A 114457-nucleotide genomic window follows, 5' to 3' on the forward strand; every position below is an offset into this window, starting at 1 on the left:
TGCTGGACGGCCCGCAATCGGTGGTGTGGGACGAGGCGGAAAACCGGCTGCACGCCCAGAAGGGCATACTCGCCTGGTGCCTCGACGATGCCTATGCCGCCGCCTGAGACCTCGGCGCCGAACGATAGCGGGCGGGGCGATGATTTCGTCGAGCCCTTCCAGATTGAGTCCATCGGGGGCGGGGTGCGTGGCCGGCTGGTGCGGCTGGGCCCGCTGGTGGATGACATCCTGACCCGCCACGACTATCCCGAACCGGTGGCGCGCCTGCTGGGCGAGGCGCTGACCCTGACGTCGGCGCTGGCGGCCGGTCTTAAGTTCAACGGTAGTTTCTCGCTGCAGGCACAGGGCGACGGGGTGGTCAGCCTGCTGGTGGCCGATGTGACCGCCGATGGCGAGATGCGCGGCTATGCCAAATTTGACCCCCAGCGCCTGTCGGCGGCGTCGGTCGATTCCACGGTGCGGGCGGCCGGCGATGTGGGGCTGATGGGTCGCGGCTATCTGGCCTTCACCGCCGATCCCGGCGACGACGGCGACCGCTACCAGGGCATCGTGGATCTGGCCGGGGAAACCCTGGCCCAGTGCGCCGAACACTATTTCCGCCAGTCGGAGCAGATCGAGACGCGAATCCTGGCGGCGGCCGAGCCGCGCCAGCGGCCGAACGGCGCCCGGGAGTGGCGGGCCGGCGCGCTGATGCTGCAGCGCCTGCCGACCGATGAGCAGCATCCCGGCGGCGCCCGCAATGCCTATGACAGCGAGTCCTCCGGGCCGGTCAGTGACGAGGACTGGAACCGCGCAGTCATGCTCATGGCCACAAGCACGGCGGACGAGCTGACCGATGCCACTCTGCCGGCAAGGCGATTGCTATATCGTCTGTATCACGAGGACGGTGTGAGAGTGTTTCCCCGCAAGGCGCTGAGCCGGGGCTGTCGTTGTTCGGAGCACCGGGTCCAACGGATTCTGGCCAGCCTGCCGCGGGACGATCTGAGCGATCTGGCCGAGGACGGCAAGCTGGTCATGACTTGTGAGTTCTGCAGCCGCGACTTCGTCGCCGAGCTTGGCGCTGACGGCGCGGGCGCCGATATCCGGGTGGTCAACACGCCGGAGGCCGGCGCCGGCCTTGACAAAGGGAGACTCCACTAATGGGCACACGGCAGCGAGAGGGCGGCGGTCATCGGCGTGGGCGGCGTGGCCGGCGCGGACGGTGGCGCCTGGGTGGAACGATTCTTGTGGGACTGGCGGCGGCGCTGGCGGTGGCCGCCGGTTGCTCCACGGCGCCGGTGGCCACCGAGTATCCGGACCTGACCTATACGCATCTGCCGCCCATTGTGCTGACCGCCGGCACGGTGGAGGTGGTCGATGGCTATATCCCGACCCTCAGCGAGCCAAATGTGGAGCACCTGTTTCCGCTACGGCCGTCCGTCGCCATGCAGCAATGGGCGCACGACCGGCTGCAGGTGACAGGATCGGACGGTCAGGTCGTGCGTTTTGAAGTGGTGCAGGCAAGCGTCACCGAAACATCGGTTCGCGAGGAAGGCGGCGCCATTCGCCGGTTGTTCACCACCGCCCACACGCTGCGCTACGACATGACCCTGGAGGCCAGAGTGGAGGTCAGGCCAAATCCGTCAAGCGCAGCAGTCGGCTTTGTTCGCGCCATAGTCCAGCGTCATGCGACCCTGCCGGAAGACGCGACGGTCAATGATCGCGAGCAGTTGTGGTTTACCATGCTGTCCGCCGCCATGAATGACCTCAACCGTGAAATGGAAGGGCAGATCCGCATCACACTTAATCCATGGCTGGTCAACTAGCGGACACAGCCAGGGCCATAGCCGGCGTCATGCCGGTCATGCGGGTCGATTGGCGCGGGCCCAGACAATGAGCTGGTCAACGAAGGCCTCGCACTTTTCCACCTGTGCAAGCGCGATGTATTCATCGGGCTGATGGGCCTGGGCGATATGGCCTGGCCCGCAGACCACCGCTTCGATGCCTGAGTCCTGGAACAGGCCGGCCTCGGTGCCGAACGACACCATGCCGACGCTGTTCTCGCCGGTGAGCGCGCGCGCCAGGTTCTGCACACGGGCGTTGCCATCGGGTCGCAGCGGCGCCACCCGCACACCGGGCTGCGTGACGATGGCGCAGCCGGGCGCGATCATGCGCATGGCCGGCTCCAGTACGTCACGGGCATAGGCGGCGGCGCGGCCGGCAAGGGCCGCGGCGTCCTCACCGGGCAGGGGGCGGATTTCCCAGCCAATGCGGCAGCGCCCGGGAATGATGTTGTGCGCCGTGCCGCCCTGGATCTGGCCTACATGGATGCTTGTCCAGGGAGGCTCAAACGCCGGATCGAGTTTGTCCGCCGCCTTCATTTCCTCCGCCAGGCCGGCCAGGAAGGAGACGAACTGCGCCCCGGCCATGATGGCACTGACCCCGAGCTGGGTCTGGGAGGAATGCGCCTCGTGGCCGGTCACCAGGGTTTCGAACATCCACACGCCCTTGTGGCCGGCGATGACCTTCATGCCGGTCGGCTCGCCGATAATGGCCATGTGTGGCACGGCTGGCCCCGCCTGGCTGGCGATATCGCGGATGAGGTCCGGCACGCCGACGCAGCCCACTTCTTCGTCATAGGACAAAGCAAGGTGAAGCGGCGTCTCCAGGGGGGACGCCAGCATGGCGGGCACACGCGCCAGAACGATGGCGATGAAGCTCTTCATGTCGGTAGTGCCGCGGCCATAGAGCCGCCCGTCCGCCCTGTGCAGGCGGAAGGGGTCGCGCGACCAGTCCTGGTCGGCAACGGGCACCACGTCCGTATGCCCCGACAGGACGACGCCACCACGCTCCTGCGGGCCGACGGTGGCGTAGAGATTGGCCTTGGTCCGCTCCGCGTTGTGAATCAGGCGGGACGGGACACCCCAGCTCGCCAGATAGTCGCGAACAAAGTCGATCAGCGCCAGATTTGATCGCGACGACACGGTGTCGAAGCCGATCAGCCGTTCGATCAGCTCGCCGGTGGAATAGGTGATTCCCGATGGTGTGGTCGCCATGTCAGCTACGCCAGTAGGACGGAAGGAACAGCACCAGGACGGTGAACAGCTCCAGCCGGCCGAGCAACATGCCCGCGGCGAGGCTCCACTTGGCGCTGTCCGGCAGGCTGGCGAAGGTGCCGGTGGGGCCGATGATGTCGCCAAGCCCGGGGCCGACATTGGAGATGGCGGTGGCGGCACCGGACAGGCTGGTCACGAAATCCAGGCCGATCAGCCCCAGTATCCCGGCCAGCAGGGCAAAGACCGCGATGTAGAGATAGAAAAAGCCCAGTACGGAGTTGGAGATTTCGTCGGATATGGGATGCCGGTTGAAATAGGGAATGAATACGCCATGAGGCTGCAGCAGCCGTGAAAACTGTGTGCGCGCGGTTTCATAGAGAATCTGAAAACGGAAGATCTTGATGCCGCAGGTGGTCGACCCGGCACAGCCGCCAACGAACATGATGAGAAAGAAGATGGTCAGGGCAAAGCCGCCCCACAGGCCGAAATCAGATGCTACATAGCCGGTGCCGGTAAGGATGGAGACGATGTTGAACGCGGCATGGCGCACTGACCAGCCGACAGCGAACCCCTGCTCCAGGACGAGCCAGGCGATCATGATCAGGACAAAGAGCGACACCGCGCCAAAAAACCAGCGGACCTGAGAATCCTCCAGCAGCGCCATGAGGTCGCCGCGTACCGCCCGCAGATAGAGAACGAAAGGCAGGCTGCCCAGGAGCATGAACACGACGCCTGTCCACTGAACGCCCGCATGGTCAAAGGCCGCAAAAGACCGGTCGGTGGTGGAGAAACCGCCAGTGGCGATGGTCGTCATGGCATGGGCCACCGCATCGAAGCCGGCCATGCCGAACAGCCAGTAGAAGACGGCACAGGCCAGGGTCAGCAATAGGTAGATGCCGCCGATGCCAAAGGCGATGCTGGCCGCCCGCGGCAGGGCTTTCTCCGACGTATCCGACGACTCCAGTGACAGCAATTGCATGCCGCCGACACGCAGCATGGGCATGATGGCGATGGCGATAACCACAATGCCAACACCACCCAGCCATTGCAGAATGGCGCGCCACATGAGCAGGCCTTCCGGCACCGAATCGAGACCGACAATGACTGTCGACCCGGTGGTCGTGATGCCGCTCATGGCTTCGAAGAAGGCGTCGGTGAAGGACATGGCAATGGGGCTGAAAATGAACGGCAAGGCGCCGAACAAGGCGATCAGCACCCACGCCGACGTGACCAGCAAGAAGGCCTGTCGGACATTGAGCCGGCTGCCGGCGGAACGGTTGGTCAGGGTCAGCGCGCCGCCGACGAACAGCGTGAAAGCGGAGGTTCCGAGGAAAGTCTCCCACTCCGGGTTGCGCAGCGTTGCGTCCACCAGCGCCGGAACCAGCATGGCCACAGACAGAATGGCCAGCAGCAATCCGTTGACAAACAGGATCGGCCGCAGGTCCGGCATGGTCTAGCTGGCGACCAGGGACGCAGCACCGCCCTGGCCGATCATGGCCAGAAGCTCACGGCGGGTTCTGGGATCGCTGCGGAAGAGGCCCAGCAGCCGGCTGGTCACCATGGTGGCGCCGGGTTTGTGAATGCCCCGTGTGGTCATGCAGTGGTGGGTCGCTTCGATAATGACCGCCACACCACGTGGCGACAGCACCTCATCAATGGTGTTGGCGATCTCGCTGGTCATTTTCTCCTGTATTTGCAGTCGCTTAGCATAGACCTCCACCAGGCGGGCCAGTTTGCTGATGCCGACGACCCGGCTGCGCGGCAGGTAGGCCACATGAGCCACGCCGATGATCGGCGCCATGTGATGTTCGCAGTGAGACTCGAAGCGGATGTTCCGCAACAGCACGACCTCGTCATAGCCGCCGGTTTCCTCAAAGGTCTTTTGCAGGACCTGCCGGGGGTCGCTGTCATAGCCGGAGAACCATTCGTCGAAAGCGCGGGTGACGCGCCCTGGTGTGCCGGCCAGGCCCTCGCGGCCCGGATCGTCACCGGCCCAGCGAATGAGCGTACGCACCGCCTCTTCCGCCGCGGCGCGGTCGGGGCGCGCCGCGCCCGCCGCAGTGTCGGCGGTTGGCGTGGATGGCGGGGGCTTTGCTGGCATAGGCCTCTCCGGTGCGGAGGTTGGTCTGGTGGCGGGAGCCACCGGCAGGGGCGGCAGCGGGGTTGAAGCGGCGCGAGCCGGGCGTCGCCTAGTGGACCCGACGGGTTTCGTGCGGGCTGTCGAGGGAAAAGGCCGGTATGGCCACATCGAAGGCGTCACCGTCCACAGTTTCCATCTGGTAAGTGCCGACCATGATACCTGATGGCGTGGCCAGCGGCGCGCCGCTGGTATATTCGAAGCGCTCGCCGGGATTGAGGGTGGGCTGTTCGCCGACGACACCCTGGCCGCGAACGTCCTCCACCTGGCCATGCTCGTCAGTAATGCGCCAGTGGCGGGCGATCAGGCGGACCGTGCGATCACCCTGGTTCTCGATGACGATATGATAGGCCCAGACAAAGCGGTTTTCATCCGGTGACGACTGGCTGGCCAGGTAGGTTGGCTGCACACTGACCGTGATACCGCGGGTCGTTTTGCAAAACATGGATTGGCTCGCCTGGGCTGCTGGCTCGAACGGGGCATTGGACTGCGGGCCAATTATCCCCCGGCAGCGCAGGAGCGGAAAGTCGCCGCGCCGGAGTGGCTGCAGGCACGGCTCAGGCCATGCCGTCGCCGGCTGCCCTGTTGGCCGCCGGCTCGGCCAGTGGATCGGTCGGTGGCGTGCGGCCAAGCTGGATGACCGGCCCGCCTGCCGCCGCCGCATCATCCGGGTCGTGGGTGACCAGCAGGACAGGCAGGCCGCGCTCGCGCGCATGGTCAAAGACGAAGCGGCGGAAGCGGTCCCGCAAGCCGGAATCCAGGCGGCTGAACGGTTCGTCCAGCAACAGGGCGCGGGGGTGAGCCAGCAGGGCGCGCATGACCGAGACCCGTGCCCGCTGACCACCGGACAGGGTCGCCGGGTCACGCCCGGCAAAGCCCTCAAGCCCCGCTTCGGCCAGCGCCTGTTCCACCAGACGCCGCCGCTCGGCGCGGCCGGAGGCAATGTGCCGGCCCAGACCGAATGCGAGATTGCCGCCGACGGTAAGGTGCGGAAACAGAAGATCATCCTGAAACAGAATGCCGACGCCACGATGCTCCGGTGGCAGGTGATCGATACGCTGTCCGTCAAGCCGGACCTCACCCCTGACCGCGAAAGACTTATCGAGCGTGCCGCAGATACAGGCCAGCAGGCTTGATTTACCGCATCCGCTGGGGCCCATCACGGTGACGGCCTGGCTTGCCGACACCGTGCAGTCCAGCGGCGGAAAGAGCGTGTGTCCGCCAATGGTCAGGCTGATGCCGTGCAGGGAGAGGGCGCGGGCTTCGCTCATCGTGTCACGCTGACCAGGCCGCGGTGGCGACGGCCGAGCCACGCCGGCACGGCCAGGGCCGCAAAGAAGGCAATCAGGGGCAGCGCTGTCTGGGCGAAGGCGTAGACGCCGATGACCCGGCGATCCCCGCTCGCCGCCAGGGAGACGGCCTCGGTGGTGATGGTCGGCAGGCGTCCGCCGCCGGCGAAGACAGTCGGCAGATACTGACCGACGCTGACGGCGAAACCGATGGCTGCTGCAAACAGGATCGGCCGCACCAGCATGGGCAGCTTGATTCGCCAGAACACAGCGGCGGGCCCGCGGCCGAGCAGCAGGCCGGTGTCGCTGTAGCGGTGATCGAGGGCGCGCCAGGGATCCGCCAGAATCAGGAACACATATGGCAGGACAAACAGAAGATGGGCCCAGATCAGGGCCAGCCAGCGACCGTCCAGCCCCAGAGCCACCAGGAAAATCTGATTGCCGAATAAAAAGGCGATCTGCGGAACCAGCAGCGGCACATAAACCAGCCACAACACATGGGCGCCGGGCCGCAGACCCCGCCTGTATTCGCTTTCCAGGCAGGCGAGGACCAGGCTCAGGGCCAGCACGGTCGAGGCCACCGCGGTGGTGATCGTCACGGTCATGGGCAGGCTGAGCGGCGCGGCCAGCCGATGCCAGGTAGAGAGTGACCAGGTGTCGGGCATACCGTCGGGAAAACGCCACACTCCGGCGACGGACCACAGCGCCATGGCCAGGAAGCTGGCGGCAGCAACGGTCAGCAACAGGGAAAGCGCGATGGTCACCGGCCAGCGTATGGCCCGGTCCTGAACATGGCGGCGGCCATCACTGAGCCACACCCGGAGGGCGCGGCCGGCACAGAGTTCGCCCAGTCGCCACACGGCGATGGCCGCCAGCACCAGCAGAACCTGTGACACCGCAGCGGCGGCGGCGACAAAACGCTGTGACAGGTCGGGATCGTTGAATAGCCGCATGATCTCTCGCGCCAGGGGGCCGGGCGTCGTCGGGCCCAGAATAATGGCCATGTCAACGACACTCATGGAGAAGGCCAGAACCGCATAGACCGGCAAACGGATCTGGCGGTAGATGAGCGGCAGGATCGCCTTGCCCCATGCGGCAACCGCGCCATAGCCCATGGTCCGGGCGGTGGCCAGGCTGCGTTCGACCGGCAACTGGTTGAGCGCGGCCATGATCGCCAGCAGAAGAAAAGGCACTTCCTTCACCACCAGTCCGGCCACCAGGCTGAGCCCCAGGGTATCGTGAATGATCAAAGCGTCCGGGGGCGTCTGCCAGCCGGTCGCCCAGGGCGACGCCAGGCGGCTGGCCCAGCCGGACGGTGCGATCAGGAAGGCGAGGCCGATGGCGACCGCGGCATGGGGCACGGCCAGAAGCGGCGCCAGCATGTGGCGCACCCGGCCATACATGCGTGTCCCGTGGCACGCCGCGACAAAACCGAGCGCGATGACCAGGGACAAGGCGGTGGCAGCGAAGCCTGTGGTCAGGCTGAGCCGCGCGGCGGTAAGCAGGCCAGGCTCCGCCAGCATCCGGCGCCATGGTTGCAGCGAGATGCTGTCGCCGCCGAGGGCCGGCAGATAGCCGAACGAGGGAAGGATGACGCCGGCCAGGCCGATGGCAACGGGGCCGACAAAGAGGAGAATTGTGGCGGCGGGCGCCAGCCGCAGCATGGTGTCAGTCCGACTGTCGACGGGCGATCACTGACTGTGGCGGCGACGCCATTCGCTCTCGATGCGGGTCATCCATTCGGGATGAGGCTCCGGCAGGGCACGACCCAGATCAGCCGGCGAGAGGGTGGCGATGCCCAGCGGCAGAGCGTCAAACAGGGCGCGCTCTGCGTCCGACAGCCGCGCCATGGAGAGAACCGTCGGGTCGCCCCACAGACGGGGGTCCTGTTTGCGTGCCTGGGCCTCGGGGCTCAGGAGGAAGTCGGCCACGACCATGGCCGCTTCCGGCGCACTGGCGTTGAACGGGATGGCGACAAAGTGGGTATTGGCGATGGTTCCGCCATCGAGCACATAGGTGCGCACCGTATCCGGCAGCAGGCCCTGGGCAATGGCCGAGGACGCGGAACCCGGGTTGAAGGTGATGGCGATGTCAATCTCACCATCGTCCAGGAGCTGGCGCAACGCCGCCTCGTTGGCGGGAAAGGCGCGCCCGCCACGCCACAGATGCGGCGTGATGGCGGCCAGCCACTGCCACAGAGGTTGAGTGACGGTGGCAAAGGTCTCGTCAGTTGGCGGCGACTGCAGCACTGTCGGGTCGGCCACCAGCTCATGCAGGGCTTGCTTGAGGAATGTGGTGCCGGTGAAGTCCGGCGGCTGCGGATAGGCCAGGCGACCTGGATTGGCTGCCGCCCAGGCCAGCATGGCGGCGATTGACCGTGGCGGAGCCGTCAGGCGCGCGGTGTCATACATGAAGACGACCTTGGCCATTCCCCAGGGCGCTTCCAGGCCGTCGACCGGCTCCGTGAAGTCGATCACGGTGGTCGGCTTTTCGTCAGGGTCAATCAGTCCAAAATGGGGCAGCCGGTCAACGAAGGGTCCGAAGAGCAGGTCCCGGGATTTCATGGCCTTGAAGTTTTCGCCGTTAATCCAGACCAGGTCCACCGAACCGCCGGAGAGACGACCACCCGCTTTCTCCGCCACTACCCGCGACACCACATCTGCGGTGTCGGTGATTTTCACATGCTGCAGTGTGATGCCGTAGCGCACCGCCACTTCGTCAGCCACCCACTGAATATAGGCATTGATTCTTTCGTCGCCGGCCCACGCATTCCAGTAGACGGTCTGATCGCGGGCGGCGGCCAGTGTGGCGCCCCAGGTGGTGTCCTGAGCCTGGGCAGGAGATACGGGTCCGGCCGCGGCCGATACCAGCAGCACGGCCGCCAGCAGAACTGCGGCCATGGCGCCCAGGTGCTGCGCCGGCCGGCAGCGTGGCCGGCACGCCCGCTGCCTCGCTGGCGCCAAACGGTCAGCCAACAGCGCCGATGGTGTGGATGATGGCGCTGCTGATGCGTCGGGTGAGTTCGTGCAGGCGACCCAACGGCTGGAAAATCCGTTCGTGTTCGCGTTCATAGGACCGGGCATCCTCGCTGCGATAGGAGGCAGGCTCACCAAAGCCGTCAAGGCTGACGGCTTCCCCTGCCTCGGGAAAGATGGTGGCGAGATACTGTGTCGTGCTGTCCACATCCAGATGCAGTGTGTTCACGATAAGCTGATCCCAGCTAATGGGTGGACGCTCGCTGAAATGCGGAATCTGAGTGGCCAGCATATAGATGCGGTGAATGAGGACAATCCTGAGGGCGTGCAGGAGATGGAGATTGTCCCGCACATCGTCGTCAATGCCGGCGATGCCCCCGACGTCAGGCTCACCCGGCGTACGCCCCATGCCGTCGGGAAACGCCATGGCAATCCCGGCGCGAAGGTCCAGGAAATCTTTTTCCAGAATGCGAAAGATCTCGCTGAGGCGGCGGTGGGCACCGGCCTCCTCAAGGTGCTCCGACACATGGCGCAACACCTGAACGGTGCCGGCGTCGCTTTCATGAGCGGCGCGGATCAGCCAGCGGTCCGGCACCAGATTGCTGATATAGGCGCGGAAGACATCCAGATTACTGAACTGCAGCGCCCACTCGACCATGCCGAACAAACGGCGAAAGCGCGGTGAGGTGCGATAGAGACGGGCGAACTGCTCCGGGTCCTTGGCGACGGCGCGGCCGGCGCCGCCAAGCGTATTGGCCAGCATGCCAAGCTGATGGAGGATGCTGTTGTGCGGAATGGCGCGAATTTGCGAGGCGTGGCTCAACTCTGCGCGGCCGCCATAGGCGTCGCTCTGCCGCCGGGTTGCACGCGACCCGCTGCTGTAGAGCATGTTGGTGCCGTACATGTCGAGCAGGGCGGCATAGTTAGGATCGCGCATGAGCTGGGTCTGAAACTGGCGGATCGAAATGAAGAACTCCGCGGCAAAATCCACGCTTTGGTAGTAGGGGTCTTCATTGGCGGTGTCCGGTGGTGTCAGGGCGAACTCCAGAACCCGCGTCACCGTGGCAAAGGCAATCGGCTGTGTAAGAAACATCATGTAGGCGTCACCGCCCTGGAAGCTGACTTCCGGCTTTATGCGGATGCCGGCGGCGGCAAAACGCCGACGCGCCTCCATGGGCATGGTGTAGTCGAGGCGGTCCTCAAAACTGGATGGATGGGCGCCGCGGCCAATGGATTCGCCGTGCGTGTCAAACACCACCAGCTCCAGGTCGTTCAACCCGTGCTCGTTGAGCAGGCGGACCATCTTCATCTTGAGACGCTCCACCGACACTGACGCGGTGGTCTGACCAAGATAGCGGCCGGCGTCAGAAAAGCCGGTCTGGATGGTCATGCGGCCGCGCTTGCGCAAATAGTCGCGGTAGTGCGGGTTGCGCAGACATTCGGCAATCACTGATTCCGGGCTGTCGAAAGCCCGTGGCGTCTCGAACAGCGGTGAGATATCAACCTTGTCCTCGACGCCGAACAGCCGGGCGTAGTAAAGCGCCGCAAGCAGGGTGAACGGGGTCTCTGTCTCGGCGATGAGAAAGCGGATCGGCGTGTCGCAATCAATGTATTTGAGCATCTGAGCGACCAGCATGAACACACGCTTGGCGGTCGATGATTCGGCCATAAGCGAGCCGTAGTTCACCTGGATCGGCTTGACCGTATCAAGCAGCGTGTTGATCGCCGTCAGATAGGTGCGCCGGTTGCCCTGATCATCAGGCTCGGTAGACATGTTGATGGTCTTGCGGATAGCGTTATGAATCTGTCGCGCATTGATCCGCACATGGGTGTGGGCGACACCCAGACCATAATTGGCGATCTCGGCCCGCAGCACACACAAGGCCTGGCGCGCCGCGTCATCGGGCGCCGCATCGATGGCCTGATTCACGTGGCCGAGCAGGGAAAGCGGTGAAACGAGACGGTCATCACGGCTTTCGTACATGCGACGTGATACGCGCTGCACCCAGCCAAGCCACTGACGATCCTGGATGCGAATGGAATCAAAGGGTTCGATTTCGGACTCGATTTCGTCCGCCGCCGTCGCCAGAACCTTATCGAGATCGTCCAGCGCCGCGCCAAACGGTGCTCCGGCACCATCGCGCCAGCGTGCGCTGACGTCGCGCACCTGTTCCAGCATGCCGTCGATCTGCCGCTCGCGAACGCGCAACCGCATGAAGTAGGTATCGGACCAGCGGATATCCACCCGACCATCGGTGTCGTAGCCGACCCAGGTGGCGACCGACATCAGACGCGGCCTGAGCTCCGTCCAGCGGTCGGGATAGAGGTCGCGCGCCACGTCCAGAGTCAGATTGTAGATCTGCCGCATGGCGGCCTGGGTATTGTTGATGGCCTCCAGTGACAGGTCGTGCTCCAGGCGCAGGTCAATACGCGGCTCAGGCCGGTGCTCGAAGGTGTAGGCGCGCCGGATGTGGCGGTGATAGTCATCACCGGTCAGCGGCTGGCCGCTGGGGTCGCGCTCCATGGCCAGTTCCGACAGAGAGTGCAGCAGGTTGCTGTTCAGGCTGAAGGTCGGGTGCGCCGTGAAGACAATGCCGAATACCTCGCGCTCCAGCCGCTTGCGGAAGGTGGAGAACGGCACCGGCTTCTTTGCGATGGCACCTGAGTCCGTGCGGTGGGCGGTTGTGTGGATCAGGCGGCGGATAATATCGCGGTTCTTGTCGGGGTCGCGTTCGCCCAGATAGCGGCCGACCCGCCGCGCCCGGGCCAGGAAGGCGATGACCGTCAGACGGCGGATCAGGTCCTCGATATCGCTTTCGTCCAGCCGGCCACCGTCCAGGCCATCCGAGACCTGGAGGGCCAGCAGCTCAATGGGGTTGGAATAGGGATCCTCGTGCGTGTGGTCACGCAGTTCGTGAAGCTTGTCCAGCAGGATGCGGTGGAGCTTCTCGGTCCGCGCCACGTCGCCGCCCTGCAGGCTTTCCGCCCGTGTCGGAGTCGCCGCCCGCAGCAGGTGATGCCAGTCGATTCGGTTGCCCTGAACGCCAAAGGCGCGGGCGGGCGGTGTGGTGTTCTTGCTGTCGCTGGGGCTCATGACGTCTATTGAAGCGGAAAGGGTGGTCGAGGCAAACTCCCTCCTATGCCGGTTTCGGCCAGTCGATGCAATCACGGCCCGCCTGCCCGGCGATAGTGTTTGCCGATCCCGGCGGCCGGGCGGGTACAGGCCCGGGCAAGTATAGGGGTGTCGCCAGGCGTGCGGGGATCGCGCCGCCTGGATCTGGCGGAAATCTCCGCGGGTGTAGCTCAATGGTAGAGCTCTTGCTTCCCAAGCAAGTGACGAGGGTTCGATTCCCTTCACCCGCTCCAGCCAGTCGGCATCCGGCCTTCCTGGCCGATGCCAGCGTTTGCGCCCCTGCGGAGGCTGTTGCCCCGCACGGCGTATGTGCCTCGCGCGGTCATGGTCGCAACCAGCCGCCGGCTGCGGCACGGACTGCTTTATCCTGATCCCGGCTTGATCCCGGCAAGCTGAGGCTGGGATGGGCGACCGCCGGTCGCGCCCACGAGGGCGCACAAAGGGGGCGGACCATGGCGAAGGCAGGTAAAGGGGGCAGGCCGGGCGAGCCGCCGTGAGGTCGCCTGTGCCTACGCCCGGCCGCCGGTGCACCGCACCTTTCTGGCGGCGGCAATAGGCGGACCGGCCCTGACGATTATCAATCCGGGGACGTGGGCTGCCGGTCCGTCCCCGGTGGATCCGGCCAGGGCCATTATTGAGCGTCATGGCCCACGCTGCGCGTATGCGCGATTGCCAGGACAGTGGCGCGCCAGCCTTTCCTGACTCAGCGCCTTGAGTCTAGCCGCCTGACGCCAGTCTGCGGCACCGTTTGGGCGCCGTCCTTGCCAGTCCGCGGTCCTGTATGCGAAAGGTCCGCATCGACGGATCGATACGCACTGGCAATCGGAGGCGGCCGCGCCATGGCAACCCCGCAATACGTCTATGTCATGAAGGGCCTGGGCAAGACCTGGCCCGGTGGCAAGCAGGTCCTGAAGGATGTGTGGCTGAGCTTCCTGCCGGGGGCGAAAATCGGCGTTCTGGGACTGAACGGTAGCGGTAAGTCCACGCTGTTGAAGATCATGGCCGGCCTCGACACGGACTTCACCGGCGAGGCCTGGGCGGCGGATGGCGTGCGGGTCGGCTATCTGGCGCAGGAGCCGGAACTGGACCCCGATCTGACAGTGCTGGACAATGTCATGCAGGGGGTGGCCGGCACCAAGGCGTTGATAGACGCCTTCGAATCCCTGTCGGCGCGTTTTGCCGAGCCCCTGAGCGACGACGAGATGGCCGCTCTGATTGATGAGCAGGGGCAGTTGCAGGAGCAGATCGATGCGCAGGATGCGTGGGACCTGCCGCGCAAGGTGGATATCGCCATGGACGCCCTGCGCTGCCCGCCGGGCGACACGGCCGTGACGTCACTTAGCGGTGGCGAGCGCCGCCGCGTGGCGCTATGCCGCCTGTTGCTGTCACGGCCGGACATGCTGCTGCTGGATGAACCGACCAACCATCTGGACGCGGAATCCGTCGCCTGGCTGGAGCGCTTTCTGCAGGATTATCCGGGCACAGTCGTCGCAGTGACCCACGACCGCTATTTCCTCGACAATGCGGCCGGCTGGATTCTGGAACTGGACCGCGGCCAGGGAATCCCCTGGGAGGGTAATTACACATCCTGGCTGGAGCAGAAGGAAAAACGCCTGGAGCAGGAAGGGCGCAGCGAGGACGCGCGTCGCCGCACACTGGCCAACGAGCTGGAATGGGTCCGGGCCAGCCCGCGGGCGCGCCAGGCCAAGAGCAAGGCGCGGGTTCGTGCATATGAGGAATTGCTGGGCCAGGAAGCCGAGCAGCGCCAGGCGCGCGCACAGATTTCAATTCCCGCCGGTCCGCGTCTGGGCGACGTCGTTATCGAGGCGCAGCACGTGTCCAAGGGATTCGGCGACGTCCTGCTGATTGATGACCTGAACTTCCGTCTGCCGCCTGGCGGCATTGTCGGTGTGATCGGACCCAATGGCGCCGGCAAGACCACTTTGTTCCGCATGATCGCCGGCCAGGAGTCGCCGGATCAAGGTGTGCTGAAGGTGGGCGAAACGGTGGTCCTTGGCTATGTGGATCAATCCCGCGACACGCTGGATGGCAAGAAGACCGTGTGGGAAGAGATTTCCGGCGGCAATGAGATGATCATGCTGGGCAAGCGCGAGGTGCAGAGCCGGGCCTATTGCTCCGCCTTCAACTTCAGGGGACCGGACCAGCAGAAGAAGGTGGGCCTGCTGTCAGGCGGCGAGCGCAACCGGGTCCACCTGGCCAAGGTTCTGAAGTCCGGCGCCAACCTGCTGCTGCTGGACGAGCCGACCAATGATCTGGATGTGGATACGCTGCGCGCGCTGGAAGACGCTTTGCTGGACTTTGCCGGCTGTGTGGTGGTCATCAGCCATGATCGCTGGTTTCTCGACCGCATAGCCACGCACATTCTGGCCTTCGAAGGCGACAGCCAGGTGGAGTGGTTCGAGGGCAACTTCGAAGAGTATGAGGCGGACAAGCGTCGTCGTCTGGGCGACGAGGCGACGGAGCCGCACCGGGTCCGCTACAAGCCGCTGGCCCGCGCGTAGAACCACTGCCGGCGCGCTCAGGTGGCGGCAGAGTCTGCCGGAGCCGGCGGGCGCCAGTCGCTGACCACGTCCTCGTATGCCGGTCGCTGCCGTTCGCTCGGCGGGTGGTCGGTCGAGCCCAGATAGATCCAGCCGGCGATGCGTTCGTTGTCGGCCAGACCAAGAGCCCGCCACACGGCGGGCTCATAGGCGTACCACTCAGTCAGCCACTGACAGGCAAGGCCGAGGCTGGTTGCCGCCACCAGCATGTTCTGACAGACAGCACCGGCGGACAGCACCTGCTCCCATTCCGGGATCTTGCCGGACCGCACATGGGATATAACACACAGAACGGACGGTGCGCGCAGCAGAACGCCGCGCGCCGCCTCTATCTTTTCGTCTCCGGCATCGGGATTGTCGCGGCGGAACGCATCCGCCAGAACGTCGCCAAGCCAGGTGCGCGCACCATCATCCAGAATCAGTACGCGCCACGGGCCCAGCTTGCCATGGTCCGGCACCCGCAGGCCGCAGCGGATGATCTCCTCGATCATTGCGCGATCGGGCCCCGGCCCGGTCATGTTGCGAGCCACGACCGAGCGGCGCGTGTGTAGAATATCGAGCGTGGGATTAGTCATAGGGGATCCGTTGTTTCGAGCTGCGGGCCGCATCGGCTTCGGGTCAGGTATGCGTGTCTTCGGCAATGGCAAGGCCGGCCGCCTCTATGGCCTGCCGCGCCACGGCTACGTCCTCGGCTGAGGCGCCGCCGGCTACGGCGAATGCGCCGATGACTGTCTCAGCGCGCCGCACCCGCAGACCGCCGGCACTGGCGAAGAGGCGCCCGCCGGCCGCCCCCTGCAGGCTGGCGAACCAGTTCTCGTAGCCAGTCGTCTGCCGCGCCAGTGTCTCGGTGGAAAAGCCCATCACCGCCGCGCTCCAGGCCTTGTTGATAGCGATCTCCGCGCGCAGACGCCCGGCCGATTCATCGCGCGCCACGGCCAGCAGATGGCCGCCATCGTCGACCACCGCATAGGCCAGCGGCGGCGCACCGGAAGCCCGGCGGTACGCTCGCGCGGCGGTGATGATGGCCAGCGCCTCGTCTGTGGTGAGACGGGTCAAGACAGTGTCCCGGCCGCCGTGCGCGGCGCCAGACGAGTGACATGACCCATCTTGCGTCCCGGCAGCGCCTTGTCCTTGCCATAGAGGTGGAGGCAGACGCCTGGCTCCGCCGCCAGGTCGGCCCAGCGGGTTGCATCCTCGCCTATTAGGTTGGACATGACCGCGTCGGAATGGCGGGCCGTGACACCCAGCGGCAGGCCGGCGACGGCGCGAACACATTGCTCAAACTGGCTGCAGGCGCAGGCATCAATAGTCCAGTGCCCGCTGTTGTGGGGGCGCGGCGCGATTTCGTTGACCAACACGGTCCCGTCGCGGGCGACGAACATTTCAACCGCCACCAGCCCCACCAGATCGAAGGCCCGGGCAACGCGCCGGGCGACGTCCGTCGCCTGATCGGCGGTGGCCTGGCTGATGCGGGCGGGCACCGTCGAGGTGCGGAGAATCCCGTCGCGGTGAACATTTTCAACAGGCTCGTAACTGGCCATGGCGCCGTCGCCGCCGCGGGCGACGATGACCGAGACCTCACGGGAGAAATCGACCCATCCCTCGACGATGCCGGTTGGAGCGTTGAGTGAGGCCCAGGCGTCGTCGGCCGATACAGGCCCGCCGAGGCGCACCTGCCCCTTGCCGTCATAGCCCAGGCGCGTGGTCTTGAGCAGGCCCTGGCCGCCGAGTGCCGCCAGGGCAGCGGCCACGTCAGAAGCGCTGGCCACCGCATGATACGGCGCCGTGGCCAGTCCGGCCTTGTTGAGAAAGCGCTTTTCCGCCAGGCGGTCCTGTGCCACCGCAAAGACCTCCGGGCCCGGTCGCACCGGCACATGGCCGGCAAGCCGCTGCAGCGCCGTCGCCGGCACATTCTCAAACTCGCAGGTTACCGCCTGCACCTGCCCGGCAAAAGCGTCCAGTGCAGCGGTGTCTTCATAGTCGGCACGGGTGACCGCGGCGGCGACGTCGCCGGCCGGTGGCGCGGCTTCCGGCGCGAAGATGTGACAGCGATAGCCGAGACGTGCCGCGGCCATGGCGGTCATACGGCCGAGCTGGCCGCCACCCACGATGCCGATGGTGGAGCCCGGCGGCAGGGGCGGCGGTGGCGCAGGTCTTGTCTCTGTCACGTGTCAGCCGCGCTTACGGGTCTGGGGTGACTTCGGTACCGCCCGCGTCTGGGCGGTCCGCCAGCGAGCCAGCCTGGCGGCCAGCCGCTCATCGCCCAGCGCCAGGATGGCTACCGCCAGGAGCCCGGCATTGCGCGCGCCGGCCGGTCCGATGGCCAGCGTGCCGACGGGGATTCCGGCGGGCATCTGGGCGATGGACAGAAGGCTATCGAGGCCCTTGAGGGCACGGCTTTCCACCGGTACGCCGAGCACCGGCAGGCTGGTCATGGAGGCGATCATGCCGGGCAGGTGGGCCGCCCCGCCGGCGCCGGCAATGATGACCCGAAAACCTTCATCGGCCGCGCCTTCGGCAAATTCGGCCATGCGGCGCGGCGTACGATGGGCCGAGATAACCCGGCAGGCATGACTGACACGCAGTTGCGACAGGATGTCGGCCGCTTCCTGCATGGTCGGCCAGTCGGAGCGGCTGCCCATGACGATGGCCACCGGCGGCGCTGTCCGGCGCTGGCGTGACCGGGTCGCTGTGGCGTGAGGTTTGGGTCTGGATACCGCCATGGTTGCGGGCCTTGGCTGTGAGGGCCGTCACAGGACGGCGGGCCGGGAGTATAGCGGCGGTCAGCGCGCGACGGCCATGGGCGGTAGCAGGCGGGTTCCGGCGGTGGCCGCCGTCAGCGGTTGAAGGCGCCGCCTGCCACATGGCCGGCCCATGCGGCAAAAACGCAGAGCAGCACGGAGCCGGTGGCATTGGCCAGGGCACGACCGTATTGCTCATGCTGCAGCAGGGTCAGGGTCTGCAGGCTGAAGGCGGAGAAGGTGGTGAAGCCGCCGAGCAGTCCGATCAGGAAGAACAGGCGGATGCCCGGAGAGAGCAGGGACCGGCCATCGGCGCTTTCCAGCGCGGCGATGAGGCCAATCAGGAAGGAGCCACTGACATTGACGGCGATGGTGCCCCACGGCAGCCATTCGCCGAGCCAACGGGCCAGGGCGGTGGAGACCCAGTAGCGGGCCATCCCGCCGAGGCCGCTGCCGAGACCGATGATGAGGGTAAATTTCAGCATCCGGTGGTGCGCGAGGCGGTGACCGGGGCGTCTCTACCGGCCGGGCCGGCCGGGCCGGCCGGGCCGGCCGACGTTTCAGGCGCGCGGGCCAGTGCCTCGGCGATCAATTGGCGTGTTTCATCGCGGCCATAGAGGGCGACGAAGGAACCGAACCGTGGCCCTTGCTCCTGCCCCAGCAGGACCGTGTAGAGGGTGCGGAACCAGTCACGCAGGCTGGCGAAGGGGTGACGCTTGCCGATCTCATAGACTTCGGTCTGGATCGCCTCGGCGTCAGCATCGGCCGGTAGAGTGTCCAGGGCGTGTGCCAGCTCTTCCAGGGCGGCGCGTTGCATCGGGTCGGGCGTGGCGTAGTGCTTGGCGGGCAGGATGAAGTCGCGGTAGTAGGCGATGGCATGGCCAACCAGCCGGTCAAGGAAGGGCGAGGTTGTGGCGGACAGGTCCGGCGCGTGGCGGTTGATGAAGCCCCACAGAACCGCCTTGTCCTCGCTGTGGCAGACGCTGGCCAGATTGAGCAGCAGGCCGAAACCCGGGCCCGCCGGCTCCTGAGGAATGGTGCCCGCGTGAATGTGCCAGGCGGGATTTTCCAGCAACGCTGCCGCGTCTTCACCGGCAGCGCGCTGGCGGAAGGCCATATAGTCGTCCACCGCCCGCGGAATGCCGTCGAAGTACAATCTCTTGGCGGTCGCTGGCTTCTGAAACATGAAGGTGGCGAGGCTTTCCTCCGGCGCATAGCGCAGCCAGTCCTCTACCGCCAGGCCATTGCCCTTGGACTTTGAGATACGCTCGCCTTTCTCGTCGAGGAAGAGCTCATAGATCATGGTCACCGGCGGTGGACTGCCCAGCACCTGGCACAGGCGTGATGACAGGCGCACGGAATCGATCAAATCCTTGCCGCTCATTTCATAATCAACGCCCAGCGCCGCCCAGCGCATGGCCCAGTCCACTTTCCATTGCAGCTTGCAGTGACCACCGGTGACAGGCGTTTCGACCCGCTGGCCAGTCTCGTCCTCAAAAACGATGGTGTCGCGGTCGGGGTAGCGTTCGATGATCGGCACCTGCAGCACACGGCCGGTTGCGGGCGACAGAGGAAGGAAGGGGCTGTAGGTCTTTTGCCGCTCGGCACCGAGGGATGGCAGCATGATAGCCATCACCTCGTCATAATGCCGCAGGACACCGCGCAGGGCGTCATCGAAGCGGCCGGCACGATAGCACTCTGACGCGCTGACGAACTCGTAAGCGAAGCCGAACGAGTCGAGAAAGCCGCGCAGGCGAGCGTTGTTGTGGGCGGCAAAACTCTCATGGGTGCCGAAGGGGTCCGGTACGGCACTGAGCGGCTTACCCAGATGCTCGGCCATCATGGCCGCATTGGGCACGTTGTCGGGCACCCGGCGCATGCCATCCATGTCGTCAGAAAAACTGATGAGGCGCAGCGGCGTATCGGTCAGTTCGGCCAGGGCACGGCGAACCATCGAGGTGCGCAGCACTTCGGCGAAAGTACCGATATGCGGCAGGCCGGACGGGCCATAGCCGGTTTCCAGCAGGATGTGGCCCTTGGCGGGCGGGCTGAACCCGGCCTGGCCACCGAAACGGTCCATGATGCGACGGGCCTCAATGAAAGGCCACGCACGGGCGGTCCACGCGGGATTGTTCATGGTCATGCTGCGTCGCAGGCGTCCGCGTTGATTCGAAAAGTGTGCGGACCCTAGACCAATTCCAGTCGGCAATGAACCATTTGCGCACCATACCGGCGGTGATCGGCCGGCACGGTGCGTCTGGTAAGGCTGGTGGTGTGCCCAGCCCTAACTAACTACCCCAGGGGCCATGGCCGCCGCGTCGCCCTGACCGGCCACCGAAGCGTCCGTGATCGCGGGTGATCTGCTCCAGCAGCTCGCGCCGTTGCTCGGGATTAAGGGTGTCGAAGAAGGCGACCAGGCGTTCGCGCCGCTCGGCCGACATGGCGAGGTGCGGACTTTCCATCGCGGCCAGCAGATTACTGAAGGCTTCGGTTGAGGGTGTTTCGGATTCGGCCAGCGTCTCAAACTGCTGACGGATGGCCGACATTTCGTCGTGCAGCATATCTCTGTCGCGCCGCTCCCGGTTAAAGACTCCTTCCAGTCCGCGCCGTTGTTCGGGGCTGAGATCGAGACTCTCGCTAATATGGTCCATGCGCCGGTCGTCCCCCATCATGAAGCGCCCGGCGACATCACGAGCGTGAAGAAAGCCGCCAAGGAAGAAGGCATTGAGGGCGATGGATGCGGCCAACAGCATCCATGGGGTGATGATTTTCCAGTTCATGGTGGGCTCCTGAGGGGGGCTGGGGATGGCGGGCTATTCGTCGAGCCCGGGAAGGGCGGCAAGAAGAGGATCGTCGGCGGCGCTGACCTCATAGGCCGCGAACCAGGTGGTGGCCGTGTCGGACCGGCTGCCGGCTTCGAAGCCAAGCGTCGCCGCCATCAGCAGGCTGGCGGCGATAGCCAGGCGCAGACCGTGGGACAGAGGGCGTCCGGCGCCGGTGGTTCGCCGGGACGGGTCGACCAGGGCGCGCGCCCGGCGGATCAGAAGCGTTGGCGCGTCCGCCGGTTGCGGCGGCAGGGCAGAGAGACCCGCCGCCAGATCATTGGCGAGCGCACCGTCACTTTCATCGCGCAGGCGCGACCAAACCAGCCGGCCAGCCGGCGATGGCGCCGGCTCAGGGGTGGTGCTGGTATCAGGTTCCGATCGGGTCATGGCCGCGCTGTTCCGTTTCCTGTGGTGTGATACGCCACCAAGCGGCGCAGCATCCCCGGCCTGGCTAAATTATCTACCGGCTCCCTGGCGGGCCCCCTAACCGGGCCTCTGACCGGCCCCCCTGACCGGGCTATGTGTCGTCGCGCTGCTGAAACCAGGTTCTGAGCCGCACAATGGCCTTGTGATGGGTGCTGCGGACGGTCTGCGGCTCTATGGCCAGACGTTCGGCGACCTCCGTCGCATCCAGATCATGGTCGTAAAGCAGCGCCAGGACTTCCTTCTGCCTGTCGGTCAACAGGTCGGGCGGAATCACCAGCCGTTCATGAGCGGGCGGCGGCACGGCGAAGGCCGCCGGCGCCACGTCGTCGATATTCTCAGCCGGGCGCCGCCGCCGCACCCAGTCAATGGCGCTGGTGGTGGCGATCACATGCAGCCAGGTGGTCAGCGCAGCACGGCCGGGATCATAGGTGCGCAGCAGACGATAGTGGTTGGCGCAGAGGCGGAGGAAAACCGACTGGGCGATATCGAGAGCATCGTCCAGGCGACCGCCTTTGCCGGCGATCACCCGCCAGACCGCGGCATGGATCAGCCCGGCGGTGCGGCCGACAAAGCTGTCCCAGGCCTGTTTGTCGCCGCCGACGAGCAGCGCCAGATCCGGCAAATCGGCGGTGCCGCGCCGTGGGGTGGCGTCCGGCACAGGTGGGGGCAGATGGCAACGTGGTCGCATCACCACTGTTATACGCCGGTTGTCCGAGCAACATCCCCGTCGTTCAGTCGGTCTGCGGGCCGGCGCCATGGCCGGCCCGCCAGCGGCTTCCTATACTGGCCGCATGAGTGACACGGAACCCGCCAGCGGCGGCCAGGCGAGCGGCGGGGCTGTAGCGGCACCGGCCGGACACGCGGTTGCCCTGCCGCACTGTCCGATCCTGGTGCCGACCGTGGCCGGCGCGCTGTGGGTATCGCAGGACGGCGAAATGGAAACCGTGACCGGCGAGGCGGCGGCAGCGCGCATCGCCGCCGGCGCCATGCCGCTCTTGTGCCATCGCCGCGCCGTCGCCCGCCGGCTGGGCCTGGCGCCGGCGTTCGCCGCCTTCGACGTGCTGGAGCTGTTCGCCTTTGTCCGGCCAGCGCAATTCTGCGTGCCGACGCCCGGCGGGCTTGCCCGGGCGCTGCGGCTGCCGGCAGCGCGCGGTGCGGCTGGCGATGCCAGCGCCCTGCGCGACGGCACACTTCGGTTGCTGCAGGATCTTTCAGCCGTGCACGACAAGGACCGGGCGCAGCATACGGAGGCGCGGGCGATTGCGACCCTGATGGCGCGTGGCGGCTGGCCCTGGGCGGAAGCGGCGCTGGCCGCGCTGGGGCCCGTCGGCAGGCCCGCGTCGGCCGGGACAGCGGAACGCGGGCCACCGGAAAGCAGCGACGGGATTGCGGTCTGGCGCCGCCTGCCGCGTTGGCAGGACTTGCCGCCGCCGCCGCCGCCGCCGCCGTCACAGCATGCAGTCTCGCCAGCCGAGGCGCGTGGGCGGTTGGCGCTGCTGTTGGGGCCCGGGGCCGAAGACCGGCCGCAGCAGGCGGACTATGCCTCGGCGGTCAGTCTGGCTTTCGCCGCGCCGGAACGGTCAGAGGCGCCGCACATGGTGCTGGCGGAGGCCGGAACCGGCATTGGCAAGACCCTCGGCTATGTGGCGCCGGCAAGTGTGTGGGCTGAAAAGAACGAAGGCACGGTGTGGATCAGCACTTTTACCCGCAATCTGCAGCATCAGATCGATAGCGAACTGGAGCGCCTGTTTCCTGACCGCACAGAGAAGGCGGCGCGGGTCGTCCTGCGCAAGGGACGGGAGAATTATCTGTGTCTGCTGAACCTGGAGGACGCGGCGCGTGGCGCCACCAATGGCCCTGGCGATGTGGTCGCTGTCGGGCTGATGCTGCGCTGGGCCGGTCAGACGCGCCATGGCGACATGGTCGGCGGCGATTTTCCGTCGTGGCTGCCGGGGCTGGCTGGCGCGCGCCGCACACGCGGCCTGTCCGATCACCGCGGCGAGTGCATTCATTCCGCCTGCCCGCACTACCAGACCTGTTTCATTGAGCGGTCCGTGCAGGACGCCCGCCACGCCCGGCTGGTGGTGACCAACCACGCGCTGGCCCTGACCCAGGCGGCGCTGGCGGCGCCTGGCGAGTCACGGCTGCCGACCCGCTATGTACTGGATGAGGGCCATCATCTGTTCGATGCGGCGGATTCGGTTTTCTCCGCCGTGCTCAGCGGGCAGGAGGCGGCGGAGTTGCGTCTTTGGGTTTCGGGGGGTGATGCCGCGTCACGCGCTGTGCGTGGCCGGTTGCGTGGTCTGTCACGGCGATTGGGTGATCTGCTGGCCGGCGATGAAGCCGGCACGGCGGCGCTGGACGCCTGCCAGCGGGCGGCGCTGGCGCTGCCTGGCACCGGCTGGCACGGGCGCCTGCGCGATGGCGCTACCGGGACCAGAGCCAGTGGCGCGATCGAAGCGTTCCTTGGCGAGGCGCGACGGTTGGTCTATGCGCGCAGCGGTGAGCGCGACAGTCCCTATGGGTTGGAATGTGATCCGGCGCCGGCCGACGAGCCGCTGCTGACGGCGGCGGCGCGGGCGGCGGCGGCGCTGGGCGAGCTGGCGGCCCCCATGCGCCAACTGGCGGCCCGGCTGGAGCACAAGCTGGAAAGCGAGGCGGACCAGTTGGGCAGCGATGGCCGGCAACGGATCGAGGCCGCCATCTTCGGGCTGCGGCGGCGGGCGGACGGCCAGCTTGCGGCGTGGACGGCGATGCTGCGCGGGCTCGGCGGTGAACCGCCGGATGCCTATTGCGACTGGTTCGCCATCGACCGGTTCGATGGCCGGGATATTGACGTTGGATTTCACCGGCACTGGATCGATCCGACCGAGCCGCTGGCCGAGACGCTGGCGGGACACGCCCATGGCATCGTCGTCACCTCGGCCACCCTGACGGATGGCGGGGACGACGTGGAAGCCGACTGGCAGGCGGCAGAAGCACGTACGGGCGCCAGCCACATGCCGGCGCCGGCGCTCAGGGTGTCGGTGGCCTCGCCGTTTGACTATTCCCGCCAGGCGCGCGTGTTTGTCGCCACCGACGTGGCGCGCGACACGCCGGCGGCGGTGGCCGGCGCATATCGCGCCCTGTTCGAGGCGTCGGCTGGCGGCGCGCTTGGGCTGTTTACCGCCATTTCCAGATTGCGGGCGGTGCACGATACAATCGCCGCGCCGCTGGAGGCGGCCGGTCTGCCCCTGCATGCGCAACACCTGGACGGGCTGGATACGACCACGCTGGTGGACATCTTCCGGGCCGAGCCTGACGCCTGTCTGCTTGGCACCGACGCCTTGCGGGACGGGGTGGACGTGCCCGGCGACAGTTTGCGCCTGATCGTCTTCGACCGCGTACCGTGGCCACGGCCGACGCTGCTGCACAAGGCGCGGCGCAAAGCCTTCGGGCCCGGCTATGACGACCGCATCGTCCGGTTGCGGTTGAAGCAGGCCTTCGGGCGGTTGGTGCGGCGGGCCGACGATATGGGGGTTTTCGTATTGCTGGACAGTCGAATGCCGACGCGGCTGCTGGGGGCCTTTCCCGAAGGGGTGCCCATCGAACGCCTGCCATTGCAGGAGGTGGTGGCGGCGACGCGGCGCTTTCTGGCCGGCGTCTGACCTCAGGCGGGGCGCCCGGCGGCGGCGCGAACCCTGACCGGCCGCCCAGACAGGGTGGACAGGACCATACGCAGCGCCTGATGGTCATCGGTGAATCGGGCAAAGAATGTTGCGTCGGTGTGGTGCAGGACCTGCCGCGCCGCGCGGGCTGCGGACCGGCCACGCGCCGTCAGTTGGACGGCACGGGTCCGCTCGTCGGGTCCGCGGCCGCGCTGCAGATAGCCGGCAGTGACCAGGCCGCGGGTGGCCGGCGAAACGACCGTCACGTCAACGCCGCTGGCGCGGGCGAGGGCGATCTGGGAAAACCCCGCCGGCAGGTCGAGGGCGGCGGTCAGCAGCAGCGCCTGGGTCTGGGTCAGGCCGAGCGGCGCCAGGCCGCGGCGCGTGGCGCGCTGCCAGTGGTTGGCGGCCTGCCACAACAGGCGGCCAAGGTCGGCCGGCGGGGGCTGTCCGGCGCGGGACTCCGGCACATCAGACATTCTGTATCGTCACGGCAATGCTTTCCGTATTGCACAGTGAATATGTTTGTATAACAATAATTTGTAGTAGTGAATATTGGAATCGTGCCGCAACTGGCGATTTCAGGATTGGTTAACGTGTGGCGCGTGCAATGGAGATGTCCGGGTTGCGGGCGCGTGGCTGACTCAGGCGAGCATCGGGCCGCCCGGTCGGCCCGGACCGCAACGCGACGCAAAGGCCGCGATGGCTGCAATGGAACGGGTTCCTGCACGGAGGGTGTGATGAGTGATCTGGCTCTTCAGCTACGTGACTACCGGCTGACCACAGCGGAAATCGTTTACCATCTGCCGGATTATCCGGAGCTGCTGCAAAGCTATATCTGGCAGAAGCTGGACCTCTCGCCGCACTTTCCCGTGCTGCGGCGATTTCTCGACTTCTGGAGTCATAACCTGGATGGCAAGCTGCATTCGGTCTATGTGGCCAACGGCCGGATTATCAAACCGGCCGAACTGACCTATGCCGGGTGTGAGCTCCGGCTGCACTGACGCGCTGTCGCCCCAGGCGCCCCGGCCGTCAACCACCGGGAGCGCACTATGACGACACCCACTGCAACTTGGCGCCCGGCCCCTGCGAACCCGGCCCGAACCGACCACCGGCTGACGGCCATCGGCTGGTGGTTGCTGCTGGTGGCTGTAATGATTCTGGCCATGGTGGTCATCGGCGGGGTCACCCGCCTCACGGAGTCCGGACTGTCCATCACCACATGGCAGCCAATCGGCGGCATCATCCCGCCGCTGAACGGCGCGGACTGGAACGCCTTGTTCGAAGCCTATCGCCAGTCGCCGCAGTACCGTCTGGTCAACAGCGGCATGTCCCTGGCGGAGTTCCGCACCATCTTCTGGTGGGAGTACGTGCATCGTCTGTGGGGGCGGCTGATCGGTTTTGCCTTCGCCGTGCCGTTCGCCTGGTTTCTGGTGCGTCGTCAGATCCCCGGCTGGCTGACGCCGCGTCTGGTGATGCTGTTCGTTCTGGGCGGGCTGCAGGGTGTGCTGGGCTGGTGGATGGTCGCCAGCGGCCTGGAGGACGTGCCGTGGGTCAGTCCCTATCGCCTGACCGCTCATCTGGGACTGGCGGTCCTGCTGTATGCCGTGGTGCTGTGGACGGCATTTCAGTGTCTGGCCAGCCGGACCAGCCACGGCGCGGGCCTGCGCCGCCTGGCGCGCTTTAGCGGGGTAAGCGTCGGGCTGATTGGCGTGACCATTCTTGCCGGCGGTTTTGTCGCCGGTCTCGATGCCGGGATGATTTACAACACCTTCCCGACCATGAACGGGACATGGCTGCCGCCGGACTATGTGAGCGGCGCCGGCTGGCGGAGCCCGTTTGAGAGCCCGGCCGCGGCACAGTTCAATCATCGCTGGCTGGGCCTTGCCACACTGGCGGCGGTGCTTGGCCTGTGGTGGCATGCGCGACGCTTTCGCCTGTCGTCACGCAGCCAGATTGCCTACGCCATGAGTGGGCTGATGGCGGCGGTGCAGGTCGGCCTTGGGGTGGCGACACTGCTGACCCAGGTGGCGCTGCCAGCCGCCGCTACCCACCAGGCGGGCGCCCTGCTCTTATTGTCAGCGGTGCTGTGGGCGCGCTTTACGCTGGGTCGGGGTCAGGCCGCCGCTTGAGGCCGCCGCGGCCGGCACTGGTCTGGCGTCTGGCAAAGGCGACCTGACGCGGCACCAGAAAATCATCGCGGCCAACCGGCAGAAGGCGGTCCCGGGCCGCCAGCCGTGCCTGGTAGCCCTGTGGAAAGTATCGCTCCAGCGCCGGATCCCGCACATCCAGTCCGCCCGTAAAGGCGCCGAAGGCCGGCAGGATCATCAGCCCCTCGGCGAAGACGAAGCACCGTCCCGTCAGACGGCGATGGGCCAGGGCGATCGAGCCCTTGGGATGGAAATGGCCCCATATGGTTCCGGCCGGCGGCCGCACTTCGCCGGGTCGCGGCTCATGGCGCAGAGTCAGCGGCCCGAGGCGGACCTCTTCACTCAGGCGGCCGCCCATGCGATCCAGCCCGGCCGGCGCCGGATCATGGTTGCCGGCGACCCACACCCAGTCGGTCTGGCCGGCCAGTCCCGTCAGCACGGCGCGGTCTGTCGCCGGCAGGCGGGCGACGGCACCGTCATCGTGAAACGAATCACCGAGGCAAATCACCGAGCGCGGCCGCAACAGCGTGATCAGCGCCGCCAGACGGTCGAGCGTAGCCCGGGTATCCCACGGCGGCAGCAGCGCGCCTTGGGCGGCGAAGGCGGAGCCTTTTTCGAAATGCAGGTCGGCGACGATCAGGCAAGACTGTTCCGGCCACCAGACGGCCCCGTCGGGCAGCAGCATCAACTGCGCGCCGCAGAACGCAATCGCGCCGTGCGCCGGTTCCGTCAGGGGAATCCGGGGCGTGACGGCTCTATCCATTGCCGCCCATGCGGTGCCACCACTGCTCGAACTCCACGCACCTGCCGTCGTCGTCGAGCTTGATGATGGCGATGCCATCGAGATGGACCACGTTGCCGGACGGCTCCAGGGTCAGTTCCGTGCGCCAGTGGACAATGCCCTGGTCATAGGGAACCGCCAGGATGGCGTAGCCAAAGTGAATGTCGCGCTGGCCCTGGACGGCATATTCCTCCCAGTAGCGGCGCATGACCCCGGGCCCGCGGATCGGCAGGGTGAAGGGAGTCTCCTTGTAGGCATAATCGCTGGCGAACAGCTTCTCCGCAGCGGCCGGATCCTGCCCCTCCCACGCCTGACGATAGCTTTCCATCCACGTGGTCAGGCTTTCCGCATTCATAGCCATGATTTCCCCTCCGTAGTTTGTCGCGCGCCCGCACTTTGCCGCGCCCGTCGTTTGTCCCGAGTGTGGCCTACGACAACGTCGCCGTCGATTGAGTCCTGGGCGTCCTGTCCTTGTCCGTATCCAGGGCTTCGGCCACCAGTTCCGTCTCGCGCTGGTCCATCAGTTCGTCGAGGGCGTCGCCGCTGACGCTTTCCCGCCCGACCTCTAGCAGGATCGGCACCGCCAGTGGTGATATCCGATCCAGCGCCTGCAGGCGGATGCGGCCCGCAATCCGCTTCAGCATAGCGGCAAGTCGCGAAACGTCGGTGAGGCCGGTTGCCGCATCCGCCCGGGTTGCCCGCAGCAGAATGTGGTCCGGCTCGTAACGCCGCAGCACGTCATAGATGAGGTCGGCATTGAAGGTGACCTGGCGGCGGGTTTTCTCCTGGCCGGGATGGCGCCGTTCGATGAGCCCGGCAATGACGGCGACGTTGCGGAACGTGCGGCGCAGAAGAGAGGATTCCGCCATCCAGGCTTCCAGATCATCGCCCAGCATGTCCTGATCGAAGAGGGCGGACGCTTCGGCCAGAGTGGTGAGCGGACTGAGGCTCCAGATGGCGATGACATAGTCCGTGGCGACGAAGCCGAGCGGCCCGAGGCCGGCCCGGTCCATGCGGCGGGTCAGCAACATGCCGAGGGTCTGGTGGGCATTGCGGCCTTCGAAGCAATAGGCCACCAGATAGTGTTTGCCGCCGCGCGGGAAGGTTTCAATCAGCAGGCCGCGGCGGTCCGGCAGGCGCGAGCGCCGGGCCTGGATGCGCAGCCACTCCTGCACCGGTGGCGGCAGGGCCGGCCAGTGATTCTTATCCGCCAGAAGAGCGCGCACCCGGTCAGCCAGTTGAGTGGTGAGCGGCAGACGGCCGCCCTGATAGGTCGGGACCTGTGGTTCGCGACTTATGTCGGGGCCGGTGGGCCGCCTGGTCTCCACCGCCATTTCATGGATGCGCACGAATTGCAGGAGCTGGCCGGCGAAGAGGAAGGTGTCACCGGGCGTCAGACCCAGGACGAAGTATTCCTCAATTTCACCAAGGACGCGGCCGCGCCCCAGACGCACCTTGAGCATGGTCGATTCGACAATGGTGCCGATGTTCATGCGGTAGCGGCGCAGATGGGTGCGGTCGGCCACCTGCCAGGCGCCTTTGTCGTTGCGGCGCAGGCGGCGGAACCGGTCATAGCCGCCCAGCGCATAGCCGCCGGTGGCCACATAGGCCAGCACGGCGTCGAAGTCGGTGCGCGTCAGGTCCGCATAAGGTGTGGCATCGCGGACTTCGTCGAACATGGCATCGGCGGTGAAGGGTCGGCAGCAGGCCATGCCCAGCAGGTGTTGGGCCAGCACGTCGAGACCACCGGCATGGCGTGGCGGATCGTCCAGGTCATGGGCCGCCACCGCCTCGATCGCAGCCTGGCATTCCAGCACCTCGAAGCGGTTGGCGGGCACCAGCAGGGCACGGCTCGGGCGGTCGAGGCGGTGGTTGGCGCGGCCGGTTCTTTGCACCAGACGGGCCGCCCCTTTCGGCGCGCCGGTCTGGATCACCAGGTCCACCGCCCCCCAGTCAATGCCGAGGTCAAGGGAAGAGGTGGCGACCACGGCGCGCAATCTGCCGGCGGCCATGGCCGCCTCCACCCGGCGGCGCTGATCCACCGCCAGGCTGCCGTGATGCAGGGCGATGGCCAGGCCATCGTCATTAGCATGCCACAGGGCGCGGAAGATGAGTTCCGCCTGGGCCCGGGTGTTGACGAAAACCAGGGTCGTGCCGGCCTGGCGAATAGCGTCATAGATACGGGGCACAGCATGCAGCGCCATGTGGCCGGACCACGGCATGTCGCCATCACCCGCCATGATGCGTATCTCGGGCGGCGGGCCGTCCGGCGCCAGGATCGTGCGAACCGGTCGCCGGCCGGCCAGCCAGCCGGCCATGGCGTCCGGGTCGTCGATGGTCGCCGACAGGCCGGTGATGCGGTGGGCCGGCGCCAGGGCGCGCAGACGGGCCAGGCCTAAGGCCAGCAGATCGCCCCGTTTGCTGCCGGCAAGCGCATGAACCTCATCAATCACCACGGTGGAGAGGTCAGCGAACCAGTCAGGTGCATCCTCTTGCGACAGCAGCAGGGCGAGAGACTCAGGCGTGGTCAGCAGGATATCGGGAGGCTGGCGCAACTGCCGCTGACGGCGTGCCTGCGGGGTATCGCCAGTGCGTGTCTCCGCCCGCACGGCAAGCCCCATCTCGGCCACGGGAGCCTCCAGATTGCGCTGGATATCCACCGCCAGCGCCTTAAGCGGCGAGACATAGAGCGTATGCAGGCGACGACGCTGCGCCTGGCCGGCCAGATCCAGCAGGCTGGGCAGGAAGCCGGCCAGGGTCTTGCCGCCGCCGGTGGGCGCCACCAGCAGAACGGACTGGCCAAGGCGGGCTGCCTCCAGCATGGCCAGCTGATGGGCATGAGGCCGCCAGCCGCGACTGGCGAACCAGCCGGCGAAGGGTTCGGGCAAGGCCGGCGCTGCCGCCGTCACGGCGCCTGGTGCCGGGGATTATTCACTACAGGCTAGCCAGGAAAGCCAGCAGGGCGGCGCGGTCGGCCGCCGGCAGGGCCATGAAAGCGCGACGCGCCGTGCCGCCTTCGCCGTCGTGCCAGATAATGGCTTCGGTCAGGTTTCTGGCGCGTCCATCATGCAAATAATTGGTATGCATATTAACATCAAACTGGCGGCCGACGCCCCACAGGGGCGGGGTTCGCCATTCGCCTGAGCGTGCCGCCCCTTCCGCCACGCCGTCATCGAGACCCGCGCCCATGTCGTGCAGCAGCAGGTCGGTGTAGGGCAGGGCCCCGCCCTCTGCCGGCCGTGCCGGGTGGTCGGCGGCAGGATCGGGCACATGGCAGGCGGCGCAGCCGATGCTGTGGAAGAGGGATTCACCGGAACGGACCAACGGCGAATCCGTATCGCGGCGGGCCGGTACGGCGAGGCCCGCCAGATAGGTTCCGATCAAGGCGATCTGGTGATCACTGACCTCCGGCCGGCCGCCGTCCGATGCCGCCAGACAGGCCGCCTGGCTGGCGGTGCACACCGGGCCGGGCCGACGTGATGAGGTAAGGCCCATGTCGCCCAGCAGGGCAGCGGCGATCTGGCTGGTCAGGTCTGGCTCGCTCGCCTTCCAGCCGAAGCGGCCGAGCCGTGGCCGGCCGGAGGCATCTTCAAGCCAGGCGGCACGGCCGGAGATTCCGTCGCCGTCACGGTCATCGGGGTCGGCCCGCCGGGTGATAATTTCGCTCGGCAGGGTATCGAGATAGCCGACACCGATGACCGCTGGCGCGGCGCGCAGCGAGAGGGGCACACCCGACGGCAGAGGAGGAGGGGCTGGCGTTTCGACGCGTACCAACGGATGGCGCAGACGGAACGGCGTTCCATCGGCAAAACGGCCGGTGGATTCCCTCCACACGATGTGCACCCGGCCTTCCGGCAGCAGGCCGGGATGATCGGCAATGGCGCGGTCCTGGATCTGCGAACCGTAGGCACTGGAGGGAATGGCCCGTATGTCGTCTGTGGGCAATCGCGCCAGCATGCCGTAGCCGGCTGCTGTGTCGGGCGTGAATCGGTCGTCCGGTTGCGCCAGGATGGGTCCGCTTTCGTCAGGCGGTGTGCCACGACCGTTGCGCACATGGCAGGCGGCACAGGAATCAGCGTTGAACAGGGGGCCGAGGCCGTCCAGGTCCGGCAGCACGGGGTTGGGTGGCGCTGTCCACAGGGCGGTGAACAGTCGGTTGCCGGCAAACACATCGGCCAATGCCGGCCAGGTCAGGGCGGGGTCCGGCAGGCTGAAGGCAAGCGGGCCATCCACCTCGACCGTGGCGGCGGTCTTGATCATCCGCGCATCACCGGCCTGGCCTTGGCCGTCTGGTCCGCCGATTACCATGGCACTGACGATGACCGGACCGGCAACCACCAGGGCCAGCCACACCGTACGTGCCATGGCGCGAGAGGTCATGCGCCGGCCCGACATGCGGGCTGCCGTGGTCCGGAACGGTGCGGCAGTGCGTTGGCGGCGGTGAGCATGGTGCAAGTCTAGCGCCTGTGGTCGCGTGGTCGGAGTGGCGCAACGCCAAAAAACGACCCAGGCCATCACCCGGCCCACCACACGGCCAATGACAGGACCCATGACACGGTTTGGTGAAGGCCGGCGCCGGCCCGCAGCTCATAACTGATTGCCGGCCTGTTCAACCCGGGTAGGGCCGGTGTATGGCTGATACACACTCCGGCTGGCCCGGACCCCGGCTGACCCGCACCCCGGCCTTCCCATGACCCTGTCCGCCTGTATCGCCCGCGCCCTTCGCCTGCTGCCACCAGAGACCGGCCATGGCGTTGGTCTGTGGGCGCTGGGGCTGGCCGGCCGCCTGCCGGGCGGCGGGCCCATCGCCGACCCGCGCCTGCGGCAGAGCCTGTGGGGCCTGGACTTTGCCAACCCGGTCGGCCTCGCCGCCGGCTTCGACAAGGACGGCCGGGCCATGGCCGGCGCCCTTCGCCTGGGGTTCGGCTTCGTCGAGATCGGCAGCGTCACGCCCTTGCCGCAACCGGGTAACCCCCGGCCCCGGCTGTTCCGCCTGCGCCATGAGCGCGCGGTTATCAATCGCATGGGATTCAACAGCGCCGGCCGTGCGGTGGTGCGCCGCCGGTTGCAGGCCTGGCGTACGCGCCGGGCAGAAGCCGGCCGGTCAGGCGGGCCGCTGGGAGTCAATCTCGGCAAGAACAAGGACAGTCCCGACGCGGCAACCGACTATGCGGCGGGCGCGCGGGCGCTGGGTCCGTTGGCCGACTATCTGGTAATCAACGTGTCGTCGCCCAATACGCCGGGGTTGCGTGACCTGCAGGCGGCGGACGAACTGGCCCGCATCCTCGACGCGGTGCGCCGTGAACTGAATGGCATGCGGGCGGAGACGGGACGACCACCGCCGGCCCTGCTGGTCAAGGTGGCGCCGGATCTCAGCCCCGAGTCACGTCGCGCCATCGCCCGGCTGGTCATGACATCGCCGGTCATGGGACTGATTGTCACCAACACGACGATTAGCCGGCCGGCCGGTGTGGCAAGCGCCTTGGCACAAGAGGCCGGAGGGCTCAGCGGACGGCCGCTGTTCGACCTGTCCACCGCCGTGCTGGCCGACTTCTATGATCTGACCGAAGGCCGCTTACCGCTGATCGGGACCGGCGGCATCGCATCAGGCGCCGACGCCTATGCCAAGATCAGGGCCGGCGCCAGCCTGGTGCAGCTCTATTCGGCTCTGGTGTTTGACGGGCCGGGGCTGGTCCGGCAGATCATCCTTGATCTGTCGGCACGGCTGGCCGCGGATGGATTCAGCCATGTAAGCCAGGCCATCGGCGCCGACCATCGCGATCCCTGAAGACTCCACCCGCCCGACCCTGTCCGTCGCAGCGCGGCCGGCGTTAAGATGGCGTCGGCGCCGGTGGTGAGGACCGCCACCGGCAAGATTCGTTAACCATATTGCAAGCTCTGGCGGCGATTGTGAGCGGGTTCGCAAGCCGGCCGGGCGACGGCCGGCGGACGGCCGTAACTGCCCGCGAGTAAGATGTGCCGCTGATCCACTTTGTCATTGCGCTGAGCTATGCCGGGCTGTCGGTTCTGCTGGCCTTCATCCTGCCGAGCGTAGTGCCGGGCCTGTCGGCCCTTGGCGGCGTCGTCGTGGCGGCGCTGGTCCTGACTGCATCGGTCATCGGCCATGGCCTGGTCGCCGGCTTCGTGATTACGCGTACCCTTGCCGGACAGGTCCGCGGTCTGGGTGACGGGCAGGCGGCAATCCGTCAGGAGCTGGCCGAGGCGCGTGGCGAAGCGGGTCGTATTCACAAGGCCCTGGAAGGCGCCGGCCATGGCGCAACGGCCCGTCAGCGGCTGGATGAAATGACAGCCGAGGTACGGGTGTTGCAGTCCCTTGTGGACCAGTTGTCGGAGCATCAGGCGGCGAACGACCACGGCCGGCGGCGTGGATTCGGCATTGGCGCGGAAGCTCTGGCCGCGACCGGCACTGACGGTCAGGCGCCGGCTGCCGCCGTGACCAGCCGTCTGTCCATGCCGCTTGTGGCGCAGAATCTGGACGACGCGGCGATTCTGGATGCGGTGCGCGAGGGTCTGCGGACCAACCAGGTGGATTTGTTCCTGCAGCCCATCGTCAGCCTGCCGCAGCGCAAGCGACGGGCCTATGAGTGCTATTCCCGCATTCGCATCAGCGACAGCGAGATGGTGGTGCCTGAGCAGTATCTGGCCCTGGCCGAGCGCGAAGGTCTGGTCACCGCCATCGACAACATGCTGCTGTTTCGCTGTGTCCAACTGGTGCGCAAAGCCAAGCAGGAGAATTACGACTATCAGTTCTTCTGCAACATCTCGTCCTCCACTCTGGCCGACACCCAGTTCCTGCGCGATTTTATCGCGTTCATGGGACAGAACGCCGAGCTGGCGGCCAGCCTGTTGTTCGAGTTCAGCCAGAAGGACCTGGGGTCGGCGACGGCGGAAATGGTGGCCGCCCTGCGCCAACTGGCTGGCTGGGGTTTCCGCTTTTCAATGGATCATGTGGATGGACTTGATCTGGATTTCCGGCTGCTGCGCGACAACAACGTGCGCTTTGTCAAACTGCCGGCCGAGCATGTGCTGTCGGCCATGGCGGAGGACGGACCGGGTCAGGGTTTCCGGCTGTTCAAGCGTGCGCTTGACGGGTTTGGCGTCGATCTGATCGTTGATCATATCGAAGAAGAGAGCGACCTGGTGGAGCTGCTCGATCTCAATATTGACTATGGTCAGGGTTTTCTGTTCGGCGAGCCGCGCCTGAGCCGCAACGGCTGAACCATCGCCGAAGGGCTACAACGGGGCGGCTACCGGTTCATCCTGTGGTGTGGCACAAGGGCGGCCCGACCGCCGCGACCCGCCCGCCACCATGCCTCAGTCCAGAGCCATCGTTCCGCTTGCCGGCGTCGCCGACCTGACGGAGTCGTTTGACCTGTTCCTGCTTGATCTGTGGGGCACGATTCACGACGGCGTCAGCCTGCTTCCTCACTCCAGCGCGGTACTGCATGGGCTGAAGAGAGCGGGTAAGCAGGTTATCCTTCTGTCCAACGCGCCACGCCGCGCCGCCACCGTCGAAGCCCAACTGGCCCGCATGGGGCTGGCGCGAACGGCCTATGACCATGTGGTGACGTCGGGCGAGGATTTGTGGCTCAGCCTCAGGGAACGTCCGGACGATTTCTATGCCGGCCTCGGCAACCGGGCCTATTTCCTTGGGCCCGAGCGCGATCTGGCGATGGCCGATGGCCTCGCCATCACACTGACCGACGATCCGGCGGCGGCCGATTTTCTCATGGGCATCGGGTTGCTGGAGCCGCTGGATACAGTGGAAGCCCACGCGGAAGTCCTGCAGGCCGGTGTGGCGGCCGGTATTCCCCTGCTGTGCGCCAATCCCGATATTGAGGTGACGGTCGGTGGCCGGCACATGCTGTGTAACGGCGCGCTTGCCGCCCGCTATGCGGCGCTGGGCGGTGCCGTGCGCTACCACGGCAAGCCGACGGCGGCGATCTATCAGCGCTGCCGGTCCCTTGTCCGACCGGTGGCGGAGGGGCGGATCATCGCCCTTGGCGATGGGCTGGGGACGGATATTGCCGGGGCCAACGGCGCGCGGCTGGCCTCTGTTCTTATCAGCAGCGGCCTGCCGGCACGGGCGCTTGGGCTGGCGCCGGGCGAGGTGCCACAGGCCGGCCAGTTGGACCGGCTGTGCCGTGCGGCCGGCGCCTGGCCCGACTATGTCATGGCCGATCTTATCTGGCAGGCCAGCTGAATCTGGCGGGTGAGCCGGCGGGGGCTTCGTGGACGCTTGTCCCGACGGCCGGCTATACTGTGATCCACGGGGTCCTGAACGACTTGGCGAGGGGGCCGGTCGCGCGCCATGTCATTGCGTCTCAAGGTAGCGCTCGCCATTGCGGCGCTGACCACCACCGGCTGGCTTGGTCTGGCCATGTGGTATGTCGGCCGCTTTATCGGTTGGTCGGCTCTCGGCTCGCTGCTGCCCCATGAGTTGGCGGTCATGGCCGTCGCCGCCGTCGTGCCGGTGGCCTTCAGCTGGCTGGCGGTGTTGTTTCTCCTGCCGGGAGAACGGCTGGGCCATGCGGTGGCGGCGATTGATCATCATCTGGCGCGCCTGACCTATCCAAGCGACGCGGTGGAAGACCGTCTGGTCGCCGTGACGGAAACCCTGCACCGCCACGGCGATCTTCTGGACCAGTCCACGGCGCGAGCGCTGTCCCATCTGAGTGGCCTGGAGGAAGCGCTGGCCCGCCAGAGCCAGGCCATTGATGCGGCGGCTGAAGGGGCGCGCCAGCAGGCCGAGGCCATGAGCCAGGCATTGGCCCACGAGGCCGCCGGGCTGAGCGCCGTGTCACAAACCCTGTCGCAGCGCAGCCAGGAAATGGCGGCGTCGGCGCGCGGGCAGGCGGCGGACTTGCGTGAGGCGGCGGCGGAAGTGCATGGCCGGGCGGAAGAAGCCGCCGGCCTGCTGGCCGAGGAAACGGCGCAGGCGCGGCAGGCGGCGGAGCGCGTAACGGCGGCCATGCGCAGCAGTCGCGAGGCACTGGATGGCCAGGTGCGTGATCTCGGCCATGCGGTTGAGCAGGCCGGCGCCCGGGCGGCCGAGTTCGGCGCCGGTTTCGAACGGCACAGCCATGCCTTGACCGAAGCGGCAAAGGCGGCGCGCGCTGCCGCATACGACATTGGCGAAGCGTTTGCCGAACAACTGCAGGCCCTGGTCAATGCCGGTGCTGAATCGGCTCGTCATGCGCAGACGGTGCGCGGTGAGTTCGATGCACATATGGCCAGTCTGACTGCGGCGTTTGACGCGGCCGAGGAGAATCGCAGCACCGCGGCGGCGAGCATGGAGCGGGAGAGCGAAATACTGGCGGCGGTGGCGGAACAGGCGGCGACGCGCATCGAGTCGGCGTCGTCCGTCGCCAAGGGCGAGGCGGGCGATCTCAACCGGTTGTCGGAAGCGACGGCGCAGCGGCTGCTGGAAGCGGCCGGGCGTCTGGCCGGCCGGACTCAGGAACTGAGCCGTCTGGCCGACGCTGCCGCGGAGAAAGCGGACAATGTGCACGACGCTCTGACGCGGGATGTGGCCGCGGTCAGTGCGGCCCAAGAGGCGCTGGTGGCGAGCGGTGCCGTGGTTCAGTCCGATATCGCCGCCCAACAACAAGCCCTTAGAGACGGGTTGGCGGAAAGCGCGGCGCAGGCGCAGACAGAGTTTTCCAGCCAGGACGAGCTGGTGCGGCGCCAGCTTGCCGCCCAGGCGGCCGAGCTGAACACGGCTATTGGCGAACAGACGCAGCGCCTGCGTCACGCCGGCGAGCAGGTGCAGCGCGTCGCCGACCAGTCGATCCGCGCCATGCACACACAGGCCGAGGCCTTGACCACTCTGATGAATGAGCGAGCGGAAGCGCTACGCGCCGCCTGGCTGGCCCAACATGAGGATATGACCGAGGGGCTGCGGCGGCAGGAGGAGCAGATCGGCGAGGTCACCGGCGCCGTCGCAACAACGGTCGACGGTTTGGCGGAGAAGCTGGCCGGCCAGGCGGAGATCATCGGTCAGGTGAGCGATGAGGCCACGCGCCGGATCAGCGAGGTGGCAACAACGCTGCAGGACCATGTGGGCACACTGTCTTCCGCCGGCGCCAGCGGTATCAAGTCCCTGGAGTCCAGCGGCGCGAGCCTGGGCGAGCAGAGCAAGGCGCTGGAAGCGGCGTCGGAGTCGGTGCGCGAGCGGCTGGAGGTGGTGGCCGGCACGATTCGCCAATCGGCCCGATCCATTCTGTCGGTGGCTGATGACGCGGTGGTTAAGCTGCGGGCGGTGGGCGATACCCTGCAGCAGCAGATGACCGGCGCAGAGACGGCCAGCGACCGCGCCAGCAGCGGCCTGGAGGAGATTGGCCGTGCCATCGCCGATCACACGGCGCGTATGGCTGACGCCGGCCGCCGCGCCCTTTCGCTGCTCGGTACGGCGGACGACAGTCTGAAGGCCCAGGCCAACCGGTTGCCTCAATTGCTCGACGAGGCCTCACGCAAGGTGCGCGATATTACGGATGGCTTCCGCGCCCAGGCCGGGGAACTCAATGACTCGGCCGAGCGGGCGGCGGCGCGGGCGCAGCAGATTCGTGACGCTGATTTCGAAGCCCAGCGGGCGGTCTTCATGCGCGCGGCCACCTACCTGATCGAGGACCTGAACTCGACCGCCGTAGATCTCCACCGGGTGCTGGACCCCAAGACGGCGCAGAGCCTGTGGCGCGCCTCGCAGGGTACGGATAAGGGTGTGTTCGCCCGCCGCCTGGCCCAGTGGGGTGACCGCGAGGCCATTGCCACGATCCGTGACCGGTTCGACAAGGACAGCGATTTCCGCGGCTATGTACAACGCTATATCCGCCAGTTCAGGGTTCTGATGCGGCAGGCGGCGACCACCGATCCCGATGATATGCTGAGCACCACCATCCTGACGGCGGATGTGGGCAAGCTTTACCTGCTGTTGGACCGCTCTGTCGGCAGCGGCAGCCGTGATGTGGCGGCGGTGGCGGAGACGCCGTAGGAGCGGTGGCGGCCGGCCGCCAGGGGATCGCCGGCGGCGGCGAAAACCGCTGAAATCCGCGGTCACCGGGATGATCGGGCGCCATTACAGGCTTGAGTTCAGCCGCCAACTGGCTTATGAAGCGCCTTCCGCCGCTTGCGCCAGGCCGTCAGGCCAACCGCCAGGCATGTGGACTCCAGGAACCTGAACGACGGACTCTGATTATGGGGCGACGCTGCGACATTACCGGCAAGGGTGTGCTGGTCGGCAATAATGTGAGCCATGCGCACAACAAGACGCGCCGCCGGTTCCTGCCCAACCTGCAGTCACGCCGCCTGCTGAGCGACGCGCTGGGTACCGGCATCAAGCTGCGGGTCTCCAGCAACGGGTTGCGCACGGTGGAGAAGAAAGGCGGGCTCGACGCCTTCCTGCTCAATACAGCCGACCGCAATCTGACCGAGACGGCGTTGCGCCTCAAGCGGCGGGTTCGGCACGCCATAGAGGCGCGCGGGCAGACAGCGGGCTGAGCCTTTCGCCGGCTGACCACCAGCCGGACTCCGGCGCCGCGGGCCCAAGAGGCCCCGCATGATGAATCTGAACGAAACGCCACCCGGGTTTTCCTTCCAGGTGAGCCATAGCGCACGCGACAGCCGGGCCAGAACCGGTCGGCTGCAGACGCCACATGGCGCTATCGACACTCCGGCTTTTGTCTTTTGCGCCACCAAGGCGGCGATCAAGGGTGTTCTGGTGGAACGCCTGCAGGAGACCGACACTCAGATCATCCTGTCCAACACCTATCATCTGATGCTGCAGCCGGGCGCCGCCGTTATCGCGGGCCATGGCGGGTTGCACCGCTTCACCGGCTGGTCCGGCCCGATGCTCACAGACTCCGGCGGATTTCAGATATTCTCGCTTGGCCACGGCAGCGTCGCCGACGAAATCAAGGGGCGGCGGACCGGCCAGCGGGAGTCCCTGTTGCTGGGGATCGACCCTGACGGCGCCACTTTTCGCTCCTACCTGGACGGGTCGGTTCATCGTCTGGGCCCGGAGGAGTCCATACAGGTTCAGCGTCGCCTTGGCGCCGACATCATCCTGACGTTTGACGAGTGTTCGCCCTTTCATGTGGATCGTGCCTATACGGAACGGTCCATGGCTCTGAGCCACGACTGGGCTGATCGCTGCCTGGCGGAACTGGCGCGGACCGACGGCGCATTCGCGCCGCAGAGCGGATCGGCCGGGCCGCAGGCGCTGTACGGCATTGTGCAGGGCGGTGTTTACGATGAACTGCGGGCGGTCAGCGCCGCCTTTGTTAATGAGCGGCCGTTCTTCGGCGCCGCCATCGGCGGCTGCCTTGGCGGCAACCGCGAGCAGATGATGGGGGTGGTGGATATGGCCAGCCGCCGGTTGCGTCCGGAACGACCGGTTCACCTGTTGGGTATCGGCGAGGTCGCGGATGTCTTTGATGGGGTGGCCATGGGGATCGACACGTTCGATTGTGTTCAGCCGACGCGCATCGCCCGCCACGGTATGGCGCTGATGCGTGGCGTGCCTGGCGGCCGGATCAATCTGAACAATGCGGTCCATCGCAATGACACCCGGCCGCTCGACCCAAGCGGCGCCAGCGCAATTGGCCTGCGCTATTCGCGCGCCTATGTGCACCACCTGATCAAGGCGAAGGAGATGATTGGCCCGCAGATTCTGGCCGAGCACAACATTGCGTTTATGAACCGGTTGATGGCGGAGGTCCGACAGGCCATCCGCGACGACACCCTGGCCGCAGCACGGCAGGCCTGGCTGGGCGCCCCGGCCGGCGGCCCTGCGGCGAGCGCTGTTTCGGCCTAGTTCATGCGGCCGCGCTTGGGGGTCGACTCGTCGAAGAGTTCGGCCAGCTTGTCCATCATGGTGCCGCCCAGTTGCTCGGCGTCAAAGATAGTGACCGCCCGCTGATAGTAGCGCGTCACATCATGGCCGATACCGATGGCCACCAGTTGCACCGGCGACATGGTCTCGATCCAGCGAATGACGTCGCGCAGATGGCCTTCCAGGTAGTTCCCGGGATTGACGGAGAGGGTCGAGTCATCCACCGGCGCGCCATCAGAAATCACCATCAGGATACGCCTCTCCTCGGCGCGCGCCAGCAGCCGATCGTGGGCCCACAGCAGAGCCTCGCCGTCGATATTTTCCTTGAGCAGCCCTTCACGCAGCATCAGGCCAAGATTGCGCCGGGCCCGCCGCCACGGCGCGTCGGCTGATTTGTAGATGATGTGGCGCAGATCGTTGAGGCGCCCGGGGTTCGGTGGCTTACCGTCGGCCAGCCAGCGTTCGCGCGCCTGACCGCCCTTCCACGCCCGGGTGGTGAACCCCAGCACTTCCACCTTGACCCCGCAGCGTTCCAGGGTGCGGGCCAGGATGTCGGCGCTCATGGCGGCGACCGTGATCGGCCGACCACGCATGGAACCGGAATTGTCCAGCAACAGGGTGACAACGGTGTCGCGGAACTCTGTTTCTTTTTCCTGTTTGTAGGACAAAGGCATGACCGGATTGGCGACGATGCGGGCAAGACGCGCCGCATCGAGCATGCCTTCCTCCATGTCGAACTCCCACGCCCGCGACTGGATGGCCAGCAGACGACGCTGCAGGCGGTTGGCCAGGCGGCCGATCACGCCCTGCATGTGCGCCAGTTGCTGATCCAGATGCATGCGCAGACGGGTCAGCTCCTCGCTGTCACACAGGTCAACCGCATTAACCTCCTCGTCGAATTCCGCCGTAAAGGCGTGATACTCGGCGGGTGTCAGCCGGTCATTGTCCGGGGAGTTCCAGCGCCGCCCGGGTTGCTCCGGTGCATCTTCGTCGGAGCCCGCCGGCTGCTCCATGTCCTGCTCGTCGCCGGACGGATCCATGGCCTCGTCGGTATCCAGCTCCTCCGGCTCACCAGCCATGGACGAGTCGGCGCCGTCCTCGGTGGTCTTGTCACTCTGACCCTCCGGCTCCGCCTGATCGCTACCACCGTCATTCTCGTCTTCCTGCTCGTCGTTCTCCGAGTCCTGATCGGCCGGCGGCGGTTCCTCAATCAGGCCGAGCTCCGCCAGCAGATGAAGGGCGGCATGGGAAAAGGCCTGCTGACTGGTCATGGCCTCGCGCAGTTCGGCAAAATGACGGGCAAGCTTCGGCGTCAGCTCAGACCGCCACAGGTCAACCATGGGCTGCGCCGGATCGGGCAGGGGCTGGCCGCTGAGCGCCTCACGGGCCAGCAGGGCGACCACTTGATCGAGCGGCGCCTCGTCCTTGTCGGTCAGGCGTGACCAGCCGCGGCTGCGGCTTTTCTCGGCCAGGGCGGCGTCCAGATTCTGCTGCACACCGGTCATTCGCCGCGCGCCCATGGCGTCACAGCGGGCGGTTTCCAGGGCCGTGAAGGTGGCCGCCGCCAGTTGGCCCGGCGGCAAGTGGCGGGCGTGTCTGGCGACGTCGTGGTAGCGCAATTTCAGCGACAGGGAATCCGCATCACCGCGTACCGCCGCTACATCGTCCGCGTGCAGACCGCGGGCCGGTATCGGCAGGCGCACTTGTGTGCCGGCCTGCGACGCCGGCTCGGTGGTAAAGGTGACATTGATGTCCGGCTTTTCGCTGATGGCGCGAATCGTCGCCGCCGTGACCTGGCGGAACTGCTCCAGCGCGTCCTCGTACCGTCCCATGACCAGTCGTACGCGTCTCTAGCCCAACTGCGGACCGACCCCGGCGTCCGGCAGGTCGGTTCCGAAGCAGCGCTGATAATACTCGGCGACAGTCGCCCGCTCCATTTCGTCACATTTATTGAGGAAGGTCAGGCGGAAAGCGAAGGGCAGGTCGTTGAAGATCTGTGCGTTCTCCGCCCACGTGATCACGGTTCGTGGGCTCATGACCGTGGAAATGTCGCCGTTGACGAAGCCGGCGCGGGTGAGATCGGCCAGAGCCACCATGGCGGATATAGTCTCGCGCCCTTCCTTGGAGTCATAGGCCGGCGTATTGGCCAGAACGATCTCCACCTCTTCATCGTGCGGCAGGTAGTTGAGTGTGGCGACAATGCTCCAGCGGTCCATCTGGCCCTGGTTGATCTGCTGGGTCCCGTGATAGAGGCCGGTGGTATCGCCAAGACCGATGGTGTTCGCCGTCGCAAACAGGCGAAACGCCGGGTGCGGGTGAATGACCTTGGTCTGGTCCAGCAGGGTCAGTTTCCCTTCTACTTCCAGCACCCGCTGGATGACGAACATGACATCGGCCCGGCCGGCGTCATATTCGTCGAAGGCCAGCGCCACCGGGTGCTGTAGCGCCCAGGGCAGAATGCCTTCACGAAACTCCGTCACCTGCTTGCCATCGCGCAGGACTATGGCGTCCTTGCCGATCAGGTCGATACGACTGATATGGCTGTCGAGGTTGATGCGGATGCAAGGCCAGTTGAGGCGAGCCGCCACCTGTTCGATGTGGGTGGATTTGCCGGTGCCATGATAGCCCTGGATCATGACCCGGCGGTTGAACGCGAAGCCCGCGGCGATCGCCAGTGTGGTGTTGCGGTCAAAGCGATAGGCGTCATCGATCGCGGGAACGAACTCCGTGCGGCGGCTGAACGCCGGAATCTCCATATCGGAGTCGATCCCGAACACGTCGCGGATCGACACAGTGGTATCCGGCAGGTCAATCGTCTCAATGTCCTGGGACTGTATTGCTTTGGCTTCGGCCATGACGTCACACACTCTCTTTGCTTGCCGAGATACTCGGTCGGAACGGGTTGGTCTGGAGAACTGTCAGAGAACTTACGGGCGGCCAGGCGCGGCGCCCAGCCATATCATGACGGCACGGTAGGCGGCATTGACGGTCTTGAACTTTTCCTCGCCGTCCCTGTCGCCGCCGTTGACATCGGGGTGCAAACGCTTGACCAGGGCCTTATAGCGTCGCTTGACCTCATCCGCCGTCACACGATGGTCAAGATCGAGGGTGGCCAGGCCTTCGGCCACACCGCGCGGCAGGTCGCGTGGCGGCGCATCGCCCCAGGTGTTTGCCGCCGTCTCGCCGTCAGTCGCACCCGAAGCGGCACCGCCCAGCACGTCGAACGGGTCGGACATACGCCGCCACGCGGCCTGGCGGGCCGCCGCCTTGCGTCCGTCCCCGCCCAGCGGCCATGTAGGCCGGTCCCAGGTGGCGCTGCGCCGGATCATGGCCTCGATTTCCGTCTCGTCGAGGCCGGCGCAATAGTCCCATGCCCGGTTATAGGCCTGGGCGTGGTCGAAGCAGAAAAAGTAGTAGTCGGCCAGCCGGTTGCGGTCCTTTGGCGCCCGGTGCACGCCAGCCTGGTCGCACCCGGGGCGGTCGCACAGGCGCAACGCGGCCTCGTCGCCGGGCGTCCGGGTCGGCCGGCGCAGGACTTCAGGATTCGAACGTGCCATGGGCGGGAGTATGGGGACGGGTTTGAACGGTGGCAAGCGGTGGAGCAGGCCAAAACCCTGGGCCATTTCGTCGCCATTCCGCCAGCCTGCGCGCCGCGCGCAGAGCCATCAGGCAGGACGCCGTGGCCCGGCCCGCACCACCAGGATGATCCCGACGCCGATCAGGGCAAAGCCGGCCAGTTGCGACAGCGGCACGGGCTCGTGCAGGGCCAACGCACTGCTGGCCAGGCCCACGGCCGGAATGGCCAGGGCCGAGACGGAGAAGGTCGTCGCTGGCAGGCGGCGGTTGACCGACGTATTGAGCCAGAAGGCGAAGGCGGTGGCGATGGGTCCGTTATACAGCAGAACCCAGAGCAGCTCGCTGTTCCAGGCAATCGTTGGCACGCCTTCATACAGCAGGACAATCGGCGTCAGAACGATGAGTGCCACCAGCATCTGCCAGGGCGCCACCTGCAGTACGCTTTGGCGCCAGCGATGGACCCGGATATGAACGATGACGATGGCCCAGTTGAAGGCGGCCAGAAGCATCAGCCCGTTGCCGATGAGGCCCGCCCGGTTGGACCAGTCGAAGGTCAGCGGATTGAACAGTACAGCCAGCCCGCCCAGACCAACCGCCAGGCCGGCGATACGGCGACGGCCAAGATGTTCGCCCAGGGCCAGCATGGCGATGGGTCCGACCCATAACGGTGTCGAGTAGCCGAGGATGGCGGCACGGCCGGCGGCCAGTTCGACCAGCGCCACATTGGCAATAGCCATAAAGCCGAACATCTGCAGCAATCCAACAGACAGAATGACCGGCAGGTCACGCCGGTCAAACCAGCCGAGCCGGCCCTGCATGGCGAGGACGGCGAACAGGCAAAAGCACCCGGCGGCCATGCGGAACCAGGCGAAGGCGAAGGGGTCGATATGCCCGAGGCCGATCTTCATTACCGGCCAGTTGACGCCCCAGACGATGATGAGCGTGGCCAGCATGGCCCAGGCAGACCCGTTGCCGGGCTGGCCGGGTATGAGGTCGGCAGGCACAGTTGGTCCGGAACGCGCGTCAGGGGGCTGTCTCATGGTGGACTCGCGCTGGCTGGCCGGGGTTTGGCGGGTTGACGGGTGGTCGGGGCGGCGTGGGCGGCGCATCCTACGCGGCGGATCGCCGGCACGTCAGAGTCGGCGACGTTTTGAGCCACGGACCACAAGGAGACGGACATGACACGTAAGGAACGGCTGACCCAATGTCTGACGGCGGCGTTCCAGCCCGAGGCCCTGGTGGTTGAGGATCAGTCCGCCCTGCATGCCGGCCATGTCGGGGCGCGGCCGGAGGGCGAAACCCACTACCATGTGCGGATGGTCGCGGCGGCCTTTGCCGGCCTGTCACGGGTGGCCCGTCACCGCCAGGTGATGGAGGCGGTGGCGGCGGAGTTCAGTGCGGGCCTGCACGCCCTGAGTCTGGAACTGGCAGCGCCGGCGGCGGTGGATGCGGATCAGATGAAAAACAACTGTTGATTGTATTTTATTTATATCACATATATGGTTAATTGCGTTTCCTTTCCTGCCGGTTGTCAGGAGTTCGGCCATGGCTGCGGAATCATTGACCGACCACCACTTTGAGAGAGCTGACCCGTGGCCTGGCCGCCCGTCCGGTGTCCGGGCGAACCCGCCCTTGCTGCGCAATGTGCGCATTCGCGGCCGCCGCACATCGGTTCGCCTGGAGAGAGAGTTCTGGCAGGCGCTGGACAGTCTGGCCATGCGCGAAGGCCATTCACTCAACCACATCGTCGGGCTGGTGGAAGGTCGGCGTGGCCGCATGCCGCGAACCACCGCGCTGCGCGTTTTTGTCCTGACCTATTTCCAGCACCGGGCGGAACAGGGCGACCGGCCGCCGCCGGCGACGACTCGTGCTGACGTCAGCCGACAGGGCGATCAGGCAAACCGTTCAGTGGCCTGACGACCACCGCCAGTTGAGCCCGCTGCGTCAGTCGGTGTCGGTCCGTGGTGGCCGCACACGGAGCATGGCGATCTGGTTTCGTTTGCGCCGCATGATCTCGAAACGATAGCCGTGGAACTCAAACACCTGTCCGACGTCCGGAATGGTGCGTGCCTCATTGAGTACCAAGCCGGCGATGGTCGCCGCCGGCTCGTCCGGCAGATCCCATTCGAACTGACGATTAAGGTCCCGGATCGTCACTGTGCCATCGACCAGATAGGAACCGGTGGCCTCCTGGCGAACGCCTTCCACCGCAATGTCGTGCTCGTCTGATATTTCGCCGACGATTTCCTCCAGAATATCTTCCAGAGTGACAATGCCCAGCAGCGCGCCATACTCGTCGACCACCAGTGCAAAATGCTCCTTGCGGTCGCGGAAGGCGTGCAACTGCTCCAACAGATCGGTTGTCTCCGGAATGAACCAGGGGGTCACAGCGATCGCCGAGACGTCCAGCTGGCTGGCATTACCGCCGGCGGCGCGCAGAGCCCGCAGCAGCGCTTTGGCGTGCAGCACGCCAACTATGTTGTCGGAATCGTCACGCCACAGGGGAATCCGCGTATAGGGGCTTTCCAGCACCTGATCGACGATGGACTCAGCATCCTGGGCACTGTCGATGGCTGTAACGTTGCGCCGATGGGTCATAATCTCGCTGACATGCACCTCGCTCAGGTCGAGGATGCTGCGCAGCATGTCGCGCTCATGCTGGATCTCGCCGGAGTCGGTCGCTGCGTGCAGGGAAATGGCACCGCGCAATTCTTCTTCCGCCTGTTTGCCGGCCAGGTCGAACGGCGCTCGGCCCACCTCGGTGCCGACCAGACGCAGGACCAGCTTCGACAATCCGCTGACGCCGATAGCCAGCGGTGACAGCAGCATGACCACCGGCCGCAGGATCGGCACGGCAAACAGCGCGTAACGGTCGGCGTGGGTAATGGCATAGACCTTGGGGATGACCTCGGCAAAGATCACCACCAGCGCGGTCATGAGAAGGGTCGCGTAAATCACGCCGGCATCGCCGAAAGCGGCAACCAGCAGGCCGGTAGCCAGCGCCGAGGCCATGATATTGACCAGATTATTGCCGATCAGAATGGCGCCGATCAGGCGGTCCATGCGGCTGCGCAGGCGGTTTACGGTGGCGGCGCGGCCGTCGCCTTCGCTTTCCAGTTGATGCAGGCGCGCTCGCGACGCCGCGGTGAAGGCGGTTTCAGCGGAGGAGAAGAAGGCCGAAAAGACCAGCAGCAGAAAGATACCGCCGCCGACAAGCCAGAGATCCAGAGTCATCGACTCACCAATGTAGGGCAGAGGGTGGTGGTGACCGCCGCCATGTCCGGTGCGTGGCGGCCGGTGCTGACGCGATCAGGCGCCATGGTCGGACAGAACGGCGCGCACATCATCGCGGGCAACCCCACGGGCGACAAAAGCCGCGCCAATGCCGCGCGCAAGAATGAAGGTGAGGGCGCCGTCCACGACTTTCTTGTCGGCCGCCATGCGGTCGAGAAGGCGATCTGCATTCCAGGTCCGTCCGTCGGGCAAGGTCGGCAGGGCGTGCAACAGGCCGAGGTTTGAAAAATGCCTGGCCACGCGCTCCCGGTCCGCCGGCGGGCAGTGGCCGAGGCGAACGGAGAGGTCGAAGGCCATCAGCATGCCGAGGGTGACCGCCTCGCCGTGCAGCAGGGTGGTGTCGAAGCCGGCTTCCGCCTCCAGCGCGTGGGCGAAGGTGTGACCGAGGTTGAGCAGCGCCCGCGCGCCCACCTCTCTTTCGTCCGCAGCGACAATACGAGCCTTGGCACGGCAGGATTCCGCGATGGCGCGACTAAGGGCTGCCGGGTCCCGATCAAGAACCGCCTTACCGGACCTCTCCAGCCAGGCGAAGAAAGCGGCATCACCCAGCAATCCGTATTTGACCACTTCGCCGTAGCCCGACTTCAGGTCCCGTAGCGGAAGTGTGCTCAGGGTATCGGTATCGGCGAGCACGGCCCGGGGCTGATGAAAGGCACCGATCAAATTCTTGCCGGCCGGCGAATCGACCGCCGTCTTGCCGCCGATGGAGCTGTCCACCTGGGCCAGAAGGGTAGTGGGAATCTGCACATAACCGATCCCACGCAGGGCAATCGCCGCCGCCAAGCCGGCCAGGTCGCCGACCACCCCGCCGCCAAGGGCAATCACCGTACTCTGCCGTTCGATACCCATAGCCAGCATGGAGTCGAGTACGGACCCAAGACGGTCGAAACTCTTGGTGGCTTCGCCAGGCGGCAGGATGATGTGGCGGGCAGTGAGATTCACGTCTGCCAGTGATTGGTGCAGCGGGTCCAGATAGTGTTCCGCCACGGTCTCGTCGCTGATGATGACCAATGGAGCCTTGCCGACGCTGGCGCGCAGCAGTTTGCCGGCACAGCCGAGCAAGCCCGGGCCGATCAGGATATCATAGTCATGGCCCGGCACTTCGACGGCTATGCGGATCGTTTCAGTCCTCTCCTGGTGCTCCGGCGCCGTCGCCATTGTTGGCCGCTGTGTCATGACGGGCGGTCGCCGGCGTCGGGGTGCGCCGCCAGCCAGGCGGTGAGGGCAGCATAAACGGCGCGCACCGTGTCATCGGCGGAGTCCTCTCCGCTGCACACCGTGATGTCGGATTCGCCATAGGCCGGAGCTCTTTCCTCCATCAGGCGGGAGAGAATCTCGCGTGGGTCACCCTGGCGCAGCAGGGGCCGGTCGTGGCGCCGGCCGACCCGCTTGACCAGCGTCTCCAGGCTGGCCTTGAGCCAGATGGAGATTGCACAACTGCGGACCAGCATGCGCGTTTCGGCATTGACGAAGGCGCCGCCACCGCTGGCGAGCACCACCGGCCCCTGGGACAATAGCCGCCGCATGACGCGCCGCTCGCCATCACGAAAGGCCGCCTCGCCATGGCGCTCAAAAATCTCACTGACGGTGCAGCCGGCCGCCGCCTCTATCTCCTGGTCGGCATCGACGAAAGGCAGGCCCAGCCGCGTCGCCAGGCGTCGGCCGACACAGGTCTTACCAGCGCCCATCAGACCGACGAGGACAATGGGTCGATTCGCCAGAGCTGGCGCTGCCTTGCCGGTGGCGCCTGTGTCCGTCGCGGTGCTGGCCAGATCAGCGGACGGATCCATGGCGGAGCCGCGGGGATCAGAGGGTTGTGAACGCAATCGGGTCATGAGATGCCGGGTTCGGAGCGCCGTCCTGACGGTGGCGGATGAGGGATGCGCCCTGAGCGCACTGCGATTACATTGAATCCTATAAAACAAAGACTTAGACTGCATGAAAGCGGTGCCGCTGCCAAGCTTTGCCGGGACAGGGTAAATCGGGGGTGCGGTGATGCCATGGGTCGGCGGTGGTGGCGCGGATGCCGGTCAAGGGCACGGACTCATTAGGCCGGTCGCCGGATTTACGGCGGGCCGGGCCGCCAGCAGTTGAATCAGCCGAAGAACGGGACGAGCAATGCTATCACGCATAACCCTGATACTGGGCGTCATTCTGGTGGTTGTCGTCCTTGGCGGAGGGGCATTTCTGGCGGCCTGGGATATCCCCGCGCCCACCAGCAGGGTGGAGAAAGTTGTGCCTGACAGCCGTTTTCCCCGTTGATGTGTTGGCGCGGCGGATGACCGGACGGAAAACAGGAGGGCGCCGGCGGCGGCTCGCCACCATAGTATCGGGCGGACTTGCGCTGGTGGTGGTCGGGTTTTCACCGGCCATGGCCCAGAAGGGCAGCGAGCCAATCCCGCTGACCCCGCCCGCGACCGGTCAGACGCCGCCTGCCAGCCAGCCGCCAGCCCCGGTCACGCCGTCGACGGTGGCCCCTGCAACAATCGCAACCGAGGTGCTGGACGCCGTAGATAGTGAGGCGGTCGGCACCCTGACCCTTGCGCAGGGCGGATTTGGCACAGAGATATGGTCCGGCAGCGAGCGCCGGCAGATCATGCAGCTGGTCGACTTGCTGCCGGCTCGCTCGCCATCGCGCACCGTCCGCGACCTGATGCACCGCCTGCTGCTGTCCACCGCCATCCCGCCGGCCACCGAGGATGGTGCGGATGACGGCACCCTGCTGGCACGACGGTTGGCCAAGCTGGTGGAGATGGGTGACAACGACGGCGCGCTGGGCCTGGTCCGGGCGGCCCCACGGCGCGAGCTTGTGCCGGACCTGGTTGGGGCGGAAGTGGATCTTCTGTTGCTGAACTATGACAATGCCGGGGCCTGCAGTCTAGTTCAGGGTACCATCGGGCGCTTTACCAGCGCGGACTGGTTGCAGCGCCAGGTCTATTGCCAGTCGCTTCTGGGTCAGCCGGCGCGGGCCTTGCTTGGTCTCGAACTGCTGCGCGAGGACGGAGTCGTGGACCCGATCCTGACCACCGGCATAGAGGTGCTGACCGGTGTGATCGCTGACCGCCCGGTCATCACGGAGTCGATGCCGGAGCCCTCGGCCCTGCGCCTGGCTCTGCTGCGCTCGGTCAACCAGCAATTGCCGGCGGACGTGTTGGAGACCCGCTCCGCCGCGCTGCTGCGCACCATCGCTCTCAGCCCCAATGCGCCGCTGGCGGTTCGCCTGGAGGCGGCGGAGCGCGCCGAGATCGTCGGCAGCCTGGAAACGGCAAATCTGGCGGAGCTTTATACCAGCGTGGCGGCCAGCGGCGACGACCTCAATCGGGCTGTGGAGTCGGTCGGACCAGGCAGCGGCGCTGGCGCCCGGGCGGTGCTGTATCAGGCGGTGCGGGCGCAGTCTGTTGCCTCGACGCGAGCGACGGTGATGGCGCAGTTCTGGCAGGTTGCCCGCGCGGAATCCCTCTACCCCATGGCCGTTCGCCTGATGGTGCCGCTGATGGCCGAAATCGTCCCAACAGGTGAGCTCGCCTGGTTCGCCGGCGATGCGGCGAAAGCCTATCTGGCGGTTGGCGCGCTGGACCAGGCCCGGGCCTGGGTGGCGGTGCTGCAGACGGCGGCGCTGCGCGACCCCGCATTTGCACCGGAAGCCGGTCAGCTTGCCGCCTTGCTGGCGCTGATGGAAACGCCTCCGCCGGTTCGCGAGGCGGATGCGGCGGCGTCCACGCGGGGAATCGTCCTTACGGCGGATGACCAGACCCTGTCGCCGCCGCCTGCCGCGCCGCCGGTCCTGAACGCCTTCGGCGGTATGGAAGACGCCGATGGGCGCACTTTGATTCTGATAGAGGCCCTCGGCTACCGGGTGGCGGACGATGTGTGGCGTGCGCGTCTCGACGGCAGCGCCATGCGCCAGCGTCAGTCCGCGCCTGGGGCAATCATGCTGCGCGCCCTGCAGGCAGCGGTCGATACCGGCCGTACCGGCGAGGCAATCCTCATGGCTCTGGTCATGCTTGGTGACCAGCCGCTCGACGAGGTGAGCACGTCGACTCTGTCGGCGGCGGTTCGCGCGCTGGCCTTGATCGGCCAGGAAGAGGCAGCGCGCAACCTGGTGATCGAGGCAACGGCAGTTCGCTGACCATGGCCAGGACCATGCTACCGCCCGCCGTCGCCGCATTCCTTGAAGCGCTGGTGGCCGAGCGGGGTGCGGCAGCCAACACGGTCGATGCCTACCGCCGCGACTTGCTGGAGTTCTGCCGGTTCATGGGGGGTCGGTCGCAGACGCCGCAAGCCGCCGATGTCGAGGATATACGGGCCTGGTTGCAGGCCCTGAACGGCGCGGGATTGTCGGCCCGCACGGCCGCTCGTCGCTTGTCGTCACTGCGCCAGTTCTGTCGCTTTCTGGTGAGCGAGGGTCGGCGAGGCGACGATCCTACCGCAGCCATAGAAGGGCCGCGGCTGCCGCGCGCGCTGCCTAAACTGCTGAGCGAGAGCGACGTGGATCGGTTGCTGGCGGCCGCTAAGGGCAGCGATCAGGTGGCTGAGGAGGAAAGGCCACGGCTGCTGGCCTGCGTCGAACTGCTCTATGCCACAGGTCTGCGCGTGTCGGAGCTGGTGAGCCTGCCGCTGGCGGCTGTGCGGCGCGATCCGCATTTTCTTCTGGTTCGCGGCAAAGGCGGACGCGAGCGCATGGTCCCGCTGAGCGACCGGGCGCGCGACGCGGTGGGCGTCTATCTGACCGCGCGCGACCGATATCTGCCGCGGCGCGGCAAGACAGCGAACGGCGGCCGGCCGGAGTCGTCATGGCTGTTCCCATCGCAGAGCGCCAGCGGCCACCTGACCCGCCAGCGATTCGCCCAGCTGCTCAAGGGACTGGGCCGGGCGGCCGGGCTCGACACCCGTCGTCTGTCACCGCATGTCCTGCGTCATGCCTTCGCCACCCACCTGCTGGCCAATGGCGCCGATCTGCGCAGCGTTCAGCAGATGCTGGGTCACCGCGATATCGCCACCACCCAGATATACACTCACGTTCTGGCAGAACGACTGGGCCGGTTGGTGCGCGACCACCATCCGTTGGCGCAGGGCCCGACCGACGGCGCGGCTGGCGACGGCAACGCCTGACAGTGGTGGCCTGACAGTGGTGGCCTGACAGTGGTGATTGACAGGGCCGGCGATGGCCGCCAACGTCCGCCGCTATCTGACTCAGGGGAACGAGAATGAGCTTTACGCAGATCCGAAACGCACCCGCGCGGCTCAACCGCAGCGAATTGGCGGTGCCCGGCAGCCAGCCGAAACTGTTTGAGAAAGCGGCCCAATCGGCGGCGGACGTGGTGTTTCTGGATCTGGAGGATGCGGTAGCGCCGGACGACAAGGTGCAGGCGCGCAAGAACGTCATCGCAGCGATCCGTGATATCGACTGGGGCGACAAGACCTTGTCCGTGCGCATCAACGGCCTCGATACGCACTTCATGTATCGCGACGTCGTGGACGTGCTGGAGCAATCCGGCGAGCGGCTCGACATGATCATGATTCCCAAGGTCGGCACCGCGGCGGACGTCTATGCGGTGGATATGATGGTGACCCAGATCGAAACCGCCATGGGACGGAGCAAGGCTCTGGGGTTCGAGCTGATCATCGAGACGGCCCTTGGCATGTCGAATGTGGAGACCATTGCCGGCGCCAGTCGCCGCAACGAGTCCCTGCATTTCGGCGTCGCCGACTATGCCGCCTCGGTCTATGCCCGCACGACGATGATCGGTGGCCCCAACGCGGACTATGGCGTCCTGACCGACAAGGCCGAAGGCAGGGAGCGGGACTATCACTGGGGCGATATGTGGCACTATGCCCTGGCGCGCATGATCGTCGCGGCGCGGGCCAATGGCCTGCGCCCGGTCGACGGCCCGTTCGGCGATATTTCCGATCCTGAAGGTTATGATGCCCAGGCCAAGCGCGCCGCCGTGCTCGGGTGCGAGGGCAAGTGGGCGATTCACCCCAGTCAGATCGAACGCGCCAACGCGGTGATGAATCCGCCGGCCAAGGAAGTGGAGCGGGCGCGGCGTATCCTGGTGGCCATGGAAGAAGCCGCCAAGGAGGGGCGCGGCGCCGTCTCTCTCGATGGCCGGCTGATTGACGCCGCCAGCGTACGCCAGGCCGATACGTTGATCCGCAAGGCCGATCTGATTGCCAGCGAGGGGGTCAGCGTCAAGCGCTGACGGGCCCCCGCCGGGCTGCCGCTCCTATTCTGCGGCCAGCGTACGGGCTGGCTTTTCGTTGAAATTGTCGCGGGTAATACGCAGGAACGCGGCCATCAGGTCGGGCCGTTTGTGATCGGGGCTGTTGCGCACGGCGTTGATCACGTCGTCGGCCGGCGCCGGTCGATTCTGCTTCGCCGCCGCCTTTGGCAGAAATTCGGCGAACACCTCGCGTGAGACTTCCGGATGGAACTGAACCCCCCATACCGGGTGGCCAGGCAGTCGCAGCGCATGGGCCTCGCATTTTTCAGTCCACGCCAGAACCTGCAGCCCGACCGCTTCCGCCTTCTGGCGGATGACCGAGTCAGAGTGCATGGAATACACGAAGCGATCTGCGGCCAGCGGCGCCAGGACCGGATCATTGATGATCAGGGCACTGACCCGCAGCTCAGCGATTTCATACTCGGCCTCCGGCGCCCGGGCCGAGCCGTCGAGATCGCCCAGCACCTGCGGCAGAATCTGGTGACCGAAGCAGACGCCGAGAAGCGGTGTCTTCTCTTGAATGATTTCTCGAATCTGGGCGCAGTTGTCGTCAAACCAGTCCTCGTTGCGCGGTACGGGAATGCCGGTCGGCGACAGGATGATGTGGCTGTAGTTGCGCAGCGCATCGTCAACCCAGCGGCGGGTGGTGATGGCGTGCACATGGTCAGCTGCCGTGCCTTCAGGCAGGACCGCCGGAATACGGCCCATTTCGGTGAACATGCCGTCGGACGTATAATCAACCACCAGAACCCTGGTTTCGCGCATGGCGTTCCTCCCTGAACACTGGCCTCGTCGAGGCCTGCGAGGCGCCCGGCGCGATACCCGGGCCGTCGCCTTCACCCGCAGTGTATCGCCCGCTGGCGGATACCGCCACGTCATAGTAGAAAGCCCTGATGCAGACTTTCCTCGATTTCGAAAAACCGGTCGCGGACCTTGAAGGGAAGCTGGCGGAGTTGCGCCAGGTTTCCGATGGCGACGAGATCAATATCGCCGACGAAATCCAGCGAGTGCAGGCCAAGCTGGACCGCCAGTTGCGGCAGATATACGAGAAGCTGACCCCCTGGCAGAAAGTGCAGGTGGCGCGCCATCCGAACCGGCCGCATTTTGGCGACTATGTCAGCCGGTTGATTGATGAATTCACGCCGCTGGCCGGCGACCGTGCCTTTGGTGAGGATCGCGCCATTATCGGCGGACCCGGCCGTTTCCGTGGCATGCCGGTGATGGTCATCGGCCAGGAGAAAGGCAACGACACCGAGGGTCGGGTGCGCCACAACTTCGGCATGGCGCGGCCGGAAGGCTATCGTAAGGCGCGACGCCTGGTGGAAATGGCGAGTCGTTTCGGGCTTCCGATCATCACACTGGTGGACACCGCCGGCGCCTATCCCGGCCTTGATGCGGAAGTACGCGGCCAGGCCGAGGCCATTGCCCGCTCAATTGACGCCTGCCTGTCGGCCCGTGTTCCCATCGTCTCGGTGATTCTGGGTGAAGGCGGTTCTGGTGGCGCCATCGCGCTGGCTTCCGGCGACCGGGTACTGATGCTGGAACATGCAGTGTATTCGGTCATCTCGCCGGAAGGCTGTGCGTCGATTCTGTGGCGCAGCGCTGACGCCGCGCAGGACGCCGCCGCGGCTCTCAAGCTGACGGCACAAGATCTTTTGGAGATCAAGATCATCGACGCCATCGTCGCTGAGCCCATGGGTGGCGCCCATCGCGCTGCCGACCGCGCCATTGCGGCGGTGGGCGAAGCGCTTAGCGCCGCCCTCAGTGAATTGTCAGAAACCGATGGCGGACAGTTGCGGGCCAGGCGTCGCGAGAAGTTCCTGGCCATGGGCAGCCTGGCCGGCGCCTGACGCGCTTGGCCTGCGACGTTGTCAGGTCAAAGCCGTCAGGTCTGGCCGTGACAGTGTTTGTATTTCTTGCCGCTGCCACAGGGACAAGGCGCGTTACGCGGCACCCGGCCCCAGGTCGTCGGATCATCGGGATCAATCGCATCGGCAGCGGAGCGGCTGCGCAGCGGCCCGCCGGGTGTGTCGGAATCGGCCAGACGGTTTGATGTCAGGCCCGCCGAGGAGGGCAGAGCTGCCGGGCCGCCGGCGGACGGCGCGATGCCGGCCAGCGCCGGATCACGGCGGGTTTCCTGTACCTTGCCCATGGATGGCAGCGCCACCGCGGCGGCATCCGGCGTCTGAATGCGCACATGGCTAAGCACCGCTGTGACGTTCTCGCGCATCTGATTGAGCATGGACTCGAACAGGCCGAACGCCTCGCGCTTGTATTCGTTGAGCGGGTCTTTCTGGCCATAGGCGCGCAGCACGATTCCCTGGCGCAGATGGTCCAGTGACAGCAGATGGTCCTTCCAAGACTGGTCGAGAAGCTGCAGCAGGATGGATTTCTCCGCCATGCGCAGCACCTGCGGACCAAAGTCCTGCTCCTTACGGGCCATCAGGGCATCGGACGCTTCCGTCAGACGGTCAACCACGGTGTCCTCGGCTACGCCCTCTTCCGCCGTCCAGTCGACAATCGGCAGGTCAAGCGCCAGAACGCGCCGCGCTTCGTCCTGCAGGCCATCCATGTCCCACTGCTCGGCATAGGTTTTTTCCGGCATGGCGCGGGCCACCATGTCGGTGATGATGTCATGGCGCATCTCCCGCACGATGTCGGAGACGTCCTCACCACCCATGAACTCTCGCCTCTGTTCATAGACGACCTTGCGCTGGTCGTTCATGACATCGTCATACTTCAGCAAGTTCTTGCGGATCTCGAAGTTGCGCGCCTCGACCTTCTGCTGTGCCTTTTCCAGAGCCTTGTTGATCCACGGATGAACGATGGCCTCGCCTTCCTCGATGCCAAGGCGCCGCAGCATTCCATCTATGCGGCCTGATCCGAAGATGCGCAGCAGATCGTCTTCCAGCGACAGCAAGAAGCGACTGGCGCCGGGATCCCCCTGGCGCCCGGAGCGTCCGCGCAACTGATTGTCGATGCGCCGGCTCTCGTGGCGTTCGGTACCGACGACGAAAAGCCCGCCGGCGGCCAGCGCCACCGCCCGGTCGGCCGCAATCTGCCGGGTGACACGGTCGCGAATAGCATCGGCGTCGGCGCCGTCTTTCGCCGCGGCCAGGGCTTCGGCGACGCGGCGCTCCGGATTGCCGCCAAGTTGAATATCCGTGCCGCGGCCGGCCATATTGGTGGCGATGGTGACTGCGCCCGGCCTGCCCGCGTCGGCAATAATGGCGGCTTCCTGGGCGTGATAGCGGGCATTGAGCACCTGGTGCGGCACCTTTGCTTTCTTCAGGGCAGCCGACAGGGATTCCGATTTCTCAATGGATACCGTGCCGAGCAGTATCGGTTGCTTGCGTTTCTGGCAGTCGCGCACCAATTCCACTACGGCGGTGTGCTTCTCCGCCACCGTGCGGTAGACCTCATCGTCATGGTCACTACGATTGACCTGCACATTGGTCGGGATCGAGACCACCTGGAGCTTGTAGATATCCTCGAACTCTTCCGCCTCGGTCATGGCCGTGCCGGTCATGCCGGCCAGCTTGTCATACTGGCGGAACAGGTTCTGGAAGGTAATGGAGGCCAGGGTCTGGTTCTCCATCTGGACCGGTACGCCTTCCTTGGCTTCGAGCGCCTGATGCAGGCCTTCGGAAAAGCGCCGCCCTTCCATCATACGACCAGTGAACTCATCGACGATGACGACACGCCCGTCCTTGACCAGATAGTCGCGGTCGCGCTGAAACAGCTTGTGTGCTCGTAGTGCCTGGGTGACGTGGTGATTGACGGAGACATTGGCCAGATCATAGAGGCTGCCTTCGGCGAGCAGGCCGGCCTTGCCCAGCAACTCTTCCATCTTGTGGGTGCCACTCTCACTCAGGCTGACGGAACGATGCTTCTCGTCATGTTCAGAATCCTCATCCGCCAGATGCGGTATCAGTTTGTTGACCGCAATATAAAGCTCTGAGGAGTCCTCAGCCTGACCGGAGATGATGAGCGGTGTACGCGCCTCATCAATCAGAATCGAGTCCACTTCATCAACGATGGCATAGTGGAACGGGCGCTGAACGATGTCTTCCAGACGAAACTTCAGATTGTCCCGCAGATAGTCGAAACCCAGCTCGTTGTTAGTGGTGTATGTGATGTCGGCCAGATAGGCGGCGCGGCGCTCGGCCTCCTCCATGCCCGGCAGAACGGCCGCGACGTCGAGACCGAGAAAGCGATAGACCCGGCCCATCCATTCGGAGTCGCGGCGCGCCAGATAGTCGTTGACGGTGACCACGTGCACGCCCTTGCCGGCCAGAGCGTTGAGGTAGACCGGCAGTGTGGCCACCAGAGTCTTGCCCTCGCCGGTCTTCATTTCAGCGATCATGCCGCGGTGCAGCACGACGCCGCCCATGAGCTGCACGTCAAAGTGACGCTCGCCGAGAACGCGGTGCGCCGCCTCGCGGACCGTGGCGAATGCCTCGACCAACAGGTCATCAAGGGACTCACCGGCGGCCAGCCGTTCGCGGAACCGCGACGTGCGCGCCGCGAGATCGCCGTCGGTAAGGGCCTTGGTCTGGGCTTCGGCCGCGTTGATCTGCCCGACAAGCGGCGCGACGGACTTCAGCAGGCGGTCGTTGGCCGACCCGATGAGTTTTCGGGCGAAGGCGGCAAATACCATGAAACAGGCGGCTTTCCGGTGGATTTTTCGGGCGGGCGCAGTGGCGCCCCGGACAATTAGGCAGGCCTCGCCACGGTGTCAACGCTGGCGGCGGTGCGTGGGCGTAAATTGACGGAGAAATGCGGCATTCCAGCGGCACGGGCCCGGCAACCCCGGCGATTGGCGCGGCGATTTGCCAGGGGCCATGGCCCGGCCTGCGCTTGACCGCTTTCGCCGGCTGGCCGACAAGAGGCAGTCCACAGCCCCGGAGATATTCATGCCGCCGCTTTCGCCTCTGGCCCCTGCCGACTTTCCGGCCATGCCGGCCGTGGCCGGACTGCGCCTGGCCGGCATCCCCGCGGGCATCAAGAAATCCGGCGCCCGCGACCTTCTGGTGGCGGAGCTGGCCGAAGGGACCACGGTGGCCGGCTGCCTCACCCGCTCGGCAACAGCATCGGCGCCGGTGGACTGGTGCCGCGCCGGGCTGGCCGGCGGGCGCGCCCGGGTGCTGGTGGTCAATGCCGGCAATGCCAATGCTTTCACCGGTGTGAAAGGTCACGAGACGGTTGAACGGACGGCCATTGCCGCGAGCCGCCTGTTTGCCTGCCGCCAGGGTGAGGTGTTTATCGCCTCCACCGGCGTGATCGGCGAGCCACTGGCGGCCCATCGGATCACGGATGCCCTACCGGCGGCGCGGCAGGTTCTGGCGGCCGATGGCTGGCGGGCGGCAGCCGACGCCATTCGCACCACCGACACCTTCGCCAAGGCGGCGGCAACGCAAACCCGGATCGGCCAAACGCCAGTGACCATTGCCGGAATCGCCAAAGGCTCCGGCATGATCGCGCCGGATATGGCAACCATGCTGGCATTCGTCTTTACCGATGCGCGGATTCCGGCGGATGTCCTGCAGCGGGCCGTGGCCCACGCGGTGGACCGCACGTTCAACTGCATCACCGTGGACAGCGATACCTCGACCAGTGACAGCGTCCTGGTGTTTGCCACCGGCGCCGGTGAAACCCATGCACCGGTGGCAGCCCTGAGCGACCCGCACCTGCGGCCGTTCCGCAAAGCGCTCGAAGCCGTCATGACGGATCTGGCGCAGCAGATCGTGCGCGACGGCGAGGGGGCGTCCAAGTTCGTCACCATTCGCGTCAGCGGTGCTAAGTCCGTCCGGTCGGCGCGGCGGGTCGGCCTGGCAATCGCCAATTCGCCACTGGTCAAGACCGCCATCGCCGGCGAGGACGCCAACTGGGGCCGTGTTGTCATGGCGGTCGGCAAATCCGGCGAAGCCGCCGACCGCGACCGTCTGACCATTGCCATGGGCGGTGTGACGATTGCCCGCGACGGGCAGCGGGTGGCGGACTATGACGAGGCGCCGGTGGCGCGCCACATGAAGATGCCGGAGGTGGATATCGCGGTTGACCTTGGGGTCGGCCGGGGCAAAGCGGTGGTGTGGACCTGTGATCTGACCCACGGCTACATCTCGATCAATGCCGACTACCGGAGCTGATCCGGTGGTGGCCGGCCATGGGGCGGCGGCCGGTCGCCCGCTGGTGCTGGTGGTAGCCGCCTGTCTGGTGGATGGCGACGGCCGGGTCCTGCTGTGCCAGCGGCCGGCGGGCAAATCCATGGCTGGTCTGTGGGAGTTTCCCGGGGGCAAGCCCGATCCGGGCGAGACGCCCGAAGCGGCGCTGATCCGTGAGCTGAACGAAGAGATCGGCATAGACACTCAGGAAAGTTGCCTAGCGCCTTTCGCCTTTGCGTCCCACGCCTATGACGACTTTCACTTGCTGATGCCTCTGTTCATCTGTCGCCGGTGGCAGGGGATGGCGCAGCCGCGCGAGGGCCAGAGGCTGGCGTGGGTGCGGCCTATGCGTCTGGGCGACTATGCGATGCCCCCGGCCGACCGCCCACTGGTCGCCATGATCCGCGATTTTCTGTAACGGTCATGGTCCCGCCGGCGCCCAGCCACTGAGCGTAAGAATATCGAAGGTGGCCGGCAGCCGATCACGACCGGCGGTGGTGCGGTAACGCTCCAGCGCCAGCGCCAGAACATCACGGCGCAGACCCGTGCGTGGCCCCGCCAGGGCGCTTGAGTCACCCATCATACGCACGTCCCGCAGCAGGTGCAGGGGATCCTTATAGTCGACGGTAATGTGGTCCATATCTACGATCGAAGCGACGAATCCGGCCCGCTGCAAAAGCCTGCCGGCGTCGCGGATGTCGGTCATGGGGGCGACTCGCGGATGGACCCCGCCGACAATTTCAAGCTCTGCCTCGATCAGGGCCTGCTGCAATTCACACAGCGTCTCGCCGCCGAACAGGGTCGCCAGCATGAGGCCGTCGGGACGAAGCGCCCGGCGCATCTGAACGAGTGCGCCAGGCAGATCATTGACCCAGTGCAGCACCAGGGTCGACAGGACCAGATCAAACGCACCATCCGCCACCGGAAGCAGTTCTTCATCGGCGACAAAGACGGCCCCCGTGCGGCCACGTGCCATGGCCGGCGACAGATCGCTTTCCACCGCATAGCCAGGAAAACCTCCAGCGGCCAAGGCGTCCGTCATTTCGCCCCGGCGCGCGCCAAGGACCAGGGCCCGGTCGAAGGACCGGCGCACATCGTCCAACCGGTCGGCCATGCGCCGCGCTATCTCCCGGTGAAGGAACCCGGAATCTTTGCTGGCGTACCGGGCGGCGCGATCACGATGGTGTCGTACGACGCGGCGGTTGAAGAGATGAACGGGGCCTTCACCAGTCACACAGGGTCTCCGTCAGCGTCCAGGTCCCGGCAGGCTGCCACCGGCGGGTTATGCAGCGCGCAAGGCGCCGCGGGCCGACTGGCTTTGCCGTATGCCCGGCCGGTGGCTAAGCTTGGCCGCCTACGGGCCGCGAGCCCTCCATCAGCGGGCAGATACTATCATGAGCAAGCGAATATCCTCCTCTGACCTGGAGTCCATGCTGGCGGATGGCGCGGAGATCGCCTTTCTTGATGTGCGAGAGCCGGTCGACTTCGGCTCCGGCCACGCCTTTCTTGCGGTCAACATTCCGCGTGGCCGAATGGAGCTTGAACTGACGCAGCGGGTGCCGCGACCAACGACGCGCATGGTTCTGTGCGATGGCGGGGGCGGCGATGAAGATGCGGACCGGGCCGCGGCGCGCCTGGCCGAACTCGGTTATGACAATGTCAGTGTGCTGGACGGCGGGGCGGCGGCATGGGCCGCCGCCGGTCACGAGCTGTTCACCGACATCGAGGTGCCGGTCAAGGCGTTTACGGCCTTTGCCGAGCATCATGGCGGGGCGGCGTTCATTACGCCGGCTGACCTTAAGGCACGGCTGGATCGCGGGGCGCCGACGGTGGTTCTCGATGCCCGGCCGGGGCCGGAATATGCCTCTGGTCATGTGCCGGGCGCCTATGACGCGCCAGGCCCGGATGTGCTGCGCAGCGTCGCCGACCTGGCGCCCGACCCGGAGACTCTGGTGGTGGTCAACTGCATGAGCCGCACCCGCGGCATTCTGGGCAGCCTGGGCCTCAGAAAAAGCGACGTGCCAAATCCGGTGGTGGCCCTGCTGGATGGCACCCACGGCTGGCGTCTGGCCGGCTATGCGCTGGAAAAAGGTCCGGGCAAGACAGCGCCGCCGCCATCCGCCAGTGGCCTGGCAGCAGCCCAGCGGCGTGCCGCCATTCTGGCCGGGCGCGCCGGTGTGCCGCGGATAGACCATGCCGCCCTGGCGCGCTGGCGGGCGGATGCCGGCAGAACCGTTTATGTCATCGATCTGCGCGACGCGCAGGCGTATGCACAGGGGCACCTGGCCGGCTCGATCTCTGCCCCCGCCGGCAATGCGATCATGACGCCGGACCGTTTCGCCGCCACCATGAACGCCCGTGTGGTGCTGGTGGATGATGATGGCGTACGCGCACCGGTGACGGCCTTCTGGTGGCATCAGTTCGGCTGGTATGAGGTGGCGCTGCTGGACGCCCCCTTTGTCGGCCAGACGCTGGAAACCGGGGCGGCGAAACCGGCGGTTCTGGGGATTGGGCAGGCCCGGCCCAAACCTGTCAGCGCCGCCGACGCGGCCGGGGCCCTGGCGCGTGGCGAGGCGGCGCTGATTGACCTGTCATCGCGTGACGCCTACCGCGCCGGCCACCCTGTGGGCAGCGCCTGGGCTTTGCGCTCGCGTCTGGTGGCGGCGGTTCAGGCGCTGCAGCCGCCGCCGGCCGCCGTGATTCTCACCAGTGACGATGGTGTGCTGGCGAGACTGGCAGCGGCGGAACTGGAAACGGCGGGTGTTTCGGTCGCCGTTATTGATGGAGGCAATGGTGCTTGGCGCGCGGCGGGTCTGGCGGAAGAGGCCGGCGATGGCGAGCAACTGAGCCCGCCCGTGGATCGCTGGCTGCGCAGCGCCGAGAGGCCGGGTGATCCGGAGGCGAATATACGGGCCTATCTGGCGTGGGAGACCAGCCTGCTGGAGCAGGTCGAGCGCGACGGTGGCGCGCCGTACCGTTCGTGCCTTGACTAGTCTCTTGTGGCCATGACCGTGCCGGGTCCGGTCGCCTGGTCGGCGACAAGCGGGCGTTTCGCTGGACCGGCCCGGGTCCTGCTCGATTTGCTGCTGCCGCCCCGCTGTCTGCGCTGTGGCGAGATGGTTGCCGGTTCTCAGGCCTTGTGTGCGGAGTGCTGGACTGGCATGCGGTTTATTGAGTCGCCGCAGTGCGCCTGCTGCGGTGTACCAATGGGGATACTGCTACCCGGTGTATCTCTGTGCCTGGCATGCGAACGGCAGCGGCCCGACTATGACCGCGCCCGCGCCGTCTTTATTTATGACGAGCACAGCCGCTCTCTACTCCTGTCGTTCAAGCACGGTGACCGAACCGAAGCGATGCCGCCTTTTGCCGCGTGGATGGCCCGTGTGGCCGCACCACTGCTGACCGATTGCGACGTCATCGCGCCGGTACCCTTGCATCGCTGGCGGTTGGCGCGGCGACGCTATAACCAGTCAGCGATGCTGGCGCAGGGCATCGGTCAATTGTCCGGCCGGCCTGTGGCCGAGGACCTGTTGTGCCGTATCCGTAATACGCCGAGCCAGGGTGGTCGTTCGCCGACTGGGCGGCGACGCAACGTGGCCGGCGCGTTCCGCCTGAACCAGCGTGCGCGCGCATGGTCGACGATTGACGCGGCTATGGCTCCGGCCGGCAATCTGGCCGGCGCCCGGGTTTTGCTGGTTGATGACGTGTATACCACTGGCGCCACGGTGAACGAGTGTACCAGGCTACTGCGCCGGGCCGGTGCGGCGCGGGTTGATGTTGTGACTCTGGCCCGGGTCGTTCGGCCCGTAGACCAGCCCTGAGCCGAGGGCGCACCAATAAGGATGGGAGTGCCATGACCATGACAGGACACTGGCGGCTGGATGATGCGGCGAGAGCGGCGGCAACGGATCGGCGCTATGCGACCATCGACTCACCGGTGGGCAGCGAGCTCGGTCTCTATGCGCCACGCGGCAGTGATCCGCAGGCACCACATGATCGTGATGAGTATTATGTGGTCGCCCGCGGTGACGGGCAGTTTGTCCGGGACGGAGAGGTGATGACCTTCGGGGTGGGCGATGCCCTGTTCGTGCCGGCCGGCATGGCCCACCGTTTCCAGTCGTTCAGCGACGATTTGCTGCTGTGGGTGGTGTTCGTCGGCGACCGCAGTTAGGCCCCGGGACCCAGGCATTTTCCTGTGTGTTGGCTTTGGACCGGTCCGATGCGGCGGCAACGGACTGGCAAATGGCCGGCGCCAGGCCTATTTTCATGAGATCACAGTATGCCGGAGGCTCAATTGGCCAAAGTCGAAATCTACACGACACGCATATGCCCCTATTGCCACATGGCAAAACGCCTGTTGCAGAAGAAGGGCATCGCCTATGAGGAAATTGATGTCGGCCGTGACCCGGCGCTGCGCCAGCACATGACGGAACGCTCGGGTGGCGGCCGTACGGTGCCGCAGATCTTCATCGACGATCAGCCTATCGGCGGCTGTGATGACCTGCATGCCCTGGAGGCCGCAGGCAAACTGGACCAGATGTTGGGAGTGGCGGCATGACCATTGTAAAGGCAGCACTCGTTCAGACCAATGCGGCGCCCGACCTGGCGCGCAGCATCGATCAGGCGGCGGACCTCGTGCAGAAGGCGGCGGAAGACGGCGCCCGGTTCGTGCTAACGCCGGAAAACGTCAGCGGCATCTACCACGACGCCGGAGACAAGAAGGCAGCGGCCCGTCCGCAGGACGACCATCCAGGGCTCGACCGGTTTCGCGCGCAGGCCGCGGAGTTCGGTATCTGGCTGCTGGCCGGCTCTCTCGGCATCAAGACGGATGAAGAGCGTGTCGCCAACCGCTCGTTCCTGATCGCGCCCGACGGCGCGGTCGCCGCCTGGTATGACAAGATCCACATGTATGACGTGGACCTGGAGAAGGGCGAAAGCTATCGCGAGTCGGCGTCCGTGCGGCCGGGCGACCGGGCCGTGGTGGCGGATACGGACTTCGGGCGAATCGGCATGTCGGTCTGCTACGATCTGCGCTTTGCCCACTTTTACCGCGCATTGGCCAAGGCTGGCGCGGACATTCTGACCATTCCCGCCGCCTTCACGGTGCCGACGGGCCGCGCCCACTGGGAGGTCCTGTTGCGCGCCCGCGCCATCGAAACGGGAACATTCGTGCTGGCGCCGGCGCAGACCGGGCTGCACGACGGCGGACGGGGAACCTACGGCCACTCTCTTGCAGTGGCGCCGTGGGGCGAGGTTCTGGCCGACGGCGGCAGCGAGGTCGGCATTACCCATGTCAGTCTCGACCTGGACCGGATCGCCGAGGCGCGACGCATGGTGCCGGCGCTGGAGCATGATCGGGAGTTCCGTCTGGACATGTCCGCCGCGACCGCCAGGATAGCGGCGGAGTGATCCGTCCCGGTGGCGGGCGGAGGCGTCCGGGCGCGACTTTGCGATGATTCACTATCAACTGACCTGCCACCAGGACCACGATTTCGAGGGCTGGTTCCGCAGCAGCGAGGCCTTCGACCAGCAGGCGAAGCGCAAGCTCATCGCCTGTCCGCTGTGCGGGTCAACCGATGTAGGCAAAGCCCCCATGGCGCCACGCATTGCCCGTGGCCCGGCCGCCGAGCGGAGCCAGAAGCTGGCCAATATCCAGAAGGAAATGGTGGCGAGTCTGGGCAAACTGCGTCGGCACATAGAAGAGAACTTCGAGAATGTCGGGCCTGACTTCGTCGACACGGCGCGAAAAATCCACTATGGCGAGGCCGACAGCCGGGCAATCTATGGCGAAGCCAGCGATGACGAGGCCGCCGCGCTGGAAGAGGAAGGGATTCCTTTTGGCCGCATTCCGTGGGCGCGCGGCAAGCCGACCTGACATGCCTGGCTCACGAGTCCGGCGCCGCCGTCAGGGGCGGCTGGCGGTCAGCAGATAGTTTACGGATACGGTGTCCGGCGCCAGGCGCCAGACGCCGGCGAGCGGCGACCAGGTCATGCCGCACAGGTCTTCGACCTGAGCACCTTGCGCTTGCAGGCAGGCGGAAAGTTCGCCGGGTGTGCGGAACTTGCGCCAGTCATGGGTGCCACGCGGCACCAGTCGCAGTACGGATTCAGCAAGCGTGACCGCCAGCAACCGGGCCTTGGCCGTGCGGTTAATGGTTGACAGGATCAGCAGGCCGCCAGGCTCCAGCAGGGATACGGCGGTCGCCATGAACGCGTCCAGGTCTGCCACATGCTCCACCAGTTCAAGACAGGTGATGATGGGGAACCGACGGCCACTTGCGGCCATGTTCTCCGCCGTCATGCAGCGATAGTCGATTGTCAGATCCTGCGCCCGGGCATGGTCGCGGGCCACCGCAATAGCGCTGTCGTCTGCGTCGATGGCGACGACCGCGGCGCCGAGACGCGCCAACGGCTCCGCCGCCAGGCCACCGCCACAGCCAATATCAAGAATCTCCAGGCCATCGAACGGGCGGTGGCCGGCGGTCTGCAGGCCCGCTTGAGGCAGGCCCATGTGACGCAGAATCGAGCGGCGGATGAAGGACATACGTACCGCCGACATGGAATGGAGCGGCGCGTGGGCGCCGGTGTCATCCCACCAGTGCTGCGCCATGGCGCGAAAACGGGCGATTTCCTCTGGGTCGACTGACGCTGCCGCAGGGGCGGCGGCAGAGGCAGCGGCAGGGGGTACGGTTTCTTGCACGGTCATGGTGCGCGGAGTATGGATAGCCGCTGTCATCCCGGCAAGGACGATCCGGCGGCCGCAGGCCCCGGACCGGGCCGAAACCTCCTGCCCACTGGTATTTTGCATGGTCCGCGTTGTTCAGAAATTTGGCGGAACGTCCGTCGGCGACATCGCGCGTATCAAGAACGTTGCCCGCCGGGTCAAGGCGGAGGTGGATGGCGGCAATCAGGTAGCGGTTGTGGTCTCCGCCATGGCCGGCGCTACCAACACCCTGGTGACTCAGACCACCGACGTCAGCCCGCTGCATGATGCGCGTGAGTATGACGTGGTGGTCTCTTCCGGCGAGCAGGTGACGTGCGGCTTGCTGGCTCTGGCGCTGCAGGAACTGGGCGTTGAGGCGCGGTCCTGGCTTGGCTGGCAAATACCCATTCGCACGGACAGTTCACACGGCAAGGCGCGCATTCAGGACATCGAGACGGACGAACTGGACCGTCGCCTGACGGCGGGCCAGGTCGCTGTCATTGCCGGATTTCAGGGGCTGGGCCAGGACAACCGGATCACTACGCTGGGGCGTGGCGGATCTGATTTGAGTGCCGTCGCCGTGGCCGCTGCGCTGGGTGCTGACCGCTGTGATATCTATACCGATGTGGACGGCATCTACACGACCGATCCGCGCATGGTGCCCGGTGCCCGCAAGCTCGACCGCATCAGCTATGAAGAGATGCTGGAGATGGCGTCCCTCGGAGCCAAGGTGCTGCATACCCGTTCGGTCGAGCTGGCAATGCGATTCAATGTGCCGCTGCAGGTGCGGTCGAGTTTTTCAGACCTGCCCGGAACGCTTGTGGTTGAAGAGGATGAAATCGTGGAACAGGCCCCTGTCAGTGGCATCGCCTATAGCCTGGATGAGGCCAAGGTGACCTTACGCAACGTGATTGACACGCCGGGCGTGGCGGCCAGTGTGCTGGGCCCGCTGGCCGACGCCAACATCAACGTTGACATGATCGTGCAGAACATTTCTATCGACGACGGTACAACCGACTTTACATTCACCCTGCCAAGGACCGAACTGGCGCGAGCGGAAAAAATCCTGCGCGATCTGAAATCTACCCTGGCCTATGGCGATCTCATCACCGATTCCGGCGTGGCGAAGATCTCCGTGATCGGCGTCGGCATGCGTTCGCACGCAGGTATCGCACAAACCATGTTTCGTACACTGGGCGAACGGGGCATCAATATTCAGGTCATATCCACTTCCGAGATCAAGGTCAGTGTTCTGATCGCCGACGAATACACCGAGCTCGCCGTGCGCGCGCTCCATGCGGCGTATGAGCTTGACCAGGGATAGGCCGCGGGCTGCGCTAGCCAAGCTGTGGGCCCGAGGCGCGGACTTTCTGGGAGCGCCTACGGCCATACTCGGTGGCGCCATGACGTGGGTGTCGGAGCGTCATCTGGTGGCCGCCCTGTCGAATGCCGGCGCGTTTGGCGTCATCGCTTCAGGCGCCATGACCCCCGATTTGCTGCGGGCGGAGGTCCGGGCGACCCGGGCTCTGACCGACAAGCCGTTCGGCGTCAACCTGATCACCATGCACCCGGAGCTGCCTGCCCTGGTGGATGTCTGTCTGGAGGAGGCGGTTGGTCATGTGGTGCTGGCAGGCGGCTTGCCACCGGCCCGCGCCATCGGCCGGATCAAGGATGGCGGCGCCAAGGTCATCTGCTTTGCGCCGGCGGCCAGTATCGCCCGTCGCCTGATACGTAATGGCGCCGACGCCATCATTATCGAAGGCATGGAAGCCGGCGGCCATACCGGCCCCGTGGCCACCAGTGTGCTGGCGCAGGAAGTTCTGCCGGTTATCCGCGACGTGCCGGTATTCGTCGCTGGCGGCATAGGCCGAGGCGAGGCGATAGTCAGCTATCTGGAGATGGGCGCGGCCGGCTGTCAGCTTGGCACACGGTTCGTCTGCGCCCGGGAGTCCATTGCCCACGCCCGATTCAAACAGGCATTCGTGCGTGCCAGCGCACGCGATGCGGTCCTCAGCATTCAGCTCGACCCGCGCTTTCCGGTCATTCCTGTACGCGCGCTCGCCAATGACGCGACGAGCCGCTTTCTCGAAATGCAGCGAACTGTCATAGACCGCTTCAATCGCGGCGTTGTTGACCAGGCCGCAGCGCAACTGGAGATTGAGCATTTCTGGGCCGGAGCCCTGCGCCGCGCTGTTATTGACGGTGATGTGGAGAATGGCAGCGTCATGGCCGGCCAGAGTGTCGGCATGGTGACGGAGGAGCAGACCGCCCGGGAGATTGTGGCGACGCTGGTGGCGCAGGCCGAGGCGGCGCTGGCGGGCCATTGTCGCGATGGTGATTGATTGCGGCTGGTAGCGGGGGACTCCAGTGCCGCCGGGCACCGGCAGACGCTCCGCTGTGATTGCACCAAGGTGGCGAGTCTTGCTATGAGATGGCTCGCAGCGTCAGCCGTCGGTTGGTGCTGAGGTTCAGGAGGGCGGTCATTCCGTCGCTGTCCGCTGCCGCAGGGCGGGACGGCCCTGACAGTGGGCATCCCGCCGCCGGCCGGTCATGACGATCCGGCCCCGGGCATTGGAGGACAGGGCACAGTGGCCCAGAAATCACCGCGTCAACGTTTGAAGGCCGACAGCTTGCGCTCTGCTGAAGCGCCCCATGTGGGCGAGTATCTGCGCGAGACGCGCGAACATCTTGGCCATGATCTGAAAACCATCGCCGCCGAGCTGCGCATTCGCGAAGTGTATTTGCGCGCCATCGAGGAGGGCCGCCTCGAGGATCTGCCCGGGCCCACCTATGCCGGCGGCTTCATGCGAAGCTACGCCCTGTTCCTGGGGGTCAATCCCAGAGAAATGATGGAGCGCTATAAGGCAGCGGGCGATTCGGTTGAGTCCCGCCAGGAACTGGTCTTTCCGGCGCCCGTGCCGGAAGGACGCTTTGCCAGCCCACCACTGGTGATCGGCGGCCTGGTCGTCGTCGCCGTGGTGTTCGGCGCATGGCTGTGGTGGGCTAATCGCGACGCAACCGAAGTGGCGGCGATTCCCGAAGTGCCGGCCAGTCTTGAAGGTCTGATCGCAACGACCGGCAGCGACGGGCAACAGCCGGCGGCAGACAGCGATACGACGGCGGCCGGCGGTGCGGCAGGTGGTGGTGACAATGTTGAGCCGGCTGTGGCGGCGGCCGCTGATACGGACAGCGCCAGCAGCGGTGGCGTGGCGGTGGAAGAGGCTGTGACGGGCGGGGGGTCCGCCGCGTCTGTCGACAGCGACAGTAGTGCGACGCAAACAGGCGCTACGACCATCAGCGCAGAGTCCCCAGAGGTAGCACCGGTCGTTTCGGCAGCGGCACCGCCGTTGGAGGCGGCGACCGCTGATACCAGCCAGAATGCTCCCGGATTCGGCGCTTCCGGCGCCATTATCTTGTCCGCCAGTGATGACGCATGGATCGAAATTCGTGATCGCGTGGGCGATATCGTGTTGAGCCGGGTTCTGTCGGCCGGCGAATCCATTCGCGTACCGGACAATGAGGGTTATGTTCTGACCACGGGAAATGCCGGCGGCCTGCGGGTGCAGGTGGGTGAGCGGCAAAGTGGGCCGCTGGGCGATACCGGTGAAGTGCGCCGCGATATTCGTCTGGCGGTGGCCAGTTTGTTCACCCAGAGCCGCAACTGACGGGATTCGCCGCGGGCAGCCTGGCCGGCCCACGGTTGAAATTGCTGGTGCGGGAGCGCATTTAAGGCCGCATCGCGGCGGCGCAGGACACCGGATTGCCGCCAGGGAGCGAATCATCATGTCCGTCAGGCCCTATCGTGACATTGCGCGCCGTCGGAGCCGGCAAATTCGCGTCGGCGCGGTCCTGGTCGGTGGCGATGCGCCCGTATCGGTTCAGTCCATGACCAACACGCCGACCACCGATGTGGCGGCCACGGTGGCACAGATTCACCGTCTGGAAGCGGCCGGCGCCGATATCGTGCGGGTATCGTGCCCCGACGAAGCGTCGAGCCTGGCCCTGCGCCACATTGTGCGCGAGGTGTCTGTCCCGATCGTCGCCGACATTCACTTCCACTATAAGCGGGCCATAGAGGCGGCGCAGAACGGGGCCGCCTGCCTGCGGCTCAATCCGGGCAATATCGGCAAGCCGGAGCGTGTGCGTGAAGTGGTGGCGGCCGCCCGCGATCACGGTCTGTCCATGCGGATCGGCGTCAACGCAGGCTCGCTGGAGCGGCACCTGCTGGAAAAATACGGCGAGCCGTGTCCGGAGGCGATGGTGGAGAGCGCCATGAGCCACGCCCGCCTGCTGGAAGACAATGACTTCTTTGATTTCAAGATCAGCGTCAAGGCGTCTGACGTGTTTCTGGCTGTGGCGGCCTATGAGCAACTGGCCGCGGTGTGCGACTACCCTCTGCATCTCGGCGTGACAGAAGCCGGCAGTCGGCGGACCGGTAGCGTCAAGTCGGCCATTGGTATTGGCGGCCTCCTCAGGCAGGGGATCGGTGACACGATCCGCGTGTCCCTGTCTGATGAGCCGGAAGAAGAGGTGCGTGTCGGCTTTGAGATTCTTAAGTCGCTGGGTCTGCGCCACCGTGGCGTCAACATTATCTCGTGCCCGTCCTGCGCCCGTCAGCGGTTCGATGTGATCGCTACGGTCAAGGCGCTGGAGGAGCGCGTCGCCCACATTACAACGCCGATGACGGTATCGGTGATCGGTTGCGTGGTGAACGGGCCGGGTGAGGCCATGCTGACCGATATCGGATTGACCGGCGGCGGCAATGATATGCATCAGGTCTATGTTGCCGGCGTCACCGATCATCGCCTGCAGGATGGTTCCGTCGTCGATCATCTGGTGGAGATGATCGAGCGCAAGGCTGCCGAAATCGAGGCCGGCCGTGCCAGCGGTGAGACCCCAGACCGGGTCGCTGGCCGTCGCGCGCCGGCGCGTGCCGAGGCCTGACGGACTCCGGCTTATGGCAACGCTGCGTCCCGTCCGGGGAACCCATGACCTTTTGCCAGAGGATGCGCGACGCCATCACGCCATCATCGAAACCGCGGCCGCGGTTGCGGCGCGCTACGGGTTTCAACCGTTTGACGTGCCGATTTTCGAGTTCACCCACGTCTTCGACCGTACACTGGGCGAAAGCTCGGACGTTGTCGCTAAGGAGATGTACAGCTTCACCGACCGCGGTGGTGAATCGATCACGCTGCGTCCCGAACTGACCGCCGGCATTGCCCGCGCCTATGTCAGTAATGGGCTGCGTCAGGCCGGATTGCTCAAGGTTTTTGCGTCCGGGCCGGCCTTTCGCTACGAACGGCCGCAAAAGGGGCGCCAGCGACAGTTCCACCAGATCGATGCGGAGATCATCGGCGCAGCGGAACCGGCGGCTGATGTGGAAATCATCGCCCTGGCGGCGGATACCCTGGCCGCCCTTGGCGTTCTGAGCGAGACGGTGCTGCAGATCAACACTCTGGGCGATACGGACAGTCGCCAGGCCTACCGCCAGGTGCTGGTCGCCTATCTGCAGGACCACCGGACCGAGCTGAGCGCCGACAGCCAGGACCGTCTGACGCGCAACCCCCTGCGTGTTCTGGATTCCAAAGACGCCGCGGATCGTCGCATCGTTGAGCAGGCACCGGTCTTCAGCGATTCGCTGAACGAGACCAGCCGGGACTTCTTCGCCACAGTGCTGGATGGTCTGGACACGCTGGGTATCGCGTACAGGCGTAACGAGCGCCTTGTGCGCGGGCTCGACTATTATTGCCATACCGCCTTCGAGTTCGTGACGGATCGCATAGGTGCACAGGGCACGGTCCTTGGTGGCGGCCGCTATGACGGGCTGATCGAGCTTCTCGGCGGTCCGGCGACACCGGGCATCGGGTGGGCGGCCGGCATAGAACGGCTCGCTCTGATGGCTGTGACCGGCAAGACAGTGCAGCGACCGGTCGCCATTGTGCCGGTTGGCACCGCCGCCATAGCTCCGGCGCAGCGCCTGGCCCATGAATTGCGTCAGAGCGGTGTGCCCGTGGACATGGCCTATGGCGGCAATATGAGCCGGCGCATGAAACACGCCAATCGCGTCAATGCGCGCCTGGCCATTCTTCTGGGCGATGACGAACTGGCGGCGGGCGCGGCGACGGTCCGGGACCTGGACGGGGGCGGCCAGACTGACGTGGCGATAGCCGATCTGGTTGAGGAGATCGGCCGGCGCATGGCGACCAGCCCATGAGCCTGGACGACACGCTCGATCAGGTTTTGCGCCGCTATGACGAGATTACGGCGCGGTTGTCGGGCACCCAGACGCTGGCCTCTCAGGACATCACTGCCCTGTCGCGCGAGCTTGCCGACATTGAACCTCTGGTGGTGGCCGTGCGCCGGCTGCGCGCCGTGCAGAAGGAGCGGCGCGGATTGCAGGATCTGCTGAATGACCCGTCGTCAGACAAGGATATGCGGACTCTGGCCGAAGACGAGTTGAAGAGCGTGGAAGAGCAATTGGAAGGCATTGAGGCCGAGACCCGTCGGCTCCTCCTGCCGCGGGATGAAGCGGATGCGCGCAGTGCCATTCTGGAGATACGCCCCGGTGCGGGCGGTGATGAGGCCGGCTTGTTTGCCATGGAATTGCACCGCATGTATGAGCGCTATTCTGCACTGCACGGCTGGCGATTCGAGCCCATCAGCAGCAGCGAAAACGAAATCGGTGGCCTTCGCGAATCGGTGACGGAGGTCAATGGCCGCAACGTCTTTGCCCGGCTCAAGTATGAAAGCGGCGTCCATCGCGTCCAACGGGTACCGGTGACGGAAGCCGGCGGCCGTATTCACACGTCCACCGCAACGGTTGCGGTCCTGCCGGAAGCGGAAGAGGTTGATGTGCAGGTTGAGGACAAGGACCTGCGTATTGATGTGTTCCGCGCCCGCGGTCCCGGCGGGCAGTCGGTCAATACGACGGACAGCGCCGTGCGGATCACCCATTTGCCGACCGGCATCGTCGTCAGTCAGCAGGACGAGAAATCTCAGCACAAGAACCGGGCCAAGGCGATGAAGGTCCTGCGCGCCCGGCTTTATGAACGCCAGCGCGCGGCACTGCAGGCGGAGCGGGCCGAACATCGGCGTAGCCAGGTTGGCTCCGGCGACCGGTCGGAACGCATTCGTACTTACAATTTTCCGCAGAACCGTGTGACCGATCACCGCATCAATCTGAGCCTGCATAGTCTGGAGCGGGTCATTGCCGGCGAGGCCCTGGATGAGATCATCGAGGCACTGATGGCGGAAGATGAAGCCGAGCGCCTGGCATCGGCCGGGTCGCTGTGAGCCTCGCCAGCCTGACGCCGGATGCAGGCGCCGTGACCAGCCTCACCATAGGGCAGACGGTGGCCGGTGCCGCCCGGCGTTTCACCGCTGCCGGACTGGATACGGCGCGGCTGGATGCGCGGCTGCTTCTGGCCCACGCCCTAGGCCGTGATACGGCGCCACCGGGCATGGCGGATGAGGAGCTTGTGGGCGCGGTGACGGCGCGGGCGTTCGAGCGCCTTTGTCAGGCGCGGCTCACCGGTGTGCCAGTGTCACGGCTGATTGGCCATCGTGATTTCTGGCGTGACAGGTTCATGATTGATTCGCACGGTCTGGACCCGCGGCCTGACAGCGAGACGCTGGTTGAGCAGGCTCTGGCGTGGGCTGCGCAGAGCGGCAGGCATGGGCGACACATGCGAATACTCGATCTTGGCACAGGCAGCGGTTGCCTGTTGCTATCGCTGCTGCGTGAACTACCACTGAGCACGGGCGTCGGGATTGATCTATCGGCAGGTGCCTGCCGTCTGGCCCGCCGCAATGGCGAGGCGCTGGGGCTGAACGGACGCTGTGATTTTGCAGTGGGAGACTGGCTGGCTGCCATCAGTGGCCGGTTCGATCTGGTTGTGTGCAATCCGCCCTATATTCCAAGCGGAGATATCGCCCGTCTCGACCGCGAAGTGCGGGAGCATGAGCCGCGTCGGGCGCTGGATGGTGGGGCTGACGGGCTGGCGGCCTATCGTTCTTTGCTGCCGGGCCTGGCGTCCGTGGTGTCGTCCGGTGGCTGCGTATTGCTGGAGATCGGCATGGGCCAGGCCGACGTGGTGGCGACTATGGCGATGGGTTTCGGCTTTGTAGCGGAGGCCCACAACGACCTGGCCGGAATCGTCCGGTGCCTGCGTCTTGAGGCCAATAAGGCCGGGGATGGCGGCGGAGTTCCGGTGAATTAGCACTTGGCAGGGCCGGGCAGGGGCTCTAGGGTGGTGTCAGCTTCGCGACCTGAACTAAGGCGCGCCGCTCATTTCCCGCCGAGATCGCTGACCTGGCCCGTGGCACACACAGGGCAATTGTGAGCCTGATGCTCGTTCGAGAGCGCAACATGAAGACGAGGCGATGAGACAAGGCCAGAACCCCAAAAGAGGACGCGGTCGCGCCAATGGTCGCCGACCGCAGAACCCCCGCAACCAGACCTTCGACAGCAACGGCCCTGGCGCCCGTGTGCGAGGCAATGCGGCCCAGGTTCTTGATCGCTATCTGGCTATGGCGCGAGACGCCGCCGCCGCTGGCGATACCATCGCAGCGGAAAACTATTCACAGCACGCCGAGCATTATTATCGCTTGCTGCATGCCGCTAATCAGGCCGACGACGAGCGCCGGCAGCGCCAGCAGGAGAACCAGGCGCCGACTGGTGCCGGGTCCGATGTGGCGGACGCCGTGGAGGGCGGCAGTGATCGCCAGCCGCAAGCTGGCGGTGACGAGGATGGACAGACCGCGCCGGAAGATGACCGCGGCGAGCGACGTCCGCCGCGCAATCGGCGGCCGCGTAATGACACGTCGGCCAATGGCGACGATCGCTCGGCGTCGGCGGCTGGCGACAATGCGGTGGACGAAGGGTCATCCGATACACCCCGTCGCGGCGGTCCCCGCCGTCGCCGCTCCACGAGCCGCGCTTCTGAGGCGCCGGCCGAGTCGACTGAAGGGTCCGATTCGGACTGAGCAGATCGGCGCCATGCGTGGCGGATCACGGGTACTGAGCATCGCACCAGCCCGCCGCTGCGGCTGCGGTTTGGCGGCTGCCACGGCCTTGTGGTGGCGCTTATCCTCCCCATATAGAACGCATGAACGGTTCAGCACCGGGCCTACGGGCGTGAGCTGAATCAATGCGACTGACAGGGACAGGACGATGAATCTCGACACCTTCACCGAGCGTTCGCGGGGCTTTATCGAGGTAGCGCAGTCGCTGGCGGTCCGTCTGGGGCATCAGCAACTGACACCGGCGCACCTTCTGAAAGTTCTGCTGGATGATCGGGAGGGCCTGGCGGCCAATCTGATCCGCTCCGCCGAGGGTGATCCGGTATTGGCGGCGGCCGGTGTCGACAGGCTGCTGGCCAGGCTGCCAAAGGTGGAAGGGCCGGGCGCTGGCAATGTCTATCTGGCCGGCGACACCGCGCGCGTTCTTGAGCAGGCCGACAGCGCCGCAAAGAAGGCCGGCGACAGTTTTGTCACCGTCGAACGCATGCTGTTGGCGCTGGCCGGTGATGGCGAGACCGGCAAGGCGCTGAAGAGCGCCGGGGTAACACCGCAGGCCCTGAGCCAGGCGGTCGCCAATCTGCGTAAAGGGCGGACGGCCGACAGCCCGTCGGCGGAGACCCAGTACGAGGCCCTGAAGAAATACACCCGCGACCTGACCCAGGTGGCGCGCGACGGCAAGCTCGATCCGGTCATTGGCCGTGATGAGGAAATCCGCCGGACGGTCCAGGTTCTGTCCCGCCGTACCAAGAACAATCCGGTGCTGATTGGAGAGCCCGGCGTTGGCAAGACCGCCATCGTCGAAGGGCTGGCCCTGCGCATCGTCAATGGCGATGTGCCCGAATCCCTGCGCGACAAGGCCCTTCTGTCACTGGATCTTGGGGCGCTGATTGCCGGCGCCAAGTTCCGTGGCGAGTTCGAGGAACGGTTGAAGGCCGTTTTGCAGGAAATCTCGGCAGCGGCTGGCGAGATCATCGTATTCATCGACGAGATGCACACAATCGTTGGCGCCGGTGCGGCGGAAGGGGCCATGGATGCGTCGAACATGCTCAAGCCGGCGCTGGCGCGCGGTGAGATGCACTGTATCGGCGCTACGACCCTCGATGAGTACCGCAAGCACGTGGAAAAGGACGCGGCCCTGGCCCGTCGCTTTCAACCGGTGTTTGTCAACGAACCATCGGTCGAGGATTCCGTGTCCATTTTACGCGGCCTGAAAGAGAAGTACGAACTGCATCACGGTGTGCGCATCACCGACGGCGCCATTGTCGCTGCCGCCACCATGTCCAACCGCTATATCACGGACCGCTTCCTGCCGGACAAGGCCATTGATCTGATGGATGAAGCGGCAAGCCGTATCCGCATGGAAGTGGATTCCAAACCCGAGGACATTGATGAGGTGGACCGCCGGGTCGTGCAGCTCAAGATCGAACGGGAAGCCCTGCGGCGGGAAACAGACGACGCCTCAAAGGAGCGGCTGGAGCGGCTGGAGGTCGAACTGCAGGAAGCCGAGGCGCGCTCTGCCGAGTTGACGTCCGCCTGGCGGGCGGAAAAAGACAAGCTGGCTGGTGTTCAGAAGCTGAAGGAACAGCTTGATCAGGCGCGCAGCGACCTGGAGATTGCTCAGCGCGGCGGCGATCTGGCCCGTGCGGGAGAACTGGCCTACGGCGTTATCCCCGACCTTGAACGCAAGGTCGCCGCGTCCGATGCGGCGTCCGGCGGGACGATCCTGCGCGAGGAGGTGACGGAAGAAGATATCGCCTCTGTGGTGTCGCGGTGGACAGGGATACCTGTCACCCGTCTGGTGCAGGGCGAACGCGAAAAGCTGCTGCAGATGGAGGCCGCCCTCCATCGTCGCGTCATCGGTCAGGACGAAGCCATTGTCGCGGTGTCCAATGCGGTTCGCCGTGCGCGTGCCGGACTGCAGGATCAGAATCGCCCCATCGGATCGTTCCTCTTTCTCGGTCCGACCGGTGTCGGCAAGACGGAGTTGTGCAAGGCGCTGGCGGAGTTCCTGTTTGACGATGAATCAGCCATGCAGCGCATCGATATGAGCGAGTACATGGAAAAGCACGCGGTGGCGCGCCTGATTGGCGCCCCGCCGGGCTATGTGGGCTATGAGGAGGGCGGCGCACTGACCGAGGCCATCCGCCGTCGGCCGTATCAGGTTGTGCTGTTTGATGAAGTGGAGAAAGCACATCCCGACATATTCAATGTCCTGTTGCAGGTTCTCGATGACGGGCGGCTGACGGACGGCCAGGGACGCACCGTGGATTTCCGCAACGCGGTTATCATCCTGACCTCCAATCTGGGCAGCGAAATCCTCGCCGCGCAGGAAGAGGGGACGGAGGTATCCGCGGTGCGCGATCAGGTCATGGATGTTGTGCGTCGCGCCTTCCGGCCTGAGTTCCTTAACCGACTGGACGAAATCCTGCTGTTCCAGCGGCTCGAACGGGACCAGATGAAGGGCATCGTTGCCGTGCAGTTGCTGCGGCTGCAGGCGATGGTGCGGGACCGTCAGATCCAGCTTGATATTGATGACGCCGCGCGCGCCTGGCTGGCGGATGCCGGTTACGATCCGGTCTATGGCGCCCGCCCGCTCAAGCGGGTGATTCAGAGGGCGATACAGAATCCGCTGGCGGAGTTGGTTCTGCAGGGCAAAATCAAGGACGGTGACCGGGTGCCCATAAGTGCGGGAGCCGACGGCCTGACCATCAATGGCGAGGCCTTACGCGCGGCGGCGTAGGGGCCGGGCCGGCTGGTGCAAGAAGGCCAAGCGGCCCCCAAGCGCCTGGTCAGGGTGTACGGTTGCGGGCCACGGTGGCGGCGCGTGGCAGGCCGGCAATTTCCTGGTCAATGTTTTGCCGCACACTGTGGAATGCCGCCAGCTCCGAACCGGTCAGAGTCTTGCCGGTCGGCAGCTTCAGGCCCAGAGGGTTCACCCGTATACCGTTGTGCATCACCTCGTAGTGCAGGTGCGGTCCGGTGGACAGGCCGGAGGTTCCCACATAGCCGATGACTTGGCCCTGGCGAACGCGCTTTCCGGCGCTGACGGCGATACGGCTGAGATGGGCGTAGGCGGTGTCGTAGCTGCCGTTATGGCGGATGCGGACATAGCGGCCATAGCCGCCATTTGTGCCAGCCATTTCGACGACCCCGTCACCGGCGGCATAGACCGGCGTACCGGTTGGCGCCGCGAAATCAGCACCCTGGTGCATGCGCGTATAGCCAAGCACCGGATGGCGGCGCGGGCCGAAGGTCGAAGACAGGCGAGCGCCGTCAATTGGCGTTTTCATCAGCGCCTTGCGGACGCTTTCTCCGTTCTGATTGAAGTAGTCAACGGTGCCGTCGGCCGATTCGAAGCGATACAGGTATAGCGGTGTGCCGCTGAGCGTCAGGCGGGCATACAGGACGTCGCCATTGTGGACCACGTCGCCGGAGTCGCCGACGAAGCTCTCGTAGAAGACCTCGAAATCATCGCCCGTTCGCAGGTCCCGCTGGAAATCCACATCGAAGCTATAGATGCGGACCAGTTCGGCCATGACGTCCTGTGGTATTCCCGCTTTGCCGCCGGCGCCCAAAAGGCTCGATTCGATTAACGCCGTGCCATAGCCCGGTGCGCTCTCCAATTCGATCGCGACCTCGGCGGCGGCATATCCACCGACGGCCGTGCGTTCGACGCGCGCTTCGCGGTCGTAGCTGAGCGGCAACACCATGGCCTGCAGAACCAGCGAAGACGGGTCGTCCGTATCTGTTTCGTCTCGGGCAAACCGCAGGTCCACCTGCTGGCCAACGCGCAGCCGTCGCGGATCATAGACGTCGCGCAGCGCCGCCACCGCGCTGTTTGCAGTCTGCCGGTCAATATCCGATCGCAGCAGCAAATCCATTAACGTGTCGCCGCTGCTCACTTCGATCTGTCGGTTCAGGGGCGGGCTGGTCAGAGGCTGATTCGCCAGGGCGATGGCCGGGTCGCTGTCACCGCCTGCGCCTGATGACCGGGTGGCCGCGCCAACCATCGTGGCGGCGCCGGCCATGGCCGCTGTCGGCTGTCCCGCCGCCGGCGCGGTTGCTGCAGGAGCACGGGCAATAGCCGCCTCAGGCAAGGGAGCCAGACCAGCAACACCCATGGTGGCCAGTGTGGCGGCGCCCAGTAAAACCACGCCGCCCAGCAACCCCCTGCGAAACCCTGTGTTCATGCCGGCACTTCCTCCACGCCCCGCGCCCCTCCGGCGCCGAGGCACAATGCCGGAGCTATGGTTAACGCGTCGTTGAAATTGCTTAGAGAAAGTGTGGCTGTCAAGAAATTGTCGACGCGATATCAATGATTTGTCCAAAATTGGCGTGGTTAAGGCCGGACCCTGGCCAGCGCCGGCCGCGGGCAGAGCGGTGGCCCGCCGGCCGTCCGGGGGGCCGGGCGGCCCGAGCCACCATCGCGGGATTTGGCACAACGCGGCCAATGGGGGTAGCGTTAGGGTGTGGTGGCCGGTTCGTTTTCGTTCAGGCACTGCCCCGCGACGCTGTTTCGCGGACGTGCCTCGACCCCGGAAAGCCGGTCAGCCCCTTTGGGAACGTTGCGCTGACATTACGGTTGCGGGAGATGGCCAATCTAATCACGTTGATGCGGTTGCTGTTGCTCTTTGTGTTAGTGGCGATGGTCTATTGGGCATCGCCGGTACTGCAACTGATCAATGCGCCGCTGATTCTTCTGATTATCGCTCTCGACGGGCTCGACGGATTTGTCGCGCGCCGCCGCGGCGAAACCTCACTCTTCGGGTCAATCTTCGATATCGCGGTTGACCGCGTGGTGGAGACCGTCATGTGGCTGGTTCTGGCCAATGTTGGCCTGGTGCCGGTGTGGGTAGCCATTGTGTTTCTGACACGGGGCGCCATCGTCGACACGATCCGTCATTCACGCAGCGACCGCGGCAAGAGCGCCTATGAAGACCTGCACCACGGCTGGCGGCGCTGGCTGGTTGCCAGCCGTTTCATGCGTGGCGCTTATGGCGGCCTGAAGGCCGGGACATTTGCATGGATTCTGTTCTTTCAGCCGTGGCCGGCCTTGTTCCCGCAGACATGGCTACTCGTCGGCCCGGTGGCTCTTGCCATATCCCATGGGCTGGTGCTGGCCAGTGTCGCCGTCTGTATAGCCCGGGCGATACCGGTCATTCTCGAGGTGGTGCCGCTCGGGGGCACCGACGACCGGCCTAGAATCGTCGGCGGTTAGGCCATCGCCGCCAGCCCGTTGTCCAGGGCATGGGCCATGACCCGCACACCGGCGGCGAAATCCTCAATTGCCATGGCCTCGTCAGGGTTGTGGCTGCCGTGGGCATTGCGGACAAAGACCATGGCCGACGGGATGCCGGCCTGGGCAAATACCGCCGCGTCGTGTCCGGCGCCGGATGACAAGCTCATCGTGGAAACGTCAAGGGCATCAGCCGCGGCCTGCAATCCATCACGAAGGGCTGAGTCCATGGGCGCCGGAAAGGAGTAGGAGCCGACCAGCCGGTCGAAGCGAACGCCCCGGGCATCGGCGATTTCCCTGGTCCATCCGGCAATGCGTCGCTCCATCTCTTTCATGGTGTCAAGGGACGGTGTGCGCACGTCAAGGCTGAAACGGCATTCGCCGGCCACCTTGCTGGGGCTGGCAGCGGCCGGGTCGGTGCCAAGGACGCCCATGGACAGGCGCACCTCATGGCCGGCCGCCAGCATCTCGTCCCAGCAGCCATAGAAACGGGCGCCAAGGTCAATGACCGCGTGAACCGCGTCGTGACGCAATTCGCGTGGTTGCACGCCGGAATGGCCGTAGAGGCCAAAACAGCATGGATCCGTATAGCGCAGGCAGCCATTGATGGCGGTGACGATCCCGACCGGAATGGCCGCCGCTTCAAGAATGGGGCCCTGTTCTATGTGCAGTTCCACATAGCCGGCCACGGTGTCGCGGGTCAGATACGCCTTGCCGGCGCGAACGCCATCAGGGTCAAAGCCCGCCGCCGCCATGTGATCGGCCAGGGTGCGGCGGGTATCGCTGCGCCGGTCAGTATCCAGTGCCGCCGCCGGGAACAGGCCGAGCGCCGTGCGACTGCCGATATAAGGCCCCTCGAACCAGGCGGATTCCTCGCCGCGCAGGCCGGCAACGATCAGGCTGCGCGGCGGCCGCCGGCCGGCCTGGATGAAGCCGGCGGCGATGACCAGACCGGCAATGACTCCGGCCGCGCCATCGTAATTGCCGCCGTCCGGGACCGAGTCCAGATGGCTGCCGACAACCATGGCGGGCAGGTCCGGCGAATCGCCGGCCAGGGTCAGAAAGAGATTGCCGGCGCTGTCCACGGCCGAAGCCAGTCCCAATGACTCGCCTGTCTGGCGAATCAAGTCATGGGCATATTGCTCGCCTTCGCCATAGGTGGCGCGACAGATACCGCGACCAACCTTGGTATTGCGCTCCAGGTCATCGAACAGCCGTTCGGCCAGGGCGATATCGGGTTCCACCATTGGGCCTTCCAGTGTGTAAGTGGTGCGGCGGCTATGTGGCTGTCCTGTCGGGCAACCAGGTTTCCTGAACATGCAGCCAGACGACGCCATGGCGGGCCTTGGGATCTGCTGCAAACAGGGCAGAAGACAGGCGGGCGGTAGTGCGGCCGGCGGCTTCCTGCCATTCCTCATAGGTCATCAAAATCAGCCCGTCGCCGACGATGCGACCATGGGCATTGTCAATCCAGATTCGCAAACCCACGCCCTGTGCCGCGCCATGGGCGCCGCGCAGCCAGTGATGAAGAGCCTGGCGCGGACGCAGGGTGCCGTCGGGCGCGATATGGCTGAAGCCGGGACCGGATACCGCCTCAAACTCGGCAAAGCGGTCGGTGGTGTTGTCCGCCGCCCCGCTCAGCCAGTCCTGAAAAAAAAGATGCAGGGCATGGATTTCGCGGGTGCACTGTTCAATTTGCGCTTCGGTCATGAGACGATTTCCCCAGAAACAGGGACGAGTCTAGTCGCCGGCCCGCAGCCTGCCAATCAGTCACCGCGGACAGCGTCGGTGCACACGCACCACTAACACGGATGAGGTGAGGGAATGTCATTTCTCGATGTGGTCTTCTGGGAGCCCCGCGCGGGCGAGGAGAAAGAACACGACGCCATGATGGACCGCTGGTTTGCCTTCGTGCAGGAACACCATGACGAGCTGTTCCCGGAGTGGCTCAGTGTGCGCTTCTACAAGGATGTTGACCGCGACAGCGGCAAGCACACCGGCCGCTTCGTCATTCTGTTCGAGTATGACAGCCACGAGGGATTCCTCGCCTACAAGAAGCGGCGCGACGGCTATCCGGGGCCGTACCAGCCCTATCTTGAGGTGGACCCGGTCCAGTTCTTCCAGCAAGACACCAAGTATCTGCAGTGGTGGACGCCGGAGAAGAAGGAAAAGTGGATGGACTGGACCGCTTCCTGAGCCGCAATGTTTGTCGAAGCGGAGTGGTGGCGGCCGCTGGACAGCATGACGGCGGAGCACGACGCGGCGATCAGCCAATGGTTCGACTTTGTCAGCCGTCATCACAGGACACTGTTCGCTGAGTGGGCCGGCGTTGAGCACTACCGCCAGAGGGATCGGGATGGCCGGCCAACCGGGCGTTGGCTGATGCTTTTCGCCTACCACGACCATGCCGGATTTCTCGCCTACAAGGCCCGTCGCAAGGACTGGAGCGGTCCCTACGCCGCCTATAAGGCGATTGATCCCTATCGGACCTTCGACCAGACCAGCGTCACTACCCGGTGGTGGAAGCCGGTACGCGAGATGCACTGGCCGCGCCGGTCAGAAGCGAAGGATCAGCCGTCCGCCACCCGGTAGTGATAGCCATAGGCCGGTGCAAATCCTGCGGTGGTGTAGAGGGCGATAGCGGGTTGGTTGGCCGCCTCCACCTGCAAATAGATTTGCCGCCCACCGAGTGCGGCGGCGGCCTCGGCGGCGGCGCGAAGGATGGCGCGTGCCGCACCGCGCCGGCGGAACCGCGGGGCGGTGCGCATACAGAAGACCCCGGCCCAGCCCCGCTCCGCCACCACCAGTCCGCTGGCGGCCGGTATGTTGTCACACGATGCCAGGATAAAGACCGTGGCCGGGCGGATGCGTTGCAGCAAGCGGGCGCCGTTGTCGCGACGACCAGGATGCTCATCTGCCGGCCAGCAGGTGTCGAGCCAGGCGCGGCTCGCCCGACCGGCCGTGGTGATGCGCAGGGTGCGCCCACATGCCGGCAGAACACTGTCGAGGCCGGCCAGCGGACGGGTCAGGATATGGACCGGGTCGTCCAGCCGATAGCCGCGCACGGCCAGGCGGTCATCTAGACCGGCTGGCTGGCTGGCTGGTGAAATCTGCCAGGTCGGCGGCAGGCCGGCCGCCGTATAGTGCGCTTCGACGTCGGCGATGGCGCTGTCCGGAGCGAAGCCGGCCCAACCGTGCCGGGCGAGAACGGAGTTGGCACGATGAAACTCTCCGTCATTGCGCCTCAGAAGCCAGCCGCGCTGGCGCTCAATATACAGAGGCGGCCAGGCGCGGGCGGCCAGCCAGTCAAGCCGGCGGACCAGTGGCAGGGCGATGCGGGGCGCTGCGCAGCCCAGGGCCAGTGGTTCAGCCGCCGCCGCCATTATCCGGGTGCCGCAGACCGGCCTGCTCCATCAGCGGCAGAACCCGGTCGAGAAAGAAGGGCAACTCGTCCAGAAAATTGACGAAGGACAGTGTAGTACCGGCGAAGCCGGCTTCGTGCATGGCCATCATCTGACGGACAATGGTTTCCGGCGCACCGATCAGAGGAAAGGTGCCGACGCCGCCGGCGAAGCGTTTGCGATGACGGCGGAAGACTTCCGGGTCCTGCTGTGATCCGGATTGGCGCATGGCCATGTGATGGTCCACCGCGCCATGGTCGGCCATGTCTTCCGCATAGTGGTGGTAGTACTCCTCCGCCTCGCGATCGCTTTCGCGGCACACCACATGGCTGGTGGTGAACACGGACAGGTCGCGGCCGGCATCGGCGCCGAGCTGGCGGATGGCGGCGATCTGCTGCTGGCCGGCTTCGATCTCGCCGAAGACGGTGAACAGGAAATCGCTTGTGCCGGCGGCAAAGCGCCGGCCGGCCGGAGAGAAGGCAGCCGACATGGTGACCGGGCGCGGTTGCTGCACCGTGGCCGGCCGACCTTCGACACCGGTCAGCGTGTAGTAGTGGCCGGCATAGTCGAACGGTCCGTCCCCACGCACAATTCGTGACAGGATCTCGTACCACTCCAGACCCTGATCATAGCGGCCGTCATGGTCCACCATGGCGCTGCCGAACATGGCGAATTCTTCGGCGTTCCAGCCGCAGACAATATTAAGGCCGGCCCGCCCGTGACTTGCCTGATCAATGGTGGCCAGGGCCTTGGCCGCAAACACCGGGTGGACCAGCGGGGCGTGAACGGTTGCAAACAGACACATACGCTCTGTCAGCCCGGCCAAAGCGGCAGCCCAGGTCAGGGTTTCGTAGGACAGGCTGCGGGCATTGGTCTCACCGCCGAAGCCCTTCCAGCGGGCGATCGGCAGGAAAAACTCGATGCCCGCCCGGTCGGCCAGCCGCGCCACCGTCACCACATCGTCCCAGCGGGCGGCCCAGCGCTCCGGCACGCGGGTGATGGCCAGGCCGCCGTCAGCATTGGCAGAGAAAATGCCAAGCTTGAACGGGTTGGGGCCAAACATGGGATTGGCCGATCGGTCGGATGAGGTCACAGGAGGGTACTCCAGTTGGGCCGTGGGCTCGCCGCAGGCGCGTGCAGGGGTCGCCGTCAGGCGGACCGAATCTCCGCCATCTGCCGCTCTACCGCCTTGGGGTCGAGAGCCAGACCCGCGGCGACGCCGCCCGCCATATCGCCAGGGTAGACGTCCTCTATGCCGCGCTGCAGGGCATCCACCAGGGCCTCGGCAATCCGTCCGGGCGGCTCTTTGGGAAAGTCCTGACCAGCGGTCATGCGGGTATCCACCGCCCCCGGCATGATCGCCACCACCAGCGTGTTGTGTGGCCGGAGCTCGCCCCGCAGCGACTGGGTCAGCGACAAGCCCGCCGCTTTTGACGCGCAAAGCGAGCCCATGATGTGCAGCGGCATGCGGCTGAGGATGGATTCCATATTGACGATGGCGCCGCCGCCATTGGCCCGGAGCACCGGTGCAAAGGCGCGGCACATGGCCAGGGTGCCGAAATAATTGACTTCCATCTCCTGGCGGGCACCCGCCAGGTCAGGTGCGGTCAGCAACGAGACGTTGTGATTGACTCCGGCATTGTTGATGAGAATGGAGACATCGCGGCATCGGCTGGCCATGGCCGTCACCGCATCATGGTCAGTGACGTCGAGCACCACCGGCTGGACTCGCTCCGGTGCTTCTGCCGCCAGGTCATCCAGCGCGCCAGATGTGCGGCTGGCCGCATAAATCCGAGTAGCCCCGGCCGTTACGGCGGCGCGGACGATCTCACGGCCAATGCCGCGATTGGCTCCGCTGACGAACAGTGTTGCGCCGCTGACGGGCCGCGCCCCGAGCGTGTTGCCACCGGTGGCGAACAGGCTCTGGGCCTGTTTGGCGCCCATCATCATGAGGGCGCCGTCGCCGCCGATGGAGACGAAACGAGCCCCCTGGCGGCGACGCTCTATGGCAAAGGAGGCGTAAGCGCAGAAGACGCCGCCGGGGACGCCGGCACGGCTGCAGGCATCCAGTACGCGGGCCACCGCCACGTCCGTTTCGGGCGCCGGGTCCGGCGCACCGGTATAGGCAACGCCGAGATCGCCGGTACCAACGAACACCATGTCGAGGCCGGGTGTGCGGGCGATGGCTTCGGCGCTGTCCACGGCCGCGGGCGTCTCGATCATGACGGCAATCATCAGATCGCGATTGGCCCGCGCCAGATAGGGCTTGATGGCGAGGGTGGTGCGAATGCCGCCGACCGAGCGATGGCCCTGCGGTGCGAAGCGGGCGGCGGCGACGGCGCGCGCCGCCTCTTCCGGCGTGTTGACCATGGGAACGATAACGCCCTCGGCCCCCATGTCCAGAGCTTCACAGATTGCGGTGTCGGTGTTTTCCGCGACGCGGACAATTGGCGTGGTACGGTCGCGCACGGTGGCAATGGCGTCAAACAGGCTCTGGCGCGGCCACAGGCCATGCTGAACGTCGAAGACGATGGCATCGGGCCGTGCTTCGGCAACCATGTCGGCAATGGCCGTCGAGCCGCTCTGCAGCCAGATGCTGCCGATGCATTCGCCGGCCCGCATGCGCGCCGCTATGGTGGTGGTCATGGTCTGTGTCCCTTGCCCCTGCCCGTGTCGGGGTCTCAGTCTGCCCCGCCGGCATCTTGGCGGCAGCACGGCAAAAGGAAAACAGGGGCCGACTCCCGACTGCGCGCGCATACGACCGATTGACAGGCCACGTATCATCGCTAGCGTGTGGTCATGCGACGCACATTGCCTGTCTGCCTGCTGGTCACGGTGCTGGTCGCCGCCTGCGCCCCGTTCAAGGCATATGACGGCCCCTTGCGGTCCGATGGCGAGGTAGCGATCCTTCGCACCGTCGCCGGCGAGCGTGGGGCCAGGGTGTCTTTTGAGCGGTTGGACGGCGAACGCCTGTGGCCCGGGCGGGAGGCCATGGCCGTCCTGCCCGGTGAACACGCCGTGGTTGTGCTGTTCGCGGAAGAGGGCCGCCCGTCCACCGGTCTTATGCGGCATCTTGGCGACCTGACCGATGCCTTCGACGGGCCCTTTGACGGCTGCGCCCGTGTGGTTGCGATTTTTGAGGCGGGCCATGCCTATCGCTTTGCGGTCAGTGACGAGCACGGCCTGAGCGTGGTCCGCACGGACGATGGGACGGTTGTGGCGACCACCGCGTTGCTGGTCTCACCAGCGCTACATCGCTGCCCGCAGTTTTAGTCCGGCCAGTCCGCGGCGAGTCGGGATTCGTTGACAGGTGCGGCCTGGCGACCGACCCTCGCGGCCAAACCGACAGGCAAGGGGAGCCGGCATGTCCGAGATCATCGTCACCGCCGCCGACGGCGGCACATTCAAGGCCTACTTTGCCACACCCGAAGGCGGCAGCGGACCCGGGCTGGTCCTGTTGCAGGAAATCTTCGGCATCAATGCCAACATGCGCCATGTTGCCGACCGCTTCGCCGAAGAGGGCTATGTGGTGGCTGTGCCGGACCTGTTCTGGCGGCAGGAGCCGGGTGTCTCGCTGAGCTATTCGCAAGCTGACTTTGAGCGCGCCATGGCTCTGGGCCGGGGACTCGATACGGACCTGGCGATTGTCGACGTGGCGGCGACCATCAGCGCTTTGCGGCAGCGTCCGGAATGCACAGGTGCTGTAGGCGCGGTCGGCTATTGTCTGGGCGGTCGGCTGGCGGTGTTGACCGCCGCGCGGACCGACGTGGCGGCAGCAGTCGCCTATTACGGTGTCGGCATCGAGCGCCACACCGAGGATCTGGCCAAGGTTTCGTGCCCCATGGTGCTGCATTTTGGCGAGACCGACAGCCATGCGCCGCCGGAGGCCGTGGCCGCTATTCAGCAGGCGTTTGGCGGCCGGGACGATGTGTCAGTGTACGTCTATCCTGGCGCCGGTCATGGCTTTTCCGCGGAAGGCCGGCCGGCCTATGACAAGCCAGCCGCATGGATGGCGCATTCACGCACCATGGCGTTGCTGCGCCGTTGTCTTGGCCCGCAATACGACCTGAGCGCCCTGTGGGACGAGCACACCGCCATGGAGTTCGCCACGCGGGACGCCGAGGCCACCATGCAGACCATGGTCAGCGCGCCCTATGTCAACCACATCCCGACCATGACCGGCGGCGTCGGCCATGACGAACTGCTGCGATTCTACAAACATCATTTCATTCCGAAAACGCCGCAGGACACCCGGCTGGTGCCGATCTCGCGGACCATCGGTCCCGACCGGCTGGTGGATGAAATGCTGTTCTGCTTCACCCACGATATGGAAATCGACTGGATGCTGCCCGGTGTTGCGCCGACCGGGAAGTATGTGGAAATCCCGCTGGTGGCGATCGTCAATTTCCGCGGGCCCAAGCTCTACCACGAGCATATCTATTGGGATCAGGCTTCGGTCCTGGTGCAGATCGGCGTCCTTGATCCCGCCGGCCTGCCGATCGCCGGCGTTGCCACGGCAAAAAAGCTGGTGGACGAATCCCTGCCGTCCAACGGCCTCATGGCACGGTGGAAAGAAAGCGCCGGGCGCTAATTTCAGCACCGGATACGTCATAAGGGTCACGGGTATACGGATCACTGGCATGCGGATCACAGGTGTGGAAACGCGTATCGTCGATGCCGGCATGCGCAACTGGGTTTTTGTCAAAGTCCTGACCGACCAGCCCGGCCTGCACGGCTGGGGTGAGGCCACTCTGGAGTGGAAGACGCGCGCCGTCGCTGCCTGTGTGGACGATCTGACGCCACTGGTCGCCGGGCAGGACCCCCTGGCCATAGAGCATCTGGTCCAGACCATGACCAAGCACGGCTTCTGGCGCCTTGGCGCCATTGGCCTGTCCGCCGTCAGCGGGATCGAGCAGGCGCTGTGGGACATCAAGGGCAAGGCGCTGGGTGTGCCGGTGTGGCAATTGCTGGGCGGCAAGGTACGCGAGCGCGTACGGCTCTACACGCACCTGGCGCTGGGGGATTCCGCGGCGGTCTACGAGGCGCCGGACGTGGGTCGCCTGAAGGCCCATGCGGACGATATCGTGGCGGCCGGTTATTCCGCGTTCAAGGTCTTGCTGGTGCCGCCGACCCACTACCGTGCCGCCCTGCCGGACGTGCGCCAGACCGGCATGCTGATGGATGCGCTGCGCGATCACGTGGGCGACGGCGTGGACATCATGGTGGATCTACACGGCCGCCCGCCTTCGGTTGCTGTGGCGCGCGCTTATGTGGAGGCCCTGACGCCAGGCCGGCCGCTGTTCGTCGAAGAAGTGCTGCCGCCAGGACACGAGATCGCCATGCGCGACGTGGCGGTGGCCAGCAAAGTGCCGCTGGCGACAGGCGAGCGGCTTTATGCCCGGCCCGATTGGCTGGCGCTCTTTGCTCACCGGTCGGTGGACATCGTGCAACCGGACCTGAGCCACTGCGGCGGCTTGTGGGAAGCGCGCAAGATCGCCGCCATGGCGGAAAGCCACCTGATGGGTGTGGCGCCGCACAACCCTAACGGGCCAGTGGCAGGGGCGGCGGCGCTGCATTTCGACATTGCCACTCCCAACAGTGTGATCCAGGAGACCATGCTGCGCAGCGTCCCGTGGTATGACGAGGTGGTAAGGTCCACTCTCGTTGTGCAGGACGGACACTGGCTGGCCCCTGATGCACCTGGACTGGGAATCGAGATTGATGAAAGCGCCGCGGCGCGCCATCCCATGGGGGCGGAGCCTATGCTGGCCCGCAGCGCGGTTGCGGCCGACGGCACGGTTCTCGACTGGTAAAGCGCGGCGTTGGTCTGTGAGGGCAGTTGGCGGGCTGAGCCTGCTGGCCCTTTTTCTGGTCGCCGGGGTTATCCCGGCCCTGGCGCAGACTATCGGCGGTGCGGGTGCGCCACCGGTGGCCGCCGAGCAATGGCAACTGACCCGGGCCTATGGTCTGGCCGCCTATGGCGGCGGTGACTATGTGCTGGCTGCCGACCAGCTTGAGCGCGCGCTGCGTTTTGCCAAGACTTATGGCTCGCATGATTTCCGTCGACCGATCAGCCTGGTCAGCCTGGCCGAGGTTTATCGCGCCGACGGTCGGTTTGCCGAAGCGGAGCCTATGCTGGTGCGGGCGCTGGACCTGTGGTCGGTGATCATGGCCGGCGACCACCCGACGATGATTCCGGCGCTGCAGGTCTATGCCCGGCTGTTGCGGCAAACGGGACGGCCCGACGAGGCGGCGGCGTTGGCGGCGCGTGAGGCGGAAATTCGCCGGACGCTGGATAGTGTCGCTGACGGCGGCTGAGGCGGGTGCGGCCTGTATCTGTTGCCGGGATGGTCTAGTCTGGCCCGAAATATCACCAGACGGGCAGGCGAGAGATGAGCATACGCGCGGGCATTCTGGGCATGGGATGGTGGGGCCGGACTCTGGTCGACAGCGTTCAGGGCGAGGGCGTTGACCCATCCGACGCCATCCGGTTTGTCGCCGGTACGACACGGACTCCGGCCACGGCAGCCGAGTGGGCCACCGCCCGCGCCATCGCCATGGAAGACAGCCTCGATTCTCTTCTGGCGCGGGATGATCTGGACGCGGTGGTGATTGCCACACCCCATTCCCAGCACGAGGCGCAGATCATTGCCGCCGCGGCCGCCGGCCGCCACGTGTTCTGCGAGAAACCACTGGCCCTTGATGGCGCCGCCGCCCAGACGGCGACGGACGCCTGCCGCAAGGCCGGCGTGGTTCTGGCGGTCGGCTTCAATCGCCGGTTTCTGCCGGCGTTTGAACGTCTGGTTGATATTGTCACCGATGGCGATCTTGGCGATATCCTGCACGTGGAGGCCAATTTCTGCGGTCCCATGGGCTTTCGCACGGGCGAGCGGGGCTGGCGCGGCGAGCCTGCGGAAAGCCCGACCGGTGGCATGACCGGCCTCGGCGTACACTGCCTTGATGCCATGATCGCATTGTGCGGGCCGGTGGCAGGCGTGCGCGCTCTTTCCCTGCGCCAGGCGGTGGCCGGCGACGTGGACGACACCACATCGGTTCAACTACGTTTCGTCGGTGGTCAGACGGGCCACCTGGCCACCGTGACGGCGACCGGCATGTTGTACCGTGTGCAGGTTTTCGGTACCGGCGGCTGGGCCGAGATGCGCGGCGTCGGCGCCGCGCCCCAAGCGTTGGAGGTGGTGCGACTGGAGTACCCACCGCGAACCGAGCGGTTTGAGCCGGTCAGCCTGGAGCGGGCGGAGCTGGAGTGCTTTGCCGAGGCGGTGCGCGATGGCGTTCCGTTCCGGGTGCCGACTGGCGATGCGGTGCATGGCGCGGCAGTGCTGTCGGCCATCGGCCGGGCCGCCGGTTCGGACCGCGAAGTCAGGCTGGATTAACCGGGCAGACGTTCACCGGCGCGGTCGCGGTGAACGGCAGCCTGTCACCAAGGCAATGAGGGAAGAGAGCGGTTCCATGAAACTGGTTCGATTTGGCAAGTCCGGTCAGGAAAAGCCTGGCATGGTGGATGGCGCCGGCGTCATTCGGGATCTCTCGGCGGTGGTCGATGACATCACCGGCGCCGTGCTGGCGACTGACTCCCTGAAACGGCTGGCGGGCATTGATCCGGCGACCTTGCCAGAGGTTGCGGCGGGCACTCGGCTTGGCGCGCCCCTGGCCGGTATTGGCAAGATAGTCGCAATTGGACTGAACTACTCCGACCACGCGGCGGAAACCGGCCAGGCACCGCCGCCCGAACCGATCGTATTCTACAAGCCCCTGACCTCACTCAACGGTCCCAACGACGATGTAGTGATTCCGCGGGGCGCAACACACGTGGACTGGGAGGTAGAGCTGGGCGTCGTCATCGGCCGCCGCGCCAGCTATGTTCCGGAGTCAAGCGCGCTGTCCCATGTGGCCGGCTATGTGCTGGCCAACGACGTATCGGAACGCAAATGGCAGGGCGCTCCCGGTGGCCAGTGGACCAAGGGAAAGAGCCCGGACACCTTCTGTCCGCTGGGCCCATGGCTGGTCACCGCCGACGAAGTGGTGGACCCGCAGGCGCTGGACATGTGGCTCGATGTCAATGGTGAGAAAAGACAGCGCGGTAGTACCGGCACCATGATCTTTACCGTTGCCCAACTGATCGCCGATGTAAGCCGGTACATGACCCTGCTGCCGGGCGATGTCATGATTACCGGAACGCCGCCGGGAGTGGCGTTGGGTATGAAGCCGCCGGTCTTTCTGAAACCAGGCGACGAGATGCGGCTCGGCATCACCGGCCTCGGCGAACAGCGTCAGCGCCTGGTGGCGGCCGAGGGCGGCGGCGCCTGACGCTATGACATCAGTCGCGGTCATTGGCGGCGGTGCATGGGGAACAGCCCTGGCCCTTGTTGCCGCGGGCAATGGCTGTGCGACCACTCTGTGGGTGCGCGATCCGGCAACGGCGCGCCATCTGACGGGCGTGCGGGAAAACCCCCGCCTGCCTGGTGTGGCGCTGCCCGCGGCGCTGCGGATTACGGCTGAGCTGGAAAGGGTCAGGGACGCTGCAGTCTGGGTGCTGGCGGTACCGGCCCAGGCGCTCGGCGCAGTCTGCCAGCAACTGGCGCGGCTGGCAGCGGCGCCACGGCCGCTGGTCATTGCGGCTAAAGGGATCGAGGTTTCGAGCGGCCGACTGATGAGCCAGTTGGCCGGCGCCGCACTTGGCGGATTCCCTCTTGCCATCCTGTCCGGGCCGACCTTCGCCGACGAGGTGGCGGCCGGTAAACCGACCGCCGTCAGCGTTGCCGTAGACCGCCAGGACGTGGCGACGGCGGACATCGTAACCGCCGCTTTCGGCACCGCGGTCTTCCGGCCCTATGTTTCTTTCGATCCCGTCGGGGTCCAGGTCGGTGGCGCCGTCAAGAACATCGTCGCCATCGCCTGCGGCATCAGCCAGGGCCGTGGCCTCGGCGAAAATGCCCGGGCGGCCATCATTACACGCGGCCTGTCGGAGGCCAGCCGCCTCGCCGTGGCGCTGGGCGGGCGGGCGGATACATTGCTTGGTCTGGCCGGGGTCGGCGATCTGAGCCTGACCTGCACCAGCCTGCGCTCACGCAATATGGCGCTGGGCCAGGCGCTGGGTGAAGGCGGGACGTTGCGGGAGGTGCTGCGGACGTCACGCGGCGTCGTGGAGGGCGTGGAGAGCGCCCGCGCCGTGGTGGTGCTGGCGGATCGGCTGGGTGTGGATATGCCGATCTGTCAGGCGGTGTGCGCCATTCTGCATGACACGGCGGATATAGACGCGACCATTCGGAACCTTCTGATGCGCCCGTTCACGGCAGAAAGCGATGCGCACCGACCGTCCGCCGGGGCGCCCGGGGCGGGCCTGTCCGTGCTACCACCTGCCCGGTGACCGGCCCGGCGACGTGCCCGGCGACCTGATTGACAGCTTCCGGTACCGGGCCCTTAATACGGCCCTTCGCCTGCGGCTCAGGCCAACGGCGTTCGGGAACAGGCCCGCCGATTTGTCGTGTGGGTGTACCGATCCGGCGAATGACTCCTGCGAGCACTCGTCGGTAACGCCATCGCCAGGCAGCCGGGTTCCGGCTGTCGCCGGCGGACGGGGGCCCGGCCGGTCGTGCGATGGTTAGGGCGGAGCGTTGGGGGACGCTCCGCCCTTCTTCGTTTTGGCGTGGGCATGATGCGGCGTAGCGCCGCAAATACATGAGAACGCAATGAACGGTCCTGTCACAACATTCCTCAGATGGTGGTGGCGAACCCTGTGGGAGACCTTGCCGCCATCATGGCGCAGGGCCCAGGCCGTGCCTGGCCAGGCGGTCGTTTTTGACCGGGATAGCGATGGACTGCACGTCAGCCGTTACCGGCGCGGCTGGATGAGCGCCCTCGGCCGGGTAGCGCTGAGTGATCCAGGAGCCGATGCGCCGGACGCGCTGGCACAGGAGGAGTGGCGCGCTCTGCTGGACCGCTATCCGGCGATTGCGAAGCTCCCCATCATCGTAAGGCTGGCGGTGGCGGATACGGCGCGGCTGCGTGTGCGCACGGCGCGGCGGGACTATGTGCGTGATCGACAGGCGACAATGGCCGCGATCATTCGCCAGCGTCTGGACGACGGCGCGGCTGAGCGACCGTGGGTGGCCACAGACCGTAGCGCCCTGACAGCAGGCCAGGAGGTGGACCTGGACGTCCATGTGGCGCACCGCCAGTCCATGGACGCCGCGGTAGGCCTGGTGTCCCGGCTGACGCAATGGACGCTGGCCCGCCCTCTGGTGGTGACGCCCGCCGGCACTGATGCGGCGCGGTGGCGAGACCTGGCGTTGCTGACCCAGGGTCCGGCGTTGCCGCGTGACGGTGCGAGCCGCTTTGTCGGACCAGCCCTGGCCGGCGTGCTGATTCTGGCGATCGCCGCCGGTGTCAGCCCTCTCATTCGTCAGCAGGCGCGCATCAGTCACCTGGAGCAGGCGGTTGCCGCAGAGCAACAGGCGGCGGGCGATGCGGCGGTGATCGAAGCGCGACTCAACACGGTCATGACTTCGTGGTCCGCGCTGGTCGAACGGCGGCGCACCCGACCGTACATGGTGTCGGTGCTGGACGCTGTAAGCCGACGACTGCCGAATGACACGTCACTGGTTCAGTTCTATGTTTCAGAGCGGTCGGCAACTCTCGGTGGGTCATCAGGATCGCCGGATGATCTGGCGGACATGCTGGCGGCCGATCCGCTGTTCTCTTCGGCTCGCCATCGTTTCGCGCCGACCTTTGATCCGACGACGCGCCGCCACCATGTGCAACTGACGATCGGTCTGGCCGGGTTCGAGCGATGAGCGTATCGGAAGACCATCATCAGGCAAGAACGGAACGCCGGCGCAATCGCCTGGTGGCCTGGTCCCTGCTGGCTTTAACCACCCTCGTGATTTGGGGCTTTGTCGTGCAGCCGGTGTTGAGCGCGATTGTTGCCGGCGAGCGCACCATCGCCGGGCTTGAGTCGCAACTTGACCGGGCGCGCCGCCAGGCGGCGCAAATGCCCGGGCTGGATGCACGGTTGGCGGAGGTTTTCGCCAGCCCGCAGCGGCGCGCCCTCTACCTCTTTGCGGCCGATGAAACAGAGGCGCAGGCGCTGCTGCGCCAGATGGTCGGTTCGGTGCTGGACGATGCGGGGCTGGAGGTAGTGTCGGTCGATGCATTGGCCACGGCCCGCGGACTGGGTGGCCTGGATGAGACAACGGTGCGTGTTCGGCTACGCGGCGGGCTGGCCGGGATTCAACAGGCCCTGTATCGCCTGGAAGAGGCGCGACCTCTGCTGATTCTAACCAACATGAATATCCGGTCGCGCACCCGGCGGGCCGGCGATGCGCCGCCGCTGGAGGTGGAGATGGATGTCAGCGGGTTCAGGCCGCCATGACGCCGGCCCGACTGACTCTCGCGGTGGCCCTGCTCGCGGCGGTCGGCCTGATGGTGCTGATCCTGGACGGGTGGTTGGATTCATCCATTTCTGGCCGGGATTCCGGTATTTCTGACCGCAGCGTGGTTGCACCGGAGGCCGGATGGCCCTCGCCGCCGGAGATCGAACCTCAACCCCCTGCGGCCGAAATTACCGAAACGTTGACACGTCCTGTGTTTAATGAGAGCCGGCAACCGGTTGACGAGATCCGCTAGCCCCAAGGCCGTGTCATCACAACCAGAGCCTAAGCATGAGCATTCTGTTTCATACTGACTGGCCCAATCGCGACCAGTGGCTCGACGGCCTGCGCCGGGCCATGCCCGACGCCCGTATCCGGGTCTGGCCGGACATCGGCGACCCATCGGACATTACCTTTGCGGTCGTCTGGAATCCGCCATCCGGGTTCTTTGCCGATCTGGATAGACTGGCGGGTGTTTGTGTCATGGGTGCCGGCACGGATGCCATTCTGGCCAAGGGCGAGATTCCTGAATCGGTGCCCGTCGCGCGCGTCGTCGATCCGGTGATGTCCAACCGGATGGCGGAATATGTGCTGGCGGCGACGCTTCGCTTTCAGCGGCGGTTCGATGACTACGCCCTTCAGCAGTCACGCCAGGAGTGGCAGCGGCTGCCCCAGAAAGATGCCGGCAGCTTTCACGTAGCGGTTCTGGGCCTTGGCCAGATCGGCCGGCTGGTGGCCGGACGGCTGGCCGCCAATGGCTTTAAGGTCGGGGGGTGGTCGCGCACCGCCCGCGAGATAGAGGGTATCGAGTGTCATACCGGGTCGGACGGGCTGGCGCGCCTCGTCTCGTGGTGCGATCTGCTGGTGAACCTTCTGCCCCTGACAACACAAACCCGCGGCCTGTTGGACCGGGATGTCTTCTGGGCCATGCCGGTTGGCGGCGGCATCGTCAATTGCGCGCGCGGCGCCCATGTGGTGACGGCGGACCTTCTCCAGGCGCTGGACACGGGGCAGCTGTCCTTCGCCATGCTGGATGTGTTCGAAACCGAGCCGCCGGCCGCAGACGATCCCGTATGGAGCCACCCGCGGGTGCACATGACTCCTCACGTTTCCAGCATCACCAATATTGAGACCGCTCTGCCACAGATTGTCGCGGCCTATGATGCGACGCGGGCCGGCCGGCCCATGGCCAACCGTGTGAACCGCAAGCAGGGCTATTGACCGGGCGCTGTCTTGGCAGTCGCCGGCTGGCTTCCTATCATGGGCGATGCGGGCCGGCACCAGCCGGACGTATCTCCTGGACAGAGCTCTGACGAGGACGGCATGGCGCGGATAATGACAGTGGGCGCAGCCCAGATGGGGCCCATTCAGCGCAGCGAGACGCGCGAAGAGGTGGTCGGCCGTATCTGCCGCCTGCTGGAAAGCGCGCACCGTCATGGATGCAACCTGGTGGTCCTGCCGGAACTGGCCCTGACCACCTTTTTCCCTCGCTGGTACATGGAAGACCAGGCGGAAGTGGACACCTGGTTCGAACACCAGATGCCCGGCCCGGCCACGCAGCCCATATTCGATACGGCCAGGAAATATGGCATCGGCTTCTATCTCGGCTATGCCGAGCTGACGGAAGAGGCCGGTCAGGTGCACCGCTACAACACATCTATTCTGGTGGACCATGGCGGCCAGATCGTCGGCAAGTATCGCAAGGTCCATCTGCCGGGCCATGCGGAGTTTGACCCGGACCGCTTCTGGCAGCACCTGGAGAAACGCTATTTCGAAGTGGGTGATCTGGGCTTTCCGGTATGGCGCACCATGGGCGGCATCATGGGCATGGCCATCTGCAACGACCGTCGCTGGCCGGAGACATTCCGGGTGATGGGCCTGCAGGGCGTCGAGATGGTCATGCTTGGCTACAACACGCCGATCGGCAACTCTCAATCGAAAGAGGAAGCTCCCCATACCCGCATGTTCCACAACCATCTGACGATGCAGGCGGGCGCCTATCAGAACAGCACATGGGTGGTTGGCGTCGCCAAGGCCGGGGTGGAAGATGACCACCCGCTGATGGGTGGCACCGTCATTGTCGCGCCGAGTGGCGAGATCGTCGCCCAGGCGCGGACCATGGATGACGAGCTTATCGTCGCCGACTGTGATCTGGATGCGGCTAATTTCGGCAAACGCACTATTTTCAATTTTGCCGCCCACCGCCGACCTGAGCATTATCGTATCATTACGGACCAGGTCGGCGCGGTTGCGCCACCGGAGTGAGGCCTGTCACTTTGTCCCTACCGGAGTTGCATTCATGAGCGAGCAGCGAATCATCGTCATCAATCCCAACTCCAGCGAAACGGTCACATCCGGGATTTCGGCAGCACTTGATGGCTTGCGCCTGTCCGGCGGGCCGGAGATTGAGTGTTTGACACTGGCCGACGGACCACCGGGTATTGAAACCCAGCGCCATGTGGACGGCGTTGTTGATCCGCTGTGCCGATTGATCGCCGCCAACGACAATCGCGCTGCGGCGTTCGTGGTCGCCTGTTTTTCCGATCCTGGTTTGTATTCAGCCCGCGAGGCGACAGCCAAACCCGTCTTTGGTATTGCCGAATCGGGCATCTTCGCCGCGCTGACCCGGGGTGATCGCTTCGGCATCATTTCGATTCTGTCGCGGAGCATTCCACGGCATTTGCGCTATGTCCGTTCGCTCGGGGTCATAGACCGGCTGGCCGCCGATCAGGCCATAGATATCGGCGTCGCCGGTCTGGCGGATGAGGAAAAAACCCTGGGCCGCATGACTGACGTGGGGCGCGATCTGCGTGATCGTCATGGCGCCGGGGTTCTGGTCATGGGCTGCGCCGGCATGGCGCGTTTCCGTCAGCCGCTGGAATCGGCCCTCGGTATTCCGGTTATCGAACCGACGCAGGCGGCGGCCACTCTGGCGCTGGGCGCCGTGTGCCTTGACCAGGCGGTGGCCCAGGCACATCTTCCGGGGGCAGCCAGAGGGAGTTTGACATGAGCGCCGACCTGATTATTCACGGCCATATCGTCCTGCCGGACCGGGTTCTGGAGGACGGCTGGGTCACGGTCCGTGACGGACGCATCGCCGCCATCGGTGCGGGTGACGCACCGGCCGCCAGGGAAAGCCGTGATGCGCGCGGCTCTTATGTTCTGCCGGGCATCGTCGACGGCCAGACTCATTCCGGTAGCAAGGATGGCTATGCCGGTATCGAGATCATCACCCGTTCGGCGGCGGCCGGCGGGGTGACCACCATTGTCGACATGCCCTATGACAATCCCGATCCGCTGGCCAGCCTGGCCGTTCTGAAGAAGAAGGCGGCAGTGGCCGACAAGACCGCCCACATCGACGTGGCCTTCTACGGCACATGCCGCAAGGGCGAAGGTGCGGCCAGGGTCGGCGAGCAGATCGAGGCCGGTGTCGCCGCCTTCAAGTTTTCCAGTTTTGAAACCCATCCCGAGCGCTTCCCTCGCATCCCCAACGATCAGTTGCTGGAGATTCTGGATGAGCTGGCGCGGTCGGGTATACCGGCCGGTCTGCACAACGAAGACCAGGAGATCGTTGCGGCGGCGACCAAACGGTTCAAGAATGCGGGCCAGACCGGGGCTGAAGTCTATGAGCCGTCGCGGCCGGCGGCGGCCGAGATGCTGGCGACCGCCAACTTCATGGAGCTAGGCGCGGCGACCGGCGCACATGTGCACATTGTCCACTTTTCGCTGGCTGAAGGATACGAGCTGGTCGAGGCCTATCGCGACATGGGAACCCGTGCCACGGCGGAAATCTGCTTCCACTATCTCAAATTCACCAACGAAGACATGGTGCGCGAGGGTGCGCGTCTGAAGGTCGGGCCGCCGATCCGTCCGGCACCTGAAAACGAAATGCTGTGGGAGCAGGTGCTGGATGGCAAGGTGGCGTTCGTTACCTCCGACCATGTGGGCTGGACAGCCGAACGCAAGAGCGGGCCAGACATCTTTGCCTGCGGTGCCGGCGTACCGGGTGTAGAGACCCTGATGCCCGGCTTTTTGACCATGGCAGTGGACGAGCGTGGCATGGAGTTGACCGAGGCGGTGCGGCTACTGTCCCTGGCGCCGGCCCGATTCTTTGGCTTGTATCCGCGCAAGGGCGCCATCGAGATTGGCGCCGACGGGGATTTCGCCATTGTCGAACGGACGAACTGGACGTTTGATGAAGCCGGGCTGCATGACGAAGGCAAATGGAGCCCGTTCCACGGCATGGCCCTGGGTTGGAAGCCGGCCGCCACATATTTACGTGGCGAGCTGATCTTTGACGGCAAGGATGTCATCGGCAAGCCGGGTGCGGGTGGCTATCTGCCGCGGGTGACTCCGGCCGAGCCGGACTCGGTATTTCTGTAGGCGGCCAACTAGGCCGCAGGGTCCACTTTGCTGCTATAGGCGTTGACACTGAGGAAGCGGAACGGCGCCTCCAGAACCTGATCCGGCCCATGCGGCGCGGAGGCATCGAAGAACAGAGAATCGCCGACACCCAGATCATAGGTGTCATCGCCGTGCCGCCAGCGGGCGCTTCCGCTCAGCACATAGACCAGCTCCACACCGTCGTGCTGCGAATCAGGCCGGCTCTGCGACTGTTCCGTGCTTTCGATAACATGGGCCTCGATGGCCGGAGTCTGGCTGCTGCGGCTGGTCAGGCTCTGATAGCGGTAGCCAAAGCGGCTGGCCCGGCGTTCCACTTCATCGCCACCGCGATGTGGCACATAGCTCGCTTTCGTCTGGTTGTCATAGCCAGCGAACAGCGTGGACAGCGGAACGGCCAGCGCGCGCGACAGGCTTTGCAGAGTGGTCAGTGATGCAGACGTGGCGCCATTCTCGATCTTTGACAGCATGCCGGCCGACAGCCCGGCAACACGCCCGACCTCGGTCACGGTCATGCCCAGCTCGCGTCGCCGCTGTCGTACCGTATGGCCAATGGACTGGGTCAGGCGCTGGGATTCTGGATCATCGCGGCCACTCCGGCCAGCGGGCGCGGCGTCGTTGGATAGATTGGCGCGTGATCGCGGATTTCCTGAATCGGGAGCCATTCAACTGTCTATGTTGTGTGATGTCACGGAACCGCCCTGTTGGGCCGCCACGTCATACGGGAGTCGCTGGCCTCGTGCAAGACGCACCGTAGCGACGCAGTGTGGCGACATTGCGGGGGATGACGGCAGCAAGGCTATGCCGCCGGCGGGTTCGCTGCATGCTCCACGCGCGGGTAGTACAGGCCCAGCGTTAAGGCCCTGACAACCATAAAAATACTGTAGGCGAGCCACAGACCGTGGTTCCCCATCAGCGGTATCAGAAGCCACACTAATCCGGCAAAAACCGCCGTGGAGAAGACCATGGCGTTGCGCATCTCGGCGGTCCGGGTGGCGCCGATGAAGATTCCGTCCAGTTGAAAACTCCAAACGGAAAGAATGGGCAAGGCAACGGCCCAGGGCAGATAGCGGAGCGCTTCCTTTCGCACGTCCGGCAGGTCCGTCAGCAGGTCGAGCAGCGCCGATCCCGCCACCAGAAACACAACGGAAAAGGCCAGGGCCACCACAACCGCCCAGTGCGTAGAGGCGCGCACGACCCGGCGCAGGCCCGCCCTGTCGCGTGCGCCCAGGCGGTCACCGATCAGGGCTTCTGCCGCATGAGCGAAGCCATCAAGGCCGAAAGCAACAATGCTTTGTAGCAGAAAGATAAGAGCGTTGGCGGCAAGGACGTTGTCACCGAACTCTGCGCTGCGGCCGATAAAGTATGCGGATACGCTGACCAGCAGCAGAGTGCGGATGAGGATGTCACTGTTCATGCGGGCCAGGGCGACGAACCGTCGCAGATCGCTGAGCTGGCGCATGATCCAGCGTCCCCCGGTGGCATGGAGGACGCGGGCGACCAGAGCGAGACCGATAGCCAGCCCCACATATTCCGCCATGACAGTACCCAGCGCCACGCCTTGAACCTGCATGTCAAAGCCGATGACCAGGATGACACTGAGGGCAACGTTCAGGCCGTTGATTGCCACCTGTACCACCAGCGCCGCAATCGGCCGCTGCAAGCCGAGCAACAGACCCAGGATGACGTAGTTGGACAAGGTGGCGGGCGCCCCCCAGATGCGAATGGCATAGTAGAGGCTGGCGCGGCTCTCCACGTCGGCGCTTGCCTGTAGCAGGCGAAAGGCCAGCAGACGCATGGGCTCTTGCAGAGCAAGGACGATGAGAGCCAGGCCCCATGCCAGCAGCATGGCGCGGCCGAAGGTGGCGCGCACCTCGTTGCTGTCGCGTGCCCCCCAGGCCTGCGCCGCCAGGCCGGTGGTGCCCATGCGGAGAAAGCCGAACCCCCAGTAGAGATAGTTGAAAATCACCGCCGCCACCGCAACGGCCCCAAGAAACGATGGATCCGGCAGGTGGCCCATGAGCCCGGCGTCCACCGCGCTCAGCATGGGCACCGACAGGTTGGCCAGGATGACCGGCCATGACAGCCGCCACACCCGGCGGTGCCAGCGACCGTCGGCGGCGGCGGTTTGTTTGCTCACCAAGGCCTCAGGGCCTGGCAGCGGCCACAGAAGGACTAGCGGCCGACGGCATAGGACTGACCGTAGCGTGGCGTAGAGCCGGCTCGCAGCACCGCCCCGTCCCGGCGCACGGCGTTGAGCCGGCCAAGATCCCATGGCCCGACCTGCTCCAGGCGGTGGCCACGCCTGACCAACTCGGTCACGGTGGCGGCAGGCAGCCGGGATTCGGCCAGCAGGACGCCCGGTCGCCCCTGACGCGGATAGAAGGACGAGGGCGCGTGCTCGCTGGTCACCATCGGCGCTTCGATCGACGCCTGAAGGTCGAACCCGTGGTGGATGTGACGCAGGAACAAAGCCAGCGCCCACTGGTCCTGCTGATCGCCACCGGGGCTGCCGAAGGCCAGCCCGGAATCGCCTGTGATGGCCAGCCCGGGGGATAGAGTGGTGCGCGGTCGCCGGCCTGGCGCCAGGGCCGAGGGATGGGCCGCATCCAGATGGAACATCTGCATCCGCGTACCCAGGCAAAAGCCGAGGGCCGGTATTGCCGGGCTGCTTTGCAGCCAGCCGCCGCTGGGCATGGCCGACACCATGTTGCCGGCGCTGTCGATCACGTCCAGGTGCACGGTGTCGCCTGGTTGCTCAGTCGGATGGCGCGGCGTGGCGAGACGGTGGCGGGCCGGCTCACCGACCCCGGCGGCGCCGGTCATGTGGCCGGCGTTGGCAAGGGTCACCAGGTGCGGTGTGCGGCCATCGGGTGTGCCAGGCCGCAGATCGAGAGAAGCCCTGTCGCCGATCAGGCCGCGGCGGCTTTGATTATAGGCTTTGCTCAGCAGCGTGGCCAAAGGCACATCCACATACGCGGGATCGCCATACCAGGCTTCGCGGTCGGCGAAGGCCAGTTTGCCGGCCTCTACCATCAGGTGAATGAAGTCCGGCCCCACCGGGTCGAGGCGGGCCAGATCATCGTCCTGCAGCAAGGCCAGTTGTTGCAGGAATACGGGCCCCTGGCTCCAGGGACCGAGCTTGCTGACCTGCCAGCCGGTATAGTCATAGGTGGCCGGCGACTCCCATGACGGCCGCCAGGCCGCCATGTCTTCGCCGGTCAGCCAGGCCCTATGTGCGCGGCCGGTCGAGTCGATGGCCGTCGTGCTCTGGCAGAAGCGGTCAATCTCTTCAGCGATGAAGCCCTGCCGGACGGTCCTGATGGCCCGGTCGAGCACCGGCTCACGGCCGCCACCGCCGGCTTCCGCCTCTTTCAGCAGGCGCCGAAACGTCGCCGCCAGAGTCGGGTTTTGCCACAGGGTGCCGGCCTGAAGCGGCTTCCCGTGGTCAAGATAGAGCGCCGCCGTAGCCGGCCAGTTGTCGACAATGAAGCCGGCGACAGACTCGGTGACGGCCTGCAGCATGGGAACCACCCCATAACCGCGTTCGGCCAGCGCGATGGCCGGAGACAGGATAGTGGTCAGGGGGAGTGTGCCGTGATCGCGCATCAGGGTCAGCCAGCTTGCCAGAGCCGCCGGCACACAGGCGGCAAGCAGGCCGGTTCCGGGGACCTGGTCGAGACCAAGATCGCTGAACCGGCTGATGTTGGCCGCTGCTGGCGCCACGCCCTGGCCTGACAGCGCGCGCACCGTGCGTCCCGCGGCATCGTACAATAGCAGGGGCGCCTCGCCGCCGGGCCCGTTCTGGTGCGGTTCCACCACCTGCAGGGCGAGTCCGGTCGCCGCTGCGGCATCGAAAGCGTTTCCGCCTTGTTCCAGCATGGCCATGCCGGCGGCCGATGCCTGCCAGTGGGTCGAGGCGACCATCCCGAAAGTGCCGATGAGTTCCGGCCGTGTGGTTGTCATGACAATGTCCTGTGGTGCCGCTGTCCGCCATGCCGCGACCGGGTCGCCGCAGTCCGTACCATGAGCCATTGTCGCGTCGGCCGCCCGAATCTCACAAGGGGCCAGGCGGATGTTGTTGCCGCTTGGGGCCAATATGGGCATGCCGCTATACTTGGCCCGTTGTACGTGACGCGGATTTTCTGGAGACCCGCTGTGGACATCAAGGCCCCCTATTTGCTGTTTCTCGGTGACGCACCGGATGCCCTGTCAGCCAAGACAGCAGCGGGTATTGCATATTGGCGACCGGAAATCTGTGTCGGCCAACTACGCCTGGCCGACTGTCAGACCACTGTTGGCCTCAAAGACATTACGCTGGAAGAGGCCAAGGAGGCGGGCGTCCGCACCATGGTCATCGGCGTTGCCAATCGCGGCGGCGTTATCCCGAAGTCATGGGTTCCGACCATGCTGAAGGCGATGGACCTTGGCTTTGATCTGGCCAGCGGACTGCATACGCGCCTTTCATCCATTGCCGAAGTCGCCGCCAAGGCCCGGGATAAGGGCCGGGCATTGCATGATGCCCGTCATCCCACCCGTGAGTTCGAGGTCGGCACCGGCGAACGTCGCAGCGGGCGGCGGCTCCTGACGGTCGGGACCGATTGCTCCATCGGCAAGATGTATGCCTCTCTCGCCATCGCCAATGGGCTGCGCCAGGCCGGTGCCAACATCGACTTCCGCGCCACTGGCCAGACCGGCATTCTGATCGACGGCCGCGGCGTCAGCGTCGACGCCGTTGTGTCGGACTTCATTTCCGGCGCGGTGGAGTGGCTGGCGCCAGCGAACGATGCAAAACACTGGGATGTCATCGAAGGCCAGGGGTCGCTGTTTCATCCGTCCTACGCCGGTGTCAGCCTGGGCTTGCTGCATGGCGCGCAGCCCGACGCGCTGATCCTGTGTCACGAACCGACGCGGCCGCACATGCGCGGTCTGCCGGGACGCAAGATGCCGGATCTGCGGGCGTGCCTCGATCTCAATGTGCAACTGGCGCGCCTGACCAGCCCGACGCCGGTTCTGGCGGGCATCTGCGTCAATACCTCGCACATGCACCAGCCGGAAGGGGCGGACTATTGCCGGCGCCTGGCCGAGGAGTTCGGCGTGCCGGCCGTGGACCCGGTGCGCGACTCCGTGGCACCGCTGATTGATCATCTGCAGAAGGCCGTGGCGGCCTGAGTCGCGGCCTGTGCTATCCCTGACCATCCGCGTCGAGACCTTCCCGCTGCGCGGCACCTTTACCATTTCGCGCGGCAGCCGGACGGAAATAACCGTTGTTTCCGTTGCCCTTACGGATGAACAAGGCGCCACCGGGCAGGGCGAATGCTGCCCCTATGCCCGCTATGGCCAGACGGTGGACAGTGTTGTGGCGGAGCTGGAGGCGGCGAAGCCCTTGCTGGCGGACGGCCTGACCCGCGATGGGCTGCAGACGGCGCTGTCCGCCAACGCCGCGCGCAATGCCCTCGATTGCGCCTTCTGGGACCTGGCGGCGAAACAGTCCGGCGAGCCGGTCTGGCGGCTGGCCGGCCTGGCGCCGCCGCAGCCGGTAGCCAGCGCCTATACGCTCAGCCTGGACGCGCCGGAGGCGATGGCGGCGGCGGCGCGCGAGAAGGCTGGCTGGCCGCTGCTGAAACTGAAACTGGCCGGACCCGACGATCTGGCCCGCGTCCGCGCGGTGCGTCAGGCGGCGCCACAGGCGCGACTGATCGTTGATGCCAATGAAGGCTGGTCAGTCGATGACTATTTTGCCCTGGAGCCGGAGCTGGCCGACCTCGGCGTCGAGATGGTGGAGCAGCCGCTGCACGCGGACAAGGACGGGCCGCTGGCCGGGCGCCCGCATCGCATTGCGGTGTGTGCGGATGAGGCGTGTCACGACCGGACCAGCCTCGACCATTTGGGCGGTCGTTATGAGATGGTCAATATCAAGCTCGACAAGACGGGTGGGTTGACCGAGGCGCTGGCTTTGAGGGAAGAGGCGCGCCGTCGTGGTTTTCGCGTCATGGTGGGCTGCATGATGGCGACATCGCTGGCCATGGCGCCGGCCCATCTGGTCGCGCAGGGCGCCGACATCGCGGACTTGGACGCGCCCCTGTGGTTGCGTCGCGACCGCACCCCGCCACTGGCATTCCACGGCGCCACCGCCGCGCCGCCCGATCCCGGGCTATGGGGGTGAACGCGACAGCCGGATCAATCTTCCGCCAGGGCTGCCAGACGGGCCTGGCGCCGCAGTTCCGCGGCGCGACGCTGTTCCAACGGCCAGGCCCGCAGGACCTTTTGTCGGTAGGCCCGGTGAAAGCTGCGGGTTGAGGAGTGATAATTGCCAACGGCCTGGGCCCAGCCCCGGGTGGCCGCATACTGGCGCGCCAGATAGTCAGCGCCGTAGGCGACATTGGCGGCAGGAGAGAAGGCCTCTTCCAGGGTGGCAAAGGCGTGTGGATGGGCTGCCAGATTGATCTGCATGCAGCCGACATCAATGTTGCGCACACCCTCGGCCTGCAGCGTCCGGACCCAGGCTATGGCTTCGTCCCGGGAGTCAAAGAAGCGTCCGTTGCGGCCGACCGAGGCCGCCGTCACCGTCCATGGCCATGGCCGGACGGGCTGGCCACTGGCCTGCCATCGCCCCGATTCGACAACGCCTATGGCGCTCAACAGTTGAGACGGTATGCCCCGGGTCCGTTCTGCCTCAGTGATGAAATGGTCACAAATGGCCGGATCGGCCGCCGGTGGCGCCCCGGACCCGCTGGCCTTGGCGAGGGAGCCGGACGGTCCTGGCGCCAGGATGGCGGCCGCCAGCAGCAAGACGGGCACCAGCAGAGTGAAGCGGGTATAGCGATGGCGGTGCATGGGCGGGACCATGCAGGAATCATGCCAGGCAGTCCGCTACCGGGATGGGCGTCGGTCCGGTTCTGTACTCAGGCCTTTCGGCCGCAGGCCTCAGGCGTCTGCCTCAGGGTCCAGGGCGCGCTGCATGATGATGGTATCAACCCAGCGGCCATGCTTGAAACCGACGGACTGAAGATTGCCCACCATGGTAAAGCCGAGCCGCCGGTGCATGGTGACAGAAGCCTCGTTGGCGCTGTCGCCGATAATGGCCACCATCTGGCGCATACCGCTGCGGGCGCAGGACTGAATGAGGCGGCCGAGCAGGGCCCGGCCGATTCCCTTACCGGCAAACCCCGGCGCCACATAAACGGAATCTTCTACCGTATGGCGATAGGCCGAGCGGGCGCGGTAGGTGCCGGCATAGGCGAAACCGCGAACGGCGCCGTCCTGCCAGGCGACCAGATAGGGCAGGCCCAACGCCAATACAGCGGCGCGGCGGGTGGCGATTTCATCAAGGGTTGGCGGCACTTCTTCCAGTGAGGCGACGCCATTGAGGACGTGCGCCGCATAAATCGCCTGGACGGCGGCGAGGTCAGCGGGCTCTGCATCACGCACGTCGATGGTCCTCGGGGGCGGGTTCTGGTCATTGTCCATGGTTTACTCCGCCGCCAGGAGCGGTGTGGCAAACCGGCCTGAGGCCAGGCGCGGCGCCAGGGCGGCAACGGCGTGCATCAGACCGGTCATGTCGGCCGTCAGGGTGGCCAGCGCCGGCCGTGGCCGCAGAGTTGCCTCATCCATGTAGAGCGCGCGATTGATCTCTATCTGCAGGGCATGAACACCGGTTGCCGGCTGGCCGTGCCGGGCCGTGATATGGCCGCCGGCATAGGGTTGATTGTGTGCCACCCGATAGCCGCGGTTTTCGAAATAGTCCCCGACCAGGGCGGCCAGCGCCGGGTCGCAACTGCGGCCGTAGCGGGTGCCCAGGACGATGTCGGCGCCGGATCCTGTGGGCGGCCACAAGCCAGCCTGCCGTGATCTGCCGCCGCGCAGGGCGCCGGTGCCCGGACGTGTCCGCCCGCCGGCGGCTGCCGCGCGGCGCTGCGATGGCATGGAATGGCAATCCAGGACGACGCACTGGCCGAAACTGTCGCGCGTGCGATGAATCAGACGGCCAAGCGCGCGATGATAGGGATAGTAGTAGCTGGTTATGCGATCCATGATCTCGGCAAGTCCGAGCTTTCTTTTGTAGATTTCCATGCCATCGCCGGCACACCGGGCAATAGTCCCCAACCCGGCGGCAACCCGTGCCGAACGCACATTGACCGAGCCTGGCAGGACGTCCGCGAACATGGCGGGGTCAAGCTCGAAAGGTTCACGGTTCAGGTCAATAAAGGCACGGGCAAGACGTGCCGCCAGCAGGGGAAGTCCAAGCGACGGGGCCGCCGCCACCATGATGTCCACATAGGCGTCTTCTGACCGGCGCAGATCAGCCAGGGAAAGGCGGCTGGCCGCAAGAAAGCACGCCGGGTACAGGCGGCCGCTGTGCGGCGAGGATATGACCAGGGGCGCCGTCTGGACATTCGGCAAACGGAGGTCCGGTGCGGTCAAACCGGGTTCCAGGGGGGCTACAACGGGCTGCATGGTGACTGTTTAGAATACGAGCCGCCCACTGTCATCCGACAGGCCCGGGGCGGCCGGCCCGGTTAGGCTTTGTTAAGGCCCCTGATAGAGAGTCTTGGACGGATGGGGCGTCCCAGGCGAATCGCCGTATGGCCATGGATTTGTGGCGATTACGGGCTATTTGACGGGCGATAGGCGCCCCCGGTACTGAACAGACAGCGGCTGGTAGGAAGGTTGATCTGGATGGCGCGGATTCTGCTGGCCGAGGATGATGACGACATGCGTGGCTTCCTGACGCGCGCCCTGTCCCGCGCCGGTCATGAAGTGCGTCCGTGCGCCGATGGACTCGAAGCTCTCTCTGCGGCCGAACGCAGCGCCTTCGATCTGCTGGTCGCTGATGTGGTCATGCCTGGGATGGACGGCATGGAGCTGGCGCGTCATGCGGTTGGTCATATCCCGGACCTGAAAGTTGTGTTCATCACCGGATTTGCCGCCGTTGCCCTGCGAGCCCGCCGCCTTAACCTGCCAGGCAGCACGGTTCTCTCGAAGCCATTCCACCTGCGCAAGCTGGTGTCACATGTGGAGCGTCTGCTGGCGGCCTGATCCGGCGGAGCGACCTTTGGGCCCGGCCTGCATCCGGACGCCCCCCAGTCGGGCCGGGCTTGCGAGGCAGCGCGGGAAGCATGTAAAGGATTGGTCCCGGTCGGCGCCTGATGGCGGATGAACCGGGCAGACGGGCGCGTAGCTCAGCGGGAGAGCACTACGTTGACATCGTAGGGGTCGCTGGTTCAATCCCAGCCGCGCCCACCACTTCGCCCTAAGACAGTGGCGAGACTTCGTCCAAACACAGTGGCGGACTACACCGCCTGCTTCATGGGTTGTAGTGGGGCGGCTTCGCCGGCCAGTGTACGCAGGGCAGGCAGGTCAAGCAGGGTTACGGTTTTTGTGCCGTCCAGCGTCAGCATGCGGTTTTCCGCAAGCCAGGCGAAAGCGCGGCTTACGGTCTCTGGCGTCAGTCCCAGATAGTCCGCGATATCACTGCGCTTCATAGGCAGGATAATGGCGCTTGTCGGCCCCTGACGCTGGGCCCGATGATGCAGGTGGGTCAGAAATGTCGCCAGCTTTTCACGGGCCGATTTGCGGCCCAGCAAAAGCATGCGGTCCTGCGCGGTGCTGACTTCATCACAGCTCAGTTCCAGAACAGATGTCTGGACGTCCGGATGGGCCTTAAGCAACCGGCGGAACGGCTCGCGGCGAAACGAGCATAACGTGGCTTCGCTGACCGCTTCGGCGGTGACTGGCCATGCTGGCAGAAACAGGGACCAGCCAAGAAAATCACCGGGATAGATGAAGCCGGTGATCTGGCTGCGGCCGTCCAGCATGTCCTTGTGAATCTTGAGAACGCCGGCCACCAGATTGAACACATGGTCGACCGTATCCCCTTCCTGCACCAGGAGTTCACCAGGCCGCACCGTACGCCTCGTCATGATCCCACAAAGCTGAGAGGAGAACGCGGGGTCAGTATGGCCGCAAAAGACGAGGTCCCGCACAGGGCAGGTCTGGCACAGGCGAGAGAGGAGGAGTTCCGGGTCTTGCGCCATCAGGCTCCCTGCGATCGGGGGTGAAGGGCCACGGCAAGCGGCTATGCCCTGTCAGCCCCATCTTGCGGGACGGGCCCTGCCCGGTGCAAGGCGCAGCACAAAAGCGGCCGGCGGCCGCGGCCGGTGTATGGGTGGACGGTCAGAAGCCCATTGCGGCCGGTCAGCGGTCGGCGCGGCATGAGGCGGCGCCCAGGCTCCGGCACTGGCGGGCATGGCGCATGGCAGCGTGGATCGCCACTACGGCGTGCAGATGCCCCGTTGCGCAGCCAGCCAGAGGGCCTCTCCTTTGTCCGGTCGCTGGCGTAGCCGCGCCAGCGTCGGCAGAACACCGGCAGCGCACGGTCGCTGTGTGCGTGCCAGCCGGCGGATTTGCCGCCACAGGTCGCTGGCCTCCGGTTGCCGTAGCGCGCGCTCGCCGGGCCGCATGACGGCCGCAGGTGGCGGCCCGTCATAGAAGAGGGAGAGCCGATACCAGGCCAGAAGGCCGCACTTGGCGGCGGCGGGCGATGGCGGCGTGGGACGGACCGAAGAGTGTGCCGGTGGCATCGGCTTTGCCTGGATATGATTGTTGAGTCGGGGCCGGCCGTCTCTGGCTGGCCCGGGAGACGCCAAGACGGCGCCGATGCGGGGGAGGCATCGGCGCCGCTCGCCGGCGAGGAACCCGCGATCATAGCTCGGGAGGAAGCCGACCGTCGGGTCATCGGATCCTGGCCGCCGCTGGCCCCGCCCGGATGCGCTGTGCAGCGTCCGGGGGCCGGCACGAACGGTCGAGATCCGTAAACCGAATATATACAAAATGGGGTATCTAAACAACCCATAATGAACAGAAACCTGGCGGACCGGTCAGGCGTGTTCTGCCGCGCCAACGATGCGGTGCAAATTACGGACCCGTTGCCGCGTCAAGTGGATCTCCTGCGGCGGGTTGAACTGCTCCAGGACCACATTCCGATCGTCGCCACGGACGAACCGTTTAACCAGGCCTTCGCCGTCGTCCAGCTCAACCACCACATAGCAGCCACGCGCCAGCGGCCGGTTGGGGTTTACGAAGACCATTTCGCCGGGCTCGTAGCGCGGCGCCATGGAATCGCCAACCACATAGACTGCATAGGCGGCGGCAACTCCAATCAGGATACCGGGGCGGCGGATATATTCAAACGGCTGACCGTTGTCGAAGAACATGCCGCCGGAACCGCCCTTGGCCGCGCCCAGCACAGGCAGATCGGCAACATCAGCGAAGCCGCTGTGGGCTGGCGGCTGGCCGGTCAGAAAGGCGCGTTGCGTTTCCATCAGGCCGGTGGCCGGGCCCGGCGCAGGGTGGGGCCGGGCAGGGGCATCATAAACGCCGTCCTGCGGCAGGAAGCCGCCGCCCATGATGTCGGCCGGCGCACAGCCGAGTACCGCCGCCAGACGAATCATCCACTCCTGGGTCAGTCGTCGTTCGCCGCGCTCCAGCTTGACGATCTGCGAGGCGCTGGTGCCCACCTGATCGGCAAGCTGCGCCGCGGTCATACCACCGGACTGTCGGAGTTCCTTAATTCGGTTCTGCATCGTGTGACCATTTCCGTGATGCGCATTGTATTGCACAAAATGGGTAATAGAATATTGTGCTCGAAAGACGATCAAGGTTATCGTTGCCTGGCCGTAAATTCAAGTAAATCCTTACAAACCGGAGGGCTGGTGCCGATGCGTAGTGGACACTTTACGCCAGGAGTTTCCCAATCTGGCAAAAGAAAAACCCAGCAGGGAGAGACCGCCGCCGCGGCTGGCATCGGACAGAATTCGCGGCCGGTGACGACGGTATCTGAGTCGCAGCCAGCGCCGCCAGGTGGGCGTCAAACGGGCTGCCGTCGGCGGCGCAGCGATGTGGTGGAGGACTTGTTTGCCGCCGGCCGCCTGCGCGAGGACCATGTCCGCGCCGCCCAGGAGATCCGGCGGGTATGGGCTCTCCTGGGCCGTGCCTTCTTTCCGGCCACCTCCCGCTGGGGTCATCACACACGGCGCCGGGGACCGGTCTCCGCCGGTGATGTGACCGGGCCGCTGGAGCGTTTTGGTGAGCGAGATGAGCGGGTTTATCGTCTGCGCTACCTGCCATGGGCGCGTGAGCTGAGCCGTCCCGGGTTTGTCGGCCGTGGTCGTCTGACCGGCCTTCAACTGGTCATCGACATGGTGATCGACAATCGCGGCCCGCGACAGACCGAGACCCAGCACGGGTTGCGCCATGGCACCGCTGTGGCGGCGTTGCAGTTGGCGCTGCACCGCTATTCCTGCCTCGCCGGCTGGATCGAGGAGCGGCCGGCGACGGCCGCGCCGGTCGCCGGGCGGGGCACTCCCCGCAGAAGCGCAGGATCGCCGTCGACCATGCCCGGGACGGGCGTGTTTCCATTGGCGGGCAAAAGCGCCATCCGCCAGATCCTGCAACGGGCCGCGCTGCGCAAACGATGATGGCCGCCCGCATGATCGGCGGACCGGCCCTATGGCGGGATATCAGTCCGGCCCGTTCATTCCTCGCTTGACCGGCGGGACGGTTTGTGTCAAATTATACCCACAATGGGGTTTAGTGCGGACGGGCCTCAGCGCCGCCGTCCCGCCACCCCATGTGGGCGCGGTGGCCGGCGGCCTGGACGGCGCGGGTTCCGGACCGATTGACCGCGGCCCAGCCTGTGGCGCGCCGACATTTGCCAAAAGCGGCAGGAGATAGGGTGGAGCGGGCATCAACCACGGGCACCGGTCTGTTGCCCGCCACGCCGGCTCAGGCGACGGGATCGACAGATGCAGGCGGTAGCGCCAGCGGCCATGCCACCCAAAGCGGCGAGCCTTCAGGCGAATCGGCGGGCGAAGCTTCGGGTGAACCAGCGGGTGAACCAGTGGGCGACGGGGGGCTGACGCCGCTCGCATTCATGCTGGCCCTGATGCGCGACCCCGAAGCCTCCCTCGACAATCGCAAGTGGGCGGCGCAGCAGGCCGCCCCCTATCTTCACGCCCGCAAGGGCACGGGCGACGCGCCGGCGGCACCGACCGGACACGAGCAGGCGCTGGAGGACGATGCCGGGGCCAGCCAGGAGCTGTCCCGGCTGTGGGGCGCGCGGACAGAGGCCAACCGTACGCGGGCGCTGGATTATGCGCGCCGTATCGGTGGCGACGACACGGCCGACTGGTTGGCCGACAGCGGTCTTGACCGGCATCCGCGGCTGCTTTCGCTACTGCATGCCGCCGCCCAGGCCAGTAGCGAGGACACGCCTGGCGACATGCGGGCATCATCGGCGCCTGACGGCGGGCGCGACGGCTTTGTTCGCGATGCCGGCTCCGCCCGGCAGGAGATCGCTCGATTGCAGGCGGACCCGACTTTTCGGTCGGCCTATACTGACGCCTTTAATCCGGCCCATGACGACAGCGTGCGGCGGATGGAGCGTTTGTTCCGCGCCGCCTATGGTGCAGCCTAGAAGCCGTCTACCCGCCCCACACCAGGACGATGACCGGCGTGGCGACAATCAGCACGAGGATTTCCAGCGGCAGTCCCATGCGCCAATAGTCACCGAAGCGATAGCCGCCGGGGCCGAGAATCAGAGTGTTGTTCTGATGGCCGATGGGGGTGAGGAACGCACATGACGCACCGACCGCCACGGCCATCAAAAGGGCATCGGGACTGACCTGAAGTCCCGCCGCCAGGGCGATCGCGACCGGCGCCATGATGACCGCTGTCGCTGCATTGTTCATCAGGTCCGACAAGGTCATGGTGACGGCCATGAGGATGAGGATGGCGACGATCAGGCCGGATTGTCCCGACAAACCGCCAAGACCGAGCTGCACGCTGCCGGCCACCAGGTCGGCCAGACCGGTGGTCTGCACCGCCTGACCCACCGGGATCAGCGCGCCGAGCAGGATGATGACCGGCCAGTCAATAGAGGTGTAGAGCTGGCGCAACGGAACGACCCGTAACAGCACGAAGGCCAGCGCCACCGCCCCGAAGCCGACCGCCACCGGAACAAAGCCCATGGCGGCGGCGGCAATGCCGGCTATAAAAATGGCGCTGGCCTGCAATGCGGTTTGCCGGCCGCCCAGTCGCAGCCTTCGTTCGGCCAGCGGCACACAGCCGAGAGCCGAGATGGTATCGAAAACACGTTCGTCGGCGCCCTGCAGCAAAAGAATGTCGCCCGCTGCAATAGGCAGCGATCGCAGGCGCTGGTGAATCGCGCGTCCCCTGCGGCTTACGGCAATCAAATTGACCCCGTACCGTGCGCGCAAATCCACGCCGGCGGCAGAGCGGTGTTCGATCGCCGCCCCCGGCATGACCACGGCCTCGGTCATGATCACATCATCGCTTGACGTCCCCTTGTCAGCGTCGGTCTCGGGGCTGTCCGTGGCGGGGGCGCCAGATGCGGCGATTGGCGCCAGTGGTGAAGCGCCGCCGGCGATACTGGCAGCGGCGGCTATGGCGGCGCTTTCCTTATGGTTGTCGCCGG

At 65.8% G+C, this 114457-nt stretch carries 107 protein-coding genes and 2 tRNA genes (2 of these 109 running past the window's edge); 61 read left to right on the forward strand and 48 right to left on the reverse strand.

All coding sequences use genetic code 11. The annotated features are described in order from the left end of the window. From argF to RIE31_04555, 3 genes are all read left to right on the forward strand, one after another. Nucleotides 1-107, forward strand: partial view of an ornithine carbamoyltransferase gene (gene argF / locus RIE31_04545; GenBank protein MEQ8639864.1) — the end only. 823 nt of this gene lie to the left of the window's left edge; 107 of the gene's 930 nt are visible here — the last part of the coding sequence; the start codon falls outside the window, past its left edge; the stop codon is at nt 105-107. Further along, on the forward strand, nt 94-1140 hold the full coding sequence (locus RIE31_04550; protein MEQ8639865.1) for an Hsp33 family molecular chaperone HslO: 1047 nt from the start codon (nt 94-96) through the stop codon (nt 1138-1140). Before argF ends, RIE31_04550 begins: the two co-directional genes overlap by 14 nt. 86 nt (nt 1141-1226) lie before the next feature. After that, nucleotides 1227-1805: a hypothetical protein gene (locus tag RIE31_04555; GenBank protein ID MEQ8639866.1), complete on the forward strand. Its 579-nt coding sequence runs from the start codon at nt 1227-1229 to the stop codon at nt 1803-1805. Nucleotides 1806-1841: 36 nt separating this feature from the next. Here RIE31_04555 and argE read toward each other — a convergent pair whose 3' ends face one another. The 8 genes from argE to RIE31_04595 all read right to left on the reverse strand — a co-directional run bounded on the left by argE (nt 1842) and on the right by RIE31_04595 (nt 12530). After that, nucleotides 1842-3035, reverse strand: a complete 1194-nt coding sequence (argE, locus tag RIE31_04560) for an acetylornithine deacetylase (protein MEQ8639867.1) — start codon at nt 3033-3035, stop codon at nt 1842-1844. Between the two features lies 1 nt (nt 3036). Further along, nucleotides 3037-4485: a TrkH family potassium uptake protein gene (locus RIE31_04565; GenBank protein MEQ8639868.1), complete on the reverse strand. Its 1449-nt coding sequence runs from the start codon at nt 4483-4485 to the stop codon at nt 3037-3039. Between the two features lie 3 nt (nt 4486-4488). Further along, nucleotides 4489-5136, reverse strand: coding sequence for a GTP cyclohydrolase I FolE (gene folE, locus RIE31_04570; GenBank protein ID MEQ8639869.1), 648 nt, complete (start codon nt 5134-5136; stop codon nt 4489-4491). Between the two features lie 88 nt (nt 5137-5224). Next, nucleotides 5225-5617, reverse strand: coding sequence for a Co2+/Mg2+ efflux protein ApaG (gene apaG / locus RIE31_04575; GenBank protein MEQ8639870.1), 393 nt, complete (start codon nt 5615-5617; stop codon nt 5225-5227). Nucleotides 5618-5729: 112 nt separating this feature from the next. Continuing rightward, nucleotides 5730-6443, reverse strand: coding sequence for an ATP-binding cassette domain-containing protein (locus tag RIE31_04580; GenBank protein MEQ8639871.1), 714 nt, complete (start codon nt 6441-6443; stop codon nt 5730-5732). Then, complete coding sequence (locus RIE31_04585; GenBank protein MEQ8639872.1) at nt 6440-8125, reverse strand: ABC transporter permease; 1686 nt, start codon at nt 8123-8125, stop codon at nt 6440-6442. Before RIE31_04585 ends, RIE31_04580 begins: the two co-directional genes overlap by 4 nt. Before the next feature lie 27 nt (nt 8126-8152). Then, nucleotides 8153-9361, reverse strand: coding sequence for an ABC transporter substrate-binding protein (locus RIE31_04590; protein ID MEQ8639873.1), 1209 nt, complete (start codon nt 9359-9361; stop codon nt 8153-8155). Nucleotides 9362-9428: 67 nt separating this feature from the next. Beyond that, on the reverse strand, nt 9429-12530 hold the full coding sequence (locus tag RIE31_04595; GenBank protein ID MEQ8639874.1) for a phosphoenolpyruvate carboxylase: 3102 nt from the start codon (nt 12528-12530) through the stop codon (nt 9429-9431). 198 nt (nt 12531-12728) lie between these two features. Here RIE31_04595 and RIE31_04600 point away from each other — a divergent pair. Continuing rightward, nucleotides 12729-12802, forward strand: a tRNA-Gly gene (locus RIE31_04600). Between the two features lie 606 nt (nt 12803-13408). Continuing rightward, complete coding sequence (gene ettA / locus RIE31_04605) at nt 13409-15091, forward strand: energy-dependent translational throttle protein EttA (GenBank protein ID MEQ8639875.1); 1683 nt, start codon at nt 13409-13411, stop codon at nt 15089-15091. Between the two features lie 17 nt (nt 15092-15108). Here the strand turns inward: ettA and RIE31_04610 are convergent, their stop codons facing one another. The 9 genes from RIE31_04610 to RIE31_04650 form a co-directional block, all read right to left on the reverse strand. After that, a complete protein-coding gene (locus RIE31_04610) occupies nt 15109-15705 on the reverse strand; it encodes a nitroreductase (protein MEQ8639876.1) in 597 nt (198 codons plus the stop codon). Between the two features lie 43 nt (nt 15706-15748). Further along, nucleotides 15749-16186 (reverse strand): heme-binding protein, encoded by a 438-nt coding sequence (locus RIE31_04615; GenBank protein ID MEQ8639877.1) that lies wholly within the window; start codon nt 16184-16186, stop codon nt 15749-15751. Next, a complete protein-coding gene (locus RIE31_04620) occupies nt 16183-17298 on the reverse strand; it encodes a 5-(carboxyamino)imidazole ribonucleotide synthase (protein ID MEQ8639878.1) in 1116 nt (371 codons plus the stop codon). The genes RIE31_04615 and RIE31_04620 overlap by 4 nt, the downstream gene beginning before the upstream one ends. A gap of 3 nt (nt 17299-17301) precedes the next feature. Next, entirely contained in the window at nt 17302-17853 is a 552-nt protein-coding gene (gene purE, locus RIE31_04625) for a 5-(carboxyamino)imidazole ribonucleotide mutase (GenBank protein ID MEQ8639879.1), read from the reverse strand. Nucleotides 17854-17966: 113 nt separating this feature from the next. Further along, nucleotides 17967-18356, reverse strand: a complete 390-nt coding sequence (gene crcB / locus RIE31_04630) for a fluoride efflux transporter CrcB (protein ID MEQ8639880.1) — start codon at nt 18354-18356, stop codon at nt 17967-17969. Continuing rightward, nucleotides 18350-20008, reverse strand: a complete 1659-nt coding sequence (locus RIE31_04635; GenBank protein ID MEQ8639881.1) for a lysine--tRNA ligase — start codon at nt 20006-20008, stop codon at nt 18350-18352. The genes crcB and RIE31_04635 overlap by 7 nt, the downstream gene beginning before the upstream one ends. A 151-nt stretch (nt 20009-20159) precedes the next feature. Then, on the reverse strand, nt 20160-20651 hold the full coding sequence (locus RIE31_04640; protein MEQ8639882.1) for a periplasmic heavy metal sensor: 492 nt from the start codon (nt 20649-20651) through the stop codon (nt 20160-20162). Nucleotides 20652-20684: 33 nt separating this feature from the next. Further along, nucleotides 20685-21083: a hypothetical protein gene (locus tag RIE31_04645; GenBank protein ID MEQ8639883.1), complete on the reverse strand. Its 399-nt coding sequence runs from the start codon at nt 21081-21083 to the stop codon at nt 20685-20687. A gap of 130 nt (nt 21084-21213) precedes the next feature. Further along, nucleotides 21214-21780, reverse strand: coding sequence for a sigma-70 family RNA polymerase sigma factor (locus tag RIE31_04650; protein MEQ8639884.1), 567 nt, complete (start codon nt 21778-21780; stop codon nt 21214-21216). A 133-nt stretch (nt 21781-21913) separates the two neighbouring features. On the opposite strand from RIE31_04650, the gene RIE31_04655 reads away from it, so the two are divergent. Then, on the forward strand, nt 21914-24769 hold the full coding sequence (locus RIE31_04655; protein ID MEQ8639885.1) for an ATP-dependent DNA helicase: 2856 nt from the start codon (nt 21914-21916) through the stop codon (nt 24767-24769). Between the two features lie 2 nt (nt 24770-24771). On the opposite strand, the gene RIE31_04660 is transcribed toward RIE31_04655, so the two are convergent. Next, a complete protein-coding gene (locus tag RIE31_04660; protein MEQ8639886.1) occupies nt 24772-25248 on the reverse strand; it encodes a hypothetical protein in 477 nt (158 codons plus the stop codon). Nucleotides 25249-25509: 261 nt separating this feature from the next. Between RIE31_04660 and RIE31_04665 the strand changes: the two genes are divergently transcribed. After that, entirely contained in the window at nt 25510-25773 is a 264-nt protein-coding gene (locus RIE31_04665) for a Usg family protein (protein ID MEQ8639887.1), read from the forward strand. A 48-nt stretch (nt 25774-25821) separates the two neighbouring features. Continuing rightward, a complete protein-coding gene (locus RIE31_04670) occupies nt 25822-26901 on the forward strand; it encodes a COX15/CtaA family protein (protein MEQ8639888.1) in 1080 nt (359 codons plus the stop codon). On the opposite strand, the gene pdeM is transcribed toward RIE31_04670, so the two are convergent. From pdeM to RIE31_04690, 4 genes are all read right to left on the reverse strand, one after another. Beyond that, on the reverse strand, nt 26870-27682 hold the full coding sequence (gene pdeM, locus RIE31_04675) for a ligase-associated DNA damage response endonuclease PdeM (GenBank protein ID MEQ8639889.1): 813 nt from the start codon (nt 27680-27682) through the stop codon (nt 26870-26872). The genes RIE31_04670 and pdeM overlap by 32 nt on opposite strands. Beyond that, nucleotides 27675-28061, reverse strand: coding sequence for a nuclear transport factor 2 family protein (locus tag RIE31_04680; protein ID MEQ8639890.1), 387 nt, complete (start codon nt 28059-28061; stop codon nt 27675-27677). The genes pdeM and RIE31_04680 overlap by 8 nt, the downstream gene beginning before the upstream one ends. A gap of 67 nt (nt 28062-28128) precedes the next feature. Continuing rightward, complete coding sequence (locus RIE31_04685; GenBank protein ID MEQ8639891.1) at nt 28129-30609, reverse strand: ligase-associated DNA damage response DEXH box helicase; 2481 nt, start codon at nt 30607-30609, stop codon at nt 28129-28131. Between the two features lie 25 nt (nt 30610-30634). Beyond that, nucleotides 30635-32080, reverse strand: a complete 1446-nt coding sequence (locus RIE31_04690) for a di-heme oxidoredictase family protein (GenBank protein MEQ8639892.1) — start codon at nt 32078-32080, stop codon at nt 30635-30637. Nucleotides 32081-32390: 310 nt separating this feature from the next. Between RIE31_04690 and RIE31_04695 the strand changes: the two genes are divergently transcribed. The 6 genes from RIE31_04695 (at nt 32391) to tgt (ending at nt 40532) form a co-directional block, all read left to right on the forward strand. Beyond that, complete coding sequence (locus RIE31_04695) at nt 32391-33488, forward strand: quinone-dependent dihydroorotate dehydrogenase (protein ID MEQ8639893.1); 1098 nt, start codon at nt 32391-32393, stop codon at nt 33486-33488. Between the two features lie 188 nt (nt 33489-33676). After that, entirely contained in the window at nt 33677-34939 is a 1263-nt protein-coding gene (locus RIE31_04700) for an EAL domain-containing protein (GenBank protein MEQ8639894.1), read from the forward strand. Nucleotides 34940-35030: 91 nt separating this feature from the next. Next, the gene (locus RIE31_04705) at nt 35031-35924 is read left to right on the forward strand and encodes a TIGR01459 family HAD-type hydrolase (GenBank protein ID MEQ8639895.1); all 894 of its coding nucleotides are present in this window, start codon (nt 35031-35033) and stop codon (nt 35922-35924) included. 108 nt (nt 35925-36032) lie between these two features. Beyond that, nucleotides 36033-38711, forward strand: a complete 2679-nt coding sequence (locus RIE31_04710) for a hypothetical protein (protein MEQ8639896.1) — start codon at nt 36033-36035, stop codon at nt 38709-38711. Nucleotides 38712-38914: 203 nt separating this feature from the next. Continuing rightward, nucleotides 38915-39217 carry a 50S ribosomal protein L28 gene (gene rpmB, locus RIE31_04715; protein MEQ8639897.1) on the forward strand — a complete coding sequence of 101 codons (303 nt, stop codon included), beginning with the start codon at nt 38915-38917 and terminating at the stop codon, nt 39215-39217. 61 nt (nt 39218-39278) lie between these two features. Continuing rightward, nucleotides 39279-40532 (forward strand): tRNA guanosine(34) transglycosylase Tgt, encoded by a 1254-nt coding sequence (tgt, locus tag RIE31_04720; GenBank protein ID MEQ8639898.1) that lies wholly within the window; start codon nt 39279-39281, stop codon nt 40530-40532. On the opposite strand, the gene cobT is transcribed toward tgt, so the two are convergent. The 4 genes from cobT to RIE31_04740 all read right to left on the reverse strand — a co-directional run bounded on the left by cobT (nt 40529) and on the right by RIE31_04740 (nt 45130). After that, the gene (gene cobT, locus RIE31_04725; protein ID MEQ8639899.1) at nt 40529-42382 is read right to left on the reverse strand and encodes a cobaltochelatase subunit CobT; all 1854 of its coding nucleotides are present in this window, start codon (nt 42380-42382) and stop codon (nt 40529-40531) included. The two genes, tgt and cobT, sit on opposite strands and share 4 nt — an antisense overlap. 18 nt (nt 42383-42400) lie before the next feature. Then, nucleotides 42401-43405 carry a cobaltochelatase subunit CobS gene (gene cobS, locus RIE31_04730; protein MEQ8639900.1) on the reverse strand — a complete coding sequence of 335 codons (1005 nt, stop codon included), beginning with the start codon at nt 43403-43405 and terminating at the stop codon, nt 42401-42403. Nucleotides 43406-43477: 72 nt separating this feature from the next. Continuing rightward, nucleotides 43478-44107, reverse strand: coding sequence for a J domain-containing protein (locus RIE31_04735; protein MEQ8639901.1), 630 nt, complete (start codon nt 44105-44107; stop codon nt 43478-43480). Between the two features lie 108 nt (nt 44108-44215). Further along, nucleotides 44216-45130 carry a DMT family transporter gene (locus RIE31_04740; protein MEQ8639902.1) on the reverse strand — a complete coding sequence of 305 codons (915 nt, stop codon included), beginning with the start codon at nt 45128-45130 and terminating at the stop codon, nt 44216-44218. A 174-nt stretch (nt 45131-45304) separates the two neighbouring features. Here RIE31_04740 and RIE31_04745 point away from each other — a divergent pair, with 174 nt between their 5' ends. Both RIE31_04745 and RIE31_04750 read left to right on the forward strand, forming a co-directional pair. After that, a complete protein-coding gene (locus tag RIE31_04745; protein MEQ8639903.1) occupies nt 45305-45601 on the forward strand; it encodes a BolA family protein in 297 nt (98 codons plus the stop codon). A gap of 70 nt (nt 45602-45671) precedes the next feature. After that, complete coding sequence (locus tag RIE31_04750) at nt 45672-46043, forward strand: ribbon-helix-helix domain-containing protein (GenBank protein ID MEQ8639904.1); 372 nt, start codon at nt 45672-45674, stop codon at nt 46041-46043. Between the two features lie 27 nt (nt 46044-46070). On the opposite strand, the gene RIE31_04755 is transcribed toward RIE31_04750, so the two are convergent. From RIE31_04755 to RIE31_04765, 3 genes are all read right to left on the reverse strand, one after another. Then, a complete protein-coding gene (locus RIE31_04755) occupies nt 46071-47360 on the reverse strand; it encodes an HlyC/CorC family transporter (protein MEQ8639905.1) in 1290 nt (429 codons plus the stop codon). Between the two features lie 75 nt (nt 47361-47435). After that, nucleotides 47436-48578, reverse strand: coding sequence for a 3-dehydroquinate synthase (gene aroB, locus RIE31_04760; protein MEQ8639906.1), 1143 nt, complete (start codon nt 48576-48578; stop codon nt 47436-47438). A 14-nt stretch (nt 48579-48592) separates the two neighbouring features. Continuing rightward, entirely contained in the window at nt 48593-49210 is a 618-nt protein-coding gene (locus tag RIE31_04765) for a shikimate kinase (protein ID MEQ8639907.1), read from the reverse strand. A gap of 328 nt (nt 49211-49538) precedes the next feature. On the opposite strand from RIE31_04765, the gene RIE31_04770 reads away from it, so the two are divergent. The 4 genes from RIE31_04770 to RIE31_04785 all read left to right on the forward strand — a co-directional run bounded on the left by RIE31_04770 (nt 49539) and on the right by RIE31_04785 (nt 53623). Beyond that, nucleotides 49539-49682 carry a hypothetical protein gene (locus tag RIE31_04770; protein MEQ8639908.1) on the forward strand — a complete coding sequence of 48 codons (144 nt, stop codon included), beginning with the start codon at nt 49539-49541 and terminating at the stop codon, nt 49680-49682. Between the two features lie 16 nt (nt 49683-49698). Then, nucleotides 49699-51549 (forward strand): hypothetical protein, encoded by a 1851-nt coding sequence (locus tag RIE31_04775; protein ID MEQ8639909.1) that lies wholly within the window; start codon nt 49699-49701, stop codon nt 51547-51549. A 14-nt stretch (nt 51550-51563) separates the two neighbouring features. Beyond that, nucleotides 51564-52532 (forward strand): site-specific tyrosine recombinase, encoded by a 969-nt coding sequence (locus RIE31_04780; GenBank protein MEQ8639910.1) that lies wholly within the window; start codon nt 51564-51566, stop codon nt 52530-52532. A 95-nt stretch (nt 52533-52627) separates the two neighbouring features. Then, nucleotides 52628-53623 (forward strand): CoA ester lyase, encoded by a 996-nt coding sequence (locus RIE31_04785; protein ID MEQ8639911.1) that lies wholly within the window; start codon nt 52628-52630, stop codon nt 53621-53623. Nucleotides 53624-53647: 24 nt separating this feature from the next. On the opposite strand, the gene RIE31_04790 is transcribed toward RIE31_04785, so the two are convergent. Beyond that, on the reverse strand, nt 53648-54409 hold the full coding sequence (locus RIE31_04790; protein MEQ8639912.1) for a gamma-glutamyl-gamma-aminobutyrate hydrolase family protein: 762 nt from the start codon (nt 54407-54409) through the stop codon (nt 53648-53650). A 128-nt stretch (nt 54410-54537) separates the two neighbouring features. Between RIE31_04790 and RIE31_04795 the strand changes: the two genes are divergently transcribed. Then, nucleotides 54538-55494 carry an acetyl-CoA carboxylase carboxyltransferase subunit alpha gene (locus RIE31_04795; GenBank protein ID MEQ8639913.1) on the forward strand — a complete coding sequence of 319 codons (957 nt, stop codon included), beginning with the start codon at nt 54538-54540 and terminating at the stop codon, nt 55492-55494. A gap of 35 nt (nt 55495-55529) precedes the next feature. Here RIE31_04795 and secA read toward each other — a convergent pair whose 3' ends face one another. Then, nucleotides 55530-58304, reverse strand: a complete 2775-nt coding sequence (gene secA, locus RIE31_04800; protein ID MEQ8639914.1) for a preprotein translocase subunit SecA — start codon at nt 58302-58304, stop codon at nt 55530-55532. Between the two features lie 256 nt (nt 58305-58560). Between secA and argJ the strand changes: the two genes are divergently transcribed. Both argJ and RIE31_04810 read left to right on the forward strand, forming a co-directional pair. Beyond that, on the forward strand, nt 58561-59793 hold the full coding sequence (gene argJ / locus RIE31_04805) for a bifunctional glutamate N-acetyltransferase/amino-acid acetyltransferase ArgJ (GenBank protein ID MEQ8639915.1): 1233 nt from the start codon (nt 58561-58563) through the stop codon (nt 59791-59793). Further along, nucleotides 59774-60226 (forward strand): (deoxy)nucleoside triphosphate pyrophosphohydrolase, encoded by a 453-nt coding sequence (locus RIE31_04810; GenBank protein ID MEQ8639916.1) that lies wholly within the window; start codon nt 59774-59776, stop codon nt 60224-60226. Before argJ ends, RIE31_04810 begins: the two co-directional genes overlap by 20 nt. A 3-nt stretch (nt 60227-60229) precedes the next feature. Here RIE31_04810 and RIE31_04815 read toward each other — a convergent pair whose 3' ends face one another. Continuing rightward, nucleotides 60230-60922, reverse strand: coding sequence for a methyltransferase domain-containing protein (locus RIE31_04815; GenBank protein ID MEQ8639917.1), 693 nt, complete (start codon nt 60920-60922; stop codon nt 60230-60232). Between the two features lie 280 nt (nt 60923-61202). On the opposite strand from RIE31_04815, the gene RIE31_04820 reads away from it, so the two are divergent. The 6 genes from RIE31_04820 (at nt 61203) to RIE31_04845 (ending at nt 65683) form a co-directional block, all read left to right on the forward strand. Next, nucleotides 61203-62801: a rhodanese-like domain-containing protein gene (locus RIE31_04820; protein MEQ8639918.1), complete on the forward strand. Its 1599-nt coding sequence runs from the start codon at nt 61203-61205 to the stop codon at nt 62799-62801. Nucleotides 62802-62813: 12 nt separating this feature from the next. Continuing rightward, nucleotides 62814-63629 carry a ComF family protein gene (locus RIE31_04825; protein MEQ8639919.1) on the forward strand — a complete coding sequence of 272 codons (816 nt, stop codon included), beginning with the start codon at nt 62814-62816 and terminating at the stop codon, nt 63627-63629. 32 nt (nt 63630-63661) lie between these two features. Beyond that, nucleotides 63662-63979 carry a cupin domain-containing protein gene (locus RIE31_04830; protein MEQ8639920.1) on the forward strand — a complete coding sequence of 106 codons (318 nt, stop codon included), beginning with the start codon at nt 63662-63664 and terminating at the stop codon, nt 63977-63979. 123 nt (nt 63980-64102) lie between these two features. Continuing rightward, on the forward strand, nt 64103-64366 hold the full coding sequence (gene grxC / locus RIE31_04835; protein MEQ8639921.1) for a glutaredoxin 3: 264 nt from the start codon (nt 64103-64105) through the stop codon (nt 64364-64366). Then, a complete protein-coding gene (locus RIE31_04840; GenBank protein ID MEQ8639922.1) occupies nt 64363-65217 on the forward strand; it encodes a carbon-nitrogen hydrolase family protein in 855 nt (284 codons plus the stop codon). Before grxC ends, RIE31_04840 begins: the two co-directional genes overlap by 4 nt. Before the next feature lie 43 nt (nt 65218-65260). Next, a complete protein-coding gene (locus RIE31_04845) occupies nt 65261-65683 on the forward strand; it encodes a DUF1178 family protein (GenBank protein MEQ8639923.1) in 423 nt (140 codons plus the stop codon). A gap of 30 nt (nt 65684-65713) precedes the next feature. Here RIE31_04845 and ubiG read toward each other — a convergent pair whose 3' ends face one another. Further along, entirely contained in the window at nt 65714-66544 is an 831-nt protein-coding gene (gene ubiG / locus RIE31_04850; protein ID MEQ8639924.1) for a bifunctional 2-polyprenyl-6-hydroxyphenol methylase/3-demethylubiquinol 3-O-methyltransferase UbiG, read from the reverse strand. A gap of 70 nt (nt 66545-66614) precedes the next feature. Here ubiG and RIE31_04855 point away from each other — a divergent pair, with 70 nt between their 5' ends. The 9 genes from RIE31_04855 to clpB all read left to right on the forward strand — a co-directional run bounded on the left by RIE31_04855 (nt 66615) and on the right by clpB (nt 78272). Further along, on the forward strand, nt 66615-67835 hold the full coding sequence (locus tag RIE31_04855) for an aspartate kinase (GenBank protein ID MEQ8639925.1): 1221 nt from the start codon (nt 66615-66617) through the stop codon (nt 67833-67835). Next, nucleotides 67816-68853: a nitronate monooxygenase gene (locus RIE31_04860; GenBank protein MEQ8639926.1), complete on the forward strand. Its 1038-nt coding sequence runs from the start codon at nt 67816-67818 to the stop codon at nt 68851-68853. Before RIE31_04855 ends, RIE31_04860 begins: the two co-directional genes overlap by 20 nt. 246 nt (nt 68854-69099) lie before the next feature. After that, on the forward strand, nt 69100-70176 hold the full coding sequence (locus tag RIE31_04865; protein ID MEQ8639927.1) for a DUF4115 domain-containing protein: 1077 nt from the start codon (nt 69100-69102) through the stop codon (nt 70174-70176). Between the two features lie 118 nt (nt 70177-70294). Continuing rightward, nucleotides 70295-71455, forward strand: a complete 1161-nt coding sequence (gene ispG, locus RIE31_04870) for a flavodoxin-dependent (E)-4-hydroxy-3-methylbut-2-enyl-diphosphate synthase (GenBank protein ID MEQ8639928.1) — start codon at nt 70295-70297, stop codon at nt 71453-71455. Between the two features lie 13 nt (nt 71456-71468). Further along, nucleotides 71469-72725, forward strand: a complete 1257-nt coding sequence (gene hisS, locus RIE31_04875) for a histidine--tRNA ligase (protein MEQ8639929.1) — start codon at nt 71469-71471, stop codon at nt 72723-72725. Next, nucleotides 72722-73804 (forward strand): peptide chain release factor 1, encoded by a 1083-nt coding sequence (gene prfA, locus RIE31_04880; GenBank protein ID MEQ8639930.1) that lies wholly within the window; start codon nt 72722-72724, stop codon nt 73802-73804. Before hisS ends, prfA begins: the two co-directional genes overlap by 4 nt. A gap of 32 nt (nt 73805-73836) precedes the next feature. After that, entirely contained in the window at nt 73837-74730 is an 894-nt protein-coding gene (gene prmC / locus RIE31_04885) for a peptide chain release factor N(5)-glutamine methyltransferase (protein ID MEQ8639931.1), read from the forward strand. Between the two features lie 163 nt (nt 74731-74893). Further along, on the forward strand, nt 74894-75496 hold the full coding sequence (locus RIE31_04890) for a DUF4167 domain-containing protein (protein ID MEQ8639932.1): 603 nt from the start codon (nt 74894-74896) through the stop codon (nt 75494-75496). 187 nt (nt 75497-75683) lie between these two features. Beyond that, on the forward strand, nt 75684-78272 hold the full coding sequence (clpB, locus tag RIE31_04895; GenBank protein MEQ8639933.1) for an ATP-dependent chaperone ClpB: 2589 nt from the start codon (nt 75684-75686) through the stop codon (nt 78270-78272). Nucleotides 78273-78321: 49 nt separating this feature from the next. Here the strand turns inward: clpB and RIE31_04900 are convergent, their stop codons facing one another. Continuing rightward, nucleotides 78322-79722, reverse strand: coding sequence for a M23 family metallopeptidase (locus tag RIE31_04900; GenBank protein MEQ8639934.1), 1401 nt, complete (start codon nt 79720-79722; stop codon nt 78322-78324). 401 nt (nt 79723-80123) lie between these two features. Between RIE31_04900 and RIE31_04905 the strand changes: the two genes are divergently transcribed. After that, nucleotides 80124-80750 (forward strand): CDP-alcohol phosphatidyltransferase family protein, encoded by a 627-nt coding sequence (locus RIE31_04905; GenBank protein MEQ8639935.1) that lies wholly within the window; start codon nt 80124-80126, stop codon nt 80748-80750. Here RIE31_04905 and RIE31_04910 read toward each other — a convergent pair. Next, entirely contained in the window at nt 80747-82015 is a 1269-nt protein-coding gene (locus tag RIE31_04910) for a hydantoinase/carbamoylase family amidase (protein MEQ8639936.1), read from the reverse strand. The genes RIE31_04905 and RIE31_04910 overlap by 4 nt on opposite strands. 31 nt (nt 82016-82046) lie before the next feature. Next, nucleotides 82047-82478, reverse strand: a complete 432-nt coding sequence (locus tag RIE31_04915; protein MEQ8639937.1) for a DUF4440 domain-containing protein — start codon at nt 82476-82478, stop codon at nt 82047-82049. Between the two features lie 114 nt (nt 82479-82592). Here RIE31_04915 and RIE31_04920 point away from each other — a divergent pair, with 114 nt between their 5' ends. Then, the gene (locus RIE31_04920; GenBank protein ID MEQ8639938.1) at nt 82593-82964 is read left to right on the forward strand and encodes a hypothetical protein; all 372 of its coding nucleotides are present in this window, start codon (nt 82593-82595) and stop codon (nt 82962-82964) included. 6 nt (nt 82965-82970) lie between these two features. Continuing rightward, a complete protein-coding gene (locus RIE31_04925; GenBank protein ID MEQ8639939.1) occupies nt 82971-83360 on the forward strand; it encodes a hypothetical protein in 390 nt (129 codons plus the stop codon). On the opposite strand, the gene RIE31_04930 is transcribed toward RIE31_04925, so the two are convergent. Genes RIE31_04930 through RIE31_04940 form a run of 3 tightly spaced genes read right to left on the reverse strand, consistent with a single transcriptional unit; the run spans nt 83339 to nt 86815 of the window. Then, nucleotides 83339-84151: a GNAT family N-acetyltransferase gene (locus tag RIE31_04930; protein MEQ8639940.1), complete on the reverse strand. Its 813-nt coding sequence runs from the start codon at nt 84149-84151 to the stop codon at nt 83339-83341. The two genes, RIE31_04925 and RIE31_04930, sit on opposite strands and share 22 nt — an antisense overlap. Further along, nucleotides 84135-85262, reverse strand: a complete 1128-nt coding sequence (locus tag RIE31_04935; GenBank protein ID MEQ8639941.1) for an LLM class flavin-dependent oxidoreductase — start codon at nt 85260-85262, stop codon at nt 84135-84137. The genes RIE31_04930 and RIE31_04935 overlap by 17 nt, the downstream gene beginning before the upstream one ends. A gap of 56 nt (nt 85263-85318) precedes the next feature. After that, on the reverse strand, nt 85319-86815 hold the full coding sequence (locus tag RIE31_04940; GenBank protein ID MEQ8639942.1) for an SDR family oxidoreductase: 1497 nt from the start codon (nt 86813-86815) through the stop codon (nt 85319-85321). Between the two features lie 153 nt (nt 86816-86968). Here RIE31_04940 and RIE31_04945 point away from each other — a divergent pair, with 153 nt between their 5' ends. The 14 genes from RIE31_04945 to RIE31_05010 all read left to right on the forward strand — a co-directional run bounded on the left by RIE31_04945 (nt 86969) and on the right by RIE31_05010 (nt 99942). Then, nucleotides 86969-87442: a hypothetical protein gene (locus RIE31_04945; protein MEQ8639943.1), complete on the forward strand. Its 474-nt coding sequence runs from the start codon at nt 86969-86971 to the stop codon at nt 87440-87442. Between the two features lie 91 nt (nt 87443-87533). Beyond that, nucleotides 87534-88760, forward strand: a complete 1227-nt coding sequence (locus RIE31_04950) for a dienelactone hydrolase family protein (GenBank protein ID MEQ8639944.1) — start codon at nt 87534-87536, stop codon at nt 88758-88760. Between the two features lie 49 nt (nt 88761-88809). Continuing rightward, a complete protein-coding gene (gene dgoD / locus RIE31_04955; GenBank protein MEQ8639945.1) occupies nt 88810-89982 on the forward strand; it encodes a galactonate dehydratase in 1173 nt (390 codons plus the stop codon). 16 nt (nt 89983-89998) lie between these two features. Beyond that, the gene (locus RIE31_04960; protein ID MEQ8639946.1) at nt 89999-90487 is read left to right on the forward strand and encodes a tetratricopeptide repeat protein; all 489 of its coding nucleotides are present in this window, start codon (nt 89999-90001) and stop codon (nt 90485-90487) included. Nucleotides 90488-90561: 74 nt separating this feature from the next. After that, the gene (locus tag RIE31_04965) at nt 90562-91563 is read left to right on the forward strand and encodes a Gfo/Idh/MocA family oxidoreductase (protein ID MEQ8639947.1); all 1002 of its coding nucleotides are present in this window, start codon (nt 90562-90564) and stop codon (nt 91561-91563) included. A 76-nt stretch (nt 91564-91639) separates the two neighbouring features. After that, nucleotides 91640-92497, forward strand: coding sequence for a fumarylacetoacetate hydrolase family protein (locus RIE31_04970; GenBank protein ID MEQ8639948.1), 858 nt, complete (start codon nt 91640-91642; stop codon nt 92495-92497). Nucleotides 92498-92501: 4 nt separating this feature from the next. After that, nucleotides 92502-93557, forward strand: coding sequence for an NAD(P)H-dependent glycerol-3-phosphate dehydrogenase (locus RIE31_04975; protein ID MEQ8639949.1), 1056 nt, complete (start codon nt 92502-92504; stop codon nt 93555-93557). Nucleotides 93558-93879: 322 nt separating this feature from the next. Further along, nucleotides 93880-94983, forward strand: a complete 1104-nt coding sequence (locus RIE31_04980; GenBank protein ID MEQ8639950.1) for a hypothetical protein — start codon at nt 93880-93882, stop codon at nt 94981-94983. Further along, nucleotides 94980-95561 carry a type II secretion system protein GspM gene (gspM, locus tag RIE31_04985; GenBank protein MEQ8639951.1) on the forward strand — a complete coding sequence of 194 codons (582 nt, stop codon included), beginning with the start codon at nt 94980-94982 and terminating at the stop codon, nt 95559-95561. The genes RIE31_04980 and gspM overlap by 4 nt, the downstream gene beginning before the upstream one ends. Next, entirely contained in the window at nt 95558-95815 is a 258-nt protein-coding gene (locus RIE31_04990; GenBank protein ID MEQ8639952.1) for a hypothetical protein, read from the forward strand. Before gspM ends, RIE31_04990 begins: the two co-directional genes overlap by 4 nt. 35 nt (nt 95816-95850) lie before the next feature. Continuing rightward, nucleotides 95851-96780 (forward strand): glyoxylate/hydroxypyruvate reductase A, encoded by a 930-nt coding sequence (locus tag RIE31_04995; GenBank protein MEQ8639953.1) that lies wholly within the window; start codon nt 95851-95853, stop codon nt 96778-96780. A gap of 102 nt (nt 96781-96882) precedes the next feature. Beyond that, nucleotides 96883-97824, forward strand: a complete 942-nt coding sequence (locus tag RIE31_05000) for an N-carbamoyl-D-amino-acid hydrolase (protein ID MEQ8639954.1) — start codon at nt 96883-96885, stop codon at nt 97822-97824. A gap of 34 nt (nt 97825-97858) precedes the next feature. After that, on the forward strand, nt 97859-98569 hold the full coding sequence (locus RIE31_05005) for an aspartate/glutamate racemase family protein (GenBank protein ID MEQ8639955.1): 711 nt from the start codon (nt 97859-97861) through the stop codon (nt 98567-98569). Next, nucleotides 98566-99942 carry an amidohydrolase family protein gene (locus tag RIE31_05010; GenBank protein ID MEQ8639956.1) on the forward strand — a complete coding sequence of 459 codons (1377 nt, stop codon included), beginning with the start codon at nt 98566-98568 and terminating at the stop codon, nt 99940-99942. The genes RIE31_05005 and RIE31_05010 overlap by 4 nt, the downstream gene beginning before the upstream one ends. A gap of 8 nt (nt 99943-99950) precedes the next feature. Here RIE31_05010 and RIE31_05015 read toward each other — a convergent pair whose 3' ends face one another. The 3 genes from RIE31_05015 to RIE31_05025 form a co-directional block, all read right to left on the reverse strand. Beyond that, nucleotides 99951-100625, reverse strand: a complete 675-nt coding sequence (locus RIE31_05015; GenBank protein ID MEQ8639957.1) for an XRE family transcriptional regulator — start codon at nt 100623-100625, stop codon at nt 99951-99953. 134 nt (nt 100626-100759) lie between these two features. Next, nucleotides 100760-102100: an MATE family efflux transporter gene (locus RIE31_05020; GenBank protein MEQ8639958.1), complete on the reverse strand. Its 1341-nt coding sequence runs from the start codon at nt 102098-102100 to the stop codon at nt 100760-100762. Nucleotides 102101-102135: 35 nt separating this feature from the next. After that, complete coding sequence (locus RIE31_05025) at nt 102136-103926, reverse strand: gamma-glutamyltransferase family protein (protein MEQ8639959.1); 1791 nt, start codon at nt 103924-103926, stop codon at nt 102136-102138. 192 nt (nt 103927-104118) lie between these two features. On the opposite strand from RIE31_05025, the gene dgcN reads away from it, so the two are divergent. Next, the gene (gene dgcN, locus RIE31_05030) at nt 104119-105132 is read left to right on the forward strand and encodes an N-acetyltransferase DgcN (GenBank protein MEQ8639960.1); all 1014 of its coding nucleotides are present in this window, start codon (nt 104119-104121) and stop codon (nt 105130-105132) included. Between the two features lie 10 nt (nt 105133-105142). Continuing rightward, complete coding sequence (locus RIE31_05035; protein ID MEQ8639961.1) at nt 105143-106126, forward strand: dipeptide epimerase; 984 nt, start codon at nt 105143-105145, stop codon at nt 106124-106126. A gap of 14 nt (nt 106127-106140) precedes the next feature. On the opposite strand, the gene RIE31_05040 is transcribed toward RIE31_05035, so the two are convergent. The 3 genes from RIE31_05040 to RIE31_05050 form a co-directional block, all read right to left on the reverse strand. After that, on the reverse strand, nt 106141-106809 hold the full coding sequence (locus RIE31_05040) for a lytic transglycosylase domain-containing protein (GenBank protein ID MEQ8639962.1): 669 nt from the start codon (nt 106807-106809) through the stop codon (nt 106141-106143). A 78-nt stretch (nt 106810-106887) separates the two neighbouring features. Then, entirely contained in the window at nt 106888-107430 is a 543-nt protein-coding gene (locus tag RIE31_05045) for an N-acetyltransferase family protein (protein MEQ8639963.1), read from the reverse strand. A 3-nt stretch (nt 107431-107433) separates the two neighbouring features. Then, nucleotides 107434-108363, reverse strand: a complete 930-nt coding sequence (locus tag RIE31_05050) for an N-formylglutamate amidohydrolase (protein MEQ8639964.1) — start codon at nt 108361-108363, stop codon at nt 107434-107436. Nucleotides 108364-108639: 276 nt separating this feature from the next. Between RIE31_05050 and RIE31_05055 the strand changes: the two genes are divergently transcribed. Both RIE31_05055 and RIE31_05060 read left to right on the forward strand, forming a co-directional pair. Next, nucleotides 108640-108999: a response regulator gene (locus RIE31_05055; protein MEQ8639965.1), complete on the forward strand. Its 360-nt coding sequence runs from the start codon at nt 108640-108642 to the stop codon at nt 108997-108999. Between the two features lie 132 nt (nt 109000-109131). Further along, nucleotides 109132-109206: transfer RNA gene (locus RIE31_05060), tRNA-Val, on the forward strand. A 47-nt stretch (nt 109207-109253) separates the two neighbouring features. On the opposite strand, the gene RIE31_05065 is transcribed toward RIE31_05060, so the two are convergent. Together RIE31_05065 and RIE31_05070 are read right to left on the reverse strand one after the other, a co-directional pair. Beyond that, nucleotides 109254-109883 carry a Crp/Fnr family transcriptional regulator gene (locus RIE31_05065; GenBank protein ID MEQ8639966.1) on the reverse strand — a complete coding sequence of 210 codons (630 nt, stop codon included), beginning with the start codon at nt 109881-109883 and terminating at the stop codon, nt 109254-109256. Between the two features lie 957 nt (nt 109884-110840). Then, nucleotides 110841-111545: a S24 family peptidase gene (locus tag RIE31_05070; GenBank protein ID MEQ8639967.1), complete on the reverse strand. Its 705-nt coding sequence runs from the start codon at nt 111543-111545 to the stop codon at nt 110841-110843. Nucleotides 111546-111860: 315 nt separating this feature from the next. Here RIE31_05070 and RIE31_05075 point away from each other — a divergent pair, with 315 nt between their 5' ends. Together RIE31_05075 and RIE31_05080 are read left to right on the forward strand one after the other, a co-directional pair. Continuing rightward, a complete protein-coding gene (locus RIE31_05075) occupies nt 111861-112439 on the forward strand; it encodes a hypothetical protein (GenBank protein ID MEQ8639968.1) in 579 nt (192 codons plus the stop codon). Nucleotides 112440-112696: 257 nt separating this feature from the next. Then, nucleotides 112697-113437 carry a hypothetical protein gene (locus RIE31_05080; GenBank protein MEQ8639969.1) on the forward strand — a complete coding sequence of 247 codons (741 nt, stop codon included), beginning with the start codon at nt 112697-112699 and terminating at the stop codon, nt 113435-113437. Nucleotides 113438-113444: 7 nt separating this feature from the next. Here the strand turns inward: RIE31_05080 and RIE31_05085 are convergent, their stop codons facing one another. Next, nucleotides 113445-114457, reverse strand: partial view of an SLC13 family permease gene (locus RIE31_05085; protein MEQ8639970.1) — the 3' portion only. Its footprint extends 1033 nt past the window's final position; only the last 1013 of its 2046 coding nucleotides appear in the window; the start codon falls outside the window, past its right edge — the gene reads right to left on this strand; the stop codon is at nt 113445-113447.

This window comes from Alphaproteobacteria bacterium (assembly GCA_040218575.1).
Lineage (GTDB): Bacteria > Pseudomonadota > Alphaproteobacteria > JAVJRE01 > JAVJRE01 > JAVJRE01.

What these genes read in the sequence shown, in the direction of transcription:
- RIE31_04765 (MEQ8639907.1), bottom strand. Translation starts at nt 49,210, where the DNA reads ATGGATCCGTCCGCTGATCTGGCCAGCACCGCGACGGACACAGGCGCC.
- RIE31_04550 (MEQ8639865.1), top strand. Translation starts at nt 94, where the DNA reads ATGCCGCCGCCTGAGACCTCGGCGCCGAACGATAGCGGGCGGGGCGAT.
- RIE31_04970 (MEQ8639948.1), top strand. Translation starts at nt 91,640, where the DNA reads ATGAAACTGGTTCGATTTGGCAAGTCCGGTCAGGAAAAGCCTGGCATG.
- RIE31_04785 (MEQ8639911.1), top strand. Translation starts at nt 52,628, where the DNA reads ATGAGCTTTACGCAGATCCGAAACGCACCCGCGCGGCTCAACCGCAGC.
- RIE31_04695 (MEQ8639893.1), top strand. Translation starts at nt 32,391, where the DNA reads ATGACCCTGTCCGCCTGTATCGCCCGCGCCCTTCGCCTGCTGCCACCA.
- RIE31_05055 (MEQ8639965.1), top strand. Translation starts at nt 108,640, where the DNA reads ATGGCGCGGATTCTGCTGGCCGAGGATGATGACGACATGCGTGGCTTC.
- RIE31_04825 (MEQ8639919.1), top strand. Translation starts at nt 62,814, where the DNA reads ATGACCGTGCCGGGTCCGGTCGCCTGGTCGGCGACAAGCGGGCGTTTC.
- RIE31_04940 (MEQ8639942.1), bottom strand. Translation starts at nt 86,815, where the DNA reads ATGACCACCACCATAGCGGCGCGCATGCGGGCCGGCGAATGCATCGGC.
- RIE31_04930 (MEQ8639940.1), bottom strand. Translation starts at nt 84,151, where the DNA reads ATGGCGGCGGCGGCTGAACCACTGGCCCTGGGCTGCGCAGCGCCCCGC.
- RIE31_04975 (MEQ8639949.1), top strand. Translation starts at nt 92,502, where the DNA reads ATGACATCAGTCGCGGTCATTGGCGGCGGTGCATGGGGAACAGCCCTG.
- RIE31_04705 (MEQ8639895.1), top strand. Translation starts at nt 35,031, where the DNA reads ATGCCTCAGTCCAGAGCCATCGTTCCGCTTGCCGGCGTCGCCGACCTG.
- RIE31_04640 (MEQ8639882.1), bottom strand. Translation starts at nt 20,651, where the DNA reads ATGAACTGGAAAATCATCACCCCATGGATGCTGTTGGCCGCATCCATC.
- RIE31_04845 (MEQ8639923.1), top strand. Translation starts at nt 65,261, where the DNA reads ATGATTCACTATCAACTGACCTGCCACCAGGACCACGATTTCGAGGGC.
- dgoD (MEQ8639945.1), top strand. Translation starts at nt 88,810, where the DNA reads ATGCGGATCACAGGTGTGGAAACGCGTATCGTCGATGCCGGCATGCGC.
- RIE31_05045 (MEQ8639963.1), bottom strand. Translation starts at nt 107,430, where the DNA reads ATGGACAATGACCAGAACCCGCCCCCGAGGACCATCGACGTGCGTGAT.
- RIE31_04795 (MEQ8639913.1), top strand. Translation starts at nt 54,538, where the DNA reads ATGCAGACTTTCCTCGATTTCGAAAAACCGGTCGCGGACCTTGAAGGG.
- RIE31_04710 (MEQ8639896.1), top strand. Translation starts at nt 36,033, where the DNA reads ATGTCATTGCGTCTCAAGGTAGCGCTCGCCATTGCGGCGCTGACCACC.
- argE (MEQ8639867.1), bottom strand. Translation starts at nt 3,035, where the DNA reads ATGGCGACCACACCATCGGGAATCACCTATTCCACCGGCGAGCTGATC.
- RIE31_05040 (MEQ8639962.1), bottom strand. Translation starts at nt 106,809, where the DNA reads ATGGTCCCGCCCATGCACCGCCATCGCTATACCCGCTTCACTCTGCTG.
- RIE31_05070 (MEQ8639967.1), bottom strand. Translation starts at nt 111,545, where the DNA reads ATGCAGAACCGAATTAAGGAACTCCGACAGTCCGGTGGTATGACCGCG.
- RIE31_04580 (MEQ8639871.1), bottom strand. Translation starts at nt 6,443, where the DNA reads ATGAGCGAAGCCCGCGCCCTCTCCCTGCACGGCATCAGCCTGACCATT.
- RIE31_04915 (MEQ8639937.1), bottom strand. Translation starts at nt 82,478, where the DNA reads ATGACCGAAGCGCAAATTGAACAGTGCACCCGCGAAATCCATGCCCTG.
- ettA (MEQ8639875.1), top strand. Translation starts at nt 13,409, where the DNA reads ATGGCAACCCCGCAATACGTCTATGTCATGAAGGGCCTGGGCAAGACC.
- rpmB (MEQ8639897.1), top strand. Translation starts at nt 38,915, where the DNA reads ATGGGGCGACGCTGCGACATTACCGGCAAGGGTGTGCTGGTCGGCAAT.
- RIE31_05000 (MEQ8639954.1), top strand. Translation starts at nt 96,883, where the DNA reads ATGGCGCGGATAATGACAGTGGGCGCAGCCCAGATGGGGCCCATTCAG.
- RIE31_04775 (MEQ8639909.1), top strand. Translation starts at nt 49,699, where the DNA reads ATGACCGGACGGAAAACAGGAGGGCGCCGGCGGCGGCTCGCCACCATA.
- RIE31_04995 (MEQ8639953.1), top strand. Translation starts at nt 95,851, where the DNA reads ATGAGCATTCTGTTTCATACTGACTGGCCCAATCGCGACCAGTGGCTC.
- RIE31_05015 (MEQ8639957.1), bottom strand. Translation starts at nt 100,625, where the DNA reads ATGGCTCCCGATTCAGGAAATCCGCGATCACGCGCCAATCTATCCAAC.
- crcB (MEQ8639880.1), bottom strand. Translation starts at nt 18,356, where the DNA reads ATGCTGAAATTTACCCTCATCATCGGTCTCGGCAGCGGCCTCGGCGGG.
- RIE31_04910 (MEQ8639936.1), bottom strand. Translation starts at nt 82,015, where the DNA reads ATGGTGGAACCCGATATCGCCCTGGCCGAACGGCTGTTCGATGACCTG.
- RIE31_04660 (MEQ8639886.1), bottom strand. Translation starts at nt 25,248, where the DNA reads ATGTCTGATGTGCCGGAGTCCCGCGCCGGACAGCCCCCGCCGGCCGAC.
- RIE31_04945 (MEQ8639943.1), top strand. Translation starts at nt 86,969, where the DNA reads ATGCGACGCACATTGCCTGTCTGCCTGCTGGTCACGGTGCTGGTCGCC.
- RIE31_04745 (MEQ8639903.1), top strand. Translation starts at nt 45,305, where the DNA reads ATGACACGTAAGGAACGGCTGACCCAATGTCTGACGGCGGCGTTCCAG.
- RIE31_04595 (MEQ8639874.1), bottom strand. Translation starts at nt 12,530, where the DNA reads ATGAGCCCCAGCGACAGCAAGAACACCACACCGCCCGCCCGCGCCTTT.
- cobS (MEQ8639900.1), bottom strand. Translation starts at nt 43,405, where the DNA reads ATGGCCGAAGCCAAAGCAATACAGTCCCAGGACATTGAGACGATTGAC.
- RIE31_05005 (MEQ8639955.1), top strand. Translation starts at nt 97,859, where the DNA reads ATGAGCGAGCAGCGAATCATCGTCATCAATCCCAACTCCAGCGAAACG.
- RIE31_04860 (MEQ8639926.1), top strand. Translation starts at nt 67,816, where the DNA reads ATGAGCTTGACCAGGGATAGGCCGCGGGCTGCGCTAGCCAAGCTGTGG.
- RIE31_04820 (MEQ8639918.1), top strand. Translation starts at nt 61,203, where the DNA reads ATGAGCAAGCGAATATCCTCCTCTGACCTGGAGTCCATGCTGGCGGAT.
- RIE31_04565 (MEQ8639868.1), bottom strand. Translation starts at nt 4,485, where the DNA reads ATGCCGGACCTGCGGCCGATCCTGTTTGTCAACGGATTGCTGCTGGCC.
- RIE31_04735 (MEQ8639901.1), bottom strand. Translation starts at nt 44,107, where the DNA reads ATGGCACGTTCGAATCCTGAAGTCCTGCGCCGGCCGACCCGGACGCCC.
- RIE31_05065 (MEQ8639966.1), bottom strand. Translation starts at nt 109,883, where the DNA reads ATGACGAGGCGTACGGTGCGGCCTGGTGAACTCCTGGTGCAGGAAGGG.
- gspM (MEQ8639951.1), top strand. Translation starts at nt 94,980, where the DNA reads ATGAGCGTATCGGAAGACCATCATCAGGCAAGAACGGAACGCCGGCGC.
- RIE31_05010 (MEQ8639956.1), top strand. Translation starts at nt 98,566, where the DNA reads ATGAGCGCCGACCTGATTATTCACGGCCATATCGTCCTGCCGGACCGG.
- RIE31_04585 (MEQ8639872.1), bottom strand. Translation starts at nt 8,125, where the DNA reads ATGCTGCGGCTGGCGCCCGCCGCCACAATTCTCCTCTTTGTCGGCCCC.
- RIE31_04815 (MEQ8639917.1), bottom strand. Translation starts at nt 60,922, where the DNA reads ATGGCCGACCGGTTGGACGATGTGCGCCGGTCCTTCGACCGGGCCCTG.
- cobT (MEQ8639899.1), bottom strand. Translation starts at nt 42,382, where the DNA reads ATGGGACGGTACGAGGACGCGCTGGAGCAGTTCCGCCAGGTCACGGCG.
- RIE31_04770 (MEQ8639908.1), top strand. Translation starts at nt 49,539, where the DNA reads ATGCTATCACGCATAACCCTGATACTGGGCGTCATTCTGGTGGTTGTC.
- RIE31_04610 (MEQ8639876.1), bottom strand. Translation starts at nt 15,705, where the DNA reads ATGACTAATCCCACGCTCGATATTCTACACACGCGCCGCTCGGTCGTG.
- secA (MEQ8639914.1), bottom strand. Translation starts at nt 58,304, where the DNA reads ATGGTATTTGCCGCCTTCGCCCGAAAACTCATCGGGTCGGCCAACGAC.
- purE (MEQ8639879.1), bottom strand. Translation starts at nt 17,853, where the DNA reads ATGGCGGTATCCAGACCCAAACCTCACGCCACAGCGACCCGGTCACGC.
- RIE31_04990 (MEQ8639952.1), top strand. Translation starts at nt 95,558, where the DNA reads ATGACGCCGGCCCGACTGACTCTCGCGGTGGCCCTGCTCGCGGCGGTC.
- RIE31_04925 (MEQ8639939.1), top strand. Translation starts at nt 82,971, where the DNA reads ATGTTTGTCGAAGCGGAGTGGTGGCGGCCGCTGGACAGCATGACGGCG.
- RIE31_04755 (MEQ8639905.1), bottom strand. Translation starts at nt 47,360, where the DNA reads ATGACTCTGGATCTCTGGCTTGTCGGCGGCGGTATCTTTCTGCTGCTG.
- RIE31_04690 (MEQ8639892.1), bottom strand. Translation starts at nt 32,080, where the DNA reads ATGACCTCTCGCGCCATGGCACGTACGGTGTGGCTGGCCCTGGTGGTT.
- RIE31_04950 (MEQ8639944.1), top strand. Translation starts at nt 87,534, where the DNA reads ATGTCCGAGATCATCGTCACCGCCGCCGACGGCGGCACATTCAAGGCC.
- RIE31_04890 (MEQ8639932.1), top strand. Translation starts at nt 74,894, where the DNA reads ATGAGACAAGGCCAGAACCCCAAAAGAGGACGCGGTCGCGCCAATGGT.
- RIE31_04680 (MEQ8639890.1), bottom strand. Translation starts at nt 28,061, where the DNA reads ATGGCTATGAATGCGGAAAGCCTGACCACGTGGATGGAAAGCTATCGT.
- RIE31_04790 (MEQ8639912.1), bottom strand. Translation starts at nt 54,409, where the DNA reads ATGCGCGAAACCAGGGTTCTGGTGGTTGATTATACGTCCGACGGCATG.
- pdeM (MEQ8639889.1), bottom strand. Translation starts at nt 27,682, where the DNA reads ATGGATAGAGCCGTCACGCCCCGGATTCCCCTGACGGAACCGGCGCAC.
- RIE31_04905 (MEQ8639935.1), top strand. Translation starts at nt 80,124, where the DNA reads ATGGCCAATCTAATCACGTTGATGCGGTTGCTGTTGCTCTTTGTGTTA.
- folE (MEQ8639869.1), bottom strand. Translation starts at nt 5,136, where the DNA reads ATGCCAGCAAAGCCCCCGCCATCCACGCCAACCGCCGACACTGCGGCG.
- argJ (MEQ8639915.1), top strand. Translation starts at nt 58,561, where the DNA reads ATGCCGCCGCTTTCGCCTCTGGCCCCTGCCGACTTTCCGGCCATGCCG.
- ispG (MEQ8639928.1), top strand. Translation starts at nt 70,295, where the DNA reads ATGTCCGTCAGGCCCTATCGTGACATTGCGCGCCGTCGGAGCCGGCAA.
- RIE31_04920 (MEQ8639938.1), top strand. Translation starts at nt 82,593, where the DNA reads ATGTCATTTCTCGATGTGGTCTTCTGGGAGCCCCGCGCGGGCGAGGAG.
- RIE31_04590 (MEQ8639873.1), bottom strand. Translation starts at nt 9,361, where the DNA reads ATGGCCGCAGTTCTGCTGGCGGCCGTGCTGCTGGTATCGGCCGCGGCC.
- RIE31_04655 (MEQ8639885.1), top strand. Translation starts at nt 21,914, where the DNA reads ATGAGTGACACGGAACCCGCCAGCGGCGGCCAGGCGAGCGGCGGGGCT.
- RIE31_04645 (MEQ8639883.1), bottom strand. Translation starts at nt 21,083, where the DNA reads ATGACCCGATCGGAACCTGATACCAGCACCACCCCTGAGCCGGCGCCA.
- RIE31_04965 (MEQ8639947.1), top strand. Translation starts at nt 90,562, where the DNA reads ATGAGCATACGCGCGGGCATTCTGGGCATGGGATGGTGGGGCCGGACT.
- RIE31_04830 (MEQ8639920.1), top strand. Translation starts at nt 63,662, where the DNA reads ATGACCATGACAGGACACTGGCGGCTGGATGATGCGGCGAGAGCGGCG.
- RIE31_04810 (MEQ8639916.1), top strand. Translation starts at nt 59,774, where the DNA reads ATGCCGACTACCGGAGCTGATCCGGTGGTGGCCGGCCATGGGGCGGCG.
- RIE31_04670 (MEQ8639888.1), top strand. Translation starts at nt 25,822, where the DNA reads ATGACGACACCCACTGCAACTTGGCGCCCGGCCCCTGCGAACCCGGCC.
- ubiG (MEQ8639924.1), bottom strand. Translation starts at nt 66,544, where the DNA reads ATGACAGCGGCTATCCATACTCCGCGCACCATGACCGTGCAAGAAACC.
- RIE31_04855 (MEQ8639925.1), top strand. Translation starts at nt 66,615, where the DNA reads ATGGTCCGCGTTGTTCAGAAATTTGGCGGAACGTCCGTCGGCGACATC.
- RIE31_04780 (MEQ8639910.1), top strand. Translation starts at nt 51,564, where the DNA reads ATGCTACCGCCCGCCGTCGCCGCATTCCTTGAAGCGCTGGTGGCCGAG.
- RIE31_05025 (MEQ8639959.1), bottom strand. Translation starts at nt 103,926, where the DNA reads ATGACAACCACACGGCCGGAACTCATCGGCACTTTCGGGATGGTCGCC.
- tgt (MEQ8639898.1), top strand. Translation starts at nt 39,279, where the DNA reads ATGAATCTGAACGAAACGCCACCCGGGTTTTCCTTCCAGGTGAGCCAT.
- RIE31_04900 (MEQ8639934.1), bottom strand. Translation starts at nt 79,722, where the DNA reads ATGAACACAGGGTTTCGCAGGGGGTTGCTGGGCGGCGTGGTTTTACTG.
- clpB (MEQ8639933.1), top strand. Translation starts at nt 75,684, where the DNA reads ATGAATCTCGACACCTTCACCGAGCGTTCGCGGGGCTTTATCGAGGTA.
- RIE31_04980 (MEQ8639950.1), top strand. Translation starts at nt 93,880, where the DNA reads ATGAACGGTCCTGTCACAACATTCCTCAGATGGTGGTGGCGAACCCTG.
- hisS (MEQ8639929.1), top strand. Translation starts at nt 71,469, where the DNA reads ATGGCAACGCTGCGTCCCGTCCGGGGAACCCATGACCTTTTGCCAGAG.
- RIE31_04750 (MEQ8639904.1), top strand. Translation starts at nt 45,672, where the DNA reads ATGGCTGCGGAATCATTGACCGACCACCACTTTGAGAGAGCTGACCCG.
- RIE31_04840 (MEQ8639922.1), top strand. Translation starts at nt 64,363, where the DNA reads ATGACCATTGTAAAGGCAGCACTCGTTCAGACCAATGCGGCGCCCGAC.
- prfA (MEQ8639930.1), top strand. Translation starts at nt 72,722, where the DNA reads ATGAGCCTGGACGACACGCTCGATCAGGTTTTGCGCCGCTATGACGAG.
- aroB (MEQ8639906.1), bottom strand. Translation starts at nt 48,578, where the DNA reads ATGGCGACGGCGCCGGAGCACCAGGAGAGGACTGAAACGATCCGCATA.
- RIE31_04635 (MEQ8639881.1), bottom strand. Translation starts at nt 20,008, where the DNA reads ATGAACAATCCCGCGTGGACCGCCCGTGCGTGGCCTTTCATTGAGGCC.
- apaG (MEQ8639870.1), bottom strand. Translation starts at nt 5,617, where the DNA reads ATGTTTTGCAAAACGACCCGCGGTATCACGGTCAGTGTGCAGCCAACC.
- RIE31_04665 (MEQ8639887.1), top strand. Translation starts at nt 25,510, where the DNA reads ATGAGTGATCTGGCTCTTCAGCTACGTGACTACCGGCTGACCACAGCG.